General features: G+C 63.6%; 97 protein-coding genes, 2 rRNA genes and 4 pseudogenes (1 of these 103 cut by a window edge). 32 read left to right on the top strand and 71 right to left on the bottom strand.

All coding sequences use genetic code 11. The features are described from left to right. The 5 genes from NUH87_RS13905 to recD all read left to right on the top strand — a co-directional run. Positions 1–1,776, top strand: a 23S ribosomal RNA gene (locus tag NUH87_RS13905); it begins 1,115 nt to the left of the window's first position. Between the two features lie 158 nt (positions 1,777–1,934). After that, positions 1,935–2,050, top strand: a 5S ribosomal RNA gene (gene rrf / locus NUH87_RS13900). A 155-nt stretch (positions 2,051–2,205) separates the two neighbouring features. Continuing rightward, positions 2,206–5,664 carry an exodeoxyribonuclease V subunit gamma gene (gene recC / locus NUH87_RS13895; protein ID WP_338526427.1) on the top strand — a complete coding sequence of 1,153 codons (3,459 nt, stop codon included), beginning with the start codon at positions 2,206–2,208 and terminating at the stop codon, positions 5,662–5,664. Then, positions 5,661–9,347: an exodeoxyribonuclease V subunit beta gene (gene recB / locus NUH87_RS13890; protein WP_338526425.1), complete on the top strand. Its 3,687-nt coding sequence runs from the start codon at positions 5,661–5,663 to the stop codon at positions 9,345–9,347. The genes recC and recB overlap by 4 nt, the downstream gene beginning before the upstream one ends. Beyond that, the gene (recD, locus tag NUH87_RS13885; RefSeq protein WP_338526423.1) at positions 9,344–11,440 is read left to right on the top strand and encodes an exodeoxyribonuclease V subunit alpha; all 2,097 of its coding nucleotides are present in this window, start codon (positions 9,344–9,346) and stop codon (positions 11,438–11,440) included. Before recB ends, recD begins: the two co-directional genes overlap by 4 nt. On the opposite strand, the gene NUH87_RS13880 is transcribed toward recD, so the two are convergent. The 4 genes from NUH87_RS13880 to NUH87_RS13865 form a co-directional block, all read right to left on the bottom strand. Further along, complete coding sequence (locus tag NUH87_RS13880; protein ID WP_338526421.1) at positions 11,403–12,956, bottom strand: amino acid ABC transporter permease/ATP-binding protein; 1,554 nt, start codon at positions 12,954–12,956, stop codon at positions 11,403–11,405. The genes recD and NUH87_RS13880 overlap by 38 nt on opposite strands. A 162-nt stretch (positions 12,957–13,118) precedes the next feature. Continuing rightward, complete coding sequence (locus NUH87_RS13875; protein ID WP_338526419.1) at positions 13,119–13,907, bottom strand: ABC transporter substrate-binding protein; 789 nt, start codon at positions 13,905–13,907, stop codon at positions 13,119–13,121. A gap of 43 nt (positions 13,908–13,950) precedes the next feature. Next, entirely contained in the window at positions 13,951–15,009 is a 1,059-nt protein-coding gene (locus NUH87_RS13870) for an isopenicillin N synthase family dioxygenase (RefSeq protein ID WP_338526418.1), read from the bottom strand. A 12-nt stretch (positions 15,010–15,021) separates the two neighbouring features. Then, on the bottom strand, positions 15,022–15,873 hold the full coding sequence (locus tag NUH87_RS13865; protein ID WP_338526416.1) for a sugar phosphate isomerase/epimerase: 852 nt from the start codon (positions 15,871–15,873) through the stop codon (positions 15,022–15,024). Between the two features lie 331 nt (positions 15,874–16,204). On the opposite strand from NUH87_RS13865, the gene NUH87_RS13860 reads away from it, so the two are divergent. The 4 genes from NUH87_RS13860 to NUH87_RS13845 all read left to right on the top strand — a co-directional run bounded on the left by NUH87_RS13860 (position 16,205) and on the right by NUH87_RS13845 (position 19,832). Continuing rightward, positions 16,205–16,780 carry a YfiR family protein gene (locus NUH87_RS13860; RefSeq protein ID WP_338526415.1) on the top strand — a complete coding sequence of 192 codons (576 nt, stop codon included), beginning with the start codon at positions 16,205–16,207 and terminating at the stop codon, positions 16,778–16,780. Further along, positions 16,780–18,048 carry a diguanylate cyclase domain-containing protein gene (locus NUH87_RS13855; protein WP_167337415.1) on the top strand — a complete coding sequence of 423 codons (1,269 nt, stop codon included), beginning with the start codon at positions 16,780–16,782 and terminating at the stop codon, positions 18,046–18,048. Before NUH87_RS13860 ends, NUH87_RS13855 begins: the two co-directional genes overlap by 1 nt. Positions 18,049–18,052: 4 nt before the next feature. Further along, entirely contained in the window at positions 18,053–18,556 is a 504-nt protein-coding gene (locus NUH87_RS13850) for an OmpA family protein (RefSeq protein WP_338526414.1), read from the top strand. A gap of 154 nt (positions 18,557–18,710) precedes the next feature. Continuing rightward, positions 18,711–19,832, top strand: coding sequence for a GNAT family N-acetyltransferase (locus NUH87_RS13845; RefSeq protein ID WP_338526413.1), 1,122 nt, complete (start codon positions 18,711–18,713; stop codon positions 19,830–19,832). A 9-nt stretch (positions 19,833–19,841) separates the two neighbouring features. Here NUH87_RS13845 and NUH87_RS13840 read toward each other — a convergent pair whose 3' ends face one another. Next, on the bottom strand, positions 19,842–20,723 hold the full coding sequence (locus tag NUH87_RS13840; RefSeq protein WP_338526412.1) for a DMT family transporter: 882 nt from the start codon (positions 20,721–20,723) through the stop codon (positions 19,842–19,844). A 202-nt stretch (positions 20,724–20,925) separates the two neighbouring features. On the opposite strand from NUH87_RS13840, the gene NUH87_RS13835 reads away from it, so the two are divergent. Both NUH87_RS13835 and NUH87_RS13830 read left to right on the top strand, forming a co-directional pair. After that, complete coding sequence (locus NUH87_RS13835) at positions 20,926–21,327, top strand: PsiF family protein (RefSeq protein ID WP_338526411.1); 402 nt, start codon at positions 20,926–20,928, stop codon at positions 21,325–21,327. Between the two features lie 95 nt (positions 21,328–21,422). Continuing rightward, positions 21,423–22,433 (top strand): hypothetical protein, encoded by a 1,011-nt coding sequence (locus NUH87_RS13830; RefSeq protein ID WP_338526410.1) that lies wholly within the window; start codon positions 21,423–21,425, stop codon positions 22,431–22,433. 468 nt (positions 22,434–22,901) lie between these two features. On the opposite strand, the gene NUH87_RS13825 is transcribed toward NUH87_RS13830, so the two are convergent. The 4 genes and pseudogenes from NUH87_RS13825 to NUH87_RS13810 all read right to left on the bottom strand — a co-directional run bounded on the left by NUH87_RS13825 (position 22,902) and on the right by NUH87_RS13810 (position 29,219). Beyond that, entirely contained in the window at positions 22,902–23,330 is a 429-nt protein-coding gene (locus NUH87_RS13825; protein WP_338526408.1) for an SMI1/KNR4 family protein, read from the bottom strand. After that, positions 23,327–23,563, bottom strand: a pseudogene (locus NUH87_RS13820) (HNH/ENDO VII family nuclease); the annotation flags it as partial. The pseudogene NUH87_RS13820 and the gene NUH87_RS13825, both read right to left, overlap by 4 nt. Before the next feature lie 147 nt (positions 23,564–23,710). Then, positions 23,711–27,711 (bottom strand): annotated as a pseudogene (locus tag NUH87_RS13815) (RHS repeat-associated core domain-containing protein); the annotation flags it as partial. Between the two features lie 242 nt (positions 27,712–27,953). Next, on the bottom strand, positions 27,954–29,219 hold the full coding sequence (locus NUH87_RS13810; RefSeq protein WP_338526407.1) for an Hsp70 family protein: 1,266 nt from the start codon (positions 29,217–29,219) through the stop codon (positions 27,954–27,956). Between the two features lie 309 nt (positions 29,220–29,528). Here NUH87_RS13810 and NUH87_RS13805 point away from each other — a divergent pair, with 309 nt between their 5' ends. Continuing rightward, positions 29,529–30,476, top strand: coding sequence for a DnaJ C-terminal domain-containing protein (locus tag NUH87_RS13805; protein WP_338526405.1), 948 nt, complete (start codon positions 29,529–29,531; stop codon positions 30,474–30,476). 277 nt (positions 30,477–30,753) lie between these two features. On the opposite strand, the gene ureC is transcribed toward NUH87_RS13805, so the two are convergent. From ureC to cbiE, 24 genes are all read right to left on the bottom strand, one after another. Next, on the bottom strand, positions 30,754–32,454 hold the full coding sequence (ureC, locus tag NUH87_RS13800; RefSeq protein WP_338526403.1) for an urease subunit alpha: 1,701 nt from the start codon (positions 32,452–32,454) through the stop codon (positions 30,754–30,756). Between the two features lie 70 nt (positions 32,455–32,524). Beyond that, the gene (locus NUH87_RS13795; protein WP_040063937.1) at positions 32,525–32,833 is read right to left on the bottom strand and encodes an urease subunit beta; all 309 of its coding nucleotides are present in this window, start codon (positions 32,831–32,833) and stop codon (positions 32,525–32,527) included. After that, a complete protein-coding gene (locus tag NUH87_RS13790; protein ID WP_338526401.1) occupies positions 32,830–33,363 on the bottom strand; it encodes a GNAT family N-acetyltransferase in 534 nt (177 codons plus the stop codon). The genes NUH87_RS13795 and NUH87_RS13790 overlap by 4 nt, the downstream gene beginning before the upstream one ends. A gap of 6 nt (positions 33,364–33,369) precedes the next feature. Next, positions 33,370–33,903, bottom strand: coding sequence for an N-acetyltransferase family protein (locus tag NUH87_RS13785; RefSeq protein ID WP_338526399.1), 534 nt, complete (start codon positions 33,901–33,903; stop codon positions 33,370–33,372). A gap of 8 nt (positions 33,904–33,911) precedes the next feature. Then, positions 33,912–34,214, bottom strand: coding sequence for an urease subunit gamma (gene ureA, locus NUH87_RS13780; protein WP_040063941.1), 303 nt, complete (start codon positions 34,212–34,214; stop codon positions 33,912–33,914). A gap of 43 nt (positions 34,215–34,257) precedes the next feature. Further along, on the bottom strand, positions 34,258–35,097 hold the full coding sequence (locus tag NUH87_RS13775; protein ID WP_338526397.1) for an urease accessory protein UreD: 840 nt from the start codon (positions 35,095–35,097) through the stop codon (positions 34,258–34,260). 30 nt (positions 35,098–35,127) lie between these two features. Further along, positions 35,128–35,826, bottom strand: a complete 699-nt coding sequence (gene urtE / locus NUH87_RS13770) for an urea ABC transporter ATP-binding subunit UrtE (RefSeq protein WP_338526396.1) — start codon at positions 35,824–35,826, stop codon at positions 35,128–35,130. Positions 35,827–35,853: 27 nt separating this feature from the next. Beyond that, positions 35,854–36,714, bottom strand: coding sequence for an urea ABC transporter ATP-binding protein UrtD (urtD, locus tag NUH87_RS13765; protein WP_338526395.1), 861 nt, complete (start codon positions 36,712–36,714; stop codon positions 35,854–35,856). Then, positions 36,711–37,790 carry an urea ABC transporter permease subunit UrtC gene (gene urtC, locus NUH87_RS13760; RefSeq protein WP_338526394.1) on the bottom strand — a complete coding sequence of 360 codons (1,080 nt, stop codon included), beginning with the start codon at positions 37,788–37,790 and terminating at the stop codon, positions 36,711–36,713. The genes urtD and urtC overlap by 4 nt, the downstream gene beginning before the upstream one ends. Then, on the bottom strand, positions 37,790–39,292 hold the full coding sequence (gene urtB / locus NUH87_RS13755) for an urea ABC transporter permease subunit UrtB (protein WP_338526392.1): 1,503 nt from the start codon (positions 39,290–39,292) through the stop codon (positions 37,790–37,792). The genes urtC and urtB overlap by 1 nt, the downstream gene beginning before the upstream one ends. 178 nt (positions 39,293–39,470) lie before the next feature. Then, positions 39,471–40,736 (bottom strand): urea ABC transporter substrate-binding protein, encoded by a 1,266-nt coding sequence (gene urtA / locus NUH87_RS13750; RefSeq protein WP_338526390.1) that lies wholly within the window; start codon positions 40,734–40,736, stop codon positions 39,471–39,473. Between the two features lie 226 nt (positions 40,737–40,962). Continuing rightward, positions 40,963–41,262, bottom strand: coding sequence for a hypothetical protein (locus tag NUH87_RS13745; RefSeq protein WP_338526388.1), 300 nt, complete (start codon positions 41,260–41,262; stop codon positions 40,963–40,965). Between the two features lie 70 nt (positions 41,263–41,332). Beyond that, positions 41,333–42,346: an iron ABC transporter permease gene (locus NUH87_RS13740; protein WP_338526385.1), complete on the bottom strand. Its 1,014-nt coding sequence runs from the start codon at positions 42,344–42,346 to the stop codon at positions 41,333–41,335. Beyond that, complete coding sequence (locus tag NUH87_RS13735) at positions 42,343–43,293, bottom strand: ABC transporter substrate-binding protein (RefSeq protein ID WP_338526383.1); 951 nt, start codon at positions 43,291–43,293, stop codon at positions 42,343–42,345. Before NUH87_RS13735 ends, NUH87_RS13740 begins: the two co-directional genes overlap by 4 nt. Continuing rightward, complete coding sequence (locus NUH87_RS13730; RefSeq protein ID WP_338526381.1) at positions 43,290–44,078, bottom strand: ABC transporter ATP-binding protein; 789 nt, start codon at positions 44,076–44,078, stop codon at positions 43,290–43,292. Before NUH87_RS13730 ends, NUH87_RS13735 begins: the two co-directional genes overlap by 4 nt. Positions 44,079–44,297: 219 nt before the next feature. Further along, complete coding sequence (locus NUH87_RS13725) at positions 44,298–45,680, bottom strand: PepSY domain-containing protein (protein ID WP_338526380.1); 1,383 nt, start codon at positions 45,678–45,680, stop codon at positions 44,298–44,300. An 82-nt stretch (positions 45,681–45,762) separates the two neighbouring features. Further along, on the bottom strand, positions 45,763–47,883 hold the full coding sequence (locus NUH87_RS13720; protein WP_338526379.1) for a TonB-dependent copper receptor: 2,121 nt from the start codon (positions 47,881–47,883) through the stop codon (positions 45,763–45,765). 95 nt (positions 47,884–47,978) lie between these two features. After that, a complete protein-coding gene (locus NUH87_RS13715) occupies positions 47,979–48,398 on the bottom strand; it encodes a DUF2946 domain-containing protein (protein WP_338526378.1) in 420 nt (139 codons plus the stop codon). A 21-nt stretch (positions 48,399–48,419) separates the two neighbouring features. Continuing rightward, complete coding sequence (locus NUH87_RS13710) at positions 48,420–48,908, bottom strand: copper chaperone PCu(A)C (RefSeq protein ID WP_338526377.1); 489 nt, start codon at positions 48,906–48,908, stop codon at positions 48,420–48,422. A 48-nt stretch (positions 48,909–48,956) separates the two neighbouring features. Then, entirely contained in the window at positions 48,957–49,358 is a 402-nt protein-coding gene (locus NUH87_RS13705; protein ID WP_338526375.1) for a DUF2946 domain-containing protein, read from the bottom strand. A 146-nt stretch (positions 49,359–49,504) separates the two neighbouring features. Further along, entirely contained in the window at positions 49,505–49,828 is a 324-nt protein-coding gene (locus tag NUH87_RS13700) for a transcriptional regulator (protein WP_338526373.1), read from the bottom strand. A 74-nt stretch (positions 49,829–49,902) separates the two neighbouring features. After that, a complete protein-coding gene (locus NUH87_RS13695; protein ID WP_338526371.1) occupies positions 49,903–50,628 on the bottom strand; it encodes a cobalt-precorrin-6A reductase in 726 nt (241 codons plus the stop codon). Continuing rightward, positions 50,625–51,722, bottom strand: coding sequence for a cobalt-precorrin-5B (C(1))-methyltransferase (locus NUH87_RS13690; RefSeq protein ID WP_338526370.1), 1,098 nt, complete (start codon positions 51,720–51,722; stop codon positions 50,625–50,627). The genes NUH87_RS13695 and NUH87_RS13690 overlap by 4 nt, the downstream gene beginning before the upstream one ends. A 126-nt stretch (positions 51,723–51,848) precedes the next feature. Further along, entirely contained in the window at positions 51,849–53,051 is a 1,203-nt protein-coding gene (cbiE, locus tag NUH87_RS13680) for a precorrin-6y C5,15-methyltransferase (decarboxylating) subunit CbiE (protein ID WP_338526369.1), read from the bottom strand. A 137-nt stretch (positions 53,052–53,188) separates the two neighbouring features. Between cbiE and cobG the strand changes: the two genes are divergently transcribed. From cobG to cobJ, 4 genes are read left to right on the top strand one after another with little or no spacing between them, the layout of a single operon-like run. After that, the gene (gene cobG / locus NUH87_RS13675) at positions 53,189–54,514 is read left to right on the top strand and encodes a precorrin-3B synthase (protein ID WP_338526367.1); all 1,326 of its coding nucleotides are present in this window, start codon (positions 53,189–53,191) and stop codon (positions 54,512–54,514) included. After that, entirely contained in the window at positions 54,507–55,133 is a 627-nt protein-coding gene (locus NUH87_RS13670) for a precorrin-8X methylmutase (protein ID WP_338526366.1), read from the top strand. Before cobG ends, NUH87_RS13670 begins: the two co-directional genes overlap by 8 nt. Then, a complete protein-coding gene (locus tag NUH87_RS13665) occupies positions 55,133–55,864 on the top strand; it encodes a precorrin-2 C(20)-methyltransferase (protein WP_040063970.1) in 732 nt (243 codons plus the stop codon). The genes NUH87_RS13670 and NUH87_RS13665 overlap by 1 nt, the downstream gene beginning before the upstream one ends. After that, a complete protein-coding gene (gene cobJ / locus NUH87_RS13660; RefSeq protein ID WP_338526365.1) occupies positions 55,861–57,567 on the top strand; it encodes a precorrin-3B C(17)-methyltransferase in 1,707 nt (568 codons plus the stop codon). The genes NUH87_RS13665 and cobJ overlap by 4 nt, the downstream gene beginning before the upstream one ends. A 49-nt stretch (positions 57,568–57,616) precedes the next feature. Here cobJ and NUH87_RS13655 read toward each other — a convergent pair whose 3' ends face one another. The 13 genes from NUH87_RS13655 to NUH87_RS13595 form a co-directional block, all read right to left on the bottom strand. Continuing rightward, complete coding sequence (locus NUH87_RS13655) at positions 57,617–58,219, bottom strand: MarC family protein (RefSeq protein WP_040063972.1); 603 nt, start codon at positions 58,217–58,219, stop codon at positions 57,617–57,619. A gap of 115 nt (positions 58,220–58,334) precedes the next feature. Continuing rightward, a complete protein-coding gene (locus NUH87_RS13650; RefSeq protein WP_338526364.1) occupies positions 58,335–61,109 on the bottom strand; it encodes a hybrid sensor histidine kinase/response regulator in 2,775 nt (924 codons plus the stop codon). 99 nt (positions 61,110–61,208) lie between these two features. Continuing rightward, complete coding sequence (gene purD / locus NUH87_RS13645) at positions 61,209–62,504, bottom strand: phosphoribosylamine--glycine ligase (RefSeq protein WP_338526362.1); 1,296 nt, start codon at positions 62,502–62,504, stop codon at positions 61,209–61,211. 187 nt (positions 62,505–62,691) lie between these two features. After that, positions 62,692–64,299, bottom strand: a complete 1,608-nt coding sequence (gene purH / locus NUH87_RS13640) for a bifunctional phosphoribosylaminoimidazolecarboxamide formyltransferase/IMP cyclohydrolase (RefSeq protein ID WP_338526361.1) — start codon at positions 64,297–64,299, stop codon at positions 62,692–62,694. A gap of 81 nt (positions 64,300–64,380) precedes the next feature. Next, the gene (fis, locus tag NUH87_RS13635; RefSeq protein ID WP_003186237.1) at positions 64,381–64,701 is read right to left on the bottom strand and encodes a DNA-binding transcriptional regulator Fis; all 321 of its coding nucleotides are present in this window, start codon (positions 64,699–64,701) and stop codon (positions 64,381–64,383) included. Next, positions 64,698–65,711 carry a tRNA dihydrouridine synthase DusB gene (dusB, locus tag NUH87_RS13630; RefSeq protein ID WP_040063978.1) on the bottom strand — a complete coding sequence of 338 codons (1,014 nt, stop codon included), beginning with the start codon at positions 65,709–65,711 and terminating at the stop codon, positions 64,698–64,700. The genes fis and dusB overlap by 4 nt, the downstream gene beginning before the upstream one ends. Positions 65,712–65,887: 176 nt before the next feature. Further along, complete coding sequence (locus NUH87_RS13625; protein ID WP_338526358.1) at positions 65,888–67,195, bottom strand: DUF3426 domain-containing protein; 1,308 nt, start codon at positions 67,193–67,195, stop codon at positions 65,888–65,890. A 30-nt stretch (positions 67,196–67,225) separates the two neighbouring features. Further along, complete coding sequence (gene prmA, locus NUH87_RS13620) at positions 67,226–68,104, bottom strand: 50S ribosomal protein L11 methyltransferase (RefSeq protein WP_338526357.1); 879 nt, start codon at positions 68,102–68,104, stop codon at positions 67,226–67,228. Between the two features lie 139 nt (positions 68,105–68,243). Further along, complete coding sequence (gene accC / locus NUH87_RS13615) at positions 68,244–69,602, bottom strand: acetyl-CoA carboxylase biotin carboxylase subunit (RefSeq protein WP_338526356.1); 1,359 nt, start codon at positions 69,600–69,602, stop codon at positions 68,244–68,246. 17 nt (positions 69,603–69,619) lie between these two features. Continuing rightward, the gene (accB, locus tag NUH87_RS13610) at positions 69,620–70,084 is read right to left on the bottom strand and encodes an acetyl-CoA carboxylase biotin carboxyl carrier protein (RefSeq protein WP_338526355.1); all 465 of its coding nucleotides are present in this window, start codon (positions 70,082–70,084) and stop codon (positions 69,620–69,622) included. Between the two features lie 24 nt (positions 70,085–70,108). Continuing rightward, positions 70,109–70,564 carry a type II 3-dehydroquinate dehydratase gene (gene aroQ / locus NUH87_RS13605; protein ID WP_040063984.1) on the bottom strand — a complete coding sequence of 152 codons (456 nt, stop codon included), beginning with the start codon at positions 70,562–70,564 and terminating at the stop codon, positions 70,109–70,111. A 167-nt stretch (positions 70,565–70,731) separates the two neighbouring features. Beyond that, positions 70,732–71,280, bottom strand: coding sequence for a methyl-accepting chemotaxis protein (locus NUH87_RS31270; protein ID WP_422393940.1), 549 nt, complete (start codon positions 71,278–71,280; stop codon positions 70,732–70,734). A gap of 1,468 nt (positions 71,281–72,748) precedes the next feature. Then, positions 72,749–74,410 carry a PleD family two-component system response regulator gene (locus tag NUH87_RS13595; protein ID WP_338526352.1) on the bottom strand — a complete coding sequence of 554 codons (1,662 nt, stop codon included), beginning with the start codon at positions 74,408–74,410 and terminating at the stop codon, positions 72,749–72,751. 309 nt (positions 74,411–74,719) lie between these two features. On the opposite strand from NUH87_RS13595, the gene NUH87_RS13590 reads away from it, so the two are divergent. The 6 genes and pseudogenes from NUH87_RS13590 to NUH87_RS13565 all read left to right on the top strand — a co-directional run bounded on the left by NUH87_RS13590 (position 74,720) and on the right by NUH87_RS13565 (position 81,566). After that, the gene (locus NUH87_RS13590) at positions 74,720–75,787 is read left to right on the top strand and encodes a DUF2333 family protein (protein WP_338526351.1); all 1,068 of its coding nucleotides are present in this window, start codon (positions 74,720–74,722) and stop codon (positions 75,785–75,787) included. A 3-nt stretch (positions 75,788–75,790) separates the two neighbouring features. Beyond that, complete coding sequence (locus NUH87_RS13585) at positions 75,791–76,318, top strand: NUDIX hydrolase (protein WP_338526350.1); 528 nt, start codon at positions 75,791–75,793, stop codon at positions 76,316–76,318. A 205-nt stretch (positions 76,319–76,523) separates the two neighbouring features. Continuing rightward, positions 76,524–76,895: a translation initiation factor Sui1 gene (locus NUH87_RS13580; RefSeq protein WP_040063990.1), complete on the top strand. Its 372-nt coding sequence runs from the start codon at positions 76,524–76,526 to the stop codon at positions 76,893–76,895. 366 nt (positions 76,896–77,261) lie between these two features. Beyond that, a pseudogene (speA, locus tag NUH87_RS13575) lies at positions 77,262–79,174 on the top strand (arginine decarboxylase). A gap of 245 nt (positions 79,175–79,419) precedes the next feature. After that, entirely contained in the window at positions 79,420–80,775 is a 1,356-nt protein-coding gene (locus NUH87_RS13570; RefSeq protein WP_338526348.1) for a contractile injection system protein, VgrG/Pvc8 family, read from the top strand. Continuing rightward, positions 80,772–81,566: a DUF4123 domain-containing protein gene (locus NUH87_RS13565; RefSeq protein ID WP_338526347.1), complete on the top strand. Its 795-nt coding sequence runs from the start codon at positions 80,772–80,774 to the stop codon at positions 81,564–81,566. The genes NUH87_RS13570 and NUH87_RS13565 overlap by 4 nt, the downstream gene beginning before the upstream one ends. 20 nt (positions 81,567–81,586) lie before the next feature. On the opposite strand, the gene NUH87_RS13560 is transcribed toward NUH87_RS13565, so the two are convergent. The 12 genes from NUH87_RS13560 to NUH87_RS13505 all read right to left on the bottom strand — a co-directional run bounded on the left by NUH87_RS13560 (position 81,587) and on the right by NUH87_RS13505 (position 89,332). Further along, positions 81,587–81,814 (bottom strand): hypothetical protein, encoded by a 228-nt coding sequence (locus NUH87_RS13560; protein WP_338526346.1) that lies wholly within the window; start codon positions 81,812–81,814, stop codon positions 81,587–81,589. A 173-nt stretch (positions 81,815–81,987) separates the two neighbouring features. Continuing rightward, positions 81,988–82,401: a hypothetical protein gene (locus NUH87_RS13555; RefSeq protein WP_338526344.1), complete on the bottom strand. Its 414-nt coding sequence runs from the start codon at positions 82,399–82,401 to the stop codon at positions 81,988–81,990. Beyond that, a complete protein-coding gene (locus NUH87_RS13550; RefSeq protein WP_338526343.1) occupies positions 82,398–82,793 on the bottom strand; it encodes a hypothetical protein in 396 nt (131 codons plus the stop codon). Before NUH87_RS13550 ends, NUH87_RS13555 begins: the two co-directional genes overlap by 4 nt. A gap of 49 nt (positions 82,794–82,842) precedes the next feature. Beyond that, on the bottom strand, positions 82,843–83,241 hold the full coding sequence (locus NUH87_RS13545) for a hypothetical protein (protein ID WP_338526341.1): 399 nt from the start codon (positions 83,239–83,241) through the stop codon (positions 82,843–82,845). Between the two features lie 510 nt (positions 83,242–83,751). Continuing rightward, the gene (locus NUH87_RS13540; protein ID WP_338526340.1) at positions 83,752–85,152 is read right to left on the bottom strand and encodes an MATE family efflux transporter; all 1,401 of its coding nucleotides are present in this window, start codon (positions 85,150–85,152) and stop codon (positions 83,752–83,754) included. 12 nt (positions 85,153–85,164) lie between these two features. Beyond that, entirely contained in the window at positions 85,165–85,458 is a 294-nt protein-coding gene (locus tag NUH87_RS13535; protein ID WP_040063997.1) for a hypothetical protein, read from the bottom strand. 89 nt (positions 85,459–85,547) lie between these two features. Beyond that, on the bottom strand, positions 85,548–85,964 hold the full coding sequence (locus NUH87_RS13530; protein WP_084614797.1) for a response regulator: 417 nt from the start codon (positions 85,962–85,964) through the stop codon (positions 85,548–85,550). Between the two features lie 150 nt (positions 85,965–86,114). Beyond that, positions 86,115–86,675 carry a DUF4136 domain-containing protein gene (locus NUH87_RS13525; protein ID WP_338526339.1) on the bottom strand — a complete coding sequence of 187 codons (561 nt, stop codon included), beginning with the start codon at positions 86,673–86,675 and terminating at the stop codon, positions 86,115–86,117. A 20-nt stretch (positions 86,676–86,695) separates the two neighbouring features. Continuing rightward, positions 86,696–87,292 carry a DUF4136 domain-containing protein gene (locus NUH87_RS13520; RefSeq protein ID WP_338526338.1) on the bottom strand — a complete coding sequence of 199 codons (597 nt, stop codon included), beginning with the start codon at positions 87,290–87,292 and terminating at the stop codon, positions 86,696–86,698. A 14-nt stretch (positions 87,293–87,306) separates the two neighbouring features. After that, positions 87,307–88,056 (bottom strand): methyltransferase, encoded by a 750-nt coding sequence (locus tag NUH87_RS13515; protein WP_338526337.1) that lies wholly within the window; start codon positions 88,054–88,056, stop codon positions 87,307–87,309. Continuing rightward, entirely contained in the window at positions 88,053–88,358 is a 306-nt protein-coding gene (locus tag NUH87_RS13510; protein WP_040064007.1) for a MazG-like family protein, read from the bottom strand. The genes NUH87_RS13515 and NUH87_RS13510 overlap by 4 nt, the downstream gene beginning before the upstream one ends. A 119-nt stretch (positions 88,359–88,477) precedes the next feature. Beyond that, on the bottom strand, positions 88,478–89,332 hold the full coding sequence (locus NUH87_RS13505; protein ID WP_338526335.1) for a MaoC family dehydratase: 855 nt from the start codon (positions 89,330–89,332) through the stop codon (positions 88,478–88,480). Positions 89,333–89,525: 193 nt separating this feature from the next. On the opposite strand from NUH87_RS13505, the gene NUH87_RS13500 reads away from it, so the two are divergent. After that, positions 89,526–90,317, top strand: a complete 792-nt coding sequence (locus tag NUH87_RS13500) for a helix-turn-helix transcriptional regulator (protein ID WP_338526334.1) — start codon at positions 89,526–89,528, stop codon at positions 90,315–90,317. A gap of 31 nt (positions 90,318–90,348) precedes the next feature. On the opposite strand, the gene NUH87_RS31265 is transcribed toward NUH87_RS13500, so the two are convergent. After that, positions 90,349–91,077: a methyl-accepting chemotaxis protein gene (locus tag NUH87_RS31265; protein WP_422393939.1), complete on the bottom strand. Its 729-nt coding sequence runs from the start codon at positions 91,075–91,077 to the stop codon at positions 90,349–90,351. Positions 91,078–91,206: 129 nt separating this feature from the next. Next, positions 91,207–92,139, bottom strand: a pseudogene (locus NUH87_RS31260) (cache domain-containing protein); the annotation flags it as partial. 501 nt (positions 92,140–92,640) lie between these two features. Here NUH87_RS31260 and NUH87_RS13490 point away from each other — a divergent pair. Next, positions 92,641–93,537: a PA4780 family RIO1-like protein kinase gene (locus NUH87_RS13490; protein ID WP_338526332.1), complete on the top strand. Its 897-nt coding sequence runs from the start codon at positions 92,641–92,643 to the stop codon at positions 93,535–93,537. Between the two features lie 36 nt (positions 93,538–93,573). Here the strand turns inward: NUH87_RS13490 and cueR are convergent, their stop codons facing one another. The 3 genes from cueR to NUH87_RS13475 all read right to left on the bottom strand — a co-directional run bounded on the left by cueR (position 93,574) and on the right by NUH87_RS13475 (position 96,823). Then, positions 93,574–93,975, bottom strand: a complete 402-nt coding sequence (gene cueR / locus NUH87_RS13485; RefSeq protein ID WP_338526331.1) for a Cu(I)-responsive transcriptional regulator — start codon at positions 93,973–93,975, stop codon at positions 93,574–93,576. A 10-nt stretch (positions 93,976–93,985) separates the two neighbouring features. After that, on the bottom strand, positions 93,986–96,373 hold the full coding sequence (locus tag NUH87_RS13480) for a heavy metal translocating P-type ATPase (protein WP_338526330.1): 2,388 nt from the start codon (positions 96,371–96,373) through the stop codon (positions 93,986–93,988). A 63-nt stretch (positions 96,374–96,436) separates the two neighbouring features. Next, positions 96,437–96,823, bottom strand: a complete 387-nt coding sequence (locus NUH87_RS13475; RefSeq protein ID WP_338526329.1) for a hypothetical protein — start codon at positions 96,821–96,823, stop codon at positions 96,437–96,439. 148 nt (positions 96,824–96,971) lie between these two features. Here NUH87_RS13475 and NUH87_RS13470 point away from each other — a divergent pair, with 148 nt between their 5' ends. Both NUH87_RS13470 and NUH87_RS13465 read left to right on the top strand, forming a co-directional pair. Continuing rightward, positions 96,972–97,175 carry a heavy-metal-associated domain-containing protein gene (locus NUH87_RS13470; protein ID WP_338526327.1) on the top strand — a complete coding sequence of 68 codons (204 nt, stop codon included), beginning with the start codon at positions 96,972–96,974 and terminating at the stop codon, positions 97,173–97,175. A 98-nt stretch (positions 97,176–97,273) separates the two neighbouring features. After that, positions 97,274–98,461 carry a multidrug effflux MFS transporter gene (locus NUH87_RS13465; protein WP_338526326.1) on the top strand — a complete coding sequence of 396 codons (1,188 nt, stop codon included), beginning with the start codon at positions 97,274–97,276 and terminating at the stop codon, positions 98,459–98,461. A 15-nt stretch (positions 98,462–98,476) separates the two neighbouring features. Here the strand turns inward: NUH87_RS13465 and NUH87_RS13460 are convergent, their stop codons facing one another. Then, positions 98,477–98,656: a hypothetical protein gene (locus NUH87_RS13460; protein ID WP_040064024.1), complete on the bottom strand. Its 180-nt coding sequence runs from the start codon at positions 98,654–98,656 to the stop codon at positions 98,477–98,479. A gap of 333 nt (positions 98,657–98,989) precedes the next feature. Further along, on the bottom strand, positions 98,990–100,003 hold the full coding sequence (locus NUH87_RS13455) for a zinc-binding alcohol dehydrogenase family protein (RefSeq protein WP_338526325.1): 1,014 nt from the start codon (positions 100,001–100,003) through the stop codon (positions 98,990–98,992). Positions 100,004–100,122: 119 nt separating this feature from the next. Here NUH87_RS13455 and NUH87_RS13450 point away from each other — a divergent pair, with 119 nt between their 5' ends. The 3 genes from NUH87_RS13450 to NUH87_RS13440 all read left to right on the top strand — a co-directional run bounded on the left by NUH87_RS13450 (position 100,123) and on the right by NUH87_RS13440 (position 103,518). Beyond that, the gene (locus NUH87_RS13450) at positions 100,123–101,043 is read left to right on the top strand and encodes a LysR family transcriptional regulator (RefSeq protein WP_338526324.1); all 921 of its coding nucleotides are present in this window, start codon (positions 100,123–100,125) and stop codon (positions 101,041–101,043) included. 259 nt (positions 101,044–101,302) lie between these two features. Beyond that, positions 101,303–102,016, top strand: a complete 714-nt coding sequence (locus NUH87_RS13445; protein WP_338526323.1) for a helix-turn-helix transcriptional regulator — start codon at positions 101,303–101,305, stop codon at positions 102,014–102,016. A 125-nt stretch (positions 102,017–102,141) separates the two neighbouring features. Further along, positions 102,142–103,518, top strand: a complete 1,377-nt coding sequence (locus NUH87_RS13440; RefSeq protein ID WP_338526322.1) for an MFS transporter — start codon at positions 102,142–102,144, stop codon at positions 103,516–103,518. Positions 103,519–103,686: 168 nt separating this feature from the next. Here the strand turns inward: NUH87_RS13440 and NUH87_RS13435 are convergent, their stop codons facing one another. From NUH87_RS13435 to NUH87_RS13425, 3 genes are all read right to left on the bottom strand, one after another. Next, a complete protein-coding gene (locus tag NUH87_RS13435; protein ID WP_338526321.1) occupies positions 103,687–104,640 on the bottom strand; it encodes an adenosine deaminase in 954 nt (317 codons plus the stop codon). A 198-nt stretch (positions 104,641–104,838) separates the two neighbouring features. Continuing rightward, positions 104,839–105,522, bottom strand: coding sequence for an SDR family oxidoreductase (locus tag NUH87_RS13430; protein WP_338526320.1), 684 nt, complete (start codon positions 105,520–105,522; stop codon positions 104,839–104,841). Next, complete coding sequence (locus NUH87_RS13425; protein WP_052451066.1) at positions 105,512–105,898, bottom strand: MerR family transcriptional regulator; 387 nt, start codon at positions 105,896–105,898, stop codon at positions 105,512–105,514. The genes NUH87_RS13430 and NUH87_RS13425 overlap by 11 nt, the downstream gene beginning before the upstream one ends. Before the next feature lie 86 nt (positions 105,899–105,984). On the opposite strand from NUH87_RS13425, the gene NUH87_RS13420 reads away from it, so the two are divergent. Further along, the gene (locus NUH87_RS13420; RefSeq protein WP_338526319.1) at positions 105,985–106,413 is read left to right on the top strand and encodes a hypothetical protein; all 429 of its coding nucleotides are present in this window, start codon (positions 105,985–105,987) and stop codon (positions 106,411–106,413) included. A gap of 336 nt (positions 106,414–106,749) precedes the next feature. Here NUH87_RS13420 and NUH87_RS13415 read toward each other — a convergent pair whose 3' ends face one another. The 3 genes from NUH87_RS13415 to NUH87_RS13405 all read right to left on the bottom strand — a co-directional run bounded on the left by NUH87_RS13415 (position 106,750) and on the right by NUH87_RS13405 (position 109,083). Beyond that, on the bottom strand, positions 106,750–107,337 hold the full coding sequence (locus tag NUH87_RS13415) for an IMPACT family protein (protein WP_040064036.1): 588 nt from the start codon (positions 107,335–107,337) through the stop codon (positions 106,750–106,752). A 21-nt stretch (positions 107,338–107,358) separates the two neighbouring features. Then, complete coding sequence (locus NUH87_RS13410; RefSeq protein ID WP_422393938.1) at positions 107,359–108,015, bottom strand: TetR/AcrR family transcriptional regulator; 657 nt, start codon at positions 108,013–108,015, stop codon at positions 107,359–107,361. Positions 108,016–108,162: 147 nt separating this feature from the next. Then, positions 108,163–109,083: a LysR family transcriptional regulator gene (locus NUH87_RS13405; RefSeq protein ID WP_338526317.1), complete on the bottom strand. Its 921-nt coding sequence runs from the start codon at positions 109,081–109,083 to the stop codon at positions 108,163–108,165. A 137-nt stretch (positions 109,084–109,220) separates the two neighbouring features. On the opposite strand from NUH87_RS13405, the gene NUH87_RS13400 reads away from it, so the two are divergent. Further along, positions 109,221–110,570: an aspartate aminotransferase family protein gene (locus NUH87_RS13400; RefSeq protein ID WP_338526316.1), complete on the top strand. Its 1,350-nt coding sequence runs from the start codon at positions 109,221–109,223 to the stop codon at positions 110,568–110,570. A gap of 84 nt (positions 110,571–110,654) precedes the next feature. Then, complete coding sequence (locus tag NUH87_RS13395; RefSeq protein ID WP_338526315.1) at positions 110,655–112,148, top strand: CoA-acylating methylmalonate-semialdehyde dehydrogenase; 1,494 nt, start codon at positions 110,655–110,657, stop codon at positions 112,146–112,148. Positions 112,149–112,500: the final 352 nt, after the last annotated feature.

Genomic DNA, 112,500 nt, shown 5'->3' with positions numbered 1-112,500 from the left:
GAAGATGTAACGGGGCTCAAACCATGCACCGAAGCTACGGGTATCACGCAAGTGATGCGGTAGAGGAGCGTTCTGTAAGCCTGTGAAGGTGAGTTGAGAAGCTTGCTGGAGGTATCAGAAGTGCGAATGCTGACATGAGTAACGACAATGGGTGTGAAAAACACCCACGCCGAAAGACCAAGGTTTCCTGCGCAACGTTAATCGACGCAGGGTTAGTCGGTCCCTAAGGCGAGGCTGAAAAGCGTAGTCGATGGAAAACAGGTTAATATTCCTGTACTTCTGGTTATTGCGATGGAGGGACGGAGAAGGCTAGGCCAGCTTGGCGTTGGTTGTCCAAGTTTAAGGTGGTAGGCTGGACTCTTAGGTAAATCCGGGAGTCTAAGGCCGAGAGCTGATGACGAGTGTCCTTTAGGACGCGAAGTGGTTGATGCCATGCTTCCAAGAAAAGCTTCTAAGCTTCAGGTAACCAGGAACCGTACCCCAAACCGACACAGGTGGTTGGGTAGAGAATACCAAGGCGCTTGAGAGAACTCGGGTGAAGGAACTAGGCAAAATGGCACCGTAACTTCGGGAGAAGGTGCGCCGGTGAGGGTTAAGGACTTGCTCCGTAAGCCCATGCCGGTCGAAGATACCAGGCCGCTGCGACTGTTTATTAAAAACACAGCACTCTGCAAACACGAAAGTGGACGTATAGGGTGTGACGCCTGCCCGGTGCCGGAAGGTTAATTGATGGGGTTAGCTAACGCGAAGCTCTTGATCGAAGCCCCGGTAAACGGCGGCCGTAACTATAACGGTCCTAAGGTAGCGAAATTCCTTGTCGGGTAAGTTCCGACCTGCACGAATGGCGTAACGATGGCGGCGCTGTCTCCACCCGAGACTCAGTGAAATTGAAATCGCTGTGAAGATGCAGTGTATCCGCGGCTAGACGGAAAGACCCCGTGAACCTTTACTATAGCTTTGCACTGGACTTTGAATTTGCTTGTGTAGGATAGGTGGGAGGCTTTGAAGCGTGGACGCCAGTCTGCGTGGAGCCATCCTTGAAATACCACCCTGGCAACTTTGAGGTTCTAACTCAGGTCCGTTATCCGGATCGAGGACAGTGTATGGTGGGTAGTTTGACTGGGGCGGTCTCCTCCTAAAGAGTAACGGAGGAGTACGAAGGTGCGCTCAGACCGGTCGGAAATCGGTCGTAGAGTATAAAGGCAAAAGCGCGCTTGACTGCGAGACAGACACGTCGAGCAGGTACGAAAGTAGGTCTTAGTGATCCGGTGGTTCTGTATGGAAGGGCCATCGCTCAACGGATAAAAGGTACTCCGGGGATAACAGGCTGATACCGCCCAAGAGTTCATATCGACGGCGGTGTTTGGCACCTCGATGTCGGCTCATCACATCCTGGGGCTGAAGCCGGTCCCAAGGGTATGGCTGTTCGCCATTTAAAGTGGTACGCGAGCTGGGTTTAGAACGTCGTGAGACAGTTCGGTCCCTATCTGCCGTGGACGTTTGAGATTTGAGAGGGGCTGCTCCTAGTACGAGAGGACCGGAGTGGACGAACCTCTGGTGTTCCGGTTGTCACGCCAGTGGCATTGCCGGGTAGCTATGTTCGGAAAAGATAACCGCTGAAAGCATCTAAGCGGGAAACTTGCCTCAAGATGAGATCTCACTGGAACCTTGAGTTCCCTGAAGGGCCGTCGAAGACTACGACGTTGATAGGTTGGGTGTGTAAGCGCTGTGAGGCGTTGAGCTAACCAATACTAATTGCCCGTGAGGCTTGACCATATAACACCCAAGCAATTTGCTGACTCGAAAGAGCACCAGATTGCGGTGTGTGAAGACGAAACGAACCGAAAGTTTGTAGCTCACAAAACACCAAGCTGTCACATACCCATTCGCTGGAGCGTGATCTCGTAAGAGAAAACGACCTGGCTACCGAATTTCTTGACGACCATAGAGCATTGGAACCACCTGATCCCATCCCGAACTCAGCAGTGAAACGATGCATCGCCGATGGTAGTGTGGGGTTTCCCCATGTGAGAGTAGGTCATCGTCAAGATTAAATTCCAAAACCCCTATCTGCGACCGCAGGTAGGGGTTTTGTTTTTGCGCCACCGAAATACCTGACCCTCCACCGCCTTCCGGCAGGGGCGATTGGGCGCGCCGGAGGTGTTAAAGTCCAGCCTTCGTTTTGAATTCTCCAAGGAAGTCGGCATGTCGGATGCGACGTCACTCAACCCAGCCTTCATGGTGGTTCAGAGCAACAGCCCTGAAGAGCTTCGCAGCCTGGTGATCAACGTGATGCGACGTTATCCCCTGGCCCCCCTGGAGAATGAAATCGCCCTGGTGCAGAGCAACGGCATCGCCCAGTGGCTGAAACTCGCCCTGGCCGAAGATCCCGCAGACGATGACCAGGGCGGCTGCGGCATCGCCGCCGCTATCGATGTGCAACTGCCCGGCAGCTTCATGTGGCAGCTCTATCGGATGGTGCTGGGCCGTGACGAGATCCCGGCCAGGTCCCTGCTCGACAAGGGGCCGCTGACCTGGCGCCTGATGCGCCTGCTGCCGGAGCTCATCGACCAGCCCCACTTCGAGCCGCTGCAACGCTTCCTCACCCACGACAGCGACCTGCGCAAGCGCTACCAACTGGCCGAGCGCCTCGCCGACCTGTTCGACCAATACCAGGTCTATCGCGCCGACTGGCTGGAAGACTGGGCTGCCGGTCGCCATCAGCTGCGCGGTGGCCGTGGCGAGATCAAGCCGCTGCCGCCGGCCAATTGCTGGCAGGCCGAGTTATGGCGCGCACTGCTGTTGGATGTCGGCGAGTCGGGCATGGCCCAGAGCCGGGCCGGCGTTCACCAGCGCTTTATCGAACGTATCAACCAGCTGGAAAACCCACCGCCAGGTCTGCCGCCGCGAGTGATCGTGTTCGGCATCTCCTCGCTGCCCGCCCAGGCCCTCGAAGCCCTCGCCGGATTGGCCCGTTTCAGCCAGGTGTTGCTTTGCGTGCATAACCCCTGTCGCCATCATTGGTCCGATATCGTCGCCGACAAGGACCTGCTGCGTAACCAGTACAAACGCCAGGTCCGCAAAGCCGGAATGCCGCTGGCCCTCGATCCGCAAACCCTGCACCAGCACGCGCACCCGCTGTTGGCCGCGTGGGGCAAGCAGGGCCGTGACTACATCAACCTGCTGGACAGCTACGACGATCCCGCCAGTTATCGCGCGGCTTTCCGCGACGGCCGTATCGACCTGTTCAGCGACAGCACGCCACTGACCCTGCTCAACCAACTGCAGGACGATATCCTCGAACTGCGCCCGCTCAATGAAACCCGCGAGCACTGGCCGGCCGTCGACCTGGCGCGGGACCAATCGATCCGCTTCCACGTTGCCCACAGCGCCCAGCGGGAAGTGGAAATCCTCCACGACCAACTGCTCGAGCGCTTCAGTGCCGAGCCGGAACTGCGGCCGCGCGACATCATCGTCATGGTCCCGGATATCGACAGCTACGCGCCGCATATCCGCGCGGTCTTCGGCCAGCTCGAGCGCGGTGATCCGCGCTTCATCCCCTTCACCCTGGCCGACCAGGGCCAGCGTGGTCGCGACCCGTTGCTGATTGCCGTCGAACACCTGCTCAAGCTGCCCGACAGTCGTTTCCCGGTCAGCGAGATCCTCGACCTGCTCGATGTCCCCGCCTTGCGCGCCCGTTTCAATGTGCAAGAGCGTGACCTGCCGACCTTGCATCGTTGGATCGAAGGTGCCGGCGTGCGCTGGGGCATGAACGCCGAACAACGTGCCGGCCTCGGCCTGCCCGATACACTGGAACAGAACAGCTGGCAGTTCGGCCTGCGGCGCATGCTGCTGGGCTACGCGGTCGGTCGCGGCGATGCCTGTGAAGGCATCGAACCCTACGATGAGATCGGTGGCCTCGACGCCGCCTTGATCGGCCCGCTGGTGGCGCTGCTCGACGCGCTGGAAATCGCCCACCAGGAACTTTCCGAGCCGGCACTTCCCGAGCAATGGGGTGAACGCCTGCACGCACTGATCCAGTTGTTTTTCCTCGCCGACACCGAGCACGACGACTACCTGCTGATGCAGCTTGAGCAACTGCGCGCCGACTGGCTGGAAACCTGCCAGGCGGTGAACCTGCAAGAAACCCTGCCGCTGACCGTGGTACGCGAAGCCTGGTTGGCCGGCCTCGACCAGGGCCGCCTGTCCCAGCGCTTCCTGGCCGGTGCGGTGAACTTCTGCACCCTGATGCCGATGCGGGCCATCCCGTTCAAGCTGGTCTGCCTGCTGGGCATGAACGACGGCGACTACCCCCGTGCGCAGCCGCCGCTGGATTTCGACCTGATGGGCAGCGACTACCGCCCCGGCGATCGCTCACGGCGCGAAGATGACCGCTACCTGTTGCTCGAAGCCTTGCTGTCGGCCAGGCATCAGCTCTACATCAGTTGGGTCGGTCATAGCATCCGCGACAACAGCGAGCGTCCGGCCTCGGTCCTGATCGGCCAGTTGCGCGACCATCTCGCTGCCGGCTGGCGACTGCCGGACGCCGACGGTGAACAACTGCTGAAGGGCCTGACCCAGGCGCATCCGTTGCAGCCCTTCAGCGCCCGCTATTTCCATGACAGCCATGCCGATCTGTTCAGCTATGCGCGCGAGTGGCAACAACTGCACGAGAGCCAGGATCCGAGCGCGACGAGCACCGAACTCGACGCCTACCGGCAGGAAGAGCCACTGACCCTGGCCCAGCTCCAGGACTTCCTACGCAACCCCGTACGGCACTTTTTCAGCCAGCGCCTGAAGGTCTTCTTCGAAGCGGCCCAGGCACCGCTGGCCGACGAGGAGCCGTTCGTGCTCGACGCCCTGCAACGCTACAGCCTCAGCGACAGCCTGTTGCAAGCGGCGCTGCTCCAGGCCGACAACCCGGACGATGCGCTGCGCCACCAGGCCCGGCGGCTGCAGGCGAGCGGCCTGCTGCCCATGGCCGGATTCGGCGAATTGCTGCAACACGAACTGATCGAACCGTTGCCGGATCTGCTGCAACGTTACCGGCAACTGCTCAGCCTCTGGCCGACCCCGCTGACCAGCGCCGTGCCCGTCGCCTTCGATGCCGGCGGCACCCGGGTGGAGGGCTGGCTGAGCGGCCTGCACCAGCGCAGTGACGGCGGCCTGCTCGCGGTGACGACCATTCCCAACAGCATCGGCTCGCTCAAGACCCGCAAATGGCATCGCCTCACCCGGCCGTGGGTCGAGCACCTGGTGGCCTGTGCCTGCGAACTGTCGATGACCACTGCATTGGTGGCCAGCGACGACACCTTGCTGCTGCCGCCTTTCGAAGCGCCGTGTGCCGCCGAAATCCTCGGCAACCTGCTGCTGGCCTGGCAGTCCGGCATGCGGCGTCCGCTTCCGGTCGCGGTCAAGACTGCCTTTGCCTGGCTCGCCCAATCGGACCCGCTCAAGGCACAGGACGCGGCCCGCAAGGCCTACGACGGCGACGGTGTGAACAGCGAGGGCGAGCGGCGGGAAAACGCGGCCCTGGCCCGACAGTTCGCCGACTACAACGCGCTGATCGCCAGCGAGGAATTCGAAGGCTGGTGCGATGCGCTCTATCGCCCGTTGCTCGAAGCGCCCTGGCGTTCACTCGCCGCCGAGGAGGCGCGTTCATGACCGACAGCAAGACTCCCCTGGCCCTGGCCTTCCCGCTACGCGGCAGCCAACTGATCGAAGCCAGTGCCGGTACCGGCAAGACCTTCACCATCTCCGCGCTCTACCTGCGCCTGGTTCTCGGCCATGGCGGCGAGGCCTCGGGTTTCGGCCGCGAGTTGCTGCCGCCGCAGATCCTCGTGGTGACCTTCACCGACGCCGCCACCCAGGAGCTGCGTGACCGTATCCGCACCCGTCTGGCGGAAGCCGCGCGGTTCTTTCGCGACGAGATGGAAGCCCCCGATGCGCTGATTGCCCAACTGCGTGACGAATACCTGCCCGAACACTGGCCGGCGTGCGCCAACCATCTGGATATCGCCGCCCAATGGATGGACGAAGCGGCGGTGTCGACGATCCACGGCTGGTGCCAGCGCATGCTGCGCGAACATGCCTTCGACAGCGGCAGCCTGTTTACCCAGACCCTGGAGACCGACCACAGCGAACTGCTCGGCGAAGTGCTGCGCGATTACTGGCGGCTGTTCTGCTACAAGATGCACGGCGATGCGCTGAACTGGGTCCGGGCGAACTGGGGCGGCCCGGCGGCGTTGTTGCCCCGGGTGCGGGCCTTGTTCGGTAGCGAACGGCGCAACGACAATCCGCAAGAGCCGGCCGAACTGATCGAGGCCTGTCTGCAGGAGCGTCGCCAGGTCCTGGTGCAGTTCAAGGCGCCCTGGCGGCAATGGGCCGTCGAGCTGCGGGATATCTGCCTGCAAGGCGTGGCGAACAAGACCGTCGACGGCCGCAAGATGCAGGCGCGCTACTTCGAACCCTGGTTCGAAAAACTGACGGCCTGGGCCGAGGACGAGAGCCAGGAGCAACTGGATATCGGCACCGGCTTCAGCCGCCTGACCGCCACGGGCCTGGCCGAAGCCTGGAAGGGCGAGCCGCCGAGCCACCCGGCCCTAGATGCCATGGCCGGCTTGAAAGCCAGCCTCGACGGCTTGCCCACCCCGGACGCCGCCGTGCTCGAACACGCCGCCCGCTGGGTCGGCATGCGCTTCGAGGAAGAGAAACGCCGGCGTGCCGAGATGGGTTTCGACGACATGCTGCTGCGCCTCGACGCGGCGCTCCAGGCCGACGCCGGCGAGCGTCTGGCGAGCCTGATCCGCGAGCAGTTCCCGGTGGCCCTGATCGACGAATTCCAGGACACCGACCCGGTGCAATACCGGATCTTCGAAAGTATCTACCGCATCGAGGACAACAGCCCCGAGTGCGGCCTGTTCCTGATCGGCGACCCGAAGCAGGCGATCTACGCCTTCCGTGGTGCCGACATCTACACCTACCTGCGGGCGCGCCAGGCTACCCTCGGTCGGCTGCATACCCTGGGCACCAACTTCCGTTCCAGCCAGGCAATGGTCACGGCGGTCAACCACGTCTTCGAACGGGCCGAGCAGCGCGAGCAGGGGCGCGGTGCGTTCCTGTTTCGCGAGGGCGACGACAACCCGGTACCTTTTCTGCCGGTGGCCGCCCAGGGGCGCAAGGAAGTGTTGCAGATCGACGGCCAGCCCGTGGCGGCGCTCAACCTCTGGCAACTGCCATCGGAGCAACCGGTGTCCGGCGCGGTATATCGCCAACAGTTGGCGGCGGCCTGCGCCAGTCGCATCGTCGAACTGCTCAACGGTGGGCAACGGCAGCTCAGTGGTTTTGTCCGCGACGGCGTGCTCAAGGGCGTGCTGCCCTCCGATATCGCGATCCTGGTGCGTGACGGCAAGGAGGCCCAGGCGGTGCGTGGCGAGCTGGCGAGTCGCGGCGTGCGCAGCGTCTACCTCTCGGACAAGGATTCGGTGTTCGCCGCCCAGGAGGCCCATGACCTGCTGGCCTGGCTCAAGGCCTGCGCCGAGCCGGATGTCGAACGCCCGCTGCGGGCGGCCCTGGCCTGCATCACCCTGAACCTGCCGTTGGCCGAACTGGAGCGGCTGAACCAGGACGAGCTGGCCTGGGAAGAACGGGTCATGCAGTTCCGCCGCTATCGCGAGATCTGGCGCAAACAGGGCGTACTGCCGATGCTGCGTCGACTGATCCATGACTTCCACTTGCCCCGGGCGCTGATGGCCCGCAGCGATGGCGAGCGGGTGCTGACCAACGTGCTGCACCTGTCCGAGCTGCTGCAACAGGCGGCCTCCGAGCTTGACGGCGAACAGGCGCTGATCCGTCATCTCGGCGAGCACCTGGCATCCTCCGGCCAGGCGGGCGAAGAACAGATCCTGCGTCTGGAAAGCGACGAGCAACTGGTCAAGGTGGTGACCATCCACAAGTCCAAGGGCCTGGAATACCCCCTGGTGTTCCTGCCGTTCATCTGCTCGGTCAAACCGGTGGACGGCAGTCGCCTGCCGCTGCATTACCACGATGCCGAGGGCAAGGCCCAGGTCAGCCTGAAACCCACCGCCGAACTGATCGTCCAGGCCGACGACGAGCGCCTGGCCGAAGACCTGCGCCTGCTCTACGTGGCCCTGACCCGAGCCCGGCATGCCTGCTGGCTGGGAGTAGCCGACCTCAAGCGCGGCAATCACAACAGCTCGGTGCTGCACCTGTCGGCCCTCGGTTATCTGCTCGGTGGCGGTGCTGTGCTGGGCGAATCCACCGGCCTTGAACGCTGGCTGCTGGACCTGCAGCAGGATTGCCCGGCGCTGGCCTGCGAACCTCTGCCGGCAGCCACCGCCGAAGCCTTCCAGGCGCCGCGCAACGACGCCAGTTTGCTCGCTCCGCGCTTGCCCAAGCGCAGTGCCAGCGAGTACTGGTGGATCGCTTCCTACAGCGCCTTGCGCATCGGCGAGGTGCAGAGTCCCGACAGTGACGAAGCGCCGGAAAGCCCCCAGGCGCAGAAGCTCTTCGACGACGAGCGCCTCGATCCGGCCGCGCCTCGCGACCTGGCACAGAGCGGTAGCGACATCCATCGTTTCCCTCGTGGCCCGAACCCCGGAACCTTCCTCCACGGGCTGCTCGAATGGGCCGGTGACGAGGGCTTCGATGCCGACCGCGCGCTCATCGAAAAAGCCGTCGCCCCCCGCTGCAACCTGCGCGGTTGGAAAGGCTGGATCGCGACCCTGAGCGACTGGCTCGCCGACCTGCTGCAAACGCCTTTGCGGCTGGGCAACGATCAGCCGCCGGTGGTGCTCAAGGACCTGAAGGCCTACCGGGTGGAAATGGAGTTCTGGTTCGCCAGCCACAGCGTCGATGTGCTCAAGGTCGACGAACTGGTGCGTCGCCATACCCACGCCGGCGTCGCCCGGGCCAAGGCCGAGCCGGTATCGCTCAATGGCATGTTCAAGGGCTTTATCGACCTGACCTTCGAACACCAGGGGCGCTACTACGTGGCGGATTACAAGTCCAACTGGCTGGGCGCCGATGACGCGGCCTACACCGAGCAGGCGATGAACCTGTCGATCCTCGACAACCGCTACGACCTGCAATACGTGCTCTACCTGCTGGCCCTGCATCGCCAGCTCAAGGCGCGGCTGCCGGATTATGACTACGACCGGCATATGGGCGGAGCCTTGTACCTGTTCCTGCGGGGCACCCGTGCGCCGAGCCAGGGGGTGTTTTTCACCCGGCCGCCGCGCGAACTGATCGAGCACCTGGACCTGCTGTTCCAGGGCAAACCGGTGCCCCGTGGCGAGCCCGCCTGGGAGCAGGGGAGTCTGTTATGAAACGCTCTTTTTCCGAAATCCTGCCGACGGCGCTGAGCGACGACAGCCTGGCCGAACTGACGCCCCTGAGCCGCGCGGCGGACTTGTTGTTGCTGTTGGAACGCTGGGTCGAACGGGGTTGGCTGCGGGCGCTGGACAAGGCCTTCGTGGCCTTTCTCCACGAGCTCGATGCCGAGGCCGATCCGCTGGTGCTGCTGGCGGCGGCGCTGACCAGCCACCAGTTGGGACACGGGCATGTCTGCCTCGATCTGTTCGCCACCTTGCAGGAACCGGATTTCGCCCTGTCGCTGCCGCCGGAGGGCGATGTGCAGGGCGGTGCGTTGCTGCTGCCGTCGCAGTTGCTGGTGGCCCTGGACGGCGAGCACTGGTGCCGGTCGCTGCAGGCCAGTTCGCTGGTGGCGCTGGCGGACGACGAGGGTATCGAGGCGGCACAGCGCCCGCTGGTGCTCAGCGGGCGGCGCCTGTACCTGCGGCGCTACTGGGCTTACGAGCGGCGTATCGACGAGGCCTTGCGCCGGCGCCTGGCGGAACAGGAAGAGACCCCGGACGACTTGGCGCAACGCCTGACCGCGCTGTTTGGCGCAGCGGCTCCCGGCGCCCGCATCGACTGGCAGAAACTCGCCTGTGCCCTGGCCACGCGAGGGGCGTTCAGCATCGTCACCGGTGGTCCCGGTACGGGCAAGACCACCACCGTGGTGCGCTTGCTGGCGTTGCTCCAGGCCCCGGCGGTGGCGGCGGGCAAACCCTTGCGCATTCGCCTGGCGGCGCCCACCGGCAAGGCCGCTGCGCGGCTGACCGAGTCCATCAGTGCGCAGGTGCGCTCGCTGGAGATCGACGACGGCGTGCGCGGCAAGATCCCCAGCGAGGTCACCACCGTCCACCGCCTGCTGGGTAGCCGGCCGGGCACCCGGCACTTCCGGCATCACGCGGGCAATCGCCTGCCGCTGGACGTGCTGGTGGTGGACGAAGCGTCGATGATCGACCTGGAAATGATGGCCAGCCTGCTCGATGCCTTGCCTGACCACGCCCGGTTGGTGCTGCTGGGCGACAAGGACCAGCTGGCGTCGGTGGAGGCCGGCGCGGTCTTGGGCGACCTGTGTCGTGATGCCGAGGAGGGCTGGTACAGCGCGGCGACCCGTGACTGGCTGCAGGCGGTCAGTGGCGAGGCGATGGACGCCAGCGGTTTACGCGAGGACCTGGACGACAGCCATCCGCTGGCCCAGCAAGTAGTGATGTTGCGTCATTCCCGGCGCTTTGGCGAAGGCAGCGGTATCGGTCAGTTGGCCCGCCTGGTCAATCGCCAGTCGGCGGACGAGGCGCGGGCGCTGCTGGCGGCCGGCAGTCACGCGGATCTGTTTGCGCTGTCGCTCAAGGGCGAGCAGGACAAGAAGTTCGAGCGCCTGGTATTGGACGGCCAGGGCTCCGGCCCGAAAGGCTACCGGCACTACCTGGGGGTGCTGCGCAGCCAGCGTCCGGATGTTGGTACCGACCTGGCGGATGCACGCTGGACCGACTGGGCGCGCACGGTGCTCCAGGCTTTCGACGAGTTCCAGTTGCTCTGTGCCGTGCGCAAGGGCCCCTGGGGTGTCGAGGGTTTGAACCAACGGATTACCACGGCGTTGTTCGCCCAGCGCCTGATCGACAGCGACCAGCATTGGTACGAGGGGCGTCCGGTGCTGATGACCCGCAACGACTACGGCCTGGGCCTGATGAACGGCGATATCGGCATTGCCCTGAAACTGCCGGAGCGCGACGGACCCGAGGCCGGCCAGCCGGTGCTGCGGGTGGCCTTCCCGCGTAATGACGGGCAGGGCGGGGTGCGCTTTGTCCTGCCCAGTCGCTTGAACGATGTGGAGACGGTGTATGCCATGACGGTGCACAAGTCCCAGGGCTCGGAGTTCGCCCACACCGCGCTGATCCTGCCGCAGGTGTTGAACCCGGTGCTGACCAAGGAATTGATCTACACCGGGATCACCCGGGCCAAGGACTGGTTCAGCCTGATCGAACCACGTGCCGGGGTATTCGAGGAGGCGGTGGCGCGCAAGGTCAAGCGGCTCAGCGGACTGATGCTTGAGCTGGGCGCGGAGCACTGACCGCGCCGACTTCAATCCCCATGAACCGGCGCACCCGCTCGCCCTTCGCCTCCTCGCGAATCGCTTGCGGGCTGGCATCCAGCTGCACCAAGCCGTTCTCCATGAACACCACCCGATCGGAAATCGACATGGCGAAATCCATCTCATGGGTGACGATCAGCATCGTCATCCCCTCATCCGCCAACTCGCGAATCACCTTCAGCACTTCCCCTACCAGCTCCGGGTCCAGCGCCGAGGTCGGCTCGTCGAACAGCATGATCTGCGGTTCCATCGCCAGCGCCCGGGCAATCGCCACCCGCTGCTGCTGACCGCCCGAGAGCTGATGCGGGTACTTGCGCGCATGGGCCAGCAACCCGACCTTGTCCAGCAAGGCCAGTGCGCGTTGTTCGCTCACTTCCCGGCTCGCACCGTGGTAGAGCGACGCCAGGGTGATGTTGTCGAGGATGCAGCGATGGGGGAACAGGTTGAAGTTCTGGAACACCATGCCGATGCGCCGCACACCTCGGCGGATCTGCGGGCTGTTGGGGTGATTGGCGGCGCTGATGAAGCCCTCGCCGAATAGCACGATCTTGCCCTGGTCGATGCTTTCCAGGCCGTTGATGGTGCGGATCAGCGACGTCTTGCCCGAGCCGGACGGGCCGATGATGGAAATCACCTGGCCACTGCCGACCGCCAGGTCAATGCCCTTGAGCACGGCGTGGTTGCCATAGCGCTTGTGGATATTCTGCAGATCCAGCGCCAACGGGGCCCCGCTGACCGATTGCGCGCGAGGCGACTGGGTCAGGGTTGGTTGCGCGGCCCTGAGTCCGGCGATGGCGCTCTCATCGAGGGTTTGCGGCGTGCGCTGGCCCAGGTCCAGGTAGCGCTCCAGGCGCTGCAGGAGCCAGCCGAACAGGCTGACGATCAGCACGTAGTACACCGCCACCGCGCCGAGGGTTTCCATCACCAGGAAGTTCTGCGCGTAGAGGCGCTGGCCGACGGTGAGCAGCTCGGTGAGGGAAATCACCGAGACCAGCGAGGTCAGTTTCACCACCGTGATGTATTCGTTGATCAGGGTCGGCAACGAGATGCGAAAGGCCTGGGGAATCACGATCAGTCGTTGCAGCCCCAGCACGCCGATGCCCAGGGCGCGGCCGGCTTCCTTCTGGCCCCTGGCGACCGAGATCAGTCCGCCGCGATGGATCTCGGCCATGTAGGCGGCCTCGGTGACCACCAGCGCGAACAACCCGGAATAGAACGGATTGGACAGCACGCTGCCGGTCAGCGGGAACAGCTGCGGCAGGTTGTAGACGAACACCACCAGCACCAGCAGCGGGATGCTGCGAAAGAACCAGATGTAGGCGGCGGCCGGCAGGCGCAACCAGGCCGAGGCGGACAGCTTGGCCGAGGCCAGGAAGAAGCCCAGCAACATGCCGATGAACCAGGCCAGGGCGCTGAGTTCGACCACCGTGACACAGGCTTGCCAGAAGGCCGGCATCGAGAACAGCGAAAAGAAATAGGGCCAATCGAATTGCATAGAAACCTCGGTGTTGCGTTGACGCGACGACACGCTTTTGTGGGAGCGGAGCTTGCCCGCGAAGAAGTCGCTGCGGTTTTTCAGACATGCCGCGTTATCGTTCTTCGCGGGCAAGCACCGCTCCCACATTAGTCACGCAGGATTCAGGCCCGGTGGTGGGCCTTATTGCGCCGCTTCCAGGCTGTACTTGCTCAGGATCGCCGCGTACTCGCCGCTCGTCTTGGTTTCCTCGAACGCCTTGAGCAACGCCTGGTACAGCGCCTCATTGCCCTTCTTCACAAAGATCCCGAGGGTCTGCGGATAGACCAGGTGTTCGCTGCTCACCACCACCCGGCCCTTGGTCTTCTCGGCGATCAGCTTCGCCGCGCCGGCAATTTCCACCTGGGCCTGGACGTTGTTCGACAGCAGCGCCTGGGTGACTTCCGGAGCAGACGGATACTCATTCACCGTGATCGCGCCCTTGCCCTTGGGCACGCAGTAGTCGGTCGACAGCTTCTGGAGCTGCGCCACCCAGGTGGTGCCCTGCTCAAGGCCGACCTTCAGCCCGCAGAGGTCTTCCGGCGTGCCCGGTTTCAGCGTGCTGGTGCCGGGCACGAGGATCGCTGCGCCGGTCATGGCGTAGGGAATGGTCATGGCCTGGGTCTGGCGCTCGGGGGTGATGTACATGCCGGAAATGATCGCGTCATAGTGACCGGCATTGAGGCCGAGGATCAGGCTCGGGAACTTGGTGTCGACGAACTGCGCCTTGGCCTCCAGATGCTTGGCCAGGGCCTGGGACAACTCCGGGTCGGAACCGACCACGTTCTTGTCGGCGTCGTAGGACTCGAACGGCGGATAGGTGATTTCCATCCCGACTTTCAATTGGCCGGGAGTGGCCGTGGAGGCGAGGGCGGCGCTGCTGCACAGCAGGGCGGCGGCGATCAGGGTCAGGCGCGAATTGTTCTTGTGCATGTTCGGTGGCTCCGATGTGAAGGCTGGGGTGTGAGGACTGGGCTCAGGACGGCTGCGACTGGTTTTTCAAATGGCCGAAACTCGACGGCTTGCGGGCTTTCTCGGGCAAGGCGATCTCGCCGTTCTCCACGCGCTTGCGCAGGTACTGGTAGGTTTGCAGGGCCTGGCCGTACATGTGCTCGCCAATGGCGATCTGTTCATAGTCCTGGCCGGGCTGGACGAAACCCGGCAGCGGCTGGATCAAGGTGTGGAAGTCGCAGGCATAGAACAACGGGAAGGAATAACGCTCCTCGCTCACCGTGCGCACCCGGTGGGCCGTGGCAACGAAGGCCCCGGCGGTCATCACTTCGAGCATGTCGCCGATGTTCACCACGAAGGCGCCGGGCAGGGGCGGCGTGTCGATCCACTGGCCCAGGTCGTTCATCACTTCCAGGCCCGGCTTGTCCGCCAGCAGGATGGTGAAGCACTCGTAGTCGGTGTGGGCGCCGATGCCCGGGGCGTCCTGGGCGGCATCGTCGAAGGGGTAGTGGATCAGCCGCAGCTTCGACGGCGGCCGGGTGACCAGGGCATCGAAGGTGTTCTCTTCCAGCCCCAAGGCCAGGGCGAAACCACCGAACAGCTTGCGACCCAGGGCGAACACCGCGGCGTAATAGGCCTGCACCGCCTCCTTGAACCCCGGCAGCGTCGGCCAGTCGTTCGGTCCCAGCAGTGGCGTGCCGGCCAGCACCAGCGGATCGTCCTCCGGCACTTCGAAGCCGATATCGAAGGCTTCCTTGTGATCCGGTTTACCCTTGGCGTAGACCTCTTCGCCTTCCGGCACGAAACCCTTGTGGGATTTCGAGGTGCCGATGTAGTGCTGCATCTTGGTGTCGAACGGCTGGGCGAAATAGTCCTTGGCCGCTTGGCGCAGGTTGTCGATCAACTGCGGGTCGATGCCGTGCCCGGTGATGTACAGGAAGCCCACTTCGCTGGCGGCGGTCCCCAATTGTTCGGCCACCGCCAGGCGGTGTTCGAGCTCGACGCTGAACAGCCCGGCGATGTTCACCACCGGAATGCTCTTGAAGTTGGCCTCGGCCGGGCTTTTGTGATTGTTCTCAGGCATGACGCAAACACCTCACGGATGGGTTGATTGGCTGAAACGCTGGAAATGTTCGCGCTCGGTCCGGGCCATCCAGACGTTCAGCGACCACAGGTCGGCGACCGGCACGTTGGTGAAGGGCAGGTGATGCAGGTAGCCGTCGGCACCGAACTCCGGGGTCAGCGTGGTGACGGTGTAGCCCCGCGCCTGTTGGGACCGCCAGATGCTTTCCCAGTGGGCCTGGTGGAAGGCCAGTTCCCGGGCATATTCCGGGGCGCCGGGGTGCGGTACCTGCGGACCCTGGTCATAGCCGACCCGCGCCTGGATATGGTGAACGCGCTCGACGAAGGCGCCGAGGTCGTCGGCGGGATCGTCCAGCAGGCGTTCGCAGGTGACGATCCAGTGGCTGATGTCGCTGGTGAACCGCAGGTCGGGCAGTTGCCGGATCAGTTCCAGGGTCAGCCAGGGATTGAACAGCGAGCGCGAGCGATGGGTTTCGAACGTGCAGAACTGCCCGTGGCGTTTCGCCAGGGCCATGGCCTGGCCGAAGAACTCCACCTGCTGCGCCAGGGGCCAGCGGTCGTTGCCGGCCAGCACATTGACGAAGCGCGGCTCCAGTTCGGCGGCCCAGGCCAGTTTGCAGTCCAGGTCCCGCAGGTGTTCGGCGGGCGCGGCGGCCTGTTCGGGGAGTACGTCGTAGGCGGTGAAGAGCGTGCTGATATAGCCCAGGCGGTTGGCGCGCAGAAAGGCGGCGAACTCGGCGCGTTCGACGGCTTGCAGGGGCAGGCGCGCCTCCATGCCGTCGAAACCTTCGGCCAGCAGCTCGTCGAGTGCCTGGGCCTTGCTCGCGGTGTAGCCCCAAAGGGTACGGAAAATCTCCAGTTTCATCGGTGCGCCTCAACGAAGCCTTGAACGGTTCGATGCACGTCACGGTGTTGGGCCGGGACGAGCGGTTACGGCAGTAACAGAGGGCGTCCGTCTAGCCAGTTCTCTGCGGAGCCGGTCTGACATCAGATCAGGGGAGAGTATTCCCCCCTGCTGGAGCATGGCGTCGATCTTAGACAGCCCATGGCACGCGGAAGAATAGGAAAGCTCAAATCCATACTTCAGAGATTTATAAACCAATAGTGGGCTATCTACTGCTGGACATCCGCCCTTGCGATCCAGGGGGTGTGCTATCGTTGCGGAATATCCTACGTAGTTTTAAGAGAATTCCTTCATGAGCGTGGCTGTCTCGACGACAGGGCGATTTTGGGGTTGGAGACAGTTCTGCCTGTCTGTCCTGCTCTGTTTGTCGACGTACATAAGCGTTGCCCAGGACGCCGCACCCACCGACGCGGCCGATCAACGTGCCCAGGCGGTCACCCAGGTGGTGCTGGGGATTCTCAGTTATGCGCGCTGGCCGGTGGAGCCGGAACAACTGCGCTTGTGTATCGTCGGTCCCACCGAGTACACCGACGATCTGGTCAAGGGCACCACCCAGGCCACCGGGCGACCGGTGCTGGTCCAGCGCCTGCTGGCGAGCAGTCCGGCCCTCGGCAGCGCCTGTGACGCCGTCTATATCGGCAAGCTGAGCAGCGACGAACGCAGCCGTCTCTTTACCGCCCTGAGCGGCCACGCGGTGCTGAGCATCAGCGAAGGCGGCGATCAGTGCACGGTCGGCAGCCTCTTCTGTCTGCGGGTGACGGATAACCAGGTGTCGTTCGAGGTCAACCTCGACTCGGTCGCCCGCAGTGGTGTGCGCATTCACCCCAGCGTATTGCAACTCTCGCGCCGCCGGAGCGCCCAGCCATGATCGGCAGGTTCAAGTCCGACGCGCCCCCCAGCCTGCGCTCGGTGCTGGGGCGTGGGCATCTGCTGGCGGCCATGGCCGCGGTGGGCCTGGTGAGTGTCTCGCTGACCTTTCTCGGCGTGCTGGCCCTGCGGGTCTACGCCGACCACAACCTTCACCTGATCGCCCGCTCCATCAGCTACACCGTGGAAGCGGCGGTGGTGTTCAACGACAGCAGTGCGGCCACCGAGGCCCTGGCCCTGATCGCCGAGACCGAGGAAGTGGCCGATGCCGAGGTCTTCGACGCTCACGGTCAACGGTTGGCGCGCTGGCAGCGGCCGGAAACCGGTTTGCTGTCCAAGGTGGAGATGCAACTGGCGCGCACCCTGCTCGAACAACCTATCGATCTGCCGATCGTCCATCAGGATCGCGAGGTCGGCAGCATCCGCCTGACCGGACATGGCGGCAGCCTGCTGCGTTTCCTGCTCAGCGGTCTGCTCGGGATCCTGGTGTGCAGCGCCCTGGCGGCGTGGCTCGGGCTGTATCTGGCGCGGCGCCTGCTGCGGGGCATTATCGGCCCGTTGCGCAGCCTGGCCGAGGTGGCCCATGCCGCTCGCATCGATCGGGCGTTTGACCGGCGCGTGCCGCCCGCGTCAATTGCCGAGCTGGACAACCTGGGCAGCGACTTCAACGCCTTGCTCGACGAGTTGGAGGCCTGGCAGAGCCATCTGCGCAGCGAAAACGAATCCCTGGCCCACCAGGCCAATCACGATAGCCTGACCGGCCTGCCGAACCGTGCCTTCTTCGAAGGTCGCCTGATACGCTCCCTGCGTAACGCCGCCAAGCAGGGCGAGCGAGTCGGCGTGCTGTTTCTCGACAGCGACCGCTTCAAGCAGATCAACGACAACTTCGGTCATGCGGCGGGCGATGCGGTGCTGGTCGCGGTGGCGACGCGCGTGCGTGCGCAACTGCGCGAAGAGGACCTGGTGGCGCGCCTGGGCGGCGACGAGTTCGCCGTCTTGCTGACGCCGCTGCACAAGATCGAAGACGCCCAGCGCATCGCCGACAAGATCATCGCCAGCATGGACGCCCCCATTGCGGTGCCCGGGCAGGCCCAGGTGCTCACCTCGCTGAGCATCGGTATCGCGGTTTACCCCGAGCATGGTATTACCCCGAACGCCCTGCTCAACGCCGCCGATGCGGCGATGTACCAAGCCAAGCGCCTCGCCCGAGGCGGGCAACACACGGCGGGGTCGGAGCACTCCGCCGCCATTGTTCAAACCAGGAGTTGAACCCTTGTACACACTGACCCGACAGACCTTGCGTTTTTTCACCTTGGCCCTGTTCACGGTGCTGCTGGCATTGGCCGGCTGCCAGACCGCGCCACCCAAGGGCCTGAGCGCGGCGCAGATCGCCGTGCTCAAGCAAGAGGGCTTCCGGCTGACGGACGATGGCTGGGCTTTCGGTCTGTCGGGTAAGGTGCTGTTCGGCAGCGACCTGGAAGTGTTGAACAAAGAGAGCCATGACATCGTCGATCGCATAGCCAAGGCCCTGTTGGGCGTGGGTATCGAGCGAGTGCGGGTGGACGGGCATACCGATGCCTCGGGCAAGGACGCCTACAACGAGCAGCTCTCCGTGCGTCGGGCCAACAGTGTGGCGACGGTGCTGGAGCAGGCCGGCATGAAGCGCCAGAATATCCAGTTGCGAGGCTTCGGCAGCCGCGTGCCGGTGGCCAGCAACGACACGGTAGAGGGGCGTACCGAGAATCGCCGGGTGTCGATTGTGGTGATTGCGGACTGAGCCTCGCAGCAGGACTGCGCGGACGCTGTTTGTATCGATGTTGCTAGCAGCGTGATACCTGTCGAAATAAATGCCGATTCTCTTTCTCGATGCCCCTGCATGCGGGTATAAGTATGGACCCTCTCAGGAGGGCGCCGCCTGAGAGGAAGTTTGAATGTTTAACGTTCGATGGGTCAGCCGCGCTGCGTCTATCCCCGCAACGCTGTGGGAAAGCTGTTTTACCGGTGTCGAAGGCCGCTGGTGGTATGAAGCCCTGGAAGACGGTGGGCTTGAGGACCAGTTCGAATTTGCCTACGCCATTCTGGAGAAAGAGGGGCAGCCGATCGGGCTGGCTCCCACGTTTGTCATGAACGTTCCCATGGAATTGGTCGTCCCGCCCATGATTGCCAAGGTGCTGAGAGTCATCCCGGCGCTCCGTTACCAGCGCACCCTGTTCGTCGGCTCACCCTGCTCCGACGAGGGCTCCATCGGCTTGCTGCCCGGTCATTCGCTGGCGGATATCGTTGTGCCGCTGCAAGACGCGCTGACCCGAAGGGCGAAAGCCAAGAACGTCGCGATGACCGTCTGGAAGGACTTTGGCGAATTGCAGAAGCCGGCGCTTGAAGGGCTGTGCGAGGCGCGGGGGCTGTTTCCCATGGTGAGCTTTCCAGGCACGGCGGTCGAGCTGGCCTCGGGTGGTTTCGAGGGCTATCTCAAGACGCTCAAGAGCCGCCATCGTTATCTGCTGAAAAAGAAACTCAAGCACGGCCTCGTGCCGGGGGCCTTGGCGGTAACGGTCGTGCAGCAGCCGGATGAAGAAACGCTGCAGGAGTTGTACAGCCTTTTTCTGCAAACCTACGAGAAGGGCAAGACCAAATTCGAAAAGCTCACGTTCGAGTTCTTTCGACAGATTGCCCTCAAGCCCGAATCGCATTTCATCCTGCTGAGCGATGGACAGACCGGCAAGATGGCGGCGTTCATGCTGTGCTTTCTGCTCGGTGACAAGGCCATCAACAAGTTCATCGGCATCGATTACCACGTGGGCAAGCAGTCGCACCTGTATTTCCAGCTATGGGAGCAGGCGGTGAAGTGGTCCTACAGTGTCGGGGCCACACGCCTGGACAGTGGCCAGACAGGCTATCGAGTCAAGCGCGAACTCGGTCATCAGCTGGTTTCGCTGGACTGCTATTGCCGTCATCGCAACCCGTTGCTGCATCGCCTCTTCGGCGCGGTGGCCAAGGGCATTACCTGGCAGAGCCTGGACCCGGACCTGCAGACGATGGCCGAGGAATATTAGGGCTCTTAATCAAGAGCCGCTGCGGCGCAACGGCGTGGTCCAGCGCTCCGACAGAATCACCCCACCGAGGGTCAGCGTCCCGCCCAGCAGGTGATACAGCGCCAATTCTTCATGCAGGACCACGGCGGCGATCAACGCGGTGATCAGTGGCAACAGGTTGAAAAACAGGGTGGTCCGGCTCGGTCCGAGTGCCGCCACCGATCGCATCCACGCCAGCGGGGCCAGCATCGAGGCCAGCAGGCAGGCATACAGCACCAGCCCGACATTGTGCAGGTTCGGTCCGACCTTCGGCGACAGCCAGAACAGCGGGAACAGCACCACCACCGCCACCAGCACCTGCAGGTACAGCAAGACCAGCGGTGGCAGGCGCAGTTGCCACTTTTTCAGCAAGGTACTGTAGATCGCATAGGCCAGGGTGGCGATCAGCATCATCGCGTCGCCCAGGTTCACACCATGGGTCAGCAGCGCCGCGAGGCTGCCGGACGACACGACCACCAGCACCCCGGCAAACGACAGCAGCGCCCCGACCAGCGCACCGGCCGTCAGGCGTTGGCCGAGGCTGAGGATGGCCAGGGCCAACGACATCAATGGCATCAACGACAGGATGATGCCCATGTTGGTGGCCGAGGTCAGGGTCGCGGCGAAGTACGCCAGGCTCTGGTAGACCGCCATGCCGAGCACCCCGAGCACGAAGATCCGGCCCAGGTTCGGGCGGATCTGGCTCCAGTGGGCCATTACCGGCTTGAGCATGAACGGGGTGAACAGCAGGCCGGCCAGCAACCAGCGGTAGAAGCCGATTTCCGCCGGGAAGATCGCGCCGACCGCCATCTTGTTGATCACGGTATTGCCGGCCCAGATAAAGATCGCCAGCAGGGGGAAAGCGTATTGCATGGGGGGTGTAGCCCGAATCGTCAATGAGCGGGGATTATCCTTGTGCCGGGATGAAACCTCTACCTCGATCCTGTCAATCGTGCAGGAGCAGTACCGGTGGCCGGCGCGTATGGCCAGGCTGGGCACTGCTGGATGTGTAACTGCGTTTGTCTACACTGAAGGCATGCCGTGCCCTTCGGTGCGGTAACAAGGAGAAAACTCCATGAAGATGCTCCGTATCCCATTGTTGTTGATCGGCTTGTTACTTTGCTCACAGGGTTTTGCCGCGACGGCTCAGCAAAACAAGATGGCCACCTGTAACGCGGATGCCAAGACCCAGAACCTCACTGGCGACAAGCGCCAGGCCTTTATGAGCAATTGCCTGAAAGCCGCGCCTGCGGCCACATCGGCCATGCCCGCCGCCACGCCTGCGGCTACACCGGCCACCACGCCAGCCGCCATGCCGGCCACACCGGCGACCAAGCCGGCGACCGCAGCCGTGCCGGCCAAGGTGCTGACGCCGCAGCAGCAGAAGATGAAGGACTGCAATGCCGCCGCCAAGACCCAGGCGCCCAAGGGTGATGCGCACAAGGCCTTCATGAGCAATTGCCTGAAGAAGAAGTAGCGTCGAACCGCCGTCCTTCTGACGCTTGCCGCTGGTCCTCCCTGGAGAAGGCTGGCAGACTGCCTGTCTTTTAGTGCCGTTCTTTTTGAGGCTGTATGTCAGCGTTTCCCCAGCGTTATGTCGTCCTGGCCAGTTTGATCCTTGTTTTCGGTGGGTTGCTGCTGGCATTGCCGTTGCGCCTGCTCCCCAGCCTGTTGGCCGGCTTACTGGTGTTCGAGCTGGTCAACATGCTCACGCCCAAGCTTGAGCACCTGATTTCCGGGCGGCGTGCGCGCTGGTTGGCGGTGGCGTTGCTGGGCACCTTGATCGTCAGTGTGCTGAGTCTGATCTTTGCCGGGGCCATCAGCTTTCTGCTGCACGAAGCGGAAAACCCCGGCGCGTCCCTCGACAAGTTCATGGTGGTGGTGGACAAGGCGCGTGGCCAGTTGCCGCCGTTCATCGACGCTTATCTGCCGGCCAGTGCAGCCGAGTTCCAGGTCGCTATCGGCGAGTGGTTGAGCAAGCACCTGAGTGAACTGCAACTGGTGGGCAAGGACGCGGCGCATATGTTCGTGACCCTGCTGATCGGCATGGTGCTGGGGGCGATCGTGGCCTTGCAGCACGTGTCGGACATCAGCCAGCGCAAACCCCTGGCGGCGGCGCTGTTCGAGCGTTTGCGGCTGCTGGTGCAGGCGTTTCGCAATATCGTCTTCGCGCAGATCAAGATCTCGGCGCTCAACACCGCGTTCACCGCGATTTTCCTGGCGGTGATCCTGCCGCTGTGTGGGATCAAGCTGCCGCTGACCAAGACCCTGATCGTGCTGACCTTCCTGCTCGGGCTGTTGCCAGTGATCGGCAACCTGATGTCCAACACCCTGATCACCATCGTCGGTCTGTCGCTGTCGGTCTGGGTCGCGGCGGCGGCGTTGGGCTACCTGATGTTTATCCACAAGCTGGAATACTTTCTCAACGCGCGGATCGTCGGCGGCCAGATCAGTGCCAAGTCCTGGGAGCTGCTCATGGCCATGCTGGTGTGCGAGGCCGCGTTCGGTCTGCCGGGGGTGGTGGCGGGGCCGATCTACTATGCGTACATCAAGAGCGAGTTGAAGCTGGCGCAGTTGGTCTGAGCGACTGGCCTCACTGCGCAAGAGACGGCCAGTTGGCTCTTGCGCAGTGAGGGTGACGTCAATCGGCGCGGCGTGAACCTTCCAGCAGACCGTACGCAGGTTGAACGACCGGGAATAGGAACCGGCAGGCTGAAGCCTCCTGCGCACAGCCCGCCATAACGCGAGCACAAAAATACCGCTTTCGCGGCGCTGTGCGCCTATTCATTTTCGGGCGTTCAAACCCGTGTCGCTGAATTTGCAACGACGGTCAAACTTTAGCCCTCGCTGCTGGCGCGCACAATATTCTCCCATGCCTGACGCACGAGGGAAACGTAGGATTGTTTGGTGGGATTTTTCGTGCCTTGGTAAAGTGCTGGCGAATAGCATATTCGACGGGCGTAGCCGTCTATACATTTTTCTGAAATGTTGAGTCCAAACCAGCCCAATAGACATCGGAAGACTGAAAGGTCTTAATAAGGCACTTGTTATCTATGAAAAAGATTTTGTTAATAACACCTCAAGGGATTCATATAAAATCTCCACCTCATGTTCATCATGCAAATAGATCAATATCTGACCGTTTGAATTCATTAGGATCGGATTTCCGGCTCCGTCATCCGAGATAACATATGCATTTTTGAGGGGGGCGGGCACACAATTTTCATTTGCATTTCTGAATTTTAGAGTTAGATCAATAACTGTCGCTTTTCCGAGCAATGAACCGTTGTTGAAAGCGTGTATATCAATACCTCCAAACGCCCCGCCAAACAGCTTGATAAACTCAACATACTGCTCATTGAAAGTGACTTTTAGCAAATTTTCCGCTTGCTGAATTTCAGCGTCTGTAGCGGGTTTGCCACGAAGACAGTCTTGAGACCTGAAGACATTTTCAATTTTTTCAATCAGATCGCTCTTCATTTACTGCCGCACCTGCTGGCTGAGGCTTTTTGAGCCTGGTTGATCCAGAATTCTTTTTTCCAGAAATTAAAGGCTTCACGATTTTTCATGCCCAATCCTTTTTTATTCCCACGTGGATGCTGCGCCGTATTATGCTCTGGACTTCCATGGTGTTTGTCTGGCATGGCACGTAACGGCCCTTCTGTCTGTTGTTTCTCATGGTGCAACACGATAGTGTTGCCATGCTTGTCTACAGGAGACTTACCAAAGGGGTGGGGCGCATTATGACCGTTCATGAAGATGACGCTTTTGAGCTGTGCATCGCTTAAATGACTCAAATCTGTATACCCTTTCACAGTTAATGTTAAACCTCGGCTATCCGTGAAAGTAACAGGTGTTAGCCCAAAGGGATCAACCCAGCCCATTGGATTCGGTGCATAGGCGTAGGAATTGACTCCTCCCGCCAAGCCAATCGGATCCGGAGTGGTAAACCGCCCCACATCCGGATCATAGAACCGAAAGGTGTTGTAGTGCAGCCCCGTCTCCCGGTCCAGGTATTGCCCCTGGAACCGCAGGTTCTGCTCCTCGATGTAATACGGTTCGCGCACCTCTTCGAGTGTGTTGCCCCAGACCCGATACTGGGCTTGCCACAGCGTGGCGCCATCGGCTTCGGTCAGTTGCTCGGGCAGGCCGTTGAGGTCGTTGTGGTAATAGCGGACCTTCTGCAATTCCCCGCTGCCATCGACCCGCGCCAGCGGTTCATAGCCGTCGCCTTCGTAGAGGTAGAGGCTGGTCTGGGTGTTCTTGTGCTCTTGCAACAGGCGCAAGCCATCCCAGGTAAAGCGCGTTTCGCCCAACGGATAGCCGTGGTTGTCGTGCTCGCTCTTGGCGATACGCCGCCCCAACGGGTCGTAGCTCATGCGCACAATCGTTTCCCGCGCGCCGTCCTGGTTGCGCACCTCGATCAAGCGGTGTTCGGCGTCATAGGCAAAACGCTGCGACCCACGAGCGGCGCTACGCTTTTCGATCATTCGCCCGAAGCCGTCGTAGCTATAACGCTTGTCCTGATAGGTCAGCAGCTTGTTGTGCGCCACCAACCCGGCACCGGCTTGTGGGCCGTCCAGCAGGTTGGCGGCGGCGTCGTAGGCGAAGGTCTCGTTCTGCCCCTGCACGCCGTCCTGGCTGGCGATGATTCGCCCCGTCGCGTCGTAGTGCAGCAACTGGCGCTGGTCGCCCCGTGGTTGCCGGTCGAGGCGACCGATCAGGTTGTCGCTGGGGTCGTAGTCGAAGTGCTTCTGTGCCGGGGCCGGCAGTGCTGACGGCTGGTTGGACGGGCGGCGCAAGCGTGAACGCAGACGTCCGACCCGGTCGTACTCACTGCGGGTGCTGAGCTGACCCTGGGTACGCAACACCTCGCGGTGCAGGCGATCGCGCTCGAAGTCGCTGATGACCCGGCCGTCCAGATTGATCTGGTGCAGATGGCCGCTGCCGTAATACAGCCGATTGAGCCAACGGCCATCCGGCAACTGCGTCTGGAGCAGATTGCCCAGTTCATCGTAGTGATGCTGCAGGCTGCCCGCCGCGCTCTGTTCTTCCAGCAACTGGCCCAGAGCGTCATAGGCGAAGCCGAGCTTCTGTGCCTGGCCGTCGTGGTCGGTAAAGGTGATGGCGGTGAGTTGGTCCAGCGGATTGTAGGCGTACTCGGTGCGGCCATCGTCGGTGACCTTGGCGATCAGGCGTCCCACCGCATCACGTTCCAACTGATGAACGATGGGCGTTACCGGTGCTGATGGAACCAGCGCCAGGCCACTGCCGAACGGTGCCGGAACGTATTCCACACGGGTCGCGTTATCCAGCATGTCATAGGCATAACACCGCGCACTGCCGTCGAGATCGCGTTGTTCGGTGAGGCGGTCGCCGGCATCCCAGGCAAAGTGATAGCTCTCGCCGTTTTCATTGGTCAGCGCCTGCAAACGACCATAGGCGTCATAGCCGAACTGCACCTGCCGCCCATGGGCGTCGATGCGTTGGCGCACCTGGCCGCGACGGTCGTATTGATAGCTGGTGCTGTGCCCGGCCGGATCGACATAACCGGTGAGTTGGCCGCTGCCGTCGCGCAGGTACTGTTCGACGCGACCATCCGGCAACTGGCTCTGCAACAGGCGGCCTTGGGCATCGTGCTGGTAGGTCACGCGTTCGCCGAGGGCATCGGTGACGGCCTGCAGGTGACCACGCCGGTCGTAGCTGAAGGTGGTCGGCTGCCCGGAGCAGTCCACATGGCGAATCAACTGCCCGAGGTCGTTCCACTGCAAGATTTTGCTTTTACCCGTGGCATCGATGATCGCCACCACCTGGCCCTGGGCGTCGAAGCGGTATTGGGTGACCTGCCCCAGCGGATCGGTTTCGTGGGTGCAGTTGCCACGCGGGTCGTAGCGGTATTGCCAGCTGTTGCCCGCCGCGTCGGTCTCCACCAGTGGCAACGACCAGTGCTCCAACCATAAGGTCGACTCACTGCGCCCCAGCGGATCGACGCTGGCGCTGAGATTACCGGCTTCGTCGTAGCTGAACTGGTGCTGCCCGCCCTGGGGGCGGTGGCGCCGAGCAACTGGCGCTCGTCGTTCCACTCGAATTGCCAGGTGTGGCCGAGGTTGTTGGTGTATTCGGTGATCTGCTGCTGCGGGTTCCAACGGCGGCGACTCACACGCTTCAACCCATCGGTGACACGGGTGATGCCGGCCTTCAGGTCATAGTCGAAGGCATATTCGTCGCCGTCATCGGTCCAGTGCCGAACCACCCGCCATTCAAGGTTCTCGACCAGCGCCCACTGATAGAAACAGCGCAACCCGGTGGGCAGCTGATGCTCGACCATCCGCCGCCCGTTATCGTAGGCGAAACGCCGTTGCACCTGGCCGAGGCTGTCGCGCACTGCGGCCAGGTCGCCACTGCTGTCGTAGTCGTAGCTGACCAGCACCTCTCGCTGTTGATTGGGGTACAGGCGTTCGATCTGGTTGACCCGCCCGGGCCATTGGGCGCTGTAGGTCAGCGCCACTTGCACAAGATCGAAGGTGTCGCGCAGCCGCACCAGTCGACCCGATTCGTCGTAGTCGAGATAGATCCGGTTGTCATTGCGGTCGCCCAACTGGCTCAGGCGCAAGGTCGAAGGATCGGCCAGGGTCGGTTCGAACAGGCGATACAAACCGTCATCGCTCTCGATCAACAGTTGCCCGTTGCCGTTGCGCCGCACGGCCAGGCCTTCGCCCGGACTGAACACCGCGCCGCCCAACGGGATCGAGCCCATGTCGATACGCCGGGCCTGTTCGTCGGTATAGACCAGTCGTTCGCCGCCTTCGGGATGGACCTCGATACGCACGCCGACTTCATAGGGCAGGCTCCAGCCCGTACCGAGCAAACTGTCGCGCCGCTCATCGCGACTGTTGTAGAAGCGTTGCCAGTCGATGGGCAGGATACCGGGCAGGACAAAGTCCAGCTCATCTTCACCGCCCAGCACCTTGGCACCCGTCGCGGCATGCACCGGGTTCGGCGACGCAGCGGCGGCACGGGTCAGCGCACCGATGGCCTGGCTGGTGCCCAGGGACACCGCTCCGCCCACCGCCATGCAGGGCAACTGGCTGAAAAACCGACTGCGTGAACCACGTAGTAGCAAGAGCGTGGTTACCGCTAATCCCACACCGGGTGTCTTGCCGCTACGGATCTCGCGCACCGCCACCGGCTCGCCACCGATGACGACATTAGGCGAAATCAGGCCCTTGACCGCACCGACTCTGGCCTCGCAGGTACTGCGGTCTCCCGTGCGCGCAGCCGGCTGGCCGTTGATGAAAACCTTGCTCGATCCCTCGGCGATATAGGCCTCGGGCATTGGCGGGTGTTTGTCGCAGGCCACACCATCCTGGGAACAGGGCACCGCACCGGGCACGGGTGTGGCGACGGTGGGCCGCCACAATTGAGCGAAGAAGCCCTCGGCGATGTTCAGGTAGCTGCGCTCGGTCGACTCGCCAGCTGGCATCTGACCGATCTTGCCGGCCGCCCGCGCCGCCGGCAGGCCGTTGATAAAGGTGTCGGGCGAACCGCTGCTGATATGGGCCTGGACCGTCGGTGGGAACAGTTGGTTGGACAGGTTTTCGCATAGGTTTGCGAGCTTCTGGTCGATGCCGGTTTCGCTCATGCCAACCCCGACGACGCTGCCGACCATGGCGCCCAGCACCACGCAACCCAGGCCACCGGTGGCGACCGTGACGCCGGCCGCGCCGACCACCGCCGCCGTGACCAGGGCCCCCACGGCGACATTCGCCGCCACCTCCAATACCCCGCCGAGAACGTCGGCCATCATCGACGTGTGCAGCAAGGCATCGCCCTCGCGGGCGGCCCAGGGGGTGTCGGTCATGAAGGTATGTTCCGTGCGGGTCAGGGACGCCCATCGGAACATGGGGTCAGGCCAGGCTTTAAGAGGAAAGCCCGACCTGGAAGGTAGGAATGGTCTCTATAAGTGATTGAGATTGCTGACCTGAAAGCACGGTAATCTCTGAGAGTGACCTGCCCGCGAAGATTTTGGCGATCTCACGGGGCTCTTCGCCAGCAATCGAGCGTCGACCAACCGTCCCTACCAGGAGTCGTGTTTAACCGGTTTCAGCCGTAGCGCTTCTTCGCCTCGATCGCCAGGCCGCTGCCGATGCTGCCGAAGATGTTGCCTTCCACATGCCGGGCGTTGGGCAACATCGCCGCCACGCTCTGGCGCAGTGCCGGAATGGCGCTGGAACCGCCGGTGAAGAACACCGTGTCGACCTGCCCGACACCCACGCCGGCATCGCCGAGCAACTGGGTGACGCTGTTGCGGATACGCTCCAGCAGGTTGTCGATGGCCGATTCGAACAATCCCCGGCTCAACGCCACGCTCAAGCCCTGTTCGATGCGGTCCATCGGCACGTGGCGCTGTTCGGCATGGGTCAGCTGGATCTTGGTTTCCTCGACTTCCATCGCCAGCCAGTGCCCGGCGCGCTGTTCGATCAGCTTGAACAGGCGATCGATGCCCCCTGTGTCCTCGATGTCGTAGCGCATGCTGCCCAGGGCCAGCTGGGATTTCTGCGAGTACACCGAGTTGATGGTGTGCCAGGTCGCCAGGTTCATGTGATGGCTGGTGGGCATATAGGCACCGCTCTTCATCCGGCTGCCGTAGCCGAACAGTGGCATCACGCCTTGCAGGCTCAGTTGCTTGTCGAAGTCGGTTCCGCCGATGTGGACACCACCGGTGGCGAGGATATCCTCGTGGCGGTTGTCCAGGCCCCGGCGCTCGGGCGACAGGCGCACCAGGGAGAAGTCCGAGGTACCGCCGCCGATGTCGACGATCAGCACCAGCTCTTCACGGCCCAGGGTCGACTCGTAGTCGAAGGCCGCCGCGATGGGTTCGTACTGGAAGGACACGTCCTTGAAACCGAGCTTCTTCGCGACTTCCGCCAGGGTGTCTTCGGCTTCCTGGTCGGCGGCCGGGTCTTCGTCGACGAAGAACACCGGACGGCCCAGCACCACCTGCTCGAACTCGCGGCCGGCCGTGGTTTCGGCGCGCTGCTTCAACTGGCCGATAAACAGCCCCAGCAGGTCCTTGAACGGCATGGCCGTGCCCAGCACGCTGGTGTCGTGCTTGATCAGCTTGGAGCCCAGCAGGCTCTTGAGCGAGCGCATCAGCCGGCCTTCGTAGCCTTCCAGGTACTCGTGCAGGGCCAGTCGGCCGTAGACCGGGCGGCGTTCCTCGATATTGAAGAAGACCACCGAGGGCAGGGTGATCTTGTCGTCTTCCAGCGCGATCAGCGTTTCCATGCCGGGGCGCAGCCAGCCGACGGTGGAGTTGGACGTGCCGAAGTCAATACCGCAGGCACGGGCCGGAGAGGCGTTGTTCATGGTGTTCGGGTTCCGGTTGAAAAAACGGCCGCGCAGTGTATGCCAGTCGCGCCCGGATTCGAAGGCCGGTGATCCGTTAAATGGCGGTTCTTGCGCGGTCTTGCCCTTGAAAGGCCAGCATTCGCCCCCAACCTTGCAGTTAATGGTTCGGCCCGCGCCTGTCGATGACAAGAAATCGCCGCGATGGCCGATATATTCCGCTACGCCCCTGAGTCACAGCCTTGAGCTCGGTCAATCCTTGTCGCGCCGATGCGCGCAGGCTGTGTCTTGCCGAGCGGCGCGATATCGATAACGGATGGTGATCCTTAGATGGACTTCAAAGATTATTACAAGATCCTGGGCGTGGAGCCGACGGCGGACGACAAGGCCATCAAGGCCGCGTACCGCAAGCTGGCGCGCAAGTACCACCCGGATGTCAGCAAGGAAAAGGACGCTGAGGCGAAATTCAAGGATGCCTCCGAAGCCTATGAGGCGCTGAGAAGCGCCGACAAGCGCGCCGAATACGACGACCTGCGCCGATACGGCCAGCATGGCCAGCCGTTCCAGGGCCCGCCGGGTTGGCAGGGGCGTGGCGGTTTTGGCGGTGGCGCGGACACGGGCGACTTCTCGGACTTCTTCAGTTCGATCTTCGGCTCGCGCGGTGCCGGTTTCGGGGGTGGCCAAGCGGGTCGCAGCGCCGGTCGGCGAGGGCAGGACGTGGAACTGGAACTGCCGATCTTCCTGGAAGAAAGCCTCTCGAACGAGTCGAAGAAGGTCAGCTTCCACATCCCGCAGCACAATGCGGCCGGCAAGCATGTCAGCAACACCAGCAAGAGCCTGAACGTGAAGATTCCGGCCGGTGTCACCGACGGCGAGCGTATCCGTCTCAAGGGCCAGGGCGCGCCGGGCATCGGCGGCGGGGCCAATGGCGACCTGTACCTGACGATTCGCTTCGCGCCTCACCCCAAATTCGAGGTCGAAGGCGAGAACCTGATCATCACCCTGCCGCTGGCCCCCTGGGAGCTGGCGCTGGGAGCCGAGGTCGCGGTGCCGACCCTGACGGGCAAGATCAACCTCAAGGTCCCGGCGGGCAGCCAGAACGGCCAGCGCATGCGGGCCAAGGGCCACGGCCTGTTGAACAAGGCCGGGCAGCGCGGTTATCTGTTCGTGCAACTCAAGGCGGTGATGCCGCGGCAGAACGACGATGCCGTCAAGGCGTTGTGGCAGGAACTGGCGAAAAAGGCCGCCTTCGACCCGAGAGAGCACTGGGGTAGCTGATACCTGTTGGAGGAGGTGCAGCATTTGCGGGCGGAGAGCCAGATGCTGCGCCAGCGCCTGGGGTGCTTTGTCCTCGACTGAATGGCCGCCTGCGGCGGATCGCCAGCAAGCCGGCTCCCACAAATCCGGGACGCGCTGAAGTCTATCGTCAAGCTCAATCCCTTGTAGGAGCCAGCTTGCTGGCGATGGTCGTCAACGATAACGCGGGGCATCAGGCTGATCGCGGTGTGTCGACGTTCATCGCCAGCAAGCTGGCTCCTACAAGGGGCGCCCGGGCTCAGAACAGAAAGTAGCGTTGAGCCATCGGTAGCACGTCCGCCGGCTCACACCACAACAGCACGCCATCGGCCTTGACCTGGTAGGTCTGCGGATCGACGTCGATGTGCGGCAGGTAGTCGTTGTGGATCAGGTCGGTTTTCTGCACGTCGCGGCAGCCCTTCACCACGGCGATCCTTTTCTTCAGCCCCAGGCTCTGGGGGACCCCGGCGTCCTGCGCGGCCTGGCTGATAAAGGTCAGGCTGGTGGCGTGCAATGAGCCGCCGTAGCTGGCGAACATCGGTCGGTAATGCACCGGCTGCGGGGTCGGGATCGAGGCGTTGGCATCGCCCATCAGGCTTGCGGCAATCGCCCCGCCCTTGAGGATCAGCGTCGGTTTCACGCCGAAGAACGCCGGGCGCCAGAGCACCAGGTCGGCCCATTTGCCCACTTCGATCGAGCCCACTTCATGGCTGATGCCGTGGGTGATCGCCGGATTGATGGTGTATTTGGCGATGTAGCGCTTGACCCGGAAGTTGCTGTTGCCGTCACCGTCGCCCGGCAGCGGGCCGCGTTGTTGCTTCATCTTGTCGGCGGTCTGCCAGGTGCGCGTGATGACCTCGCCGACCCGGCCCATGGCCTGGCTGTCGGAACTGATCATCGAGAACGCACCGAGGTCGTGGAGGATGTCCTCGGCGGCGATGGTTTCCCGGCGGATGCGGCTTTCGGCGAAGGCCACGTCCTCGGCGATGCTCGGATCGAGGTGATGGCAGACCATCAGCATGTCCAGGTGTTCGTCGATGGTGTTGCGGGTGAACGGCCGGGTCGGGTTGGTGGAACTGGGCAGCACGTTGGCGAAGCCGCAGGCCTTGATGATGTCCGGCGCATGGCCGCCACCCGCGCCTTCGGTGTGATAGGTATGGATGGTGCGGCCCTTGAACGCGCCGAGGGTGGTCTCGACGAAGCCGGATTCGTTGAGGGTGTCGGTGTGGATCGCCACCTGCACGCCGTACTGGTCGGCCACGCTCAGGCAGTTGTCGATGGCGGCGGGGGTGGTGCCCCAGTCTTCATGCAGCTTGAGGCCTATGGCGCCGGCCTCGACCTGCTCGATCAGCGGCTGCGGCAGGCTGGCGTTGCCCTTGCCGGTGAAGCCGATGTTCATCGGGAAGGCGTCAGCGGCCTGGAGCATGCGCGCCAGGTGCCAGGGCCCGGAGGTGCAGGTGGTGGCGTTGGTGCCGGTGGCCGGCCCCGTGCCGCCACCGATCATGGTGGTGACTCCGCTCATCAGCGCTTCTTCGATCTGCTGCGGGCAGATGAAGTGGATATGGGTGTCGATGCCGCCGGCGGTGAGGATCATGCCCTCGCCGGCGATGACTTCGGTGCTGGCGCCGATGGCGATGCTCACGTCGGGCTGGATGTCCGGGTTGCCGGCCTTGCCGATGGCGGCGATGCGGCCATCCTTGAGGCCGACGTCGGCCTTGACGATGCCCCAGTGGTCGATGATCAGGGCGTTGGTGATCAGGGTGTCGACGACTTCGGCGGCCAGCAGTTGGCCCTGGCCCATGCCATCGCGGATCACCTTGCCACCGCCGAATTTCACTTCTTCGCCGTAGGTGGTGAAGTCCTTTTCCACTTCGATCCACAGTTCGGTATCGGCCAGGCGCACCTTGTCGCCGACGGTGGGGCCGAACATGTCGGCGTAGGCTTGTCTGGAAATCTTCATTGGGTTTCCCTGAACGCAAAATGGAGGCAGGTGCAGTCTGTTGTGGAGGGGGCAGACCCCTCACCATCGCTCAATCAAGGTCGCCCATGACCCGCCCGGCAAAGCCGAACACCCGCCGCAATCCCGCCAGCTCCACCAACTCGACGTCCCGGCTCTGCCCCGGCTCGAAGCGCACGGCGGTGCCGGCGGGGATATTCAGGCGCATGCCGCGGCTGGCGGCGCGATCGAAGGTGAGCGCGTCGTTGGTCTCGAAAAAGTGATAGTGCGAACCGACCTGGATCGGTCGGTCGCCGCTGTTTGCCACATTCAGGCTAAGGGTGCGGCGACCGGCATTGAGTTCGATGTCGCCGGGCTGGATCTGATATTCGCCAGGAATCATTCGGGTTGTCCCAGGGTCTTGTAGTAGATGGCGGTGGCCTTGTAGCGACCCTCCGGTGTGGCGCAGTAGTTCGGCAGTTCTCCGACCCGGGTGTAGCCCAGCGCGCTGTAGAAGGCTTCGGCTTCGGAGCCGGCCTCGGTGTCGAGGTGCAGCAGGCCGCGCTTGTGCTGGCGCGCCGTCTGTTCCAGGGCCTCGATCAGTTGCTGGCCGAGACCGCGATGGCGGGCCTCGCTGTACACCAGCAGCTTTTGCACTTCGGCGCGGTTCAGGCCGTTGGGCTTCTGGCACAGGTTCAGTTGCACGCTGGCCAGCACCTGTTCGTCGCGGACCACCACCCACAGCAGCAGGCTGCCATCCTGCAGCGCTGCCTGCACCGTGTCGAAGTAGTCCCGGGCCTGGGCGGCGTCGAGGTCGGCCAGGAAACCCACGCTGGCGCCGTGCCGAACGGCGTCAAGCAGCAAATCGATCAAACCCTGGCGGTAGTGCGCAAAGCTTTCGGTATTCACACGACGCAATTGGGCGGCGTTCATGGCGGGTTACTCCTGGTTGTTGGCGGGCGGCAGGGCGCCCGGATTCAGGGTCAGTTGCATGAAGGTCAGGTCCAGCCAGCGGCCGAACTTCACGCCCACCTGGGGCATCTGTCCGGTGACGATGAAGCCCTGGCGTTCATGCAGGCGAATGGACGCGCTGTTGCCACTTTCGATGGCGGCGACCATCACATGTTTGTCACAGCCCCGGGCGCGCTCGATCAGGGCCGCCATCAGGCGTGGGCCCAGGCCGTTGCCGCGCTGGTCGCTGCGTACGTACACCGAGTGTTCGACGGTGTGGCGGAAACCCTCGAAGGGCCGCCAGTCGCCGAAGGAGGCATAGCCGAGCACGCTGTCGCTGCCGTCGACGATCACCAGGATCGGGTAGCCCTGGCCTTGCCGGGCGCTGAACCAGGCCTGGCGGTTGCCCAGGTCCACCGGTTGTTCGTTCCAGATGGCGGTGGTGTTGAGTACCGCGTCGTTGTAGATGTCACGGATCGCCGGCAGGTCGGCGTGGGCGGCATCACGGATAACGTAGGACATGCTCGGCCTCAGGCGATGGGTTGGTGGACGGTGACCAGCTTGGTGCCGTCGGGGAAGGTGGCTTCAACCTGGATCTCCGGGATCATTTCCGGGATGCCTTCCATCACCTGTTCGCGGCTGAGCAGCGTGGTGCCGTAGTGCATCAGCTCGGCCACGCTCTGGCCGTCGCGGGCGCCTTCCAGCAGGGCCGCCGAGATGTAGGCCATGGCTTCCGGATAGTTGAGTTTCACCCCGCGGGCCAGGCGCCGTTCGGCAACCAGACCAGCGGTGAAAATCAGCAGTTTGTCTTTTTCGCGGGGTGTCAGGTCCATGGTTCGGAGTCCATTGGCAGGCAGTCAAAGAGGTGCGGTGTGTTCATGTGTTCCAGATCCTCGGTGGCACCGCGTCGCGCCCCAGCAGGGCGGGGCGCAACAGCCGCCACAGCTCGATCAGCCAGGCGCGGGCGTGCAAGGCCTCGCCGGCCAGGCAGCGCGCCACCAGCAGGTTGGGCAGTTGGGTCAGGTCGCCGCGCACCCGCGCCTGCACTGAGCGGCAGCGTTCCAGCAGTGCGCTGTCGATCTCGCCGGTGACCAGCAGGGTGGCGAAGACCGGTTGGCCGTCGAGGCCGATGGGCGAATCCAGCAGGCCGTCGCCGCCCCGGATGCGTTGGCGTTCGTGCCAGAGCAGCTGGCCGTCGCGGCGGATGTCCAGTTGCGAGTGGAAATGCCCGCGATCGAAACGCTCGCCACTGGCGGGGCGACCGAGGGCGACCATGTCCCAGTAGAACAGCCGGGCGTCGCCCTCCAGGTCGATGGTGGTGCGCAGTTCGGCCTGGGCCGCGCTGAACACGATGGTTTCCTGGGGCAGCCATTCCAGGGTCGCTCCGGCGGCAACCTTCAGGTCCAGGGTCTGGTAGGCCGGGCCGGTGGCGCGATACCACTTGGCGGCCCCGGGGCTGGTCAGTTGCGCCCAGGCAGCGGGTTCGACCCGGGCGCTGATGGCCAGCCGGTCACCCCCGGCAATGCCGCCCGGTGGGTGGACGATGATGTGCTGGCAGACTTCGGGGCCTTCGGCGTACAGGTGTTTCTGCACCCGCAACGGCCCCAGGTGTCGCCGCGTGACCGGGCGCGTGCAATCGCCGAAGCGGGCGTAGCCGAGTTCCAGCTCGGCATGCCAACTGGGGGTGAACAGGGCGTTGGTGGCAGGTAAATTCATGGTTTCTAATTATCGTCCGGACGTTACAGGTTAGATCGTAACCAGTCCGCGTACACCTTCGGCTTCCATATTTTCTCCACGGCCTTGCTGGACGATCTCGCCCCGGGACATCACCAGGTACTGATCGGCCAGCTCGGCGGCGAAATCGTAGAACTGCTCCACCAGCAGGATCGCCATGTCGCCCCGGGCGGCGAGTTTCTTGATCACCGCGCCGATCTCCTTGATCACCGACGGCTGGATGCCTTCGGTGGGTTCATCGAGGATCAGCAGGCGTGGGCGACTGGCCAGGGCCCGGCCGATGGCGAGCTGTTGCTGCTGGCCGCCGGAGAGGTCGCCGCCGCGGCGTTGTTTCATCTGCAGCAGGACCGGGAACAGTTCGTAGATGAAGGCCGGGACTTCCCGGGCTTCGGCGGCGGGGAAGCGCGACAGGCCCATCAGCAGGTTTTCCTCCACGCTGAGGCGGCCGAAGATTTCCCGGCCCTGGGGGACGTAGGCAATGCCGGCGTGGACCCGTTGGTGCGGCTTGAAGTTCGTGATGGCCTTGCCTTCCCATTGCACGGCCCCTTCCCTGGCGGGCAGCAGGCCCATCAGGCACTTGAGCAGGGTGGTCTTGCCCACGCCGTTGCGCCCCAGCAGGCAGGTGACTTCGCCGATGTTCACGTCAAAGGACAGCCCCCGCAGGATGTGGCTGCCGCCGTAGTATTGGTGCAGTTTGTCGACTTGCAGCATGGTTGTGTTCCTGAATATGGGGTGCCTTCAGCGACCGAGGTAGACCTCGATCACCCGCTCGTTTTCCTGCACCTGCTCAAGCGACCCTTCGGCCAGCACGCTGCCCTGGTGCAGCACGGTGACATGGTCGGCAATCGCGCCGACAAAGCCCATGTCGTGCTCCACCACCATCAGCGAATGCTTGCCGGCCAGGCTCTTGAACAGCTCGGCGGTGAACTCGGTCTCGGCATCGGTCATGCCTGCCACCGGTTCGTCGAGCAGCAACAGTTGCGGGTCCTGCACCAGCAGCATGCCGATCTCCAGGAACTGCTTCTGGCCGTGGGACAGCAAGCCGGCCGGGCGATTGACCGAGCCGGTCAGGCGAATGGTTTCCAGGACCCGGGCAATCCCGTCTTTCTGCTCACCGCTCAAGCGTGCCCGCAGGCTGGCCCATACCGACTTGTCGGTCTTCTGCGCCAGTTCCAGGTTCTCGAACACCGTCAGCGCCTCGAACACCGTCGGCTTCTGGAACTTGCGGCCGATCCCGGCCTGGGCGATCTGCACTTCGCTCATCGACGACAGGTCCAGGGTTTCGCCGAACCAGGCCTTGCCGTGGCTGGGCCGGGTCTTGCCGGTGATCACGTCCATCAGGGTGGTCTTGCCCGCGCCGTTGGGGCCGATGATGCAGCGCAGTTCGCCGACGCCGATGTACAGGTTCAGGTTGTTCAGGGCCTTGAAGCCGTCGAAGCTGACGCTGATGTCTTCCAGGGTCAGGATGGTGCCGTGGCGGGTATCCAGGCCGTCGCCCTTGGCCTGGCCGAGACCGATGGCGTCGCGGCTGCTGCCGGCGTCCCTGTTGGGCTCGAGGATCGGCTCGAGCATGAATTCGGCGGTTGCAGTGACTCTCATTGTTCGTCCCTTTTCTTCAGCAACCCGATCACGCCCTTGGGCAGGTACAGGGTCACGACGATAAACAGTGCGCCGAGGAAGAACAGCCAGTATTCGGGGAAGGCCACGGTGAACCAGCTCTTCATGCCGTTGACCATGCCCGCGCCCAGCAACGGGCCGATCAGGCTGCCGCGTCCGCCCAGGGCCACCCACACGGCGGCCTCGATGGAGTTGGTCGGCGACATTTCGCTGGGGTTGATGATGCCCACCTGCGGCACGTACAAGGCACCGGCCAACCCGCAGAGAATCGCGCTCAGCACCCAGACGAACAGTTTGAAACCACGCGGGTCGTAGCCGCAGAACATCAGGCGGTTTTCCGCATCGCGTAGCGCCGTCAGTACCCGGCCGAACTTGCTCCGGGCCAGGCGCCAGCCGCTGTAGAGGCTGGCGACCAGCAAGGCTACTGTGGCGAAGAACAGCACCGCGCGGGTGCCCGGCTCGGTGATGCCGAACCCCAGGATGCTGCGGAAGTTGGTGAAGCCGTTGTTGCCGCCGAAGCCGGTCTCGTTACGGAAGAACAGCAGCATCCCGGCGAAGGTCAGGGCCTGGGTCATGATCGAGAAGTACACGCCCTTGATCCGCGAACGGAAGGCGAAGAAACCGAACACCAGCGCCAGCAGCCCCGGCGCCAGCACCACCAGGCACAGGGCCCAGAGGAAGTGGTTGGTGCCGGTCCAGTACCAGGGTAGTTCGGTCCAGGACAGGAAGGTCATGAACGCCGGCAGTTGGTCGCCGGACGCCTCGCGCATCAGGTACATGCCCATGGCGTAGCCGCCGAGGGCGAAGAACAGGCCATGGCCCAGGGACAGCAGGCCGGCGTAGCCCCACACCAGGTCCAGCGCCAGGGCGACGATGGCGTAGCAGAGGATCTTGCCCACCAGCGTCAGGATATAGGCCGAGACGTGGAGCAGGTTCCCGGGCGGCAGCAGCGACAGCAGCGGCAAGGCCAGCAGCAGCGCCAGGACGGTCGCGCCGACGGCAAGCGTCAGCCTGGGCCCGGCTTTTTGGGTCGCGGTGAGCATCAGGGGCTGGTTCATCAGTCGATCACCCGTCCTTTCAGTGCGAAGAGTCCTTGCGGGCGTTTCTGGATGAACAGAATGATCAGCGCGAGGATCAGGATCTTGCCCAGGACCGCGCCGATCTGCGGTTCGAGGAGCTTGTTGGCGATGCCCAGGCCGGAGGCCGCCATGACGCTGCCGGCCAACTGGCCGACCCCGCCGAGCACCACCACCAGGAAGGAGTCGATGATGTAGCTCTGGCCCAGGTCCGGGCCGACGTTGCCGATCTGGCTCAGGGCGACGCCGCCAAGGCCGGCGATGCCGGAGCCGAGGCCGAAAGCGAGCATGTCCACGCGCCCGGTGGGCACGCCGCAGCAGGCGGCCATGTTGCGGTTCTGGGTGACGGCGCGCACGTTCAGGCCCAGGCGGGTCTTGTTCAGCAGCAGCCAGGTCAGGATCACTACGAACAGGGCGAAGGCGATGATCACCAGGCGGTTGTAGGGCAGGACCAGGTTGGGCAGCACCTGGATGCCGCCGGAGAGCCAAGTCGGGTTGGCCACCTCGACGTTCTGCGCGCCGAACAGCAGGCGCACCAGCTGGATCAGCATCAGGCTGATGCCCCAGGTGGCGAGCAGGGTTTCCAGCGGGCGGCCGTAGAGATGGCGAATGATCGTGCGCTCCAGGGCCATGCCGATCCCGGCGGTGACGAAGAACGCCACCGGCAGGGCCACCAGCGGGTAGAACTCGATGGCCTGCGGCAGGAAACGCTGGAACAGCAACTGCACGACGTAGGTGGCGTAGGCGCCGAGCATGAGCATTTCGCCGTGGGCCATGTTGATCACCCCGAGCAGGCCGAAGGTGATCGCCAGGCCGAGGGCGGCGAGCAGCAGGATCGACCCCAGGGACAGGCCGCTGAAGGCCTGGCCGAGCCATTCGCCGAGCATCAGCCTGCGTTTGACTTGCGCCAGGCTGGTTTCGGCGGCGGTATGCACGCCGGCATCGGCTTCGACACCGGGTTGCAGCAGGCCTTCGAGGCGGGTGCGGGCCAGTGGGTCGCCGCTGTCACCGAGCAGGCGTACGGCGGCCAGGCGCACGGCCGGGTCGCTGTCGACCAGTTGCAGATTGGCCAGGGCCAGGCTGAGCGCGGCGTGGACATCGGCGTTGATTTCGCCGGCCAGTTGCTGGTCGAGGAATTTCAGTTGCGCCGGCTTGGCGCTTTTTTGCAGTTGTTGCGCGGCGGCCAGGCGCACCTTGGCGTCGGCGGCGAGCAGTTGCTGGGCGGCGACGGCGGTGTCGATCAGGCCGCGCAGGCGGTTGTTCAGGCGCAGGGTCCTGGTTTCGCCGTTGAGCGTCAGTTGGCCGCTGTGCAGGGCATCGATCAGCTCGATGCGCGCCGGCTCCGGGTGCGCGGCCCAGGCTTCCAGCAGGGCGGCCTGTTGGTTGGGGTTGGCGGCGACGAAGTCTTCGGCATCGCCGGCTTGGGCGGCTATCGGCAATAGCAGCGCGAGGGCCAGGAAAAGACGGTAGAGGGCAGTGGGCATATCGATGTCCTTGAAAGTGTCCGGTTACCCAAGAGGCAACTCGGACACCGTGTAGGAGCGAGCTTGCTCGCGATGGACGTCAACGATGACGCTGGAAGCCTGATGCTCCGCGGTGGCTGGACTACCATCGCGAGCAAGCTCGCTCCTACAGGGGGATTGCGTCAGGCGCGGGCCTGGATCAGTTGCCCTTCACCGCATAATCCGGCTTCTTGTCGTTACCCGGGATGAACGGGCTCCACGGCTGGGCCCGGATCGGTCCCTCGGTTTGCCAGACCACGTTGAACTGACCGTCCGGCTGGATCTCGCCGATCATCACCGGCTTGTGCAGGTGGTGGTTGGTCTTGTCCATGGTCAGGGTGTAGCCCGACGGCGCGGCGAAGGTCTGGCCGGCCAGGGCTTCACGGACCTTGTCGACATCGGTGGACTTGGCCTTCTCCGCCGCCTGGGCCCACATGTGGATGCCGACGTAGGTGGCCTCCATCGGGTCGTTGGTGACCGCCTTGTCGGCGCCCGGCAGGTTTTTCTTCTTGGCGTAGGCTTTCCAGTCGGCGACGAACTTCTGGTTCACCGGGTTGGTCACCGACTCGAAGTAGTTCCACGCCGCCAGGTTGCCCACCAGCGGCTTGGTGTCGATGCCGCGCAGTTCCTCCTCGCCCACCGAGAAGGCCACCACCGGTACGTCGGTGGCTTTCAGGCCCTGGTTCGCCAGTTCCTTGTAGAAGGGCACGTTGGAGTCGCCGTTGACGGTGGAAATGACCGCGGTCTTGCCGCCGGCGGAGAATTTCTTGATGTTGGCGACGATGGTCTGGTAATCGGCGTGGCCGAACGGGGTGTAGACCTCTTCGATATCCTTGTCCGCCACGCCCTTGGAATGCAGGAACGAACGCAGGATCTTGTTGGTGGTGCGCGGGTAGACGTAGTCGGTGCCCAGCAGGAAGAAACGCTTGGCAGCGCCGCCGTCTTCGCTCATCAGGTATTCCACCGCCGGGATCGCCTGCTGGTTCGGCGCGGCGCCGGTGTAGAACACGTTCGGCGACATCTCTTCGCCTTCATACTGCACCGGGTAGAACAGCAGGCCGTTGAGTTCCTCGAACACCGGCAGCACCGACTTGCGCGACACCGAGGTCCAGCAACCGAACACCACCGCGACCTTGTCCTGGGTCAGCAACTGCCGGCTCTTTTCGGCGAACAGCGGCCAGTTGGACGCCGGGTCGACCACCACCGGTTCGAGCATCTTGCCGTTGACCCCGCCCTTGGCGTTGATCTCGTCGATGGTCATCAGCGCCATGTCCTTGAGCGAGGTCTCGGAGATTGCCATGGTGCCGGACAGCGAGTGCAGGATGCCGACCTTGATGGTCTCGGCCGCCTGGACAGTCCAGGTCATGCCCATGGCGGCGATCGATGCCGAGAGTGTGAAAGCCTTGAGCAAGCTGCGACGCTTCATTGTGCAATCTCCATGAACTCAACGTTGTTATGGGGCAGGTCGAGAGGGTGATTGCAAGCGGTGTGCCTAGTCGGCGGGAGGCAGCAAAACGTCGCTTTTTAGCGGAGGGCGGGGAGGCAGGCGCCCCAAGAGGAGGCTTTGCCGCGCCGGTGGGCACGGCTATGCGTCATTCTGGTGCTGCAGGGAGGGTTGGCTCGCTCCCCCCGTGTCTCTGGCCGGGTTTGGGTTAGTTCACGCCCGGGAAAGAGTCCACATACTTGATGGTGAAGTCGGGAAAGGAGTCGACGATCTGGATTTTGTAATCAGGGAAACTGTCGACGATTTTCCACTTGCCAGGGGCGTCGGCGAAGGAATCGACTTTCTTCACGTTGAGGTCTTCAAAGGAGTTCACGACCTTGACCTTGTAGTCGGGGAAACTGTCGACGAACTTGATATTGCCGTAGATCTTCGAGACATCGACGCTGGTATCGGCCGAGGCGTTGAAGGAGCAGCAGAGCAGCAGTGCCAAGGCGGTGGTTTTCAACATGGGACTCATCCTGAGAGGGGGGACAAAGCGCCATCATACAGGCCGTGCGCTGCGATTGCAGGCGCCGGCGTCAGCCACGCTTGCGCATCAGGCCGATGAAAAACAACCCGCCGATCGCCGCCGTGGCCACCCCGATGGGCAGGTCTTCCGGGGCGATCAGGGTACGCGCCGCAACATCGACCCAGACCAGGAACAGGCTGCCCAGCAGTGCCGACACCGGCAGCAGGCGACGGTGCTCCGCGCCCACCAGGTAGCGGGCGATATGCGGCACCATCAAGCCGACGAAGCCGATGGAACCGCTGATGGACACCAGTACGCCGGTCAGCAGCGAGGCGATCAGGAACACCTTCAGGCGTACATTACGCGCACTCAGGCCGAGGGTCACGGCGGTCTGCTCGCCCGCCATCAGGGCGTTCAACGGCCGCGCCATGCTCACCAGCAACACCAGTCCCAGCAGCACGCTCGCTGCCGGAATCGGCAGCAGTTCCCAGCGCGCCAGGCCGAGGCCGCCGAGCATCCAGAACAACACCGCGGAGCTGGCCCGGTGGTCGCCGAGAAACAGCAGCAGGTTGGCCAGCGCCATCATCACGAAGGACACCGCGACCCCGCACAGCAGCAGCCGGTCACTGTCCAGCCGACCCTTGCGGCTGGCGATGGCCAGCACCACCAGCATGCTACCCAGGGCGCCGAGAAAAGCGGCGATGGGCAAGGTCAGCAGACCGACGATTTCGCCCACATGCAGGACCACGATCACCGCGCCGAGGGTCGCCCCGGAGGTGACGCCGAGCAGGTGCGGGTCGGCCAGGGGATTGCGGGTGACCGCCTGCAGCACCGCGCCGATCAGGGCCAGTCCGGCCCCCACCAACGCGCCGAGGAGCATGCGCGGCACCCGGATCAACCAGACGATAGGCTCCTGGCCTGCGCTCCAGTTCACCTCGCCCAGGCCCAGCACCTTGTACGAGAGAATCCGCCACACCACATCCACCGGCACCCGTGCCGGACCGAAGCCCAGGGACAGCACGCAGGAGAGCAGCAACAAGGTGCCGAGGGCGACCAGCAACAAGGCGTAGCGGCGGTTCATCATTGCGGGTGGAACGCCTTGGCAAGGGTTTCGATGGCCTGGACGTTATCGATGCCCGGCGTCGCCTCGACATAGGGAATGACCACGAAACGCTTGTTGCGGATGGCGTCCACCGATTGCAGCGCCGGGTTGGTTTCGAGGAAGTGCTGCTTCTGTTCCGCGGTGATTTCGCTGTAGTCGACGATGACGATCACCTGGGGATTCTTCTCCACCACGCTTTCCCAGTTCACCCGGGTCCAACTGGCGTCGACATCATCCAGTACGTTGCGACCGCCCGCGGCTTCGATCAGCGCCTGGGGCATGGCCAGGCGGCCGGCGGTCATGGCGCGGTCCTCGCCGCTGTCGTAGAGAAACACCCGTGGGCGCTCGGCTGGCAGGCTTTTCTGCACGGCGCTGACCCGTGCCTGCATCGCGCCGACCAGGGCATCGGCACGCGCCTGCACGTCGAAGATCCGGCCCAGGTTGCGCAGGTCGTTGTAGGTGTCGTCGAGGCTGGCACCCGGGCGTTTCATCACGAAGGCGCAGGACTCGGTCAACTCGTAGACGTTGATGCCCAGGGGCGTCAGCGTCGCCGGGGTGACGGCACCGCCGACGCTCATGCCGTAGTCCCAGCCGGCGAAGAAGAAGTCGACATTGGCATTGAGCAGGGTTTCCACCGACGGGTACTTGGCCGCCAGTTCCGGCAGGCCGTCGAGGATCTTCGCCATCTGCGGGGTGACCGCTTTCCAGCCACTGATCCCGCTGTAGCCGACCATGCGCGGCTTGAGGCCGAGGGCGAGCATCATCTGGGTCATGTTGATGTCATGACTGACCGCGTGCCTGGGCGCCTCCTTGAAGGTCACCTCGCGGTTGCAGCTCTGGATCGTCAGTGGGTAGTGCGTCGACTCGGCCAGGGCGGACATGGACGTGAACAGTGAACCGAGGCAAAGCGCCAGGTGCCGTAGCTTCATGGTTGGGTTATCCAGGTGATTCGCGGGTAGCCGGAAAGTGGGTGGGTATCGATCAATGCTTCGACGCCGAAGACCTCGCGCAGCAGCTCGGCGGTCAGGACTTCGGCGGGTGTGCCGCTGGCGACGATGCGACCGTGGTGGAGCACATACAAGCGGTCGCAGAACGCCGCGGCCAGGTTGAGGTCATGGATGCTGGCCAGGGTGCCGATCTTCAGTTGCCTGACCCGGCGCAACAGCTCCAGCTGGAAGCGTGGGTCAAGGTGGTTGGTCGGTTCGTCGAGGATCAGCAGTTGCGGTTGCTGGGCCAGGGCGCGGGCGAGGATCACACGCTGTTTTTCACCGCCGGAGAGGGTGGCGAAGGCGTGCTCTTCGAAGCCCAGCATGCCCACCGATTCGAGGGACTGGTGGATCAGTCGGCGGTCGGCCTCGGTGTCGCCGTCGAAGAGTTTCTTGTGCGGGGTACGGCCCATCGCGACCACTTCCTCGACGGTCAGGCCAAAGGCATCGGGGAATTCCTGGAGCACCACGGCGATGCGCTGGGCGCACCAGCGTGGCGATTGTTTCCAGACGTTCTGGTGGTCGAGCAGGACCTCGCCGTGTTCCGGGTGGCTGAAGCGGTAGGCGCAGCGCAACAGGCTGGTCTTGCCGCTGCCATTGGGGCCGATCAGGCCGACGAACTCGCCGGCGGCCACCCGCAGGTTGGCGTCACGCAGCTGGAACTGGTGATGGCAGTGGCCACGGCCCAGGGGAGTCCAGGCGAGATGGGCGAGGGTCAGCGAGGTCATTCGTTACTCATTGTTCGGGGCCTGCACGCAAAACCTTTGTAGGAGCCGGCTTGCTGGCGATGAGGCCGGCAAGTCTTGCATCGACCTTCCTGCCGCCATCGCCGGCAAGCCGGCTCCTACAGGTGTGTGTCGCACATTGTTATATTGTAACAATGTTCATTTGCAATAGTTTCGCATTAAAAGCCTACAGAATCCCCTGTGTCGTGCCTCTCAATGTCTTCAGCTTGAAGATGAAGCCGATTCAGGTTCGCCCTTGAGGCGCGACAGCAGCGCCCAGTCCAGCAACCAGACGACAACCAGCGAGACCCCGACCAGCGGGAACAGGATCGCCAGGGCGAACATGATCACCAGCGCGGTTTTCCAGCGGGGCAGATCATGGCGCAGCGGCGGTACTCCGAGGCCACCTTGCGGGCGGCGCTTCCACCACATCACCACGCCGCTGACCGCGCTGAGCAGGATCATCAGGCACACCAGCAGCATGACCAACTGGTTGATCGTTCCGAACAGCTTGCCTTCATGCAGCATCACGCCCATCTCCGTGGCCCGGGCGACATTGCCGTAGTGTTGCCAGCGCACATCGGCCAGGACCGTGCCGGTGTACTGGTCGACGTGCAGGGTGGCGTCGTTGCGCGGGTCGTCGGCGAACACGGCGATGGTGAACACGCCTTCGGCGGTGCTCGGCAGGGTGATGCTGTAGCCGGGTTCGACCAGCCGCGCCGTGGCGATGTCCACTATCTGTTGCAGGGTGATGCCCGGTGCTGCCGGGCCGGTCGCGCCGCCGCCGTGGTTCATGTGTTCGGCATGCTCGCCGGACACGGGCATTGGCGTATTTTCCAGGGCCCAGGGCACGGTCTGGCGGGCCGAATCGTTGAGGCTGCGGGCCTCGATGTCGGACTTGGGCATGTTGTTCCACATGGCGTCGGGAAACCTGTTCCAGACCTCGGCGTATTGCTTGCCCCAGACACCGGTCCAGGTCATGCCGCTGAGCAGCATGAACAACAGCAGTCCCGCACCCCAGAAGCCGGTGACGGCATGCAGGTCGCGCCAGACGATCCGTCCGCGCTTGCCCAGGCGCGGCCAGAGCACGCCGGCGCCGGAGCGGCCCCGCGGCCACCAGAGGTAGAGGCCGGACACCACCAGCATCACCCCCCAGCCGGCGGCCAGTTCCACCAGGCGGTCGCCGACCGTGCCGATCATCAGTTTGCCGTGCAGGGAGCGGGCGACGGCTTGCAGGTTGAGCTTGGCATCCTGCTCGCCGAGGATAGTGCCGCGATAGGGGTCGAGGAACACGTTGAGCTCGTGACCGTCGCGGATGACCACGAACTGCGCGCTGCGTTCGGCGTTGACGGGTGGCAGGTACTGTTTGATCCGCGCCTGTGGATAAGCCATCTCGATGCGCCGCAGTTGCTCGTCGGCATTGAGGCTGTGATGACCGGCCTGGACCGTCATCAGGTCGCGGTACAGCAGCGGGTCGAGTTGCGGCTTGAACAGGTAGATGATCCCGGTCAGGGCCAGCAGGACCATGAACGGGGCAACGAACAGCCCGGCATAGAAATGCCAGCGCCAGGCCAGGTTGTAGAAAGAGATTTTAGGTTGGCTCATCAGGAGCGCTCCGCAAGGTATCAGTCATTGGATATACGGTGACAATGTGGCGAGCGGGCAAACCCGCTCGCCACTATTACGGTTAGAAACTCATGTCCACCTTGGTCCAGAACGTGCGCCCCGGTTCGTTGATGGCTGTTGGGTCATTGGCCGGGTAGCCGAACCCGGCGTTGCCCGCCAGGTTCAGGTGTTCGGCGTAGGCCTTGTCGAACAGGTTGTCGACGCCGCTGCTGACTTTCACGTGGGCGTTGATCCGGTACGCGCCGTTGAGGGAGAACACCCCGAAACCGGCGCTTCTGGAAAAGTCCTTGCCGACCACGTTGCCTTCGTTCAGGTCGACGCGGTTCTGTTGCGCCACCACCCGCCACAGGCCCCCGGCACTCCAGTTGTCGCGGCTGTAGGTCAGGCCCAGGCGGGTTTCCAGTGGCGGCATCTGCGGCAGCGCCTTGCCGTCGCTGGTGTTCTTGCCCCAGGCATAGGCCAGGGTGGCATCGGCTTTCCAGTTGGCGGTCAGCCGGTACGCCCCGCCGAGTTCACCGCCCATGATCCGCGCGTCGACATTGCGCGCCTGGGAGGTCGTGCCCATCATTCCCGGCTGGTAGTTGAACAGGATGAAGTCGCGCACCTGGCCGACATAACCCGAGGCCCAGGCCTCCAGGTCCTCGGTCTTGTATTGCAGGCCGACATCCAGCTGCGTGGTCTTCTCCGGCTTGATGGCATCGAAGGCGTTGAGCGAGCCGCTTGGGCCCTGGTTGGGGGAGAACAGTTCCCAGTAGTCCGGGAAGCGCTCGGCGTGACCCAGGCCGGCGTACAGCGTGGTCGGGCTGGCAGCCAGGTCGTGCTCGTAGCGGACGAAACCGCTGGGCAGGCTGTCGGAGCGGGTCTGGTTGGCGGTCGGATTGGGTCGGGCGCTCATCCCGGAACCGACGCGCTGGCGAAAGTCCTTGGCCGCAGCCCGGTCCAGGCGGACGCCGCTGATCAGGCGGTCGCGCTCGGCGGCGTACCAGGTCAGTTCGCCGAAGAGGCCATAGTTGTGGAACTCGGCGTCCCTGTTGCGCGGCAGGTCCTTGTAGGTGTCGATGCCCATGCTGCTGCGCTGGCGGTGTTCGTCGGTCTGGGCGTCGAGGCCGCCGATCAGTTGCCAGTCGGCCCAGCGCCAGGTGGCCTTGAGCCGGGCGCCGAGGGTGCGGCGGTCGACGTTGGAGGCCATGGGCCCGGCCATCATCCCGGTGCCCGAGGGCGTGCGCAGGCTGTAGTTGTCCATCACGTGGTCGGCGTAGTTGTAGTAGACCTGGGCCTCGAGCTTGTCGAGGACCTCGCCGAGGTTGGACTTTTCAAAACGCAGGCCGAGGCTCTCGCGCTTGAACTGTGCGCCATCCATGCTGCGTCCGGCATAGCGGGCTTCTCCGTCGCCCTTGCCGGCGGTCAGTTCCAGCAGGGTGTCGGCGTCCGGGGTCCAGCCCAGCGCGACGTCGCCGTTCCACTTGTCATAGCGCGAGGGCACGCTGTCGCCGTTGCCGTCCTTGTAGTCGCCGGCACGGGCCTGGTTGCCGATCGCCCGGACATACCCCGACGGCCCGCCGGCGGCGGCATCGACCAGCTTGTCGAAACGCCCATTGGAGCCGGCCAGCACACTGGCATTGAGCCGTGTGCCGAGTTCGCCGAAGTGCTCCGGCTCGCGGTCGAAGAGGATGGTCCCGGCTGAGGCGCCCGGACCCCAGAGCACGGTTTGCGGGCCTTTGATTACCGTCAGCTTGTCGTAGGTTTCCGGGGCGATATAGGAGGTCGGTGCATCCATGCGGCCCGGGCAGGCGCCGAGCATCTGGCCGCCATTGGTGAGGATGTTCAGCCGCGAGCCGAACATGCCACGCAGTACCGGGTCGCCGTTGGTACCGCCGTTGCGCACCAGGGCAAAGCCGGGGATGGTCTTGAGGTAGTCGCCGCCGTCACTGGCGGGTACCGGCTGGCGCGGATCCTTGGGGTCGGTGATCACCGTCAGCGGCGAGCTGGGGGCGAGGGCGGTAATCACCGTCGGGGCGATTTCCCGGGCGGGATCGTCCGGCGAGTCGGCGGCGAAGACGCCGGGTGCGAGCAAGGCGCCGCACATCAGCACGGTGGTCTGGCGCAGACGTGCGCGGGCCTCGTTCAGGGCGAACGGCGAGGACGCCCGCGCAGCGCGCAGGCGAGTGTTGGCAGTGGACATAAGCGTTCCATCATTCAAGCGAATACAACACGGCCGCCGCCCTGGAGCTGCGCTTTACAGTCCAGGCGGGCCGGGTGAGAAAGTTGTGTCGTTGCTTAATGGAACGCGGGCGGAGCGCGGGTGCGGGCACCAGGGAAGGTGGTTTGCCGGGCGTGGCCCAGGCGGGTCAGGGTGACGACGGCGGTGGATGGCCGAGGGCCGTCAAGGGCGGCGAAGCTGAGGGTCTGTGGCAGTGCCGGGCAACTGAACAGCAGGGTGCAATAGCCGCATTTTTCCCACAGCGCATGGTGTTCGGCGCTGGGGGCGTGGTGCTCGGCGGCGCTCTGTTCCATGCCCGCCTGCCCGGGCATCTCCATCGACATGTCCATGCCCATCGACATGGGCATGTGGTGATCCATCGGCATCGCCTGGGAAATCAGCGGACCGATAAAAATCATCAACATGGCGAACAGGCTCAGCCAGCTGCCCTGTACCTGTGCACGGGAGCGGGGCGACCTGGGGCGTGAGGCGCGCATGGCGTTCAAAGTCGTCGTCGGTTACTGCGCGTGGTCCATGTGACCCATGGCATCCGTACCGGCAGGCGCTTGTTTCTGCACCGACACCTCGACCGTCACGTCGCCGGCCTTTTCAAAGTGCAGGGTCAGCGGGAAGTGCTTGCCATCCTGCAGCTGGCTGCGGTCCTTGAGGTCCAGCAACATCACATGAAAGGCCATGGGCGCGAATCGAACTTCGCCCCCGGCGGGGACGTCGACGCTGGCGACGGGCTGCATTTTCATCAGGTCCTGCTGCATCACGTGTTCATGCAGTTCGGCCTTGCCGGCAATGGGACTGTCAACGCGGGTCAGGCGGTCGGCCGTGGTGCCCGGGTTGTGGATCACGAAATAGGCCGCCACCGTCGGGGCGTTGGGCGGCAGTTCCTGGGACCAGGGGTGGCTGATCTGCAAGTCACCGACCTTGAATTCGTGGGCATGGGCAAAGCAGGCGGGCAGCAGCAGGGCGGCCAGCAACAGGGCATTCTTGAGCATGGTGGTTCTCCATAACGATTCATGACGCACAAGGACTGCGAGCGTGAATCAGGTTAGCGGAGAAGCCCTGGGGTTGAGCGAGGGCCATTGCTGGCGAGGGGTGGGGGCATCGATTTCGGTAGCGGGGCGCGTGGGGTTGGTTGCGACCTGCAGCACCGGAAGTTGCGTCACGTGGCCGGGCAACGCCAGCAGCGGCGCGAAGGCCGCACAGCACCAGCAGTGCTGCATGGTGGAATGGTCGTCGTTCTGCGGGGCTTTCTGTTCCAGCTTGCCGAGGTCGATGGCCACCAGTCTGGTGCCACTGGCCGAGCAGAAACTGCCCCACAGCAGTTGCTCCGGGACTGAATTCTCCGACGCTTGCGCCATGGCTCCGGACATCGGCATGGCGAGCAGATTGAACAGCACTGCGAAGCAGGCGATCCAGGCAAATGCTAGCCGTTGTCGGGACATGGGAAGACTTTCCGTCAGTGTTTTCAAACAGATGGGTTATTTAGCCTGAACGTCCTTCATAAGTAAAAGCGCGGGCTGCGGTGAAAGGTCGCAAGCTTGTGTAGGGTTTGTCGGTGATCCTTGTGCACAAGCGTAGCAGCATGCCGTCACATGGCCGGAACGGCATGGACCTCGATCTTCACACCCAGGGTGGCGCGAATCACGCTGAAGATAGCGGCCAGGTTGTCCATGCTCGGATTGCCCTTGGCCGAGAGCATGCGGTGCAGGCTTTTGCTCGGCTTGTCGGTTTCCTTGGCCAGGCCCTCGAAGCCGACGGTGGCGTTGACCAGGTCACGCAGGATCACCCGTGCAATTTCGGGTTCGCCATTGAGAAACAGGGTGGCGGCTTCATTCAGCAGTGCCTGGGCGAACGCCGGGTCGCGCTGCGCCCGCTCGGCGATGGTCTGTTTGAAGCTGCGAGTAAGGGCCATGATATTTCCACGTTGATCATTGCGCTCAAAAGGTAACTTTAAGGTTACTTTTATTGCAAGCGCTTGATCGTGATCTATTGGCCGATGCTTGCCAACGCGGCAAGTGTTTCAGTGAGCGTCTGGAACTCCCGGTCCACCGGCGGCAATGCCGGGCGCTGGAGAATCAGCACCGGTACCCCGAGCTCTCGGGCCACCTGCAATTTGGGTTCGGTCGCGCTGCTGCCGCTGTTCTTGCTGATCAGCACGTCGATGGCGCGGCGCTGGAACAAGGCGCGCTCGTCTTCCAGCAGGAAGGGCCCGCGTGCACCGATCACTTCGCAACGGGCATTGCCTGGATAAGTCTCGAGGGCGCGCAGGGTCCAGAATTGCCCGGCGGGAATTTCTTCCAGATGTTGCAGCGGCTCGCGGCCCAGGGTGAACAGCGGGCGCTGGAAGGGCCTGAGGGACTCGACCAGTTCGGCCCAGTCGGCGACTTCGCGCCAGTCGTCGCCGGGTTCCGCGACCCAGGCCGGGCGCCGCAGCGCCCAACAGGGGATGCCGCTCAAGCGCGCGGCAGTGGCGGCGTTGTGGCTGATTTGCGCGGCGTAGGGATGGGTGGCGTCCAGCAACAGGTCGATGCCTTCATCCCGGATGAATTGTGCCAGTCCTTCGGCCCCGCCATAACCGCCGACCCGAACCTGGCACTGCAAGTCCGTCGGCACCCGCCCGACACCCGCCAGGCTGTAGATATGCTCCGGGCCCAAGGTCCGGGCAATCGCCAAGGCCTCGGTGACGCCGCCGAGCAGCAACAGGCGTTTCATGGCTGTACTCCCGCGTGACCAACGATGCCGCCCTGGCGGTCTATGGCAAAGACTTCCACCTGCACTTGCGCGGGGACCACGCTGCGGGCGAAGTCGCGGGCCCGCCGGCAGACTGCATCGCCGAGGGCGATACCGGCCGCTCTGGCCATGGCCAGCGCCTGCTGGCTGGTGTTGGCCTGGACAATCGCCGTCTGCAAGGCCTGATCGGCGCCGACTTCGCCGGCCCATTCGGCCAGTTGCGGCAGGTCGATGCTCGAGTGCCGGCTGTGCAGGTCCATGTGCCCGGCCGCCAGCTTGCTGATCTTGCCGAAGCCGCCGCACAGGCTCAGCTTGTCCACCGGGACCTTGCGCAGGTGCTTGAGCACAGCGCCGACGAAGTCGCCCATTTCGATCAGGGCGATTTCCGGCAGGTTGTAGACCCGGCGCATGGTGTCTTCGCTGGCGTTGCCGGTGCAGGCGGCGATATGCAGATAGCCGTTGGTCTTGGCGACGTCGATGCCCTGGTGGATCGAGGCGATATAGGCCGCGCAGGAAAACGGTCGGACGATGCCGCTGGTGCCGAGGATCGACAGCCCGCCGAGAATGCCCAGGCGCGGGTTCATGGTTTTCAGGGCCAGGGCCTCGCCGTCGCGGACATTGACGGTGACCGAGAATCCGCCAGCGTAATCCAGCTCAGCTGCCAATTGCTGCAGGTGTTGGCTGATCATCTGGCGCGGCACCGGGTTGATCGCCGGTTCGCCGACAGCCAGGACCAGGCCGGGACGGGTGACGGTCCCGACGCCTTTTCCAGCATGAAACTGCACGCCGGGTTCGGCGATCAGGCGGACTTGCGAGTACAGCAGGGCTCCGTGGGTGACATCCGGGTCGTCGCCGGCATCCTTGAGGGTGCCGGCCTCCGCGCCGTCGTCATGGCGACGACAGAACTCCAGGCGCAGGTCCACGCGCTTGCCCTTGGGCAGGGTGATCTGCACCGCGTCACAGCTGACGCCACTGAGCAACAGGCGCGCCGCCGCCAGGGCGGTGGCGGTGGCGCAACTGCCGGTGGTCAGGCCGCTGCGCAGGGGCGCGGGCTGTTCGGCGGTTTCCTCACGCATGACGGTTGCTCCCTGTAGGAGCGAGCTTGCTCGCGATGGGCGTCAACGATAACGCGGGGCATCTGAAAGACCGTGGAGCCTGTGCGTTCATCGCGAGCAAGCTCGCTCCTACAGTGTCCGAGATGTTCAAGGCTTGACCACATCGAGCAAGGTGATCGGCAAGGCTTGGCGCCAGGTGTCGAAGTCCCCCAGCGGTTGGGCCTGGGCGATATGAATGCGGGTCAGTTCGCCGCCATGGGCCTGGCGCCAGTTCATCAACAACAGTTCGCTTTGCAGGGTCACCGCATTCGCCACCAACCGGCCTCCCGGCTTGAGCTGCGCCCAGCAAAGGTCCAGTACCCCGGGACGGGTGACGCCGCCGCCGATAAAGATTGCATCCGGCGGCTCCAGTCCCTCCAGCGCATCGGGCGCACGGCCACGAATCAATTGCAGGCCCGGCACGCCGAGGGTGTCACGGTTGCGCTCGATCAACTGTTGGCGACCGGCGTCAGCTTCGATGGCAATGGCCCGGCAACCGGGGTGGGCGCGCATCCATTCGATGCCGATGGAGCCGCTGCCCGCGCCGACATCCCACAACAGTTCACCGGGCAGCGGGGCGAGGCGGGCGAGGGTGATGGCGCGGACATCGCGCTTGGTCAGTTGCCCGTCATGCTCGAAGGCGCTGTCCGGCAACCCGCCAATACGCGACAGACGCGGCGTGCCGGGGGCGGCCAGGCACTCGATGGCGACCAGGTTCAGGTCGGCAATCGGCGGGTCGCTCCAATCCTCGGCCAGCCCGTCGATCCGCCGTTCCGTCGGGCCGCCCAGGTGCTCCAGCACGCTGATCCGGCTCGGGCCGAAACCTCGTTCGCGCAGCAGAGCGGCAATGGCCGCGGGACTCAGGCCGTCATTGCTCAGCACCAGCAGGCGCACACCGCTGTGCAGGTGCGCAGCGAGGGCGGCCAGCGGGCGGGCGACGACCGAGAGTATCAGCACATCCTGCAAGGCCCAGCCCAGGCGGGCGGCGGCCAGCGAGCAGGAGGAGGGCGCGGGCAACACCTGCATCTCCTCGGCGGCGACCCGGCGTGACAGGCTGGCGCCCACGCCGAACAGCATCGGATCGCCGCTGGCCAGCACGCAGGTCGGCGTGCCGCGCAGGGCCAACAGCGGCTCCAGGGAAAACGGACTTGGCCAGCCCAGGCGCTCGGCGCGGATGTCCGCCGGCAGCAGGTCGAGCTGACGTTGGCCGCCGAATACCCGTGAAGCCGCCGCCAGGGCCTCGCGGGCCTGCCGGCCGAGCCCACTGAAGCCGTCTTCACCGATTCCCACGATTGTCAGCCAAGGCGCCATCTAAAATCCTCAAAACACAGCGGTTCCGACGGGCAGGCTTTTCATGCCGTCGGACAAAGCAGGCATAATACCGCGCCTTCGACGGCGAAACGCTCTTCGATAGCAGCCAATACTTTTCCTTCACTGCCGGTCGCCCCTTGAACGAACGCCTGCCTGTCACCGCCATTCGCCCCTCGGCCTGTCCGGGGTTGCTGCGTATCGTCCCGGCGCTGGACGGTGGTATCTGCCGGATCAAGCTGGCCGGCGGGGTGATCAGCGCCGACCAGGCCCGGGCGGTGGCCCGCGCCGCCGCACGTTATGCCGGCGGCGTGATCGAGGCGACCAACCGGGCCAACCTGCAGATTCGCGGTATCGGCGAGCAACACGCGGCGCTGATCGGCGAGTTGCTCGACGCAGGCCTCGGGCCCACCACGGCGGCGGGCGACGATGTGCGCAACCTGATGCTCAGCCCGAGCGCGGGCATCGACCGCCAGTTGTTGATCGACACCCGGCCTCTGGCCGAACAGATCCTGGCGACCCTGCAGACTCATGCACGCTTCCATGAGCTGTCGGCCAAGTTCGCGGTGCAACTGGACGGCGGTGAAGCCCTGGCGATGCTGGAGCATCCGCATGACCTGTGGTTGTCGGCGCTGCTGCTGGGCGACCAGGCGTACCTGGCCTTCGGCCTGGCCGGCTGTCCGGCCAATGATTTGCCGCTGGCCGCCGTGCCCCTGGCCAAGGGGCATGCGCTGGTGGTGGCGGTGCTGGAGCTGTTCCTCGATCTGGCCCGTCCCGAGCAGACGCGCATGCGCCACTTGCTGGCCGAAGTCTCGACTGCGGAGTTCCTCCGGCAATTGGCCCAACGGCTCGGTTTCGAACCCGTTGCGGTCCCGTCCTGGCAGCGATCCGCGGCGCCCGGTCTGTTGCATATCGGCACTTATCCACAGCGCCAGCCGGGGCGTGTGTACATCGGTGCAGTGGCGCCTCTCGGACGGCTCGACGCGTCGATGCTCGACGGCGTGGCCCGGCTGGCGAGCGAGTTCGGCGATGCCCGCCTGCGCCTGACGCCCTGGCAGAGCCTGTTGCTGCCGGATATCCGGGTCGAGGACGCGGCAACCGTTACCGCCCACCTGCAAGACCTTGGATTGTTGTGCGACGCCGCTTACGGCCTGGCCCAACTGATCGCCTGCACCGGCTCGGCCGGCTGTGGCAAGGGCCTGGCCGACACCAAGGCCGACGCCCGCACGCTGGCGCTGCACCTGCAAGGCCGGCCCCAGGGCGTGCACTTGTCCGGCTGCGCGCGTTCCTGCGCGGCCGCCCATGTGGCGCCGGCTACCTTGCTGGCGGTTTCTCCTGGCCACTATGACCTCTATTTTCGCGATGCGACCCACCCGGGCTTCGGCCGGCCGCACGCACGCAACCTTACTATTGAAGCGGCGGGCGTCCTGCTGGCAGCCCGCTCACGGAGCAACACCGATGATTGATTACATCCGCGACGGTCAGGAGATCTATCGCAACTCCTTCGCGATCATTCGCGCGGAAGCCAACCTGGCGCGCATTCCCGCGGACCTGGAGAAGCTCGCCGTGCGGGTGATCCACGCCTGCGGCATGGTCGATGCCATCGACGGCCTGCAATTCTCCCCCGGTGCCGGCAAGGCCGGGCGCGATGCCCTGGCGGCCGGCGCGGCGATTCTCTGCGATGCGCGGATGGTCAGCGAAGGCGTGACCCGTGCACGGCTGCCCGCCAACAACCCGGTGATTTGCACCCTGCGCGACGAGCGCGTGCCCGAGTTGGCCGAGGAACTGGGCAATACCCGTTCGGCGGCGGCGCTGGAGCTGTGGCGGCCCCACCTGGAAGGCAGCGTGGTGGTGATCGGCAATGCGCCGACGGCCTTGTTCTACTTGTTGGAAATGCTCGATGCCGGCGCGCCGAAACCGGCGTTGATCCTCGGTTTCCCGGTGGGCTTCGTCGGCGCCGCCGAATCCAAGGCGATGCTCGCGGCCGACAGCCGTGGCGTGCCGTTCGTGATCATGCAGGGCCGGCTGGGCGGTAGCGCCATGGCCGCCGCTGCGGTGAATGCCCTCGCTACGGAGATTGAATGATGCAGCAGCCTGGACGTCTGATCGGCCTCGGCGTGGGCCCCGGTGACCCGGAACTGATCACGCTCAAGGCCTTGCGCCTGCTGCGCGAGTCGCCCGTGGTGGCGTACTTCGTCGCCAAGGGCAAGAAAGGCAACGCGTTCGGCATCATCGAGGGCCACTTGCAGGAGGCCCAGACCTTGCTGCCGCTGGTCTACCCGGTGACCACCGAGGCACTGCCCGCGCCCTTGTCCTATGAGCAGGTGATCAGCGACTTCTACGACGAGGCCAGCCTGGCCGTGGCCGCGCACCTCGATGCCGGCCGCGACGTGGCGGTGATCTGCGAAGGCGATCCGTTCTTCTATGGCTCCTACATGTACCTGCACGACCGTCTTGCCGAGCGTTACGACGCCCAGGTGATTCCCGGCGTGTGCTCGATGCTTGGTGGCGCCTCGGTGCTCGGGGCGCCGCTGGTATATCGCAACCAGAGCCTGTCGGTGTTGTCCGGCGTGCTGCCCCATGACGAGCTCAAGCGCCGCCTGGCCGACGCCGACGCGGCGGTGATCATGAAACTGGGGCGCAACTTCCACAAGGTTCGCCAGGTGCTGGAAGAACTGGGCCTGGCCGGTCGCGCCCTGTATGTGGAGCGCGCGACCATGGCCAACCAGAAGATCGTCCCGCTCGATGAGGTCGAGCCGATGTCCTCGCCGTACTTCTCGCTGATCATCGTGCCCGGCGAACGGTGGCAGGGATGAGCCGCGCGCAACCGGCCATTGTCATCCTCGGCAATGGCAGCCTCGCGACGGCCCGCAAGCTGCAACGGATTTACCCGGATGCGCTGGTCTATGGACTGGCGGAGCGGGTCGACGGCGCGGACCGGCTCTATCACGAGTTTGGCGCGACCCTGCGCCAGCTCTATCAGCAGGACACGCCGATCATTGCCCTGTGCGCCGCCGGTATCGTGATTCGCACGCTGGCCCCGGTGCTGCTGGAGAAGGGCGCCGAGCCGCCGGTGCTGGCGGTGGCCGAGGACGGCAGCGCCGTGGTGCCGCTGTTGGGTGGGCTGGGCGGGGTGAATGTCATGGCGCGGGAAATGGCCGCCGGCCTCGGTGTGGCGGCCGCCATCACCACCAGCGGCGAGCTGCGTTTCGGCACCTGCCTGCTGAATCCGCCGAGCGGTTATGCCCTGGGCGACCTGGAGCTGGGCAAGCGCTTCGTCTCGGACCTGCTGGCCGGCGAAAGCGTGCGTATCGAAGGAGCGGCACCTTGGCTCGCGCAGGCGCACTTGCCGGAGGATCGGCAGGCACGCCTGTCGATTCATGTCGGCAGTGCCGAGCGTGCGCCGGCCGCCAATGAATTGCTGATTTATCCGCGCAGCGTGCTGGTGGCGGTCACGGCTGGCGTGCCGGAGCTGACCGGTGCCGTGCGTGAAGCCTTGCACGGGGCGAATATCGCCCGCCAGTCGCTGGCCTGCCTGGTGGCGGCGGACAGCGAGATGGCCCATCCTGCGCTGCGCGAAGCGGCTGTCGAGTTGGGTGTACCGCTGCGCTTTGTCGCCTCGGGCAGTTCTGTCGCCGAAATGGCACAACAGGCGATACCGCAGTTGTTGCCGCCGATCTGTGTCGGCGAAGGCCTGGCGATCGCGGTCGCCAGCCAGCCATTGGAGCCGGAACGCATCGGTCGTCCACGGGGGCGCCTGGCGGTGATCGGCCTTGGCCCGGGTGCCGCCGAGCTGATGGTGCCGGCGGTGAAGGCCGAACTGGCGAAGGCCAACGACGTGCTGGGTTATGAAACCTACGTGCGCATGGCCGGCCCGTTCCGCGCCGATCAGGTGCTGCATTGCACCGATAACCGCGAAGAGATGCAGCGTGCCCGGCATGCCTTCGAACTGGCGGCCCAGGGGCGCTCGGTGGTGGTGGTGTCATCGGGTGACCCGGGTGTGTTCGCCATGGCGGCGGCGGTGCTCGAAGCCCTGCACGAATCCAGTGACCCGAGCTGGCACAGCGTCGACCTGGAGATCCTTCCGGGGGTGTCCGCCTCGCTGGCGACGGCGGCCCAGGCGGGGGCGCCATTGGGGCATGATTTCTGTGTGATGTCCCTCTCGGACAACCTCAAGCCCTGGAGCATCATCGAGAAACGCCTCGACCTGGCGGCCCAGGCCGACCTGGCCCTGGCGTTCTACAACCCGATCTCCCGTTCCCGCCCCTGGCAGTTGGGCCGGGCCCTGGAGATCGTCGCCGGGCACCGCACACCGCAGACGCCAGTGGTCCTGGGACGGGATATCGGTCGGCCGGGACAGACCTTGCGGGTGACCACCCTGGGCGAGTTGACGCCGGACCAGGTGGACATGCGGACGATGGTCATCATCGGTTCGTCCACCACCTGCGTCTTCCCTCGCGCCGAGGGTGGCGAGTGGGTGTACACACCGCGCTGGTACGGTGAAAAACCCCGCTCTTGAGGGGATGTGAGCTCACAAAAGGACGACGTCCATAGTCGTCCGTGATTGGCTATAAAGGCGCTACCAGATACCCCCGCACCCCGGTAAAGATGATCTGCGCCGCCAGGGCGCAGACGAACAGCCCCATCAGGCGGCTGACGATCTGCAGGCCCTGGTCACCGAGCATACGTTCGATACGATTGGACAGGTACAGCACCACGCCCACGGTCAGGCTCGCCAGGGCGATACTGACGATGGCCGAGAGCTTGTCGTCCCAGTGCGGCTGGCTGACCCCCATGACCAGCAGGGCACCGATGGTGCCGGGGCCGACGGTCAGGGGAATGGTCAGCGGGACTATGGTCACGTCCTGCTGCACGTTGTCGGTCTGCACCGCCGATTTACCCTGGGCCATGCCCAGCGCCGAAATGAACAGCACGCTGCCGGCGCCGATGCGGAAGGCATCCACGGTGATGCCGAACACGCTGAAGATCACCCGCCCGAACAGATACAGCAGCACGCTGGAGACCAGTGTCGCCAACGCGACCTTCCAGGCCAGGCGTCGCCGCTCCTTGCTGGAATAACCACGGGTCAGGCCGATGAAGCAGGACAGGACGAAGAACGGGCTGTAGAGCACCAGCATCTTCAGGTAAACGCTGAATAACACGTGGAGCATGGTGTGGGCTCGCGGCGGAGGAGGGCGACGGCAGTCTATCAGGCGTTGCGCGGGCTGTCGGCGGTGTGTGGGAAAGGGCCGCACGAATTGTCACGGATGAGCTGTTACCCGGCCGTCAGGAGGTCGGCACCTGGGCCTGCTGGTTCGCGCGCTCGGCCACCCAGTGCTCCACCAGTTCACGCAACTGCGACAGCTCCACCGGCTTGGCCATGTGTCCGTCCATCCCGGCCTGGCGTGCGCGTTCCTTGTGCTCGGTGAGAATGTGCGCGGTCAGCGCCACCACCGGGGTGCGCACGCGCTGGTTGCCGACTTCCCAGGCGCGCAGTTGCTGGGTCGCGGAAAAGCCGTCGAGGATCGGCATCTCGCAGTCCATCAGCACCAGGTCGTAGCGCTGGGCTTTCATCGCCCGCAGGGCCTCTTCGCCGTTGCTGGCGGTGTCGGGCTTGAGGTTGAGCTTGCCGAGCATGCCGCGGATCACTTTGGTGGAGATGCTGTTGTCTTCGGCCACCAGGATGCGGAAGTCGCTGGGTACCGAAATCGGTTCCACCAGCTCGGGACTCGCCACCGGCGCCGGCACGGGGCCCTTGTCGCGCTGGGCCAGTTCGTCCGCCAGGGTGGTCTTGAGGGTATAGCCGGCCACCGGCTTGGCGAGGATGCGCTTGACCCCGGCATTGCGCGCGATGATCTTGCTCGGCGCGTTGCTGATGCCGGTGAGCATGATCAGCAGGATGTCGTGATTCAGGCTCGGATCTTCCTTGATCTTCGCCGCCAGTTGCATGCCGGTCATGCCGGGCATGTTCTGGTCCAGCAACACCGCGTCGAAGTAGTCGCGCAGGTGGGCCTTGGTCCGCAGCAGCGCCAGGGCTTCCTTGCCCGACGGCACGGCGCTGACGTTCAGGCCCCAGGCGCTGCATTGCTGCACCAGCACCTTGCGGCAGGTGTCGTTGTCGTCGACCACCAGGACCCGCGCGCCCTTGAGCGGGCCGTCGAGGTCGGAGGTCGGGTTCTCCAGGTGCAGCGGATCAAGCGGCAAGGTCAGCCACAGGGTGCTGCCCTGGTTGATGCCGCTCTTGATGCCGAACTCGCCTTGCATCAGTTGCACCAGCTGGCGGGCGATCACCAGGCCCAGGTTGCCCCCCAGGCGAGTTGCCGCCAGGAAGTTCTTGCTCTGCAGCTCGGCGTGGAGCAGGGCATCGCGTTCTTCGTCGCCCATCGGCACGCCGCTGTCCTGGACCGCGATGCGCAGACGCGGTTGGCCGCTGCGCTCGTCGAGGGCGACGACAATGAGGATCTCGCCCTCGTCGGTTTTCTTCAGGGCGTGTTCCAGCAGGCTGAGCAGGGTCTGGCGCAAGCGCGTCGGGTCGCCGCTGATCACGCGGGGCACCTGGGGCTGGATGAAACTGATCAGCTCGACATTCTGCTGCTCGGCCCTGGCACGGAAAATACTCAGGCAGTCGTCGATCAGGGCATTGAGGTCGAACTGCACGTCATCCAGTTCGATCTGCCCGGACTCCAGCTTGGAGATGTCGAGGATCTCGTTGATCAGGGTCAGCAGCTCGTTGCCGGCGCTGTGGATGGTCTGCACATAGTCGCGCTGCTTGACCGACAACGGCGTGCCCAGGAGCAGTTCGGTCATGCCCAGCACGCCGTTCATCGGCGTGCGGATCTCGTGGCTGATCTTCGCCAGGAACTCGGCCTTGGCGGCGATTTCGGCATTGCTCGCCGCCAGGTCACGGCTGAGGCTGAACTGGTCCTGGGTGATGCTGCGTCGGCGCTCGCCCAGGGCTACGCTCATCAGCAGGCCGCTGATGCAGATGAACGCCAGCAGCGCGATGATCAGGCCTTGTGGTGCCACCTGGGTCAGCCCCAGCAGCGCGGGCAGGATGACCAGCGTACCGATGTTGAAGATCACCATGGCCACCACGAACAGGCGCGCCGGGCGGTAGCCCTTCTGCCAGTGATAGGCGGCCACCAGCAGGATGCTCAAGCTTGCCAGGCACACCAGGCCGTAGGTCATGATGTTCAGTGGCAGGGTGTCGACGAACAGCAGCAGCAGGCCGCCGAGGCTGATCACCAGGATATCGCCCAGCAACAGCTTGTTCAGCGGATGCGGGCCCAACTGCGAAAAGAACGAGTAGGTGAACATCAGCCCGCAGGGCGCGGTCAGCAACAGCGCGATATAGGCGGCGGGGGTTTGCGCGCCATGCCAGTCGGGCAGCCAGGGGCCGATCAGGTTCAGCAGGAACAGCGCGCTGAGCAGCAGGAAACCCTCGCAGGAGGCCAGCCACAGGCTGCTGCGCGAGCGGGTGTAGGCGAAGCGGATCAGGTTGTGCAGGATCAGCATCATCAGGCTGCCGAAAAGCAGGCCGTACAACACCGACTGGCTCTGGTCGGCGGCGACCTCGATGGCCGGTTCGAGGGTGACATGGGGGCGCAGCTCGTGCTTGGACACCAGCCGCAGGTAGACATCCAGTGGGTGGCCGCTTTGTACCAGCGGCAGCATGAAGTCACTGCTGGGCAACGGTCGCTCGGCCTGGGGCAGGTCGTTGCCGGTACGTACCTGGGCGATCAGGTTGTCGCCGTCGAGGGTGTAGAGATCGAGGCGGGCAAGGTCCGGGGCGAAGACCCGCAGCACTTGTTCGTGGCTGCCCGGTTGCAGGCGAAAGCGTAGCCACAGGGCGCCTTCGGGCCTGGCGGCGGTCAGGCGTTCGAGCTCGACCGGACTGAATTGGTTGGTGTAGCGCGAAGAGCGGATATCGCTCAATTGCAGATCGGCCTGGTCGTCGAGCAAGGACGCCCAGCCAATGCCTTGCGAGGCCTGGGCCGGAGCAAGGCAGAGCAGGGTCAGCAAGCTGACAGTGAAACCTATGGCGATCCTGAGCCAGCGCACGGCGAAATCCCTTCGTAGGTTGATGCCTGATGATAACTATGCGCAGGGCGGGAATAGTTCGGCAAGGGCTGAGCGCCCTTGCCTATCCTTTCGGATAGTTTATTCCTTCGAGTCTGCGCGTTCGCGTGCAATTGCACGATAGCCTATGTCGCTACGGTAGAAGCAGCCTTCCCAATTAATCTTAGCCGCGAGCTTGTAAGCCTGCTGCTGTGCGGCGTCGACGCTGTTGCCCAGGGCGGTGGCGCAGAGTACGCGGCCGCCGGAGGTGACGACCTGGCCGTCCTTCAGTGCGGTACCGGCGTGGAAGACTTTGCCTTCCAGGCCCGCGGCAGCGTCCAGGCCATTGATCACGGCGCCCTTGGCGTAGTCGCCGGGGTAACCGCCGGCAGCCAGGACCACGCCCAGGCTCGGACGCGGGTCCCATTGGGCTTCGATCTTGTCCAGGGCCTGGGCCAGCGCGGCCTCGATCAGCAGGATCAGGCTCGATTGCAGGCGCAGCATCACCGGTTGGGTTTCCGGGTCGCCGAAGCGGCAGTTGAACTCGATGACTTTCGGGTTGCCGGCCTTGTCGATCATCAGCCCGGCGTACAGGAAGCCGGTGTAGACGTTGCCTTCCTCGGCCATGCCGCGCACGGTGGGCCAGATCACCTGGTCCATGACCCGCTGGTGCACCTCGGCGGTGACCACCGGGGCCGGCGAGTAGGCGCCCATGCCGCCGGTGTTCGGGCCGCTGTCGCCGTCGCCGACGCGCTTGTGGTCCTGGCTGGTGGCCATTGGCAGGACGTTCTTGCCGTCGACCATGACGATGAAGCTGGCTTCTTCGCCGTCGAGGAATTCCTCGATGACCACGCGCGAGCCGGCGTCGCCGAAGGCATTGCCGGCGAGCATGTCGCGCACGGCGTCTTCGGCTTCGGCCAGGGTCATGGCGACGATCACGCCTTTGCCGGCGGCCAGGCCGTCGGCCTTGATCACGATCGGCGCGCCTTTTTCACGCAGATAAGCCAGGGCCGGCTCGATCTCGGTGAAGTTCTGGTAGTCGGCGGTGGGGATCTTGTGGCGGGCCAGGAAATCCTTGGTGAAGGCCTTGGAGCCTTCGAGCTGGGCGGCGCCGGCGGTCGGGCCGAAGCAGTCCAGGCCACGGGCGCGGAACAGGTCGACGACACCGGCCACCAGCGGCACTTCCGGGCCGACGATGGTCAGGGAAACGTTTTTCTCGGCAAAGTCCGCAAGCTGCTCAAGGGCCAGGACGTCGATGGCGACGTTCTCGCACTTGGCCTCGATGGCGGTACCGGCGTTGCCCGGGGCAACGAAGACTTTCTCGACACGCGGATCCTGCGCCACTTTCCAGGCCAGGGCGTGTTCACGGCCACCGCTGCCGATGATCAAAACATTCATTTCAAAAACCTCGATGACGCTGAATTCTGTTTGAACCTAAAGCGCTTCACGCCGTAGGAGGTCGCAATGAAGCCGGTAGATGCAAGGCGGAGTCGGCCTCGATGAGCGGAGTTGCCTTCTGGCAATGAGCATCATCGAGGTCGGCTCCAACGCAGCAGATGCCGGTTTCAGTGCGGCCGTCGTCGTATTAGTGGCGGAAGTGGCGCATGCCGGTGAAGACCATCGCGATGCCGGCTTCGTCGGCGGCAGCAATCACTTCATTGTCACGCATCGAGCCGCCCGGCTGGATCACCGCGGTGATGCCGACCTTGGCCGCATTATCGATACCATCGCGGAACGGGAAGAACGCGTCCGAGGCCATGACCGCGCCCTGCACTTGCAGGCCAGCATGTTCGGCTTTGATTGCAGCAATACGGGCAGAGTTCACTCGGCTCATCTGCCCAGCGCCGACACCGATGGTCTGGCGGTTCTTGGCGTAGACGATGGCGTTGGACTTGACGTACTTGGCGACTTTCCAGGCGAAGATCAGGTCGTGGATCTCTTGCTCGGTCGGCGCGCGTTTAGTCACCACCTTCAGGTCGTCGCTGCCGATCATGCCGATATCGCGGCTCTGTACCAGCAGGCCGCCGTTGACGCGCTTGTAGTCCCAGGCCGGAGCGCGGTTGGCGTCCCACTGGCCACAGGCCAGCAGGCGCACATTGGCCTTGGCGGCGACGATGGCGCGGGCTTCTTCGCTCACGGACGGTGCGATGATCACTTCGACGAACTGACGCTCGACGATGGCCTTGGCGGTTTCGGCATCCAGCTCGCGGTTGAAGGCGATGATGCCGCCGAAGGCCGACTCGCTGTCGGTGGCGTAGGCCAGTTCGTAGGCCTGGCGGATGCCGCCTTCGGCGTCCGGGCTCACTGCCACGCCGCACGGGTTGGCGTGCTTGACGATGACGCAGGCCGGCTTGACGAAGCTCTTCACGCATTCCAGCGCGGCGTCGGTATCGGCCACGTTGTTATAGGAGAGCTCCTTGCCTTGCAGCTGGGTGGCGGTGGCGATGCCGACTTCGGCGGGCTTGGCTTCCACGTAGAACGCCGCGCTCTGGTGCGGGTTCTCGCCGTAGCGCATTTCCTGGGCCTTGATGAACTGGCTGTTGAAGGTGCGCGGGAATTCGTTGCGGCCTTCGGTCGACAGGGTCTCGGCCGCCTGGTTCACGGTGCCCATGTAGTTGGCGATCATGCCGTCGTAGGCGGCGGTGTGTTCGAAGGCCTTGAGCATCAGGTCGAAGCGCTGGGCGTAGGTCAGGCCGCCGGCCTTGAGGCTTTCCAGCACCTGGCCGTAGTCGCTGGCGTTGACCACGATGGCCACGTCCTTGTGGTTCTTGGCCGCCGAGCGGACCATGGTCGGGCCGCCGATGTCGATGTTCTCGATGGCGGTCGGCAGGTCGCAGCCCGGTTTGGAGATGGTGGCTTCGAACGGGTAGAGGTTGACCGCCACCAGGTCGATCGGCTTGATGCCGTGCTCGTTCATGATGGCGTCGTCGATGCCGCGACGACCGAGGATGCCACCGTGGATTTTCGGGTGCAGGGTCTTGACCCGGCCGTCCATCATTTCCGCGAAGCCGGTGTAGTCCGCGACTTCCACTGCGGCCACGCCATTGTCCCGCAGCAGTTTGAAGGTCCCGCCGGTGGAGAGGATCTCCACGCCCAGGGCTTCCAGCTCCTTGGCGAATTCGAGGATCCCGGTCTTGTCGGAAACACTGATCAAGGCGCGGCGGATCGGCAGGCGGGTAGTCTGGTCGGTCATCTCAATTTCCATCAAAAGCAAAGGAGTCAGCAAAAAAGGCGACCGGTTCTACGCGGGCGCCTTTCTGGTTTGATTGAATGCTTACAGCAAATCGTACTGCTTGAGTTTCTTGCGCAGGGTGCCGCGGTTCAGCCCGAGCAGCTCGCTGGCCTTGGTCTGGTTGCCCTTGACGTAGTTCATCACGCTTTCCAGCAAGGGGGCCTCGACTTCGGAGAGCACCAGGTTGTACACGTCCGTGACGGCCGCGCCCTCAAGGTGGGCGAAATAATTGTGCAGCGCCTTCTCGACACTCCCGCGAAGGGTCTGGCCTTCTTCGCTCGGGGTGTTGAGGTGCTGTTTCAAATTGACGTTGTCGCTCACGGGCGTTGTTCCACTCACTAAAGTCTCGGTCATCATCGTCATGCGGCCACCCCTCTTCCTTCCCCTGTCACCAGGCTCTTGTAACGCTCGGCGAAGAACTCACGAACGTTGGCGCACTGTGCTTCCGTCTCTTCCACACGATTGAAGTGGGCGCGAAACTCCTTGGCGCCCGGCAAGGTTGCGAGATACCAGCCGACATGCTTGCGGGCGATACGTACACCCATCACTTCCCCATAGAAGGCATGCAACGCGGCCAGATGCTCTAGCAGAATACGTTCCACCTCGAACAGTTCCGGTGCCGGGAGGGTTTCGCCGGTCCGCAGAAAATGCTCGATTTCACGAAAAATCCATGGCCGCCCCTGGGCAGCCCGGCCGATCAACAGGCCGTCGGCACCGGTCGCGTGCAGCACGTGCCGGGCTTTCTCGGCCGAATCGATGTCGCCGTTGGCGAAGACCGGGATCGACACCGCCTGCTTGATCGCGGCAATGGTGTCGTACTCGGCTTCACCGGTATACAGGTCGGCGCGGGTTCGCCCGTGAACCGCCAGCGCCGTGATTCCCGCCTGTTCGGCGATTTTCGCCACCGTCAGGCCGTTCTTGTTCGCCCGGTCCCAGCCGGTACGGATCTTCAGGGTGACCGGGACGTCCACCGCCGCCACGACGGCGTGCAGGATCTCGCTCACCAGTGCTTCGTCTTTCAGCAACGCGGAGCCGGCGGCCTTGTTGCAGACCTTCTTGGCCGGGCAGCCCATGTTGATATCGATAATCTGTGCACCCAGCTCGACATTGGCCCGGGCCGCGTCCGCCAGCATCTGCGCGTCGCCACCGGCGATCTGCACCGAGCGGGGCTCGGGATCGCCTTCGTGGATCATGCGCAGACGCGATTTGCGGCTGTTCCACAAACTCATGTCGCTGGTGACCATTTCCGAGACTACAAGACCTGCGCCCAGGCGTCGGCACAACTGACGAAAGGGTTGGTCCGTGACCCCCGCCATCGGGGCGAGAATCAAGCCGTTCTGCAATGTATATGGACCGATGCGTACCGCCGACATAGGACTTCCCTGTTGTGGGGCCGGATCATGAGAGTTCGAAAAAGGGTTGGCATGATACCCGCTCTCGATGACTGGATAAAGGCAAAACTGGATAAAATCTGAACAGTTATTCCGTTATCGCTGGCGGTTTGGTCGTTGTCGGAAAACTGTCATCCAACCGGGCGCCGGGGGCCGGGTTACTCGGGCGAGTGGAAGCTGAGACTGTAGTTCACGGCCTTGGAGCCCGGGTCGAGGATGTCCAGGGCAATATGGATCGGCGTCTGGGGTGGCATTTCGCCCTGGCCGGCCAGGTCGCCGCTCAGGTATTCGGCGGGCTTGAAGCGCCGGCTGGCGATCAGATGGCCGTTGAGGTCGGCGAAGCGCAGTTCCAGCAGCGGGAAGGGCTGGGAGAACGGCGCGCGGTTGTAGATGATCGCATCCACCACCAGGGCGCCGGCGAAGTCCGGGTGACTGCGGACCACCAGGTTGCTGCTCTTGATTCGGGCAATATCGACTTTCGAGGGGACCTTGCAGCCGATTTCCGGGCACAGCTGCTGGAACCAGGGGCGGTACTGGTCCTGGCGAGCCAGCTCGTCGAAGTGATAGGCGACGTATTGTCCGGCCAGGGCGACGGCGGCCAGCAGCACCAGCAGCAGCCAGAGCAGGCGGCGCCCCCAGGGCGAGCGGCGGCGTTGCCAGTCGAGCTGGATCGGGTCGTCGACCAGGTCCAGCAGCACGTCGTCGTGCAGGCCGGGCTCGTTGCGCTCGCGCTCGCGCTTGGGTTTCTTGCGCTCGCCTTCGGGGGCGACATCCTCATCGTGCTCGGCGGCCGGGGCCGCATGGAACGCTTCGTCTTCCAGTTCGTCGTGTTCGATCTGCAAGCGGGGGGCGGGCGGCTCGTCGTCCAGGTCCGCGAGGTCGAAGGACATCGAAGGCTCGGTCCGCGTGGGCTTGGGCGCTTCGCTCTTTCTTTCCGGCGTCTTGCTCGGGGCCGCTGGGTTATCGTCGGCAAGGAGCGCTTCGTCGTGGCTGCTTGGCGATTCGCTGAACAGGCTGTCGGGCCATTGCTCTTCTTCCGTGTCCGGGTCGTCGCGGCGGGCGCTGAGTGATTCGCCCTTGCCGGCGGGTTCCTGGCCGAACGCCTTGATCGGCTGGATTTCCCGTTGTTCCAGGCGTGCCAGCTCTTCGTCCAGGTCCAGGTTGTCCAGGTCCAGTTCCTCGGCCGTCCATTGCTTCTGGCTGATGGCCCGTGGCGGTTCCGGCGGCTCTGGGGGCGGCGGTGGCGGTGGAGCGGGTTTCGGCGTGGGCGCCACTGCCGGCGCGGCAACAGCGGCGGCGCTTGCCGCTTCCCTGGCGGCGCGTTGTTCGAGCAGTTGTCGCGCAGCGTTGAACACCTGCAGGCAGGAGCCGCAACGAACCACCCCACGGGCCACGCTCAACTGAGCGTGGCTGACGCGGAAACTGGTCTGGCAATGCGGGCACTGGGTGACGAAGCTGTCGGTCATGCGGCGATCCGGTTCATGCAGGCGCCCATTCTAGCGCCGACGGCCACTGATGCGCACCCAGCCATCACGATCGGCAATCGGGTCCAGGTCGAAATCCCGGGCATAAGCGGCGGCGACTTCCGCGCCTTGTTCGGCGAGAATCCCCGAGAGCGCCAGGCGCCCACCGGGTTTGACCAGGGTGGACAGCTGCGGGGCCAGGGACACCAGGGGGCCGGCGAGGATGTTGGCCACCAGCACGTCGGCCTGGACCTGGGGCAGGTCTTGCGGCAGGTACAGGGGGAACAGTTCTTCGGCGATATGGTTGCGTCCGGCGTTGTCGCGGGAGGCTTCCAGGGCCTGGACGTCGATGTCGGTGCCGACCGCTTCCCTGGCGCCCAGCAGCAGGGCGGCAATCGCCAGGATCCCCGAGCCGCAGCCGAAGTCCAGCACGCTGCAGTCCTTGAGGTCCTGGCCGTCGAGCCACTCCAGGCACAGCGCGGTGGTCGGGTGGGTGCCGGTGCCGAAGGCCAGGCCCGGGTCGAGCAGCAGGTTGACCGCGTCCGGTTCCGGTGCGGCGTGCCAGCTCGGGACGATCCACAGGCGGCGGCCGAAGCGCATCGGCTCGAAATTGTCCATCCAGCTGCGTTCCCAGTCCTGGTCCTCGATCACTTCGCTGTGGTGCTCGGGCAGGGGGGCTCCGGTCAGCAGTTCCAGGTGCGCGAGCACGCTGGTCGCGTCGGTGCCGCCTTCGAACAGGGCCAGCAGGTGGGTGTGGGACCACAGCGGGGTGGTGTTGAGTTCCGGTTCGAAGATCGGTTGATCTTCGGCATCCATGAAGGTGACCGAAACGGCGCCGACTTCGAGGAAGGCGTCTTCGTAGGTTTCGGCTTGTTCCGGGCTGATGGCCAGGCGTACTTGCAGCCAAGGCATGGCGGGCACCTTTGCAAAAATGGAGTGCGCAACCGCTGGGGGCTGCGAGAAACGCGCAAGTCTACTTGAGCGGCGCCCCGGGCGGTATTCAAAAACGACAAGGCCGCAATCAAGCGGCCTTGTCGAGCGGGTCACGCACTCACTGGTGGGCGAGCTTGTGTTCCAGATAGTGGATGTTCACGCCACCCTTGCAGAAGCCTTCGTCGCGAACCAGGTCGCGGTGCAGCGGGATGTTGGTCTTGATCCCGTCGACCACGATTTCGTCCAGGGCGTTGCGCATGCGCGCCATGGCTTCGTCACGGTCCTTGCCGTAGGTGATCAGCTTGCCGATCAACGAGTCATAGTTCGGCGGTACCGCATAACCACTGTACAGGTGCGAGTCGACGCGAACGCCGTTGCCGCCCGGTGCGTGGAAATGCTTGACGGTGCCTGGGCTCGGAATGAACTTCTTCGGGTCCTCGGCGTTGATCCGGCACTCCAGGGCATGACCGCGGATGACCACGTCGTCCTGGGTGTACGACAACGGGTTGCCGGCGGCGATGCTGAGCATCTCCTTGAGGATGTCGATGCCGGTGACCATTTCCGATACCGGGTGTTCCACCTGCACGCGAGTGTTCATCTCGATGAAGTAGAAGCGGCCGTCCTCGTAGAGGAACTCGAAGGTGCCGGCGCCACGGTAGTTGATGTCGATGCACGCCTTGACGCAGCGGGCGAAGACTTCCTGGCGGGCCTTTTCGTCGATGCCCGGGGCCGGTGCTTCTTCCAGGACCTTCTGGTGGCGGCGCTGCAGCGAGCAGTCGCGGTCACCCAGGTGAATGGCGTGGCCCTGGCCGTCGGACAGCACCTGGACTTCCACGTGACGCGGGTTGGTGAGGAATTTTTCCAGGTACACCATCGGGTTGCCGAACGCCGCGCCGGCTTCGGTGCGGGTCAGCTTGGCCGAGGCGATCAGGTCTTCTTCCTTGTGCACCACGCGCATGCCGCGACCACCACCGCCGCCGGCGGCCTTGATGATCACCGGGTAGCCGACTTCACGGCCGATGCGCAGGGCTTCTTCCTCGTCTTCCGGCAGCGGGCCGTCGGAACCGGGAACGGTCGGTACGCCGGCCTTGATCATGGCGTCCTTGGCCGAAACCTTGTCGCCCATCAGGCGAATGGTGTCGGCTTGCGGGCCGATGAAGGCGAAACCGGATTTCTCGACCTGTTCGGCGAAGTCGGCGTTTTCCGCGAGGAAGCCGTAGCCCGGGTGGATCGCCGTGGCGCCGGTCACTTCCGCCGCCGCGATGATGGCCGGGATGTGCAGGTAGGACTGGGCGGCAGACGCCGGGCCGATGCACACGGACTCATCCGCCAGGCCCAGGTGCATCAGCTCCTTGTCGGCCTTGGAGTAGACAGCGACGGTCTTGATGCCCTGTTCCTTGCACGCGCGCAGGATCCGTAGCGCAATCTCACCGCGGTTGGCGATCAGGACTTTTTCCAACTTCGCAGGTTTCGACATCGTTGGCTCTCCGCGCTTCAAACGATGGTGAACAGCGGTTGGTCGTACTCAACCGGCTGGCCGTCTTCGACGAGGATGGATTCGATCACACCGCTGTTTTCGGCTTCGATGTGGTTCATCATCTTCATGGCTTCGACGATGCACAGGATGTCGCCTTTCTTCACGCTCTGGCCGACTTCGACGAAAGAGGCGGAGGTTGGCGAGGCCTTGCGATAGAAGGTGCCGACCATCGGCGAACGGGCTACTGCGCCGTTCAGTGCCGGGGCGGCCGCAGCGGCTGGAGCTGCTGCCGCTGCCGCAGGCGCGGCAACCGGAGCGGCGGCGACAGGCGCGGCCATCGGTGCCGGTGCGTAGTACTGCTGCGCCGGGGTCTTGCTGTGGCGGCTGATGCGTACGGACTCTTCGCCTTCCTTGATCTCAAGCTCGTCGATACCGGACTCTTCCAGCAACTCGATCAGTTTCTTAACTTTACGGATATCCATTAATCGTCAACTCCCAAGGGTCGGTCAGGGGTGTTTAGCCTGTGATTCAAGCTGTTCCAGGGCGGCCTCCAGGGCCAGTCGATAACCGCTGGCGCCAAGGCCGCAGATCACTCCCACAGCGACATCTGAAAAGTAGGAGTGATGGCGGAAAGGTTCGCGTTTGTGCACGTTCGACAAATGCACTTCGATGAATGGGATGCTCACCGCCAGCAGCGCGTCACGTAATGCGACACTTGTATGCGTAAAAGCCGCCGGATTGATCAGAATGAAGTCCACGCCTTCGCCGCGGGCGGCGTGGATCCGCTCGATCAGTTCGTACTCGGCGTTGCTTTGCAGGTACAGAAGATGGTGCCCGGCCTCGCGGGCCCGGCGCTCCAGGTCCTGGTTGATCTCGGGCAGCGTCACTGCGCCATAGACACCCGGCTCGCGGGTGCCGAGCAGGTTCAGGTTGGGGCCGTGCAGAACCAGAAGCGTCGCCATCTGCTGTTCCTTGTTATCTGTGGGCAGGTGTCAAAACCCGGCGACTATGCCCCAAAGACTTTGTGACTGTCCAGTTCTCTGCAATAGCCAGCACGATAACCGATATTCGCGCGAAATTTGTGACCGCGGTGTTGGATCCGGTCATTCGCTCCCGAGTGGCGGGTATGTCAGACGCGAAACGCCTGCACGGCGGTACGCAACTGTCCGCCCAGCACCAGCAGGTGTTCGCCCTGGTTGCGGCCTTCGCCGATGCGTAGCAGGTTGTCGCCGCCCAACTGGTGAATACGCTCGCTGTGATCGCGAATTTCGCTGACCGCGCCGCTTTGCTGGGCGGTGACATCGGCGATGCGCACCGCGGTGTCGGCAATGGTCTGGATCGCCCCGACAATCTTGTCCAGGGCCCCATCCGCGGCCTGCGCCTGGCTGGCCGTGGCCTCGGCATGCTCGACCTGGGCGCGCATGCCTTCCACCGACTGCCGCGCCGCGCTCTGCAGGCCGGCGATCAGCGTCTGGATCTCGCCGGTGGCCCCGGCCGTGCGTTGCGCCAGGCTGCGTACCTCTTCGGCCACCACGGCGAAACCACGGCCCATTTCCCCGGCGCGGGCGGCTTCGATGGCGGCGTTGAGGGCCAACAGGTTGGTCTGGTCGGCAATCGAGCGAATCACCGTCAGCACGCCGCCGATGGTGGCCGATTCCTCGGCCAGTTGCTCGATCATCTGGGCGTTACCCTGGACTTCACCCACCAGCGCATGCAGGCCGGTCAGGCTCAGGCCGATGACCTTCTGGCCGTGTTCCACCGCACTGCCGGCGCTGCGGCTGGCATCGGCGGCCTGGCTGGCATCGCCGGCCACTTGCTGGATGGTCGCTTCCAGCTCGCCGAGGGCGTCGCGAATCTGCGCGGTGTCGCCGGCCTGGCGCTCGGCGCCGGTATGCAGGCCGCCGCTCAGGTCCGCCAGGGCGCGGCTGCTGCCGGCGACTTCCTCGGCGTTCTGGCGGATGGTGCCCACCAGGTCCACCAGATACGCCCGCAGGCGGTTCAGCGAGGCTTCGATGTCATGCAGTTCGCGGTTGGTCTTGCCCAGCTGGATATCCCGGCTGAAGTCGCCTTCGGCCCAGGTCGACAGCGCCGGCGCGAGGTTGCTCAGGACCCGGGCCAGCTTGCGCTGCAGGGTGTCGATCAGCAGGGCGATCAGCAGGATCAAGCCGATCATCACACCCTGCATCAGCCTGACCTCGCCCTGGATCTTGCCATGCTGGGCACGGACCACCGGCTCCAGCGCGGCAATCCCTTGCTGCACGGCGTTGATCTTGAGATGGGTCGCGCTCGCCAGGTCCGCGCGCTTCTGGATCTGCTCGCGGGTACGGGCCAGTTCCGCCGGGTAGCGGGTCAGCAGGCTGTGCAGTTCGCGCTTGAGGTCGACGCCGGTGTCCTGGGCTGCGGCCTTTTCGCTATTGCCCAGGCCCATCATGGCGCTGAAATCATCGGTGTTGGATTCGCTGCTGGCGGTCACGCCGAGCAAGGGCAGGGCTTCGAGTTGTTCGGCCTGGCCGCGGATACTCGCCAGCTCGCGCTCGACGTCGGCGGCCAGTTCGCTGCGCCCGCTGCTGACCAGTTTGTCCCGCGCCAGGCTCAGCTTGGCCAGGTGCGACGAGGCCGCCAGCAAGGGCGGCAGGTAGGCGGCCGCTTCCGGCGTCTTGGCCCCGGTGGCGTATTGGCTCAGTTGGTCCAGGTTGCCGCCCAGCTCGCGTTCGGCCTGGAGCAGCAGGGCCTGGGGATCGCCGGCCAGCTTGCCGGCGGCCAGCAGGTCGGTCTTGCTGAAGTCGTTGAGGGCGGCGAGGCTGGGGCGCAGGGTGGCGGTCATGTCCGCCGGCAGGGCCCCCAGTTCCTTTTCCAGTTGTTCGATGGCCTGGCTCGCACTGCTCAGGCGCAAGGCGTCACCGCTGCCCAGGTAGTCTTCGATATTGCGCGCGGCCTGGTTCTGGAACTGTTGCGAAAGGCTGAGGTAACGCTCCATCAGCTGGTAGGGGCGCTCCAGCGCCTGCTGCGACCACCAGAGCGTGGCGCCGAGCGCCAGGCAGACGGCGACGAGCAGCAGGGTGTTGAGATTGGTCAGCAGCTTCAGGCGCATTCAGGATTCTATCCACGACAAAGAGTGGTAAGTGCCTGAAGTTATTGCTGTTTTGTTACAGGGTCATGACGGAGTCGGTGGAATCCGATGAAAAGCTGGCACTTTGCCTTGCCGCTTGCACCCGGTTGCGCCCGGCATGTTTGGCGCGGTAGAGCGCTTCGTCGGCCTGGGTGGCCATCATCAGGCTGTCGGAATCGGCCTGCAGTTCGACCACGCCGGCGCTGAAGGTGCACCACAGGTCCTGCGGTTGTGCCGGGTAGTGGATTTCCGCGAAGCGCTGGCGAATTTCATCCAGCACCTTGTAGGCCGACTCGATGTCGGTGTCGGGCATGACGATGGCGAATTCTTCGCCGCCATAACGGCCGATGAAGTCGGTCTTGCGCAGGCGTTGCTTGAGAAACAGCGCCAGGCTCTTGATCACCCGGTCGCCCATGGGGTGGCCGTGGCTGTCGTTGACCCGCTTGAAGTGGTCGATGTCGAGCATCGCGAAGCTCAGCGGCTTGCATTCGCGGCGGGCGCGGAAGCTGCAATCTTCGAGCAGTTGCAGGATATGGGTGTGGTTGTACAGGCCGGTGAGGCTGTCGCGGACCATCCGCGCCTTGAGGTTGCGCGCCCGGGCGGCCCGGTTGCGCACTGTGGTGATCAGGTGGCGTGGCTTGATCGGCTTGGTCAGGAAGTCGTCGCCACCCTCGCTCATGGCGTCGAGCTGTTTGTCCAGGTCGTCCTCGGCCGACAGGTAGATGATCGGCACGCTGACATAACGGTCGTTGTGGCGGATCACCTTGGCCAGCTCGGTGCCGGTGCAGGCCGGCATGTACATGTCGAGGATGATCAGGTCGGGCTGGAAATCCGCCAGCTCGGCCATGGCCTGGATCGGATCGATCAGGGTCCGGGTGACGATCCCGGCGCTGTTGAGCAGGCGTTCGGTGTGCAGCGCCTGGGCCCGCGAGTCGTCGATGATCAGTACCTTGTACGGATCGTATTGGGCGACGCAGGTGAGGATCTCGATCTTCTCCAGCAGGCTGGAGGCTTCCAGGGTGCCGGTGAGGAACTCCTGGCCGCCGGCGCGCACGGCGGCGAGGCGGGTCGGGGTGTCGGTTTCGTGGAGACTGAAGAACAGCAGCGGCAGCTTGTGTTCCAGACCGAGCTGCGCTTCGGCGGCCAGGTGCAGGCCCATGCCGGCGCCGCTGAAGTCGACATCCATGACAATGGCCGAAGGCAGGCGCTCGGCCATTGACGAACGGAACGCCGCGACACTGTCCAGCGATTGGGCGCTGAGCCCGAAGAACTCCAGTTGCTTGGCCAGGCGCTCGGCGCGGTCGTGGTCTTGCAGCATCACATAGACGGGTTTGCGCAGCGGCGGCAGGAAGGTCTGTTCGAGCTGGTCGCCGTGGCGCAGGCCGGTGCGCGACAGGCGCTGCATCAGGCGGTTGAGTTCGGTGATCAGGCCGCTGCTCAGGCGCCCGCGGTTGGCCCCTACCGCTTCCAGGGAGTGGCCGATGTGGCGGGCCAGCTGGGTGTGCTCGGGTTGTTCGAAGCGTTCGGCGAAGCGCAGCAGGCGCAGGTTGGCCTCGCTCAGCTCGGACATGTCGGCGCTCGACCATTCGCTGCGCTGCAGGCGTTGCCAGATCTCGAGGATCTGCCGGGCCTGGTGAATGACCCGCTGGGCAAAGTGCTGCTTGAGGCGCTCGCGGCTGGGGTCTTCTGGCTCGGTCATATCCTGACTACTAGTAAGGGGAGGAACGGCTGGGGTCGACTGATGGCTCTATGCTAGCAGCTCTTTGGGTCAATGGCGGTGTCGTACGTCAATTAACCTCATTCATTTGGTGACCCGCCGGTCAATGGCGAGTGTTATCCCACAACAAGAGCGGATAGATCGTATCGAGGAGGCGTCCTGTCGGGGCTTGATTTATAGTGCTCGCACGGATGGCAACGCTGCCGTGTCCCTGGCCTGCTGTAAAGACAGGAAAGGCACGATGGAGCAGGGTTGTGGTCGAACCGATGAATTCAGGAAAAGGATAGAGCCATGCTGGACTGGAAAAAACGCGAAGACAGCGCGCCGGAGCGTGCCGCCGCCCCCAAGTCGGCGACCCACGGTTACTTTCGCGGGATGCTGTTCAGTCGTGCGCTGGCGACGCTGCTGGGCCTGTACCTGCTGGTCACGATCCTGATCGGCTGGTACTGGAGCCAGGAGCCGGCGTTGTTTCCGGTGCAGCAGAATGCGCAACTGGCCGCGGAGAAGGACGGTCGCAAGATGGTGGTGGGCTACACCACGGTCGAAACCCTCAAGACCGTGGCCGGCACCTTGCTGAACAAGCCCGGTGGCTACCTGTCCAACGACCGCTTTCCGCCGGGCGTCTGGCTGGACGATATTCCCCACTGGGAATACGGCGTGCTGGTTCAGGTCCGCGACCTGACCCGCGCCCTGCGCAAGGACTTCGCCCGCTCCCAGTCGCAATCGGCTGAAGATGCCGACCTGGCCAAGGCCGAGCCGCGCTTCAACTTCGACAACAAGAGCTGGATGCTGCCGTCCAGCGAGTCGGAGTACCAGGAAGGGATCAACTCCCTGAGCCGCTACCAGGCCCGTTTGTCCGACCCGAACCAGAGCACCGCGCAGTTCTATGCCCGTGCCGACAACCTGAACAACTGGCTCGGCGATGTGGCAACCCGCCTGGGCTCGCTGTCCCAGCGCCTGTCGGCCAGCGTCGGGCGGGTCAAGCTCAACACCGCGCTGAAAACCGAAAGCGTGATCCCGGGGCAGGTGCCGCAGGTCGACGAGGAAATCGTCGAAACCCCGTGGTTGCAGATCGACGACGTGTTCTATGAGGCGCGCGGCCAGGCCTGGGCGCTGTCCCACCTGCTGCGGGCCATCGAAGTCGACTTCGCCGATGTATTGGCGAAGAAGAACGCCACGGTCAGCGTGCGGCAGATCATTCGTGAACTGGAGGCGTCGCAGCAACGGGTGTGGAGCCCGATGATCCTCAATGGCAGTGGCTTCGGCGTCCTGGCGAATCACTCGCTGGTGATGGCCAACTACATTTCCCGCGCCAACGCCGCAGTGATCGATTTGCGTCAACTGCTGAACCAGGGCTGAGCCATGGACAATGCTTCGAAGGAGGCCCGGCACCGCGCCGCCTCCGACGCCGAACAGATCGCCTGGGTCGACGCCGATGACCATCTGCTCGGCGCCCTGGCCCGGTCCGAGTTGCGCGAGCGCGGCCTGATCGGGCGCGGCACCTTTATCCTGCTGTTCAACTCCGCCGGTGAGCTGTGCGTGCACCGGCGCACCTTGAGCAAGGCCATCTACCCCGGTTACTGGGACGTGGCCGCCGGCGGCATGGTCCAGGCGGACGAAAGTTACGCCGAGTCCGCCGCCCGCGAGCTGGAAGAGGAGCTGGGCGTCAGTGGCGTGCCGCTGACCGAGCACGAGCACTTTTTCTTCGACCAGCCGGACAACCGTCTCTGGTGCGCGGTGTTCAGCGCGGTCTGGGACGGGCCGCTGCGGTTGCAGCCGGAAGAGGTCCTCGAAGCGCGTTTTATCCCGGTTGACCAGGCGCTGCGCGAAACCCTTGAAAAGCCCTATTGCCCGGACTCCCTGGCGGCGTTGAAACGTTATCTGCAATAACGCGGCGGCGACGTCGCAAAAGCTTCATCAATTGGCGCCGATTGGCTATTGGGCCGAGGGCTTTTTGCCGTTACACTGCGCGCCTTTCAAAAGCTGTGGCGGCATTGCCCGCTGCAGTTGCGCTGCCCCTGCCTGAGTGGGGCTTCGCGGTCGCAGGCCCCTCCCGGGGTGCGACCAGTCTTTAGTCCTCCCAAGAGGATTACCGGTGGCCAAAAAAGCCGCATCCTTCGCCGCCCTCGGTGGCCTGGTGTTCTCCACCGACGCAGGTCGACATTGCCCGGACTGTAGCCAGCCGGTGGCCGCCTGCATCTGCAAACAAACCGTTCTCCCGGCCGGCGACGGCATTGCCCGCGTGCGTCGCGAAAGCAAGGGTCGTGGCGGCAAGACGGTGACCACCATCACCGGCGTGCCACTGGCCGAAGAGGCCCTCAAGGAGCTGGCGACGACGTTGAAGAAACGTTGTGGGACCGGTGGTGCCTTGAAGGACGGCGTCATCGAGATCCAGGGCGATCACGTCGAGTTGCTGCTGGCCGAACTGGTTAAACACGGTTTCAAGGCGAAGAAGTCCGGCGGCTAGCAGCCTCTGTGAAAACCACTGTGAAGTGACCTGCCGGGCTGAACGAGGCCGGGCTGTCGTCCCCAGGGTTTTCACAGAGCCTGTTTCCGAACAGCTTCTAGGGGTCAGTACGAGAACTCGCCGAGCGGCGATCAGGCAAGGCAAAAACAGGCGAGGAAGCGGAGTTGACTGTTGTCAATGAGCATTCCGAGCCTGTTTTTAACGCAGCATGATCGTCGCGCAGGCAGTTATCGTACAGAGCCTAAACTCGGCGCTGGATTCAGGGTCATAACGCCCTGTATGCAGGCGAATCGTCATTTTCATTCTTTAGACTGCGCGCAGCCTGGACCCAGGCGGCGCTATTTGACTTCTTTATAGGGGACTTCGATGTCCGTACGACGCACACGCAAAGACGATGGCAGCCAATGGACAGTTGCGGACAGCCGCAGTGTTTATGGGATTCGCCATTGGGGGCCGGGTATTTCGCGATCAATGACGCCGGTCGCGTCGAGGTTCGTCCGAACGGTCCGAACAGTTCGCCCATCGACCTCTTCGAGCAGGTCGACGAACTGCGCAAGAGCGGTTTGTCCTTGCCGTTGCTGGTGCGCTTCCCGGATATCCTGCAGGACCGCGTTCGCCAACTGACCGGGGCGTTTGACGCCAACATCGAACGTCTGGAGTACCAGAGCAAGTACACCGCCCTGTACCCGATCAAGGTCAACCAGCAGGAAGCGGTGATCGAGAACATCATCGCCACCCAGAACGTCTCCATCGGCCTGGAAGCCGGTTCCAAGCCGGAGCTGCTGGCGGTGCTGGCCCTGGCGCCGAAGGGCGGCACCATCGTCTGCAACGGCTACAAGGACCGCGAGTTCATTCGCCTGGCGCTGATGGGCCAGAAGCTCGGCCACACGGTGTTCATCGTGATCGAGAAAGAGTCCGAGGTCGAACTGGTGATCGAGGAGGCCGCCAGCCTCAAGGTCAAGCCACGGATCGGCCTGCGGGTGCGCCTGTCGTCCCTGGCCTCGAGCAAGTGGGCCGACACCGGTGGCGAAAAGTCCAAGTTCGGCCTCTCGGCGGCGCAGTTGCTGTCGGTGGTCGAGCGTTTCCGCGACGCCGGCCTGGACCAGGGCATTCGCCTGCTGCACTTCCACATGGGCTCGCAGATCGCCAACCTGGCGGACTACCAGTACGGTTTCAAGGAAGCGATCCGCTACTACGGCGAACTGCGCAACCTCGGCCTGCCGGTGGACCACATCGACGTCGGCGGCGGCCTGGGGGTGGACTACGACGGTACCCACTCGCGCAATGCCAGCTCGATCAACTACGACATGGATGACTACGCCGGTGTCGTGGTTGGCATGCTCAAGGAATTCTGCGATGCGCAGAACCTGCCGCATCCGAACATCTTCTCCGAAAGCGGCCGTTCGCTGACCGCCCACCACGCCATGCTGGTGGTGCAGGTGACCGACGTCGAGAAACACAACGACGACGTGCCGCACATCGAGAACCCGGAGAACCTGCCGGAAACCGTGCAGTGGCTGGTGGAGCTGCTGGGGCCGACCGATATCGAGATGGTCACCGAAACCTACTGGCGCGCCACGCACTACATGAGCGACGTGGCCACCCAGTACGCCGACGGCAAGCTGACCCTGGCCGAGAAAGCCCTGGCCGAGCAATGCTATTTCGCCGTGTGCCGGCGCCTGCACAACTCGTTGAAGGCCCGCCAGCGTTCGCACCGCCAGGTGCTCGACGAGCTCAACGACAAGCTGGCCGACAAGTACATCTGCAACTTCTCGGTGTTCCAGAGCCTGCCGGATACCTGGGCCATCGGCCAGGTCCTGCCGATCCTGCCGCTGCACCGTCTCGACGAAGAGCCGCTGCGCCGCGCCGTGCTGCAGGACCTGACCTGTGACTCCGACGGCAAGATCAAGCAATACGTCGACGAGCAGAGCATCGAGACCAGCCTGCCGGTACACGCCCTGAACGACGGTGAGGACTACCTGCTGGGGATCTTCCTGGTGGGCGCCTACCAGGAAATTCTCGGTGACATGCACAACCTGTTCGGCGATACCGACTCGGTGAACATCTACCAGAACGCGGATGGCAGCGTTTACCACGCCGGTATCGAAACCCACGACACCATCGAAGACATGCTGCGTTATGTGCACCTGTCGCCGGAGGAACTGATGACGCACTACCGCGACAAAGTCGCCAGCGCGAACATCAGTGTCAAGGAGCGTACCCAGTACCTGGATGCCCTGCGCCTGGGGCTGACCCGCTCTTCGTACCTGTCTTCATGAGGCTGCGCCAATAGTTCCTAGGAAATGGCCTTGTTTGAATTTGGTTGTTTCCTGCGAGCTTGTAGGCAATGTCTGTTTGTTAAAAACCCACCCTCCGCGGTGGGTTTTTTATGCCTTGGAGTCAAGATGATGGCTTCCCGTATTCCGTGTTTTGCGTAGGTTTTTTCTCTAACTCTACTTCGGCCCTCTACTCGGCCTTGTCTCTCGGCGAGAATCCCGGTTGGGCCCACGTATGAGGAAAGCCAATGTTCGATCCAGTCAACGAGCCGTTTTTTCGGCTGGATGTCGCGGGCTTGTCCCATTCCCTGATTGTCACCGCATTTACCGGCACGGAGGCGATCGACGAACTCTTTGCCTTTGAGCTGGATGTCCTGGACGAAGAGGGCGAACTGGACCTGGCCGGGTTGATGTACCGCAGTTGCTACCTGGCGCTGGGGGCTGAAAACACCGGTTTTCACGGCCAGATACAGGGCGTCAACCTGACACTCCAGGGCTTGGCGCGGGGCCATTGCCGGCTGTCCCTGGGACCTCGCCTGGGTTGCCTGGCACAGCGCTTCGGCCGGCGACTTTTCCAGCAGTGCTCGGTCCCGGACATTATTGCCCGGGTGCTTGAGGAGCATGGCCTGGGCGACGACGCCGTGCGCTTCTCGCTCAGGGGCCACTATGCCCGGCGGGACTATTGCGTGCAGTACGAGGAATCGGACCTGGCGTTCGTGCAGCGGCTCTGTGCGGAAGAGGGCATCCATTTCCATTTCCAGCACAGCAGGGAGGTCCACCTGCTGGTCTTTGCCGATCATCAGGGGGCGTTCCGGCGGACTCATCGGGCGTGCTTCGCTGACGAGATCGGCCCTGGCGTGCTGGACCTGTGCGTCACGCTGGCGGACAGCGCCCGTCGGCGCTCCGGTCGCGGGCGCCCGCTGGCGCGGGGGGAAAGCGATCTGTACAGCTTGGCCTGCGGGGCCTATCTGCCGGTTTCGGGCCACCCTTGCGCGGCATGGAACCGCCTGTGGCTGGTCACCCGGCTTCGGCATCGTGGCGACGGCCTGCCCGGCGAGCCTGCGGCCCCCGGGCCACGGCTGCGCTACAGTAATGCCTTTGCAGCGACTTCCTGGGAGGTGGCGTTTCGTGGCCGAAGGCGCCGGCCCGGTTCGCTGTTGCCGGGCCTGTTCCGGGCGCAGGTGATCGGCACCGACGAGCAAGGGACCTGTCTCGATGCACAGGGGCGGGTGGCGGTGCGGATCGAAGCCTTTGCCCTGGGGATGGGCTCGCCGGAGGTGCCTTGCTGGCTGCCGCTGGCCCCGTCGTTGCAGCGTGAGTGCGAGGAAAGCGGCTCGGCACTGGCGGTCGGCACGCCGGTATGGGTGCGCTTCGAGGGCGGTGATCCGCAGTCCCCGCGGATTGTCATGGGGGGCGATGCGCGGTGGCCGACGCGGCGGCCTGGTGCCGTGCAGCGTCCGCGTCGGGAGCCGATTCTCGAGTCACTGCACGCCGGTTATCCCCTGGTGCTGCTGTGTGGCCGGCCCATGGGGGGCAGTGATCATCACTGTGTCGTGCCGGATTGTGCCTGTCGGGGCGCGCCTTCGCGAAAGGGCGCGCCATGAGCCGGGCGGATGAATCCAGCCAGTGGCTGTTGCTGGATGTGCCCGGTGCTCCGGGAGTGGTCGAGGCCCTGCAGGAGCGTTACGCGCACTACCTGGCCTACAACCTGTTCGATGGCACGCCGTTTCGTGGATTGGGTGAGGTCGCTCCGCGGCTGTTGCAACTGGCCGAGGATTGTCCGTTGAGCCGTCTCTGCCAGGCCAACCCCGGTCTCTGGCCTGGGCTGTTCCTGCGCAGCCGGGCGCCGCTGTCGGCGTTGCTGGCCCATCTGCGGCAGATACTGCTGGTGCGCTTCGATGAGCAGGAACAAGGTTTGCTCAGCTATTACAACCCGCAGACCGCCAGCTATTTCTTCGATTCGGCGGATCCTGGCGAACTGAGCGGCTGGCTCGGCCCCATCAGTTGTCTGTACTGGCATGGCGGGACCTGGGCTGACAAGGCGATTGGCAGTGTCGGTTGGCAGCAACTGATCAATCCCGGGCTCGAGGTCCCGGTCCTCGGCGCGCTGCCAGCCCTGAGCTGCCGCCAGCAGCGCCGGTTGCAGACCTGCCTGCTGGAACGCCATGCCTACCAGTGGAGCCGTTGCAGCGGTCATGAATACGACAGGACCTGGTGCCATGTGCAGGAGGGTATCGCCCAGGGGTTTCGGGAGTACGGCGTTCTCGATGGCTGGCTGCATTTACGTGCGGAGTATCCCGTTGCGCCTATTCCGACGAGTCTGTTGGGGGACTCTCCTGTCGAGCGTCTGGAAAACCTGCGGCGTACCTGGAGTGCAGGTGCAGGCCAGGGTTGATCGCCAGCCCGCCGTCCGGGTCATTTCTTAGGTTTGTACTTGAAAATTCGATACCAGATGCAAGCCAATATGAGGATTGCTATTGGTGGCCCTAGTGAAATCATGACCTCCTGCAGCGGACTGATCTGTATCCCCGGATAGAAGTCCTGATGGTGCCGAACTGCTGTGAACCATATTATCGACAAAATCAGCAAAGCTTTTCGAGCCTTGGCGGTAGCTTGCAAAATATTGGTTTTATCTTCTTCCATGCTGCTATCCCTGGTGTTTGATCAACGAGGTTAGTGACATGCCTTCGATATGAGGTGTGCAAAAATGATTGCACACCCTTGTCCATCAGCCGCGGGACCGGAAAAAGGAAACAGATTTATTCTCGAAACATATTTTTCCAAGAAATAAATCTGCTCCCTTTCGGTCCGTCTACTCAAAAAGCGTAGCCAATCCCAATCTTTAAAGTTGTATCATCGGTCCGGCTCTCTGGCATCCATCTCAGACTTCCGTTCGAAGCTCTGTGCGTAGCACTGCTGCCATATTTAAAGGACGTGTAATCGACGCCCACATTTCCATGAAAATTTTTCGTGAATGCATAATCTGTAGATAAGCCGGCTTTATACAGATTGGAATCTCCGAGCGAACCAGAAAAGCCAGTAGGTCCATTCCCATCATAGTCTGCCGCGAACGTGCGCCCAACCAAGGCATTGGCGGTAAACACCAAACGGGAAAAGGGCGAGTATTGGACAAGCGTGCCGGCGCCATACCAGCTGTGGGTGAAGGTTGAGTCGGAGCTAGCTTTGATCTGCTGTTCATGACGGCCAAGTTCGCCGTAAGGGGTGATCATGAACGCCCCGTCAAGCGCAAAACCTTTCCCCAGCGCAGACTGTAGTCAGAAATGGTTGAGCCAACTTTTCCAACCGAAGAGCCAAAATTTCCCGTATATCCGACACGTCCGTCGCTTTTACTGTATTGAAATTGAAGATAGTCGTTATCAAACAATACATCATTCATCATGGAAAGAGATAATGCAAAGCCGGGGACATGACCGCTTTCTGTGTAGTATTTTCCGGCGCGAGTGCCTCCTCTCCCATCGGCGGTTTCCTTATAGTTGACTTTCGTGGAGATGGCCTGGATTTCAAACTGATTATTCGATGCTTTTATATCGTCTGTTCCGGCGAATGCCGTCGAGCACAAAGCTGCGGTGGCCACAAAAACTGCCATCTCATTGATTTTCAATCTATTCCCCTAAAATTAAAAATTACAATAGTCAACGGGTTGAAAGCGGCTATGAAGGCCGCGACGGGGCAGAATCTTTCATATGCTCTGTTGCTAGCTTGTAATGCTGACAGATTACAGGCTGTTCAGATTCGGCCAGGCTGATTTTGAAGGTGCGCCGTTGTACTTCGTCGCACAGCAAGACATTATCGTTCGCACACTTAGTCACCACCAGGAAGCGGTAATCACGAAGTTCGGAGACAGCGGGGAGCGGTGTCTGTGCAAGGCGGTTGATCTGGCTCGCGGTGGAGCGGACCTTGAGCCCGGACAGGTTCCTGAGTCGCTCGGCGCTGACCGCGACACCCGAGAGTTGGGCGATGACGACGAGTGCGGCAATGCCACTGTCTTCACTTCCTGTGGGTTGTGGCGTTTCGGGCGAAACGCTGCTCCTTGCGTTACGGTCAGACATGTCAACTCAATGGCATTTACGAAAGATGAAAGTACATCGTGCTTATCACTGGCACGACGAACCAACCTTGAGCAGACGAATACATGCAAAAGGTGTTGTAGCTAAAATTTGGAATTACCAAAAACTTGAACTTAATATCCACTTACAGCAGATATCAAAGAGCCATCAAAGGCTAGCACCTATTACTCTCCAGAAAAAGCATGGTTTTCGCCCAGCAACGCTCATTGATGGGCAGGCGCGGGCAACCCTTTCAGTTGAGATAATTTGTATCGGGAAATAAACATTAAGGTACAAGCTTACATCGCGGGTGGGCTCTATTGATTCAGAAAGCCACGAATCTCAATGGCTACGGCCATTTTCCCAACTGAACCGCCAGGTAACGTCTATCTTACAATTGACTCGTGCTCTTCTATCCCGCACACCCGCAAAGCCGCCTCTAAAGCTAGGAATAAGTCCCATTCCCTTCAATACTGAATTGATAACTTCAACCCCGTTCAGCATTGGTTCAGCTTAATCGACAACATTGCCATTGCCCGTTCCTGACGGTGTTTGTTGCGACGATGCTGACTCAAAGCCGCTAAACCAGCCGTCATTGCGCTGCAGCTTCAAGGCGCAGAGACCCAGGGTCAGGCTGCGCAACGCCATGAACAGCAGGAAACTTATCCACAGGCCGTGGTTGCCAAAGGCGCTCAGCAGCCAGGCGCAGGGCAGGCTGAGCAGTACGCTGAGCAACATGCTGTCGCGCATTTCCCGGGCGCGGGTGGCACCGATGAACAAGCCGTCGAGCAGGTAGCTCCAGACCGCGATCAGCGGCAACAGCGCCAGGTAGGGCAGGTAGCCGAAGGCGGTGTCGCGGACACTGGGGATGTCGGTCTGCAGGCTGACGAACAGATGGCCGCCGAACAGGAATGCCAACCCGAAGCCCAGGCTCGTCAGCAGCGACCAACCTGCCGCGACCACCAGGGAACGGCGCAGGGTGTCGCGATCGCGGGCGCCGATGGCGTGGCCGCAGAGCGCTTCCACGGCATGGGCCAGTCCGTCCAGGGCGTGGGCGGTGAGCAACAGGCCGTTGAGCAGCAGGGCGTTGGCCGCGACAGTAGCGTCGCCCAGGCGGGCGCCCTGGACGGTGATCAGGAAGAACACCGATTGCAGTGCCATGCTGCGAATGAAGATATCGCGGTTCACCGTCAGCAGCGGGCGCCAGCTCTGCCAACGCTGCAGCGCCGCCCAGGCGATCTGCCCGGGGTAGGCGCGCAGGGCCTTGCCGGTCAGGCTCAGGCCGAGCAGGGCGCCGGTCCATTCGGCGATCACCGAGGCCCGAGCCGAACCGACCACGCCCCAGTCCAGCCCGAGGACGAACCACAGGTTCAGGGCGATATTCACCAGGTTGGTGCCCAGCAGGATGGCCAGCGGTGCGCGGGCGTTCTGGGTCCCGAGGAACCAGCCGACCAGGGCATAACTGGCAAGCGCTGCCGGCAGGCCGAAGAGTCGGGTGTGGAAGAAGGCCAGGGTCAGTTCGTGCAACTCGCTCGAGGGTTGCATGAGCACCAGCGCCAGTTCGCCGAACGGCACGGCGATCGCCCCCAGGAACAGCGCCAGCACCAGGCTCAGCAACAACCCTTGGGCCAACACCTGGCGCAACGCCGCGCCGTCCCCGCGTCCGGCGGCCTGTGCGGCGAAACCGGTGGAGCCCATGCGCAGGAAGCCCATGGCCCAGGCGAGAAAGATATACAGGCTGGCCCCCACTGCCACGGCGCCCAACTGATGGGCATGGGGCAGATGGCCGATCACGCTGCTGTCGACCAACGTCACCAGCGGAACGGAGATATTCGACAGGATCATGGGCGCGGCAAGCGCCCAGACACGGCGGTGGGTCGGGCGGTCTCGCCAGTCAGCGATCAAGGACGGCATGCGGGCGACTCGTCAATGAATGATCCAGCTCAACAACCAGAGCCCGAGCAACAGCCAGAGGATGCCGAGGAAGACGGAAGCCCGCATGAAGGCGCGGATGGCCGAGTAGATCAGCATCAGGCCGAAGACCAGGATCAGCAGGCTGAAGATCGAGGGGCTTATGCCCAGGGCGCGGGCGAACCCGTCGATAAAGTTTTCGCCGGCATGGGTCAGCATATGGAAGAAGCCGTTGAGGCCATCGATGATAAAGCGGATCACCGAGCCCAGTGCCTGGCCCAACCATTCGAAAAAGCTTTCTACCTGCATAGATACCCCTGATGAATAAGTCCATTGACGCGCCGCACTGGCAGGGAGCAGGTTTTACAGGCGCGCCCGAGGGTTGTCCAGACACTGCATCAGGAGGGATTGAGCAGATGCAGCCTGGGCTGCGGAAACAGGTTGTTGAGGGTTTCCAGCAGGTGCACGTGGTAGATGGGTTTACGGAACAGCTCCAGGACCTGGAGCCGCAGCATGTCATTGACATCGTCCATGTCGGCGTGGCCGGACGTCACGATCACCGGCAGGTGTTGGCGCGAGGTGTGTTCACGCAGGCGCTTGATCAGCGACATGCCGCTTTCTTCCGGCATGCGCAGGTCGGTGATCACCAGGGCGATGTCCGGGTGATGCGTCAGGTGCGAAAGGGCCCGCTCGACGGAGGTGGCGGTGAAGCAGCAAAAGCCTTCGCTCTCCAGCAGCTCGGCAAGTTCCAGCAGCACGTCCTCTTCGTCATCCATGAGAAGGAGCTGTTGGCGTGGGGGGGAAGAGACGTCCATGAGCAATTCCTGTTGCTGAGTTCGCTTCTGAGTGTAGCGCCTCTTTGCCTGGGCAAGGTCGGGGGATGGGCGAATGGCACCGCGCGCGAATACCGGGGCTCGGGAGCGAGTCATCGCCCGAGCCCCTGCCCAACCCGGCCAGGGCGCCGGCTAGCTCGGTGGATAGGCCATCATCAGCTTGGCCACCGCCTGGTTGATCGCCGTGCTGCGCTCGGCCGGTGTCGACCTGTCCTTGACCGTCTGCTCGGCACTGCCGCGCCAGACCAGCTTGCCGTCCTTGCCATCGAACAGGTCCACCTGGATCGTCGCGACCTGGTAGTCGTAACTGCGGATTTCCGTGTAGCCCGGGCCGCCCCAGAAGCCGCCGTGCCAAGGGCCACCCCAGGCGCCGCCGTAATTGGTGCTGACCTGTTGCTGGCGGTTGTCGACGATCAGGTACGCCTGCACCTTCACATCGGCCTTGCCGCCGGCCACGACCGGGCGCAGGCCATGCTGGTCCAGCTGTTCGCCGACCGCCTGGCGGATACGCTGCTCGGTCAGGTCGCTCTTGATCCGTGGATCGTCCGGCCGGTATTGCAACGCGGGTTCTTTCCAGCCCCAGCTCCGGTATCCAGCGAAATCGCGACTGGCGTCGAAGTCGTGGCTGACCTGGGTGGTTTCGCAAGCGCTGAGCAGCACGGCGAAAGCCACTAAAGCGAGACGGCGGAACATGATTTTTCTCCGGGGGTAGTCTAGCTGGGTGGATAACTGGCCAGGGCCTTGCCCACCGCGTCGCGCAAGGCATCCGCGCGCTCGAGCTGATTGCCCTGGGTACCGGTCTCGGCGCTGGCGCTCCAGACCGGTTGGCCGGTGCTGGCGTCGAACAGACTGATGCGCACCACGAGCACCTGAACCTCATAGGTGCGCACGATCGGGGCGCTGGGGTACATGCCATAGCGGTAGCCGTAGGGGCCACCGGCATAACCGTAGTCTTCCTGGACCTGGCGCAGGCGTTTCTCCACGTGCAGGTCGGCGCTGACCCGCAGGTCCGGCGGCGCGGTGTCGCGGCGTGGGCGCAAGCCCTGCTGTTCGAGGGCGTTGCCCACCACTTCGGCCAACTGCGCCGGGTCGGCCCAGGTGGTGCCGGCGGGCAGCCGGTCATTGGTCCAGGCCCAGGTGCGGTAGCGCGCATAGTCCCGTGGCGCCGCCGGGTAGGCGCTCAGGTCCGGGGCACGGGAAACCTGCGCCGGAGCGGGTGGCAGGGGCAGGGAGCTGGCGGTGTAGGGGTTGTTGCTCTGGCAGGCCGTCACACCCAGGCACAACGCTAGCAGACAAAAACGGCGACTCATTGCAGCCTCCACATTCAGACCGGACGGCAGATCCAGTGCAGGTAACGTCCCAGCCCGGCAAAACCGGGGTGGCGACGGTGGGCCAGTTCCATTTCCAACAGGTCCGCCAGCGCGGCGCGGGCCTGGAATTCAACCGGCATGTAGTCGTGGAAAACCCGCACCCCGCTCTGTGTTTCGACCCGCCACAGACCTTCAAGTTGCGCCGCCAGCTCACGCGGATCAAGCGGTCGTTGCGGGGTCAGGCTCTGTTTTTCGCCGGCCATGTCGTTCTTGCGCAGCTTGCGGAAATGGCCCTTGAGCAAGTTGCGGTAGACCAGTGCATCGCGGTTGTAGAAGGCCAGGGACAGCCAGCCATCCGCCTTGCACAGCTGATGCAGCACCGGCAGGATCGCATGGGGTTCGGCCAGCCATTCCAGCACGGCGTGGCAGAGCACCAGGTCATAAGGCTCGGTGAGCTGGCCAAGCAGCTCCTGCCACGGAGCCTGGATGAACGTCGCGCTTTGTCCGGCCTCGGCAAAGCGCTGGCGGGCGCCCTCGAGCATCGGCTCGGCGGGTTCGGCCAGGGTCACCTGGTGACCGCGTTCGGCCAGCCACAACGACATATGGCCCAGGCCGGCACCGATATCCAGCACCCGCAACGGGCGCTGCGGCAGGCTCTCGGTCAGGTCCGCCTGGAGCACCGCCAGGCGGATCGCACCCTTGGCCCCGCCGTAGATTTTCTCGGCGAAGCGGGTCGCCAACTGATCGAAATGACGGTCGCTCATTGGACGAAGCGCCGTTCACTGTCGGCCAGCTTGGCGCGAACCACCTCGTTCATGTCCAAGCCCAGTTCGCTGCACAGCAGGAGCAGGTACAGGACGATATCGCCGACTTCCTGCCCGGCATGGGCCAGCTTTTCCGGCGGTAGCTGGCGGGACTGATCCTCGCTGAGCCACTGGAAAATCTCCACCAGTTCGGCCATCTCCACGCTGGCGGCCATGGCCAGGTTCTTCGGGCTGTGGAAGGCTTTCCAGTCGTTGCGGTCACGGATGCCGTGCAGGCGTTGGGTCAGTTCGTCGAGGTTCATGCGGGTGTTCTCCTTCAAGGCGTCTAGCTTCCGGTGGATGAGAACGGGAAGCAAGGGCCTTGCTCTAGGGATAACACCTGGCGAAGATGAAATATTCGTCAGGGCGGGTAGGTGCGGTGTCAGGCGATGGGGCGCCACAGGCCGCTCAGATGCTCCAGCCCCCGGGTACCGGATAAGCGGAATGCGCCGTTCGATCCTGGTGCACTGGCCCACAGGACGACCTCGCCGGGCAGGCGCACCGGTCTCTTGAATGCCACCTCGATCTCGATATTTGCGCTCGGCAGGTGTGCTTGCAGGGCCGCCAGGATCCGGGCCTTGTTCCACAGGCCATGGGCGATGGCTCGGGGGAACCCGAACCAGCGGGCGCTCAGGGCCGTCAGATGGGTCGGGTTGTAGTCGCCTGAAACCCTGGCGTACTGCCGACCGATATCGGCGGGAACCTGCCAGCGGCACAGCTCCGTCAAGGGCAAGGGCGCTGCCTCGCTGGGCGTCGCTGGCTTTGCATCGAGCGTGACGCGCCGGCAGAGTAGCCGGCTTTCGGCTTCCCAAAGCGGTCCGAGGGCATCATCGACCTGGGTGAGCAGATCGAAGGTCGCACCCTGGAGATGGGGCTGCAGGTTGCGCACCCACACGCCGATGCGCAGATTGCCCGGGCCACCCAAGGGCCGCAGCAGGCGGATGCGATTGTTCAGGTGCAGCAGGCCCGCCAGGGGGAAGGGGAAATCCCTGGCCGTCAGCAACTGCAATTGCAGGGGCAAGGCCAGCACATGGGGATAGGTGGCCGGCATTGGGCCGTTATCGGGAAAACCGCAGACCCGGCGATACGCGGCCAGGCGCTGGGCATCGACGGTCACCCAGCTGCGTAACCCTTGATCAGGCAAGTCCCGACCGGTGATTTTGCGCCGCGTGGCCGCGCGCAGGTAAAGCGCGGGCAGGCTGGGCGCGGCGGTCAGGTATTGCCAGTTCACGGCCATGCGCGGGCTCCCAGTGGGTAGTCGCTTTTCTTGTAGGAAGGATCCTTCATTTTTATGGGAAATGTTCTTTAGATAATAGGGTGTATTCATTGCATCGTATTGCCGCGTCGGCTGGGGCAGCGCGGCATTGTCAGAATGGCTGGCTTGGCCTAAGGTCGCAGCTGCAAGCCGTCCTGCGACATAAGGTCTATTCATGCCGACTAACGGACAACGTGGTCCCCAACGCCAGATCCCGACGCTGTCGTCCCTGCCGCGCCCGCTGTATGCCCGGGCCGAGAGCCTGAATGCCGGGTCGTGGACGCCTCGTCATCGCCATGACTGGGTGCAGTTTTCCTATGCCATCAGCGGAGTGCTGGGCGTGCACACCGCCGAGGGCAGCTTCTTCGCGCCACCGCAATGGGGTGTCTGGATTCCCGCGGGGCTGGAACATGAGGTGGTCACCTCGATGCGCGCGGAAATGCGCAGCCTGTATGTGCGTCGCGAGGATTGCCAGTGGGCGCCGTCGCGCTGCCGGGTGCTGGAAGTCACGCCGCTGGCGCGGGAGCTGATCAAGAGTTTCTGCCTGCTGCCGGCCGATTATCCCGAGGACGGCGGCAGCGAAGGGCGCCTGGTGCAGGTGTTGCTGGATCAGTTGGCGGGACTGCCGGAGGTGGGGTTCTCGCTGCCGTTGCCGCGTCATTCGCGTTTGTTGGGCTTGTGCAACGAATTGATTGAAAACCCCGAACTGGGCGTGACCCTGGGGCAGTGGGCCGAGCGCCTGGGGATGTCGGAAAAAACCCTGATGCGGCTGTTTCAGCGTGAGACGGGCCTGAGTTTTCGTGGCTGGCGCCAGCGGGCGCGATTGCTGTCGTCGCTCAGTGTGCTGGAGGAGGGCGACAGCGTGACCCGCGCCGCGCTGTCCTGTGGCTATGACTCGACGTCGGCCTTTATCGCCGCGTTCAAGGGCTTGTTCGGCTATACGCCTGGGGAGCTGTTCCGCCACTGAGTGGCGAAACAGGCCCTGTGGAGGTGGGTTGTCAGGTCCGGAAACGCTTGACCAAGGCATCCAGCTCGCTGGACAGCCCCGCCAGGCCCTGGGAATCGAGCCGCGCCGAGTTCGCCAGTTCCGCCACCAATTGCGCATCGCCATGGATCTGGCTGATATGCCGGTTGATGTCTTCGGCCACGTGGTGTTGCTCTTCGGCCGCCGTGGCGATCTGGGTGTTCATGTCGCGGATCACATCCACCGATTCGCGGATCTGCCCGAAACTGGTGCGCGCCAGGCCGATGCGGTTCACCGATTCCTGCGACACCTCGAGGCTGGCATGCATCTGCTGGGCGACCTGACTGGTGCGCTTGGCCAGGTTACCCAGCAGGCCGTCGATCTCCGCCGTGGAGTCGGCGGTGCGCTTGGCCAGGGCCCGCACCTCGTCGGCCACCACCGCGAAGCCGCGACCCTGTTCACCGGCTCGGGCCGCTTCGATGGCGGCGTTGAGCGCCAGCAGGTTGGTCTGTTCGGCGATCGAACGAATGGTGCCGAGAATCGACTGGATATTGTTGCTGTCGCTCTCCAGTTGCTGCATCGACTGGGCCGACTGTTCGATCTCGTGGCTCAACTGGTCGACGCTGCTGACCGCCGCATCGATCTGTTGCTGGCCTTCACGGGCCTGGCGCTGGCCGCTGTCGGCCGATTCGGCGGCCTGGCTGCAGGAGCGCGCGACTTCGTTGGCGGTGGCGACCATCTCGTGGAAGGCCGTGGAGACCATGTCCACCGCCTCGCGCTGGCGCCCGGCGGCGTCGGCCATGTCCCCGGAAACCCGGGTGGAATTCCGTGACGAATCGAGAATCTTGTTCGCCGACAGGCCGATATGCTGGATCAGGCTGCGGATTGCGCCGAGGAACTGGTTGAACCAGTTCGCCAGCTGCGCCGTTTCGTCGCTGCCACGGATCTGCAGGTTCTGGGTCAGGTCGCCTTCGCCCTGGGCGATGCCTTCCAGGCCGCTGGCCACGCTACGGATCGGCCGGACGATAAGGCTGGCGAAGCTGGCGCCGACGATGGCGAAGATCACCGCGAGCACGGCGGCGATGATCGCCACCAGCCAGGTCAACTGGTTGGCCGAGCTCATCACTTCGCTCTGCTTGATCAGGCCGATGAAGGTCCAGCCCAACTGCTCCGACGGCCAGACATTGGCCATGTAGTGCTCGCCGTTGAGGTCGACTTCCACCAGGCCCTTGCCGGCCTTGGCCAGGTCGGCATAGCCGCTGCCGAGGCTGCCCAGCGCCTTGAAGTTGTGCTCGGGCTGCTTGGGGTCCACCAGCAGGTTGCCGCTGTTCTCCATCAACATCAGGTAGCCGCTGTCACCGAGCTTGATCTGTTTGACGATCTCGGTGAGTTGCTTGAGGGTCACGTCGACACCGATTACACCACCCTGGGGGCCCAGCTTGTTGTCCACGGTGCGCACGGTACCGATCATCACGGCGTCGTCGGGGGCCCAGTAGTAGGCGGAGGTCCGCAGGGTCTTGCCGGGATTGGCTATCGCGGTCTTGTACCAGGGACGGACACGTGGGTCGTAGCTGGCCAGTTTCGGGTCGGCTGGCGTGGAGGCGTAGCCACCGTTGCCAACGCCGTAGGACACGTAGGAATAAGCCGGATGGGCCTGTCTCATGCCCTCGAGCAGGTCGTAGATCTGTTTGTCCTGTTCGTTAAGGGCAATTTGCGCGGCATCGGCGCTCATGTAGCTCTTGATCGCACCATCGGAGTTTTTGATCAGCGGCTGGTTCGTCAGGTACTCGACGTTCTGGCTGACACCGTCGAAGAACAGCTGCATGGCGTTGCTGACCTGGCGGATCTCCCGGCCGCTGCCATCGACAAAATTGCTGCGCGCTTCGCTGCGCAGGTTCAGGACCACCAGGGTGGCGACGAGTACCACCGGCAAACAGGCGATGATTGCAAACGCCCAGGTCAGTTTCTGCTTGATGTTCATCCGCGCTCCAGATTTTTCTTGTAGACCCCGGGCGTGCCGGGCACGTGCGGTCTGTGATAGGGCAGCTGTGAAAGTGTGATGTGCGCTGAAAATCCGTTTCGCTGGTGGTGGATCGATTGTCCGACAAAAATGCCTCTGTCTCAGAGCGCTTCGGCTGGTGCGGGAAAAAGTTGAGGTACGGGGCGCATATTCTGATTTTTTCCTGGCCTGTTCGTCGGAATAATCTGGCACATTGAGTGCATTGGAGAGTATTCGAGGTCGGCATCCTCTCCCCGCTGTGAGAGGATTGCCGTATAACGAGTGACATTCGCGTGTTTGGCAATAAAGGACCCCCAATAAAAGCTGATGAAGACTCCAAAACGCATTGAACCCCTGATCGAGGACGGTCTGGTCGACGAGGTGCTGCGCCCACTCATGAGTGGTAAAGAGGCAGCGGTTTATGTGGTGCGCTGTGGCAACCAGCTACGTTGCGCCAAGGTCTACAAGGAGGCGAATAAACGAAGTTTTCGTCAGGCGGCCGAATACCAGGAAGGCCGTAAGGTGCGCAACAGCCGGCAGGCCCGCGCGATGGCCAAGGGGTCCAAGTTCGGGCGCAAGGAAACCGAGGACGCCTGGCAGAACGCGGAAGTGGCGGCGTTGTTCCGTCTGGCCAATGCCGGTGTGCGGGTGCCCAAGCCGTTCGACTTCCTGGAAGGCGTGCTGCTGATGGAGTTGGTGGCGGACGAGTACGGCGATGCCGCGCCACGCCTCAACGATGTGGTACTGGAGCCGGAACAGGCACGCGAGTATCACGCGTTCCTGATTTCCCAGATCGTGCTGATGTTGTGTACCGGTCTGGTGCACGGTGACCTGTCGGAGTTCAACGTGCTGTTGACGCCGCAGGGCCCGGTGATCATCGACCTGCCCCAGGCGGTGGATGCGGCGGGCAACAACCATGCGTTCAGCATGCTGGAGCGTGATGTCGGCAACATGGCGTCCTACTTCGGGCGTTTTGCCCCGGAGCTCAAGCGCACCCGCTATGCCAAGGAAATGTGGGCATTGTACGAAGCCGGCACCTTGCATCCGGCCAGCGTCCTGACGGGCGAGTTCGACGATCCGGAAGAACTGGCGGATGTCGGCAGTGTCATGCGCGAGATCGAAGCCGCGCGTTTGGACGAAGAGCGCCGACAGGCGATCCGCGCAGCGGATGACCGGCCGCCGAGCAAGACCGAGGAGCCGCCTCCGCCGTGGATGCAGCAGTAAGGGTGTGAAGGAGAAATCCGGCTTCGGCCGGATTTTTTACTGACAGCAGCCCCCCGACGCCAGATCCTTGAGGATCGGGCAATCGGGCCGATGGTCACCCTGGCAGTGTTCCACCAGGTCCTGCAGGGTGTCGCGCAAGCTGGCCAACTCCTCGATCTTGCGGGTCAATTCATCGATATGCTGGCGCGCCAGGGCCTTGACGTCGGCGCTGGCGCGCTGGCGGTCCTGCCAGAGGGTCAGCAGCTTGCCGACCTCCTCCAGGGAGAAGCCCAGGTCGCGGGAACGCTTGATAAACGCCAGGTTGTGCAAATCCTGCGCACTGTACAAACGGTAGCCGCTGTCCGTACGGCTGGCGGTCTTGAGCAGGCCGATGGACTCGTAGTAACGAATCATCTTCGCGCTCAGGCCACTCTGGCGGGCTGCTTGGCCGATGTTCATGACAACTCCTTCAGTCGAGGTCTTCGGGTTTCCAGGTCTTGAGCAGCAACGCATTGCTCACCACGCTGACACTGGACAAGGCCATGGCCGCTCCGGCCAGTACCGGGTTGAGCAGGCCGAGGGCGGCGAGGGGAATGCCGATCAGGTTATAGACGAACGCCCAGAACAGATTCTGCCGGATCTTCGCATAGGTCTTGCGACTGATCTCCAGGGCCGCCGGCACCAGTCGCGGATCGCCGCGCATCAGGGTGATGCCGGCCGCGTGCATGGCGACATCGGTGCCGCCGCCCATGGCAATGCCGATATCGGCGGCGGCCAGCGCCGGGGCGTCGTTGATGCCGTCGCCCACCATGGCCACCACACCTTTGAGCTTAAGCTCGGCGACTATGGCAGCCTTGTCCGCCGGCAGTACTTGCGCGTGAACATCGTGAATGCCCAGGGCGTCGGCGACCACCCGGGCGCTGCCGCGGTTGTCGCCGGTCAGCAGGTGGCTGCCGATCTGCCGTGCCTTGAGCTGTGCGATGGCTTGCAGGGCGCCGTGCTTGAGGGTGTCGCCGAAGGCGAACAGCCCGAGCACGCGCGGTTGCGGGCTTTGTTCGATCAGCCAGGACAAGGTCCGGCCCTCGGCTTCCCAGGCGCTCGCCGCCTGCGCCAAGGCGCCGGCATCCAGCCCGCTTTCCTCCAGCAGACGCTGATTGCCCAGGGCCAGGGCGCGCTCGCCGAGACGACCGGCGATGCCGCGCCCGCTCAGCGCGCGGCTGTCACTGACATCCACGGGCGTCAGGCCGCGCTCCGCGCAGGCGTCCAGTACCGCCTTGGCCAAGGGGTGTTCGCTGCCGCGCTGGAGGGCTCCGGCCAGTTGCAGCACCGTATCGTCATCAGCATCCGCGCTGACCAGGTGAGCGATGCGCGGCGCGCCGGAGGTGAGGGTACCGGTCTTGTCGAAGACCACGGTGCGGACTTCATGGGCGCGTTCCAGGGCTTCGGCGTCCTTGATCAGGATGCCATGGCGGGCGGCCACGCCGGTGCCGGCCATGATCGCCGTCGGCGTCGCCAGGCCCAGGGCGCAGGGGCAGGCGATCACCAGCACCGCCACTGCATTGATCAGCGCGGTCTCCAGCGGCGCGCCGAGCAGCCACCAGCCGATCAGCGTTGCCAGGGCCAGCAGCAGGACGGTGGGGACGAACACCTGGCTGACCTTGTCCACCAGTTTCTGGATCGGTGCCTTGCCGGCCTGGGCGTCTTCCACCAGGCGGATGATCCGCGCCAGTACGGTCTCGGCGCCCAGCGCCCGGGTTCTCACCAGCAACCGGCCTTCGCCGTTGATGGCGCCGCCGGTGACCTTGTCGCCCGGTTGCTTGGGTACCGGCAGGCTTTCACCGCTGATCAGCGCTTCATCGGCGTGACTGCGACCTTCGACCACCTCGCCGTCCACCGGGAAGCGTTCGCCGGGCAAGACCCGCACCAGGTCATCGAGGTGCAGGGCACTGATGGCAACGTCCTGCTCGCAGCCGTCGACCACCTGGATCGCCCGCTCCGGCCGCAGGGCTTCCAGGGCGCGGATGGCACTGGCGGTCTGGCGCTTGGCGCGGCTTTCCAGGTACTTGCCCAACAGCACCAGGGCGATCACCACCGCCGAGGCTTCGAAGTACAGATGGGGCATGCCGTCCGGGCCGGCATTGGCCCATTGATACAGGCTCAGGCCATAGCCGGCGCTGGTGCCGAGGGCGACCAGCAGGTCCATGTTGCCCGTCCCGGCCTTGACGGCTTTCCAGGCCGCCACATAAAAACGCGCGCCGAAGATGAACTGCACCGGTGTTGCCAGGGCCCATTGCAGCCAGGCCGGCAACATCCAGTGGTAGCCCAGCGGCTGGGCCAGCATCGGCACCACCAGCGGCAGGGCCAGGGCAATCGCCAGCAGCAGGGCGATGCGCTCACGGCCCAGGCGCCGAGCCTGGTCCCGGGCGACGGCAACCTCGCCTTGGAGCAGGCTGGCGCTGTAACCGGCGTTGCTGACCGCGGTGATCAGCACGTCGGGGTCGACCTGGCCGAGCAGATCCAGATGGGCCCGCTCACTGGCCAGGTTGACGCTGACCCGCTGCACGCCCGGTACCTTGGTCAAGGCACGTTCGACCCGGCCCGCGCAGGAAGCGCAGGTCATGCCGGCGATATCCAGTTCCAGGGTGCGCGTGGGCACGCGGTAGCCGGCCTGCTCGACGGCACTGAGCAGCGCCGGCAGGCTATCGGCCGGGGCCTGGACGCGGGCCTGTTCAGTGGCGAGGTTGACGCTGACGGCACTGGCACCCGCCACCTTGCTCAGGGCGCGCTCGACGCGACCGGCGCAACTGGCGCAGGTCATGCCGGCGATCGGCAGGTCGAAGAGGGTGGATTCGAGCATGGGCAATACTCCTGGAGAAGTTGCCCACAGCATCAACCTTGCCCCCTTGGCAAGGTCAAGCCGTTATTGATAACCCAACGACACTTGGCGCAAGCGCAGGCCTTCCGGGCCGCCGACGATGGCGAACTTGCGCACCTCCCCACCGTTGAGCCGGATCACCTGTTCGGGAGTGGCCAGCATGCCGGCGTCGCAGCCGGGGGCCTGCCCCGGCAAGGATTTCAGGCGGACGGAGACATTGCCCGGCGGCAGGTTGAACGAGGTGGACTGTTCCTGGAACAGCCGCCCGGACAACTGATCCTGGAGATAGATGCCGATTTCGCAGGAGGTGGACACTTCCAGGCGCTCGCGAGAAATGATCAGCACGGCATAGTTCTCTCCGGCCGCGCTGGCGAAGGGGCTCGCACCGAAAAGGCTGAGAAGGCCGAACAGGCTGAAAACTGACCAGCGCATGGCTGAATCTCCTACGGTTTGATCGTCGATGCGGAAGCTTGGCGCAGGCCCGCGCTAAATGCCAGCCCGGCAGTGTCGCCAGTAACTTGACCTTGCCATGGTGGCAAGCTTGAAACTCCGGGCATTCCCCAATGAAAGGAGCCGTGTCATGCAAGTCTTCAATGTCCAGGGTATGTCGTGTGGCCACTGTGTACGGGCCATTACCCAGGCGGTTCAGGCCCGGGATCCGGCGGCCGATGTGCGGGTCGACCTGGCGGCGCAGGAGGTGGGGGTCAGCAGCAGTCGGCTGTCGGCGGAGGACGTGCTCAGCGCGATCAGCGAAGAAGGTTATGAGGCGAAGCTGGCCAACTGACAATGCAGGTTTTTTAATAGTTAGCGACCTATCAGAATGTTCAAGGCTGCTTCGCGCCGCTAGACTAGCCGCCCGCGCCGATCTTCCCTGGACACCTGATGAACCTGCGAACCATCCTGATTCTCGGAGCCCTGAGCGCCTTCGCGCCCTTGGCCATCGACTTCTACCTGCCGGGTTTTCCGGCCATGGCCACCGCCTTCGGGACCGATGAAAAACATGTCCAGCTGACCCTGGCCGTGTATTTCCTCGGTCTTTCCATCGGCCAGCTGGCCTACGGCCCGGTGGCCGATCGCTTCGGTCGGCGGGTGCCGTTGCTGGCGGGCGTGGGGTTGTTCACCGTCGCGTCCCTGGCCTGCTCCTTCGCGCCGAGCCTGGAGTGGCTGATTGCCGCGCGTTTCGTCCAGGCCCTGGGCGGTTGCGCCGGGATGGTGATTTCCCGGGCGGTGGTCAGCGACAAATGCGATGCAGTGGGGTCGGCCAAGGTCTTCTCGCAACTGATGCTGGTGGTGGGGCTGGCACCGATCCTGGCGCCGATGCTTGGCGGCGTGCTGGTCAACCTCTATGGCTGGCATTCGATCTTTATCGCCCTGACCTTGTTCAGTGCCATGGCGGGCATCGCCGTGACCTTCGGCCTGCCCGAGAGCTTGCCGGCCCATCAACCGCGTCCGCCGCTGTCGGGCGCGCTGCGCCAGTACGGTCGCCTGTTATCGGACCGCCTGTTCCTCGGCCACGCCTTGACCGGCGGCATTGCGATTGCCGGGATGTTTGCCTACATCGCCGGCTCACCGTTCGTTTTCATCAAGCTCTATGGGGTGCCGGCCGAGCACTACGGCTGGCTGTTCGGCAGTAATGCGGCGGGCTTCATCCTGACGGCACAGGTCAATGCCCGCTTGCTGGCCAAGCGCGGCCCGGCCTTCCTGCTGGCGCGCGCGGTGTGGGTTTACCTGTTGGCCGGCCTGACGCTGCTGGGGATCAGCAGCCTGCACACGGAACAACTGTGGCCCTTGCTGGTGCCGTTGTTCATCTGTATTTCCAGCCTGGGCTGCATCCTGCCCAACGCCTCGGCCTGTGCCATGAACGGCCAGGGCGCGCGCGCCGGCAGTGCCTCGGCGACGCTGGGTTGCCTGCAGTTCGGCGTGGCGGCGGCCGCGGCGTCATTGGTCGGCGTGCTGCACGATGGCAGCGCCGTGCCGATGGCCCTGGTCATCAGCCTGTGCGGCGTACTGGTGGTTACGCTGGCCGTGTCGACCCGCCGTGTACAGAACGCGCGAGTCATCCAGGGCTAGGTCCCCGACGTGGGATCAGCCTGTAGCGCGTTGCTGGCGGTCGGGAAAGACGTGGGGGGCCTGCAGCCTGGCTTGCAGGGTGCTGACAAAGGCGCGGGCCTCGGATTCGCTACGGAAGGTCACCACGTGCTGGTCCAGGCGGACCTGCCATTGATTGCCGTGGGGCCTGGTCAGTTCTTTAACCAGTATCTTCATTGCGCACTTCCTCCTGTTGGTAACGGCTCATTCTCGTTTTCTTGAAAATGACTGCATAAAACCAAAACAGCAGTGGAGGACTCGAGTGTAGCGCGGATTTCTTACCGGCAAATGACACGGCTCAAGCATCTGACTGGTGGTTGCTCTATTTTTTGCGGGAGCAAACCGTTCTCATAAAACCACGATCCCGGACACGCCGCGACCTCCTGTAGGAGCCGGCTTGCCGGCGATGGCGACCGCTCAGACGATGCAAGGCTTGCGGGCCTCATCGCCAGCAAGCTGGCTCCTACAGGGGGAGGGTGTTGTCAGGTCGACAGGCGTGCGGAATTCGACTCAGAACCCTTCCAGCACGATCTTGCCCTTGGCCTTGCCACTTTCCAGCAATTGATGGGCGCGGCGCAGGTTGGCGGCATTGATCTGGCCGAAATGCTCGCCCAGCGTGGTTTTCAACACCCCGGCGTCGATCAGCTCGGCGACGCGGTTGAGCAGGTTGTGCTGTTCGATCATGTCGTCGGTCTCGAACATCGAGCGGGTGTACATGAACTCCCAGTGCAACGACAGGCTCTTGCGCTTGAGCTTGCTGATATCGAGGCCCTTCGGGTCGTCGATCAGGGCCAGCTTGCCCTGGGGCTTGAGGGCTTCGACCAGTTGGTCGAGGTGGCTGTCGGTCTGGGTCAGGCTGGCGACATGGGTCACCTGCGCCTGCCCGTGGGCCTTGAGTTCTTCGCTCAAGGGCCGGCGGTGATCGATGACTAGGTCCGCACCCAAAGCTTTCACCCAGTCCTGGGTTTCGGGACGCGATGCGCTGCCGATGACTTTCAGGCCGGTCAACTGGCTGGCGAGCTGGGTCAGGATCGAACCCACGCCACCGGCGGCGCCGACGATCAGCAGGCTCTGGCCCTGATCCGCCTTGTCCTCGGTGATCTGCAGGCGCTCGAACAGCAGCTCCCAGGCGGTGATGGCGGTCAGGGGCAAGGCGGCGGCCTCGGCGAAACCCAGGCTGTTCGGCATGTGCCCGACGATGCGCTCATCCACCACGTGCAGTTCGCTGTTGGCGCCGGGACGCGTCAGGGAGCCGGCGTAGAAGACCCGGTCGCCGACCTTGAACAGGCTGACATCACTGCCCACCGCCTTGACCACGCCGGCCACGTCCCAGCCCAGCACCTTGGCCTCGCCGTTTTCCGGCGGCATGAACTGGCGGACCTTGGTATCCACCGGATTGACGGAGATGGCCTTGACCTCCACCAACAGGTCGCGGGGACCGGCGACCGGGGCGGGCAGCTCGATGTCCTGCAGGGACTGCGGATCATGGGCGGGCAGGGACGCGTAGAAGGCGATGGCTTTCATGGGGGCACTCCAGGGGGCAGTGATTTCGATGGCGCCATGATTGGTTATTTTCCTTGGAGATAAAACCGGCTAAAACAGCAGTCTCTTTCAATATTTTTTTGATAATGCCGGAGCCTGTCATGCTGCGTTTCGACGACTTGCAGTTGTTTGTCCGTGCCGCCGACCTCGGCAGCCTGTCGGCGGCGGCGCGGGTCATGGACATGTCGGCGGCGGTGGCCAGCGCCGCGCTGAAGCGCATCGAACAGCAACTGGGCGCGCGCCTGCTGGCGCGCTCGACCCGCAGCCTGAGACTGACGGCCGAAGGCGAGGGCTTCCTTGAATATGCCCGGGCGGCGTTGAGCCAACTCGATGAGGGGCGCCGCCTGCTGGCCCGCGGTCAGGACCAGGTCAGCGGCGTCCTGCAGTTGTCGGCGCCCTCGGACTTCGGACGCAACCTGCTGCTGCCCTGGCTGGATGAGTTCCAGCGCGAACACCCGCAACTGACGGTGCGTCTGCTGCTGGGGGATCGCATCGCCGACCTGTTCCGCCAGCCGGTGGACATTGCCTTGCGTTATGGCGAGCCGGAGGACTCCAGCCTGGTGGCGCTGCCCGTGGCGCCGGACAATCGCCGCGTGCTGTGCGCGGCACCGAGCTATCTGGCGCGGCACGGCGAGCCCCGCACGCTGGCGCAACTGGCGCAGCACAACTGCCTGCTCTATATGCTGAACAGCCGGGTCCATGACCACTGGAGTTTTCACGACGGCAAGCGCGACGTCGGCCTGACCGTCAGCGGTGATCGGTTCAGCGACGATGCCGATGTGGTGCGGCGCTGGGCGGTGGCCGGTGCCGGGATCGCCTACAAATCCTGGCTGGATGTGTCGGCCGATGTCCTCGCGGGACGTCTGCGGGTGCTGCTGCCGGAACTGCGCTGTGAGCGCGCGCCGCTGAATTTGTTGTGCGCCCATCGCGCCCAATTGAGTAAGCCGGTGAACCTGTTGCGCGAGATGTTGAGCCGGCGATGCGCGCAACTGGGGCGCCTGGCGCCGGTTTCCCGTGCATGAGACACGCCGATCTCGAAGAGGTTCTGTTACAACCCGTTCAGGAATAAAGGTCGGCTCCAGGGACATTGTGGTTTAGGCTGCTTGCATTGGATCCAATATCCTTTCGGCGGATCACGCATTTTGTTTCATTCGCCGCCGTTGATTGCCAAACGACGAAGAATCGCCCGCTTTTTGGCATTTTCGCGCCTTGGCTTGGGCGGGATTACTCCTCAGTATGCCCCGTGTGCGTTAGATCAATGTTTCAACAGGGAGTGAAGACATGGAATATGCACCTTGCGTCAGTCAGATTGCCACGTTGCTTGCCGACCCCAAGCGCAGTGCGATGATGTGGGCGTTGTTGGATGGCAGCGCGCGGGCTGCCGATGAGTTGGCCCTGTGCACGGGCCTGTCGCTGTCCTCGGCCAGTGCGCACCTGGCGCGCCTGAGTTCGGGCGGCCTGGTCCGTATCGAGGAGCGGGGTCGCAAGCGCTTCTTCCGGCTTGCCGCCCCGGAGATCGCCACGGCGGTGCAAGCTCTGGCCAGCGCTTCATTGGCCAGTGCGCCGCTGGCCATGGCGCATGCGGTCAAGGCCCTGGCACCGGATGCCGAGGCCCTGCGCCATGCCCGGATTTGCCACGACCACCTGGGAGGAGAACTGGCCTGCGAGCTCTACCAGCGTCTGCTCGGGGCGGGCTGGATCGAACAGCAGGAGTTGCGGCTGCGGGTGACCAGCAAGGGCGCTGCCCGTCTGGCTGAGCGCGGCCTGTACATCCAGGCGCTGGCCCATGGGCAGCGCGAAATCGCCTGTGTCTGCCACGACGTGCAACGCCGTCCCCACCTGGGTGGCGCGCTGGGCGCCGGGTTGCTGCAACTGTTCCTGCAATCGGGTTGGCTCGCCTTGCGGGAAGACTCCCGGGCCTTGCAGGTTTCCGCCCTCGGGCAGCGACAGATCGACAAACTGGCCAGTGAAATCGAGCTCGAAATGGCCGGCTGAGTCCCGGTGGCCTGCCGCACGGATGCGGTGGGCGTCGCTCAAGACTGCGAACAGGTCGTATCCAGAAACAGCTCCCCCCGACGATACCGCACACTCGATCGAAGATTCGAATCGAGGGATATCCCATGGAAGCTCAACGCTATAGTGCGGCGGAACGACTGGAACGATTGCCCATCAGTGGTTATCACCGATGGATTTTCATCATCATTGCCCTGGCGTTTTTCTTCGACTCCATGGACCTGGCGATGATGACCTTCCTGCTCGGTTCGATCAAAACCGAGTTCGCCCTCGGTAGCGCCCAGGCCGGCTTGCTGGCCAGTTCGAGCTTCTTCGGCATGGTGGTGGGGGCTTCGCTGTCGGGCCTGCTCGCCGACCGTTTCGGGCGCAAGCCGGTGTTCCAGTGGAGCATCGTGCTCTGGGGCGTGGCCAGTTACCTGTGTTCCACCGCGCAGACCGTCGAGACGCTGACGCTGTTCCGCATCCTGCTGGGGTTCGGCATGGGCATGGAGTTTCCCATTGCCCAGTCGATGCTCTCGGAGTTGATTCCGGCCAAGCGGCGCGGGCGCTATATCGCGTTGATGGACGGCTTCTGGCCCCTTGGCTTTGTCGCGGCGGGGGTGCTGTCCTATTTCCTGCTGCCGCTGGTGGGCTGGCGGGACATCTTCCTGGTGTTGGCGATACCGGCGGTGTTCGTCCTGGCGATTCGTTTTTTCATCCCCGAGTCGCCGCGCTGGCTGGAACAGGCCGGGCGACATGCAGCGGCGGACACGGTGCTGCGTGGTATCGAGGAGCGGGTGCGCACGTCGCTCCGGCACGCGACGCTGCCGGTCCCGGTGCGCCTGCCCCGTGGCGTGGAGCGTGTGCCGAGTTTCCTTTCGGCCTTTCGACAGTTGTGGTCGCCGTTGTACCGCCAGCGCACGATGATGATCTGGAGCGTCTGGTTCTTTGCCTTGCTCGGTTTCTACGGCCTGACCTCCTGGCTCAGTGCCTTGCTGCAGCAGTCGGGTTTCGCGGTGACGCAGTCGGTGTATTACACGGTGCTGATTTCCCTGGGTGGGATTCCGGGCTTCCTGATGGCGGCCTGGCTGGTGGAGCGTTGGGGGCGCAAGCCGGTGTGCGTGGTGACCTTGCTCGGTGGCGGGGTCATGGCGTTTTTCTACGGGCAGAGCGCGGTGTTCGGCGGCAATGTCGGCTTGCTGGTGGGCTCGGGGTTGTTGATGCAGTTCTTTCTGTTCGGCATGTGGGCGGTGTTGTACACCTACACGCCGGAGTTGTACCCGACCTCGGCGCGGGCCACGGGCTCCGGCTTTGCCTCGGCGGTGGGAAGGATCGGTTCGTTGCTCGGGCCGCTGGTGACCGGGCTGGTGTTCCCGGTGACGGGGCAGGGCGGGGTGTTTGCCCTGGGGGCGTTGTGCTTCGCGGTTGCGGCGGCGCTGGTCTGGCGCTTTGGCATGGAGACCCGGGGCAAGGCGCTGGAGGAGTTGAGCGAGGTGGCAGCTTGATCCTGTGGGAGCGGAGCTTGTGTGGGAGCGGAGCTTGCCCGCTAAGAACGATAACGCGGTGTATCTGAAAAAACGCGGCGCGGCCTTCGCGGGCAAGCTCCGCTCCCACAAAAGCGGCACTCCCACACAAGCACCGCCGCTCCCACAGTTTCCGGTGTTTACCTCAGATCAAGGTTTGACCAACCGCGCATCCAGGCTGTTCTGCGCCAGGCGTTGGGCCTGTTCCTTGGTCATGCCCAGGTGGGTGTGCAGGGCGTGGAAGTTCTCGGTCACATAACCGCCGAAGTAGGCCGGGTCATCGGAGTTCACCGTGACTTTCACGCCGCGCTCGAGCATGTCGAGGATGTTGTGCTGCGACATATGGTCGAACACGCAGAGCTTGGTGTTCGACAACGGGCAGACGGTCAGCGGGATCTGTTCGTCGATGATCCGCTGCATCAGTCGTTCGTCCTCGATGGCCCGTACGCCGTGGTCGATGCGCTGGATCTTCAGCAGGTCGAGGGCTTCCCAGATGTACTCCGGCGGACCTTCCTCGCCGGCGTGGGCGACGGTCAGGAAGCCTTCGGCGCGGGCGCGATCGAAGACCCGCTGGAACTTGCTCGGCGGGTGACCCATTTCCGAACTGTCGAGCCCGACCGCGACAAAGGCGTCGCGGAACGGCAGCGCCTGGTCCAGGGTCTTTTGCGCCTGCTCTTCACTGAGGTGACGCAGGAAGCTGAGGATCAGGCCGCTGCTGATGCCCAGTTGCTGTTCGCCATCCTTGAGGGCCGCGGTAATGCCGTTGAGCACCACTTCGAAGGGAATGCCCCGGTCGGTGTGGGTCTGGGGATCGAAGAAGGGTTCGGTGTGGATCACGTTCTGCGCCTTGCAACGCAGCAGGTAGGCCCAGGTCAGGTCGTAGAAGTCCTGGGAGGTGCGCAGCACGTCGGCGCCCTGGTAGTAGAGGTCGAGGAATTCCTGCAGGTTGTTGAAGGCATAGGCCTTGCGCAGGGTGTCCACGTCGCTCCACGGCAGGGCGATCTTGTTGCGTTCGGCCAGGGCGAACAGCAGCTCCGGCTCCAGCGAGCCTTCCAGGTGCAGGTGCAGTTCTGCCTTGGGCAGGGCATTGAGCCAGTCGTACATGGTTTTTTTCTCATCAGGTGCAGATGGCGCACATTCTACAGATGTCGTCGGGACACAGGCCAAATCCAGACCGAATTCGTGGGCCCCTGTAGGAGCAGCCGGTCGACGCTCGATTGCTCGCGATGGTGGCCCAGGCACCGCGGGGTATCAGGTTCCCCGCGTCATCGTTAACGTCCATCGCGAGCAAGCTCGCTCCTACTACCAGGGAATCGTCTCGCCCTTGTAGTTGATGAAGTGATGCCCGCCCCTGCCGGCATAGGCATTGACCTGGTCGATCAGGCCACGGACGCTGGTCGCCACGTCGATGTCCGCGCCTTCGCCGCCCATGTCGGTTTTCACCCAACCCGGGTGCATCGACAATACCGTGAAGGTCGGAGCCTCGATTTCGCTCAGGAAGGTGCTGGCCATGGAGTTCATCGCCGCCTTGCTCGCCTTGTAGAAGGCCAGCTCCGGCGCATCGGGCGTGGTCACGCTGCCCAGCCCCGAACTCATGAAGGCGACGACCCCATTGCCCCGGCGAATCTGGCCGACGAAGCGCTGGGCCAGGGCTACCGGGGCGATGGCATTGGTCATGAACAGCTGTCCTATCTCCGCCAGCGAGGCGTTGCCCGGTCTCTGGTCCTCGGGACCCTTGACGCCGGCATTGACGAACAGCAAGTCGAAGACCTGGCCTTCCAGGCGTTGCGCCAGCGCGCTGACCGCCACCTGATCGTCCATCTCCAGGGCTTCGATCCGTACCGGGCCGAGGGCCTTGAGGGCATCGGCCTTGTGCACGTCGCGCACGGTGGCGGTCACGTTCCAGCCGTCGGCCAGCAGTTGTTTGGCCAGCCCGAGTCCGAGGCCTCGGGAAGCACCGATGATCAATGCGTTTTTAGGGTTCATGAGCAAACTCCTTGTCAGATGAAAGTCCGGTTCTCAATGGACAACTTTGTTGCAGGCGATGCTGCAATTCCAGTCGCAATTCGCCCAGTTCGGCGATGCGCGATTCGATCAGCACCAGCTTGTCTTGCAGCAGTTGCGTCACGGCACTGTCGGCATCCGGCGCGTTCCACAGCCCGGCGACGCTGCTGCCGATTTCACCCAGGCTGAAGCCCAGGCGCTGGGCGGTCTTGATGTACTGCACCAGTTGCACCATCTCGGGAGGATAGTCCCGATAGCCGTTGGCGCTACGTCGGGCTTTGATCAAGCCGCGCTGTTCGTAGAAACGCAGGGTGTCGCAACTGACGGCACAGGTCCGCGCCAACTCACCGATACGCATGCCCGTCGCTCTCCGGAAGGACTTGACCTTGGAGCATACTCCAGGCTTTAGCCTCTGTGCTCCTCGAATGTTTATGGAGAGAGCGCATGTGGACCGCAGAACAGTACCGTCGACTGGTTCGGGCCAGCGCCTGGTATGACTTGATCGTCACGGCGGGCTTTGTCACGCCCTGGAGTTTTCTCGCCCTGCACGCCGCCCTGCTGGCGCTGGCCGCGGCGCTGAACCTGCCCGGAACGTTTCCGCCGTTCGCACCCGTGCACCTGTTGATGGCGAACCTGCTGGGCTCGATCGTCTGTGTCTGGGCCATATTGCGCATCCGCGACCCGCAACGGACATTCGGCCGTTATGACGCGGCGGGCCGGATGCTGTTCGCGACCTGGCAGGCTTATGCCCTGAGCCAGGGGGCGAGCATGATCATCGGTGTGTTCCTGTTCTTTGAACTGGCCTGGGGGATCGCGCAGTTATTGCCGGTGCGCGGGACATCCGATCGGGCCATATTGGCCGATATGGGGTGATCAAAAAACGATCAATTCTCCGCAGGCTTGGCCGGATCGGCTACCCGGCCACCCTTGCACGGCTTATCCACAGGTTGCTCCACAGTATCTGTGTGCAAGCTCGAGGCGCGGCTATAAAGGTCATTCGGCTATTTTCCAAACGCGATAAACCCCGGTAACTCGCTGTTTACTGGATGATTTTGCGCGGCTGGAGGGTGATTGGACAAAAACTGATCAGTGGCCGCAAAGCCACGTTGCAGAAGGGGTACAGCCGGATGTGCTCAGGTTATCCACAGTCGGGTGCACAGTGACTGTGGGCAACCGGGCGCTGTGTCCCGGGTGAGGGGCGGAGGGCGGTTACGCCTGGCGCTGCAAGAGAATGCGTCCGCGACTGAGATCGGCCAGTTGCCGTTGCAGCGTATCGATCTGGGCTTCGCCCACGGCCAGCTCCAGTTCCACGCCATTGGCGGTGAACTGTTCTTCCACGATCAGGCCGCCCAGCTCGGCCACGCGCAGTTTGACCAGCGCCAGTTCGCTGAAGCCGCAGGCACAGCTCAGCGCAACCCGACTGATCAGCGGCAACCGCTCGGCATTCTGCAGGCACTTGTTGGCACCGCCGCCATAGGCGCGGGCCAACCCGCCGGTGCCCAGCTGGATGCCACCGTACCAGCGGATGACCAGTACCACGACCTGGTCGCAGTCCTGGGCCTCGATGGCGGCCAGGATCGGCCGGCCCGCGGTACCGCCGGGTTCGCCGTCGTCACTGCTGCGGTACTGGTCGGCCAGCTTCCAGGCCCAGCAGTTGTGGGTAGCATCCAGATCGCTGTGTTGCTCGATGAAGGCCTGGGCCTCGGCGACGCTGGTGATGGGGGCGGCGAGGGTGATAAAGCGGCTTTTGCGAATTTCCTCTCGGTATTCGCAAACGCCGGCAAGGGTAAAAGGCATACGGGGATTCGGCTTCGTGGATCAGAGGGGCGGCGTCAGGCCGCAGCCCTTGAGGATGATACGGATCAGGTTGTCGCTGGCGTCTTCCATGTCCTGCTTGGTCAACCGCTGGCGACCGGTGACCCGGCAGATCTGGGTGGCGAAGTCGGCGTAATGCTGGGTGCTGCCCCAGAGCAGGAAGATCAGGTGCACCGGATCGACCGGGTCCATCTTGCCCGCATCGATCCAGGCCTGGAACACATTCGCCCGGCCCTGGAACCAGGCGCGGTAGTCCTGGTTGAAATGCTCGGTCAGGCATTCGCCGCCGCTGATGATTTCCATGGCGAAGATCCGCGAGGCCTGTGGCTGGCGACGGGAGAATTCCATCTTGGCGCGGATGTAGCGGGTCAACGCCTGGGCCGGGTCGTCATCGGCGCTGAGGTGATTGAAGGTGTTGTCCCACTGTTCGAGGATATTGCTCAGTACCGCGATATACAGGCCCAGCTTGTGGGTGAAGTAATAATGCAGGTTGGCCTTGGGCAGCCCGGCGTTCAGGGCGATGGTGTTCATGCTGGTGCCTTTGAAACCATGGCGGGCGAATTCGTCTTCGGCGGCCTTGATGATCGCTTCCTGGTTTTTCTGGCGAATTCGGCTGGCGGGCTTTCCGGCAAGGGCAAGGGCTTCAACGGTCATAGGCAGTTCCGAGCGGGTCTGTGGGTGTAACCCGTGCACAGATAGCGTACCCAAGGGGGTTCAGACAAGTCCTGTCATCATATAAAGCCTTGATACGGGGCGATTCGGTCGCTTTCGGGGCCATTATTTGCGGCTGGGGTTGAACGCGATCTTTCAACGGGTCGCCGCCAGGCTCTCGAGGAAACTTTCCAGCACCAGGTGCGGACGCCGGCCCTTGCGCGTCACCGAGGCCAGGCTCAGGTCGTAGAAGCGGCTGCCGGCCTTGAGCGCGCGCAGCCGACCTTGCTGGACCCAGAGGCTGGCATAGTGGTCGGGCAGGTAGCCGATATAGCGTCCGGTCAGGATCAGGAAGGCCATGCCTTCGCGGTCCGAGGCACTGGCGGTGCAATTGAGCGCCTGATAATGCGCCTGGATCTCGGCCGGCAGGCGGAAGGTCGGGGCGATGGCATCCTGGGCGTTGAGACGCTCATCGTCCAATTGCTTGTCATCCACATAGAACAGCGGATGCCCCACCGCGCAGTAGAGCAGCGAACGCTCGCTGTACAGCGGCTGATATTCCAGACCCGAGAGGGCGCTGGCCTGGGGGACCACGCCGACATGCAGGCGGCCGTCGAGCACGCCTTGTTCCACCTCGTTGGGCGCGATCATGCGGATCTGGATCTGCACATCCGGCCCACGCTCCTTCAGCTGGGCCAGCGCATGGGTGATGCGCATATGGGGCAGGGTCACCAGGTTGTCGGTCAGGCCGATGGTCAGCTCGCCGCGCAGATGCTGGTGCAGGCCGTTGACCTCGGTGCGAAAACTTTCCAGGGCGCCCAGCAGTTGCAACGCCGAGTGATATACCTCGCGACCTTCCTCGGTCAGCGAGAACCCGGCCCGTCCGCGCTGGCACAGGCGCAGCCCGAGACGCTGTTCCAGATCGCTCATCTGCTGGCTGATGGCCGAGCGGCCGATACCGAGCACGGTTTCCGCCGCGGAAAAGCCGCCGCATTCCACCACGCTGCGAAAGATGCGCAGCAAGCGGATATCAAAGTCGCTGACTTGTGCCAGGGGATCGGGACGGCGGCTGCTCATAGCGGGGTCATATAGTTTAGTGATTGGCTGACTGAACATTAGAAAAGTTGCATTTCACCGACTTTATCGCCATGGCAACTTAGCTGCAAGAACGCTTTCAACTCCTGCACTGCTTATTGCCCTGCGAGGTTTCGCCCATGAACATGTCTGAAAACGCCCCGTCTTCCCTGGCCAGCCAGCTCAAGCTGGATGCCCACTGGATGCCCTACACCGCCAACCGCAACTTCCAGCGCGACCCGCGGCTGATCGTCGGCGCCGAAGGAAGTTGGCTGATCGATGACAAGGGCCGCAAGGTGTACGACTCGCTGTCCGGTCTGTGGACCTGCGGTGCCGGGCACACCCGCAAGGAAATCCAGGAAGCGGTCGCCAAGCAACTGGGCACCCTCGACTACTCGCCAGGTTTTCAATACGGCCACCCGCTGTCGTTCCAACTGGCGGAGAAAATCACCGCGCTGACGCCGGGCAATCTGAACCATGTGTTCTTCACCGACTCCGGTTCCGAATGCGCCGATACCGCGGTGAAGATGGTGCGCGCCTACTGGCGCCTGAAAGGCCAGTCCACCAAGACCAAGATGATCGGTCGCGCCCGTGGTTATCACGGGGTGAATATCGCCGGCACCAGCCTGGGCGGCGTCAACGGCAACCGCAAGCTGTTCGGCCAGGCGATGATGGATGTCGATCATCTGCCCCACACCCTGTTGGCGAGCAATGCCTTCTCCCGCGGCATGCCGGAGCAGGGCGGGATCGCCTTGGCCGATGAGCTGCTCAAGTTGATCGAGCTGCACGATGCGTCCAACATCGCGGCAGTATTTGTCGAGCCCCTGGCCGGTTCCGCCGGTGTGCTGGTGCCGCCACAGGGCTACCTCAAGCGCCTGCGGGAAATCTGCGACCAGCACAACATCCTGCTGGTGTTCGACGAAGTGATCACCGGTTTCGGTCGGACCGGCGCGATGTTCGGTGCCGACAGCTTCGGCGTGACCCCGGACCTGATGTGCATCGCCAAGCAAGTCACCAACGGCGCCATCCCGATGGGCGCGGTGATTGCCAGCAGCGAGATCTACCAGACCTTCATGAACCAGCCGACACCCGAGTACGCCGTGGAGTTCCCCCACGGCTACACGTACTCGGCGCACCCGGTGGCGTGCGCGGCGGGCCTGGCGGCACTCGACCTGCTGCAAAAGGAAAACCTGGTGCAGAGCGTGGCCGAAGTCGCGCCGCACTTTGAAAATGCCTTGCACGGTTTGAAGGGCAGCAAGAACGTCATCGACATTCGCAACTTCGGCCTGGCCGGTGCTATCCAGATCGCTGCCCGTGACGGCGACGCCATCGTGCGTCCTTTCGAAGCCGGCATGGCCTTGTGGAAAGCCGGTTTCTACGTGCGCTTCGGCGGCGACACCCTGCAGTTCGGCCCAACCTTCAACAGCCGGCCGCAGGACCTCGATCGCCTGTTCGATGCGGTCGGTGAAGTGCTGAACAAGCTCGACTGATCCTTCCTATATAGAAGGCCAACCTCAATTCCTTGCAGGAGCGAGGCGACTCGTTCCTGTCTGCCCCTGTTCTGGAGCCCCGCAATGAGCGCAATTCAACATTTGATCGATGGCCAACTGGTCAGCGATTCCGGTCGTACGGCCGCTGTGTACAACCCATCCACCGGCCAGGTCATCCATCAGGTCCCGCTGGCGGATCGCGAGACCATCCAGCAGGCCATCGATTCGGCCAAGGCGGCCTTTCCGGCCTGGCGCAATACGCCACCGGCCAAGCGTGCCCAGGTGATGTTCCGCTTCAAGCAACTGCTGGAGCAGAACGAGGCGCGCATCGCCCAACTGATCAGCGAAGAGCACGGCAAGACCCTGGAAGACGCCGCCGGTGAGTTGAAGCGCGGTATCGAGAACGTCGAGTACGCCTGCGCCGCGCCGGAGTTGTTGAAAGGTGAATACAGCCGTAACGTCGGTCCGAACATCGACGCCTGGTCCGACTTCCAGCCACTGGGCGTGGTGGCCGGTATCACGCCGTTCAACTTCCCGGCCATGGTGCCGCTGTGGATGTACCCGTTGGCGATCGTTTGTGGCAACTGCTTCATCCTCAAGCCGTCCGAGCGCGACCCGAGCTCGACCCTGCTGATCGCCCAGCTGCTGCTGGAAGCCGGTTTGCCCAAGGGCGTGCTGAACGTGGTGCACGGTGACAAGACCGCGGTGGATGCGCTGATCGAGGCGCCGGAAGTCAAGGCCCTGAGCTTTGTCGGTTCGACCCCGATTGCCGAGTACATCTACGCCGAAGGCACCAAGCGCGGCAAACGCGTCCAGGCCCTGGGCGGGGCTAAGAACCATGCGGTGCTGATGCCGGATGCGGACCTGGACAATGCGGTCAGTGCCTTGATGGGCGCGGCCTATGGTTCCTGTGGCGAGCGTTGCATGGCGATCTCGGTGGCCGTTTGCGTGGGCGACCAGGTGGCGGACGCGCTGGTGGCCAAGCTGGTGCCACAGATCAAGGCGCTGAAGATCGGTGCCGGTACTTCGTGCGGGCTGGACATGGGGCCGTTGGTCACCGGTCAGCATCGCGACAAGGTCAGCGGCTATATCGAAGAGGGCGTGGTGTCGGGTGCGCAGTTGGTGGTCGACGGCCGTGGCTTGAGCGTCAAGGATCATGAAGAGGGCTTCTTCCTCGGCGGCTGTCTGTTTGATCGCGTGACACCTGAGATGCGCATCTACAAGGAAGAGATCTTCGGGCCGGTGCTGTGCATCGTCCGGGTCGACAGCCTGGAAGCGGCCATGCAACTGATCAACGATCACGAATACGGTAATGGCACCTGCATCTTTACCCGTGACGGTGAAGCGGCGCGTTTGTTCTGCGACGAGATCGAAGTGGGTATGGTCGGGGTCAACGTACCGTTGCCGGTACCAGTGGCGTATCACAGCTTTGGCGGTTGGAAGCGTTCGCTGTTTGGCGACCTGCATGCCTACGGTCCGGACGGTGTGCGTTTCTATACCCGACGCAAGGCGATCACCCAGCGCTGGCCGCAACGTGCCAGCCATGAGGCGTCGCAGTTCGCTTTCCCGAGCCTGTAAGTCAGGGTTGAACACCACAACAGCGGGAGCCGGCTTGCCGGCTCCCGCTGTTGTTTTTAAGGTGTTTTTGACCTTTATGACAGAAAAGTGAAATTAACGGTTGACGGCAAATCCTACAGGTCTATAATTCGCCCCACTTCCGGCGCGGTCGAAACGGAAAAGCCTTTGAGATTCAATGAGTTACGAAGGTTTTTAGGTTTGGGTCAAGCGGTTCGCTTCAGTGTATCGAAGCCCAGAAGGAGCTGAAACGGCAGCGTGTTTTCGCCGGTTCAGCGGTTCGATCCTCTCGATCGAAAGCGGTGTAAAAGAGGTGTTGACAGCAGCGTGTAACGCTGTAGAATTCGCCTCCCGC

The organism is Pseudomonas batumici (assembly GCF_036585405.1).
Classification (GTDB): Bacteria; Pseudomonadota; Gammaproteobacteria; order Pseudomonadales; family Pseudomonadaceae; genus Aquipseudomonas; species Aquipseudomonas batumici.
Note: the sequence above shows the minus strand (reverse complement) of the source record. Positions and strands in the feature narration are given on the sequence as shown.

Coding starts and splice junctions, on each gene's coding strand:
- NUH87_RS13415 (WP_040064036.1), bottom strand. CDS start 107,337: ATGCCTTTTACCCTTGCCGGCGTTTGCGAATACCGAGAGGAAATTCGC.
- NUH87_RS13690 (WP_338526370.1), bottom strand. CDS start 51,722: ATGCGTGAGGAAACCGCCGAACAGCCCGCGCCCCTGCGCAGCGGCCTG.
- urtD (WP_338526395.1), bottom strand. CDS start 36,714: ATGAGAGTCACTGCAACCGCCGAATTCATGCTCGAGCCGATCCTCGAG.
- NUH87_RS13840 (WP_338526412.1), bottom strand. CDS start 20,723: ATGCAATACGCTTTCCCCCTGCTGGCGATCTTTATCTGGGCCGGCAAT.
- NUH87_RS13745 (WP_338526388.1), bottom strand. CDS start 41,262: ATGTTGAAAACCACCGCCTTGGCACTGCTGCTCTGCTGCTCCTTCAAC.
- NUH87_RS13865 (WP_338526416.1), bottom strand. CDS start 15,873: ATGAAACTGGAGATTTTCCGTACCCTTTGGGGCTACACCGCGAGCAAG.
- NUH87_RS13835 (WP_338526411.1), top strand. CDS start 20,926: ATGAAGATGCTCCGTATCCCATTGTTGTTGATCGGCTTGTTACTTTGC.
- fis (WP_003186237.1), bottom strand. CDS start 64,701: ATGACGATGATGACCGAGACTTTAGTGAGTGGAACAACGCCCGTGAGC.
- NUH87_RS13875 (WP_338526419.1), bottom strand. CDS start 13,907: ATGCACAAGAACAATTCGCGCCTGACCCTGATCGCCGCCGCCCTGCTG.
- NUH87_RS13625 (WP_338526358.1), bottom strand. CDS start 67,195: ATGACCGACAGCTTCGTCACCCAGTGCCCGCATTGCCAGACCAGTTTC.
- NUH87_RS13545 (WP_338526341.1), bottom strand. CDS start 83,241: ATGTCTGACCGTAACGCAAGGAGCAGCGTTTCGCCCGAAACGCCACAA.
- accC (WP_338526356.1), bottom strand. CDS start 69,602: ATGTCGAAACCTGCGAAGTTGGAAAAAGTCCTGATCGCCAACCGCGGT.
- cbiE (WP_338526369.1), bottom strand. CDS start 53,051: ATGGCGCCTTGGCTGACAATCGTGGGAATCGGTGAAGACGGCTTCAGT.
- NUH87_RS13700 (WP_338526373.1), bottom strand. CDS start 49,828: ATGGCCCTTACTCGCAGCTTCAAACAGACCATCGCCGAGCGGGCGCAG.
- recB (WP_338526425.1), top strand. CDS start 5,661: ATGACCGACAGCAAGACTCCCCTGGCCCTGGCCTTCCCGCTACGCGGC.
- aroQ (WP_040063984.1), bottom strand. CDS start 70,564: ATGGCGACGCTTCTGGTTCTGCACGGCCCCAACCTGAACCTGCTCGGC.
- NUH87_RS13725 (WP_338526380.1), bottom strand. CDS start 45,680: ATGAGCCAACCTAAAATCTCTTTCTACAACCTGGCCTGGCGCTGGCAT.
- NUH87_RS13655 (WP_040063972.1), bottom strand. CDS start 58,219: ATGCTCCACGTGTTATTCAGCGTTTACCTGAAGATGCTGGTGCTCTAC.
- NUH87_RS13520 (WP_338526338.1), bottom strand. CDS start 87,292: ATGAGTCGCCGTTTTTGTCTGCTAGCGTTGTGCCTGGGTGTGACGGCC.
- NUH87_RS13475 (WP_338526329.1), bottom strand. CDS start 96,823: ATGCGCTGGTCAGTTTTCAGCCTGTTCGGCCTTCTCAGCCTTTTCGGT.
- NUH87_RS13500 (WP_338526334.1), top strand. CDS start 89,526: ATGCCGACTAACGGACAACGTGGTCCCCAACGCCAGATCCCGACGCTG.
- NUH87_RS13570 (WP_338526348.1), top strand. CDS start 79,420: ATGTTCGATCCAGTCAACGAGCCGTTTTTTCGGCTGGATGTCGCGGGC.
- NUH87_RS13880 (WP_338526421.1), bottom strand. CDS start 12,956: ATGCAATTCGATTGGCCCTATTTCTTTTCGCTGTTCTCGATGCCGGCC.
- NUH87_RS13845 (WP_338526413.1), top strand. CDS start 18,711: ATGTTTAACGTTCGATGGGTCAGCCGCGCTGCGTCTATCCCCGCAACG.
- NUH87_RS13460 (WP_040064024.1), bottom strand. CDS start 98,656: ATGAAGATACTGGTTAAAGAACTGACCAGGCCCCACGGCAATCAATGG.
- NUH87_RS13720 (WP_338526379.1), bottom strand. CDS start 47,883: ATGTCCACTGCCAACACTCGCCTGCGCGCTGCGCGGGCGTCCTCGCCG.
- NUH87_RS13715 (WP_338526378.1), bottom strand. CDS start 48,398: ATGCGCGCCTCACGCCCCAGGTCGCCCCGCTCCCGTGCACAGGTACAG.
- NUH87_RS13860 (WP_338526415.1), top strand. CDS start 16,205: ATGAGCGTGGCTGTCTCGACGACAGGGCGATTTTGGGGTTGGAGACAG.
- NUH87_RS13465 (WP_338526326.1), top strand. CDS start 97,274: ATGAACCTGCGAACCATCCTGATTCTCGGAGCCCTGAGCGCCTTCGCG.
- NUH87_RS13425 (WP_052451066.1), bottom strand. CDS start 105,898: ATGCGTATCGGTGAGTTGGCGCGGACCTGTGCCGTCAGTTGCGACACC.
- recD (WP_338526423.1), top strand. CDS start 9,344: ATGAAACGCTCTTTTTCCGAAATCCTGCCGACGGCGCTGAGCGACGAC.
- NUH87_RS13705 (WP_338526375.1), bottom strand. CDS start 49,358: ATGTCCCGACAACGGCTAGCATTTGCCTGGATCGCCTGCTTCGCAGTG.
- NUH87_RS13405 (WP_338526317.1), bottom strand. CDS start 109,083: ATGAGCAGCCGCCGTCCCGATCCCCTGGCACAAGTCAGCGACTTTGAT.
- NUH87_RS13710 (WP_338526377.1), bottom strand. CDS start 48,908: ATGCTCAAGAATGCCCTGTTGCTGGCCGCCCTGCTGCTGCCCGCCTGC.
- ureC (WP_338526403.1), bottom strand. CDS start 32,454: ATGAAGATTTCCAGACAAGCCTACGCCGACATGTTCGGCCCCACCGTC.
- NUH87_RS13525 (WP_338526339.1), bottom strand. CDS start 86,675: ATGTTCCGCCGTCTCGCTTTAGTGGCTTTCGCCGTGCTGCTCAGCGCT.
- accB (WP_338526355.1), bottom strand. CDS start 70,084: ATGGATATCCGTAAAGTTAAGAAACTGATCGAGTTGCTGGAAGAGTCC.
- NUH87_RS13395 (WP_338526315.1), top strand. CDS start 110,655: ATGAGCGCAATTCAACATTTGATCGATGGCCAACTGGTCAGCGATTCC.
- NUH87_RS13810 (WP_338526407.1), bottom strand. CDS start 29,219: ATGAACAACGCCTCTCCGGCCCGTGCCTGCGGTATTGACTTCGGCACG.
- NUH87_RS13775 (WP_338526397.1), bottom strand. CDS start 35,097: ATGAATTTACCTGCCACCAACGCCCTGTTCACCCCCAGTTGGCATGCC.
- NUH87_RS13490 (WP_338526332.1), top strand. CDS start 92,641: ATGAAGACTCCAAAACGCATTGAACCCCTGATCGAGGACGGTCTGGTC.
- NUH87_RS13670 (WP_338526366.1), top strand. CDS start 54,507: ATGATTGATTACATCCGCGACGGTCAGGAGATCTATCGCAACTCCTTC.
- urtB (WP_338526392.1), bottom strand. CDS start 39,292: ATGCCCACTGCCCTCTACCGTCTTTTCCTGGCCCTCGCGCTGCTATTG.
- NUH87_RS13505 (WP_338526335.1), bottom strand. CDS start 89,332: ATGGCCGTGAACTGGCAATACCTGACCGCCGCGCCCAGCCTGCCCGCG.
- NUH87_RS13785 (WP_338526399.1), bottom strand. CDS start 33,903: ATGTCCTACGTTATCCGTGATGCCGCCCACGCCGACCTGCCGGCGATC.
- NUH87_RS31270 (WP_422393940.1), bottom strand. CDS start 71,280: ATGATCGAGCAACTGGCCGAGGAATCGGCCACCATCGGCGGCGTGCTG.
- NUH87_RS13665 (WP_040063970.1), top strand. CDS start 55,133: ATGCAGCAGCCTGGACGTCTGATCGGCCTCGGCGTGGGCCCCGGTGAC.
- NUH87_RS13585 (WP_338526350.1), top strand. CDS start 75,791: ATGGACAATGCTTCGAAGGAGGCCCGGCACCGCGCCGCCTCCGACGCC.
- NUH87_RS13805 (WP_338526405.1), top strand. CDS start 29,529: ATGGACTTCAAAGATTATTACAAGATCCTGGGCGTGGAGCCGACGGCG.
- NUH87_RS13445 (WP_338526323.1), top strand. CDS start 101,303: ATGGAATATGCACCTTGCGTCAGTCAGATTGCCACGTTGCTTGCCGAC.
- NUH87_RS13790 (WP_338526401.1), bottom strand. CDS start 33,363: ATGAACGCCGCCCAATTGCGTCGTGTGAATACCGAAAGCTTTGCGCAC.
- NUH87_RS13450 (WP_338526324.1), top strand. CDS start 100,123: ATGCTGCGTTTCGACGACTTGCAGTTGTTTGTCCGTGCCGCCGACCTC.
- NUH87_RS13565 (WP_338526347.1), top strand. CDS start 80,772: ATGAGCCGGGCGGATGAATCCAGCCAGTGGCTGTTGCTGGATGTGCCC.
- recC (WP_338526427.1), top strand. CDS start 2,206: ATGTCGGATGCGACGTCACTCAACCCAGCCTTCATGGTGGTTCAGAGC.
- NUH87_RS13730 (WP_338526381.1), bottom strand. CDS start 44,078: ATGACCTCGCTGACCCTCGCCCATCTCGCCTGGACTCCCCTGGGCCGT.
- NUH87_RS13540 (WP_338526340.1), bottom strand. CDS start 85,152: ATGCCGTCCTTGATCGCTGACTGGCGAGACCGCCCGACCCACCGCCGT.
- urtA (WP_338526390.1), bottom strand. CDS start 40,736: ATGAAGCGTCGCAGCTTGCTCAAGGCTTTCACACTCTCGGCATCGATC.
- NUH87_RS13440 (WP_338526322.1), top strand. CDS start 102,142: ATGGAAGCTCAACGCTATAGTGCGGCGGAACGACTGGAACGATTGCCC.
- cobJ (WP_338526365.1), top strand. CDS start 55,861: ATGAGCCGCGCGCAACCGGCCATTGTCATCCTCGGCAATGGCAGCCTC.
- urtC (WP_338526394.1), bottom strand. CDS start 37,790: ATGAACCAGCCCCTGATGCTCACCGCGACCCAAAAAGCCGGGCCCAGG.
- NUH87_RS13795 (WP_040063937.1), bottom strand. CDS start 32,833: ATGATTCCTGGCGAATATCAGATCCAGCCCGGCGACATCGAACTCAAT.
- NUH87_RS13435 (WP_338526321.1), bottom strand. CDS start 104,640: ATGTACGACTGGCTCAATGCCCTGCCCAAGGCAGAACTGCACCTGCAC.
- NUH87_RS13510 (WP_040064007.1), bottom strand. CDS start 88,358: ATGAACCTCGACGAACTGACCCAACGCCTGCACGGCATCCGTGACCGC.
- NUH87_RS13590 (WP_338526351.1), top strand. CDS start 74,720: ATGCTGGACTGGAAAAAACGCGAAGACAGCGCGCCGGAGCGTGCCGCC.
- NUH87_RS13420 (WP_338526319.1), top strand. CDS start 105,985: ATGTGGACCGCAGAACAGTACCGTCGACTGGTTCGGGCCAGCGCCTGG.
- urtE (WP_338526396.1), bottom strand. CDS start 35,826: ATGCTGCAAGTCGACAAACTGCACCAATACTACGGCGGCAGCCACATC.
- prmA (WP_338526357.1), bottom strand. CDS start 68,104: ATGCCTTGGCTGCAAGTACGCCTGGCCATCAGCCCGGAACAAGCCGAA.
- purD (WP_338526362.1), bottom strand. CDS start 62,504: ATGAATGTTTTGATCATCGGCAGCGGTGGCCGTGAACACGCCCTGGCC.
- ureA (WP_040063941.1), bottom strand. CDS start 34,214: ATGGACCTGACACCCCGCGAAAAAGACAAACTGCTGATTTTCACCGCT.
- NUH87_RS13470 (WP_338526327.1), top strand. CDS start 96,972: ATGCAAGTCTTCAATGTCCAGGGTATGTCGTGTGGCCACTGTGTACGG.
- NUH87_RS13400 (WP_338526316.1), top strand. CDS start 109,221: ATGAACATGTCTGAAAACGCCCCGTCTTCCCTGGCCAGCCAGCTCAAG.
- NUH87_RS13830 (WP_338526410.1), top strand. CDS start 21,423: ATGTCAGCGTTTCCCCAGCGTTATGTCGTCCTGGCCAGTTTGATCCTT.
- NUH87_RS13480 (WP_338526330.1), bottom strand. CDS start 96,373: ATGCTCGAATCCACCCTCTTCGACCTGCCGATCGCCGGCATGACCTGC.
- NUH87_RS13735 (WP_338526383.1), bottom strand. CDS start 43,293: ATGAAGCTACGGCACCTGGCGCTTTGCCTCGGTTCACTGTTCACGTCC.
- NUH87_RS13560 (WP_338526346.1), bottom strand. CDS start 81,814: ATGGAAGAAGATAAAACCAATATTTTGCAAGCTACCGCCAAGGCTCGA.
- NUH87_RS13870 (WP_338526418.1), bottom strand. CDS start 15,009: ATGCCTGAGAACAATCACAAAAGCCCGGCCGAGGCCAACTTCAAGAGC.
- NUH87_RS13695 (WP_338526371.1), bottom strand. CDS start 50,628: ATGAAACGCCTGTTGCTGCTCGGCGGCGTCACCGAGGCCTTGGCGATT.
- NUH87_RS13530 (WP_084614797.1), bottom strand. CDS start 85,964: ATGGACGTCTCTTCCCCCCCACGCCAACAGCTCCTTCTCATGGATGAC.
- purH (WP_338526361.1), bottom strand. CDS start 64,299: ATGACCGACCAGACTACCCGCCTGCCGATCCGCCGCGCCTTGATCAGT.
- NUH87_RS13430 (WP_338526320.1), bottom strand. CDS start 105,522: ATGAACCCTAAAAACGCATTGATCATCGGTGCTTCCCGAGGCCTCGGA.
- NUH87_RS13515 (WP_338526337.1), bottom strand. CDS start 88,056: ATGAGCGACCGTCATTTCGATCAGTTGGCGACCCGCTTCGCCGAGAAA.
- dusB (WP_040063978.1), bottom strand. CDS start 65,711: ATGTCGGCGGTACGCATCGGTCCATATACATTGCAGAACGGCTTGATT.
- NUH87_RS13740 (WP_338526385.1), bottom strand. CDS start 42,346: ATGATGAACCGCCGCTACGCCTTGTTGCTGGTCGCCCTCGGCACCTTG.
- NUH87_RS13455 (WP_338526325.1), bottom strand. CDS start 100,003: ATGAAAGCCATCGCCTTCTACGCGTCCCTGCCCGCCCATGATCCGCAG.
- NUH87_RS13535 (WP_040063997.1), bottom strand. CDS start 85,458: ATGCAGGTAGAAAGCTTTTTCGAATGGTTGGGCCAGGCACTGGGCTCG.
- cueR (WP_338526331.1), bottom strand. CDS start 93,975: ATGAACATCGGCCAAGCAGCCCGCCAGAGTGGCCTGAGCGCGAAGATG.
- NUH87_RS31265 (WP_422393939.1), bottom strand. CDS start 91,077: ATGGTCTCCACGGCCTTCCACGAGATGGTCGCCACCGCCAACGAAGTC.
- NUH87_RS13825 (WP_338526408.1), bottom strand. CDS start 23,330: ATGAAGAGCGATCTGATTGAAAAAATTGAAAATGTCTTCAGGTCTCAA.
- NUH87_RS13595 (WP_338526352.1), bottom strand. CDS start 74,410: ATGACCGAGCCAGAAGACCCCAGCCGCGAGCGCCTCAAGCAGCACTTT.
- NUH87_RS13555 (WP_338526344.1), bottom strand. CDS start 82,401: ATGATCACCCCTTACGGCGAACTTGGCCGTCATGAACAGCAGATCAAA.